This is a genomic window from Caballeronia sp. LZ032, assembly GCF_031451315.1.
GTDB lineage: Bacteria > Pseudomonadota > Gammaproteobacteria > Burkholderiales > Burkholderiaceae > Caballeronia.
On the sequence record NZ_JARUXP010000005.1, the window covers coordinates 58,359 to 173,701 of the forward strand.

At 62.1% G+C, this 115,343-nt stretch carries 93 protein-coding genes, 1 tRNA gene and 16 pseudogenes; 40 read left to right on the forward strand and 70 right to left on the reverse strand.

All coding sequences use genetic code 11. The features are described 5' to 3' along the window. Positions 1-61: 61 nt before the first annotated feature. Positions 62-345: pseudogene (locus QCE69_RS34810) on the reverse strand (transposase); the annotation flags it as partial. A gap of 92 nt (positions 346-437) precedes the next feature. Here QCE69_RS34810 and QCE69_RS34815 point away from each other — a divergent pair. After that, the gene (locus tag QCE69_RS34815; RefSeq protein ID WP_309935497.1) at positions 438-1,046 is read left to right on the forward strand and encodes a hypothetical protein; all 609 of its coding nucleotides are present in this window, start codon (positions 438-440) and stop codon (positions 1,044-1,046) included. Between the two features lie 369 nt (positions 1,047-1,415). Here QCE69_RS34815 and QCE69_RS34820 read toward each other — a convergent pair whose 3' ends face one another. From QCE69_RS34820 to QCE69_RS34830, 3 genes are all read right to left on the reverse strand, one after another. Beyond that, positions 1,416-3,101 carry a response regulator gene (locus QCE69_RS34820; protein WP_309935498.1) on the reverse strand — a complete coding sequence of 562 codons (1,686 nt, stop codon included), beginning with the start codon at positions 3,099-3,101 and terminating at the stop codon, positions 1,416-1,418. A 4-nt stretch (positions 3,102-3,105) separates the two neighbouring features. After that, positions 3,106-4,623 (reverse strand): ATPase domain-containing protein, encoded by a 1,518-nt coding sequence (locus QCE69_RS34825; protein ID WP_309935499.1) that lies wholly within the window; start codon positions 4,621-4,623, stop codon positions 3,106-3,108. Positions 4,624-5,188: 565 nt separating this feature from the next. Then, positions 5,189-5,572: a hypothetical protein gene (locus QCE69_RS34830; RefSeq protein WP_309935500.1), complete on the reverse strand. Its 384-nt coding sequence runs from the start codon at positions 5,570-5,572 to the stop codon at positions 5,189-5,191. A gap of 1,854 nt (positions 5,573-7,426) precedes the next feature. Between QCE69_RS34830 and QCE69_RS34835 the strand changes: the two genes are divergently transcribed. The 4 genes and pseudogenes from QCE69_RS34835 to QCE69_RS34850 all read left to right on the forward strand — a co-directional run bounded on the left by QCE69_RS34835 (position 7,427) and on the right by QCE69_RS34850 (position 9,143). Beyond that, positions 7,427-7,870, forward strand: a complete 444-nt coding sequence (locus tag QCE69_RS34835; RefSeq protein WP_061160387.1) for an Hsp20/alpha crystallin family protein — start codon at positions 7,427-7,429, stop codon at positions 7,868-7,870. 27 nt (positions 7,871-7,897) lie between these two features. Then, entirely contained in the window at positions 7,898-8,305 is a 408-nt protein-coding gene (locus tag QCE69_RS34840) for an Hsp20/alpha crystallin family protein (RefSeq protein ID WP_309935501.1), read from the forward strand. A gap of 184 nt (positions 8,306-8,489) precedes the next feature. After that, positions 8,490-9,055, forward strand: a pseudogene (locus QCE69_RS34845) (Hsp20/alpha crystallin family protein). 15 nt (positions 9,056-9,070) lie between these two features. Next, positions 9,071-9,143, forward strand: a tRNA-Lys gene (locus QCE69_RS34850). A gap of 600 nt (positions 9,144-9,743) precedes the next feature. Here the strand turns inward: QCE69_RS34850 and QCE69_RS34855 are convergent. Beyond that, positions 9,744-12,185: a PAS domain S-box protein gene (locus tag QCE69_RS34855; protein ID WP_309935502.1), complete on the reverse strand. Its 2,442-nt coding sequence runs from the start codon at positions 12,183-12,185 to the stop codon at positions 9,744-9,746. Between the two features lie 104 nt (positions 12,186-12,289). Between QCE69_RS34855 and QCE69_RS34860 the strand changes: the two are divergent. The 8 genes and pseudogenes from QCE69_RS34860 (at position 12,290) to QCE69_RS34895 (ending at position 20,831) form a co-directional block, all read left to right on the forward strand. Continuing rightward, positions 12,290-12,696: pseudogene (locus QCE69_RS34860) on the forward strand (Hsp20/alpha crystallin family protein). Positions 12,697-12,705: 9 nt separating this feature from the next. Beyond that, entirely contained in the window at positions 12,706-13,113 is a 408-nt protein-coding gene (locus QCE69_RS34865; RefSeq protein WP_309935503.1) for an Hsp20/alpha crystallin family protein, read from the forward strand. 476 nt (positions 13,114-13,589) lie between these two features. Further along, positions 13,590-13,871 carry an RNA chaperone Hfq gene (locus QCE69_RS34870; RefSeq protein WP_309935504.1) on the forward strand — a complete coding sequence of 94 codons (282 nt, stop codon included), beginning with the start codon at positions 13,590-13,592 and terminating at the stop codon, positions 13,869-13,871. 711 nt (positions 13,872-14,582) lie between these two features. Beyond that, positions 14,583-14,702: pseudogene (locus QCE69_RS34875) on the forward strand (short-chain dehydrogenase); the annotation flags it as partial. A 506-nt stretch (positions 14,703-15,208) separates the two neighbouring features. Next, complete coding sequence (locus tag QCE69_RS34880; protein ID WP_309935505.1) at positions 15,209-16,111, forward strand: DUF72 domain-containing protein; 903 nt, start codon at positions 15,209-15,211, stop codon at positions 16,109-16,111. A gap of 457 nt (positions 16,112-16,568) precedes the next feature. Further along, positions 16,569-17,717: an L-dopachrome tautomerase-related protein gene (locus QCE69_RS34885; protein WP_309935506.1), complete on the forward strand. Its 1,149-nt coding sequence runs from the start codon at positions 16,569-16,571 to the stop codon at positions 17,715-17,717. A 122-nt stretch (positions 17,718-17,839) separates the two neighbouring features. Continuing rightward, positions 17,840-18,226, forward strand: coding sequence for a hypothetical protein (locus QCE69_RS34890; RefSeq protein WP_309935507.1), 387 nt, complete (start codon positions 17,840-17,842; stop codon positions 18,224-18,226). A 286-nt stretch (positions 18,227-18,512) separates the two neighbouring features. Next, positions 18,513-20,831 carry an FdhF/YdeP family oxidoreductase gene (locus tag QCE69_RS34895; protein ID WP_309935508.1) on the forward strand — a complete coding sequence of 773 codons (2,319 nt, stop codon included), beginning with the start codon at positions 18,513-18,515 and terminating at the stop codon, positions 20,829-20,831. A gap of 181 nt (positions 20,832-21,012) precedes the next feature. On the opposite strand, the pseudogene QCE69_RS34900 reads toward QCE69_RS34895, so the two are convergent. From QCE69_RS34900 to QCE69_RS34975, 16 genes and pseudogenes are all read right to left on the reverse strand, one after another. Further along, a pseudogene (locus QCE69_RS34900) lies at positions 21,013-21,293 on the reverse strand (alcohol dehydrogenase catalytic domain-containing protein); the annotation flags it as partial. 62 nt (positions 21,294-21,355) lie between these two features. Next, a complete protein-coding gene (locus tag QCE69_RS34905) occupies positions 21,356-21,610 on the reverse strand; it encodes a hypothetical protein (RefSeq protein ID WP_309935765.1) in 255 nt (84 codons plus the stop codon). Positions 21,611-21,707: 97 nt separating this feature from the next. Next, complete coding sequence (locus QCE69_RS34910) at positions 21,708-22,700, reverse strand: SDR family oxidoreductase (protein ID WP_309935509.1); 993 nt, start codon at positions 22,698-22,700, stop codon at positions 21,708-21,710. A gap of 27 nt (positions 22,701-22,727) precedes the next feature. Continuing rightward, positions 22,728-23,687: a glycosyltransferase family 4 protein gene (locus QCE69_RS34915; RefSeq protein WP_309935510.1), complete on the reverse strand. Its 960-nt coding sequence runs from the start codon at positions 23,685-23,687 to the stop codon at positions 22,728-22,730. Further along, a complete protein-coding gene (locus tag QCE69_RS34920) occupies positions 23,674-24,735 on the reverse strand; it encodes a glycosyltransferase family 9 protein (RefSeq protein WP_309935511.1) in 1,062 nt (353 codons plus the stop codon). Before QCE69_RS34920 ends, QCE69_RS34915 begins: the two co-directional genes overlap by 14 nt. Then, positions 24,732-25,748 carry a glycosyltransferase family A protein gene (locus QCE69_RS34925; protein WP_309935766.1) on the reverse strand — a complete coding sequence of 339 codons (1,017 nt, stop codon included), beginning with the start codon at positions 25,746-25,748 and terminating at the stop codon, positions 24,732-24,734. The genes QCE69_RS34920 and QCE69_RS34925 overlap by 4 nt, the downstream gene beginning before the upstream one ends. 32 nt (positions 25,749-25,780) lie before the next feature. Further along, on the reverse strand, positions 25,781-27,526 hold the full coding sequence (locus QCE69_RS34930) for a carbamoyltransferase C-terminal domain-containing protein (protein WP_309935512.1): 1,746 nt from the start codon (positions 27,524-27,526) through the stop codon (positions 25,781-25,783). 2 nt (positions 27,527-27,528) lie between these two features. Then, positions 27,529-28,701, reverse strand: coding sequence for a glycosyltransferase family 9 protein (locus QCE69_RS34935; RefSeq protein ID WP_309935513.1), 1,173 nt, complete (start codon positions 28,699-28,701; stop codon positions 27,529-27,531). Continuing rightward, positions 28,698-29,285, reverse strand: a complete 588-nt coding sequence (locus tag QCE69_RS34940) for a D-glycero-alpha-D-manno-heptose-1,7-bisphosphate 7-phosphatase (RefSeq protein ID WP_409021265.1) — start codon at positions 29,283-29,285, stop codon at positions 28,698-28,700. The genes QCE69_RS34935 and QCE69_RS34940 overlap by 4 nt, the downstream gene beginning before the upstream one ends. Then, the gene (locus QCE69_RS34945) at positions 29,282-30,553 is read right to left on the reverse strand and encodes a glycosyltransferase family 1 protein (protein ID WP_309935514.1); all 1,272 of its coding nucleotides are present in this window, start codon (positions 30,551-30,553) and stop codon (positions 29,282-29,284) included. The genes QCE69_RS34940 and QCE69_RS34945 overlap by 4 nt, the downstream gene beginning before the upstream one ends. 298 nt (positions 30,554-30,851) lie before the next feature. After that, positions 30,852-31,802, reverse strand: a complete 951-nt coding sequence (locus tag QCE69_RS34950) for a glycosyltransferase (protein WP_309935515.1) — start codon at positions 31,800-31,802, stop codon at positions 30,852-30,854. Beyond that, a complete protein-coding gene (locus QCE69_RS34955) occupies positions 31,792-32,520 on the reverse strand; it encodes a PIG-L family deacetylase (protein WP_309935516.1) in 729 nt (242 codons plus the stop codon). Before QCE69_RS34955 ends, QCE69_RS34950 begins: the two co-directional genes overlap by 11 nt. A gap of 454 nt (positions 32,521-32,974) precedes the next feature. Next, positions 32,975-33,331, reverse strand: coding sequence for a YqjD family protein (locus tag QCE69_RS34960; RefSeq protein WP_082852718.1), 357 nt, complete (start codon positions 33,329-33,331; stop codon positions 32,975-32,977). 179 nt (positions 33,332-33,510) lie between these two features. Then, positions 33,511-34,377, reverse strand: a complete 867-nt coding sequence (locus QCE69_RS34965) for a YsnF/AvaK domain-containing protein (protein WP_309935517.1) — start codon at positions 34,375-34,377, stop codon at positions 33,511-33,513. Positions 34,378-34,461: 84 nt separating this feature from the next. Beyond that, the gene (locus QCE69_RS34970) at positions 34,462-34,908 is read right to left on the reverse strand and encodes a YsnF/AvaK domain-containing protein (protein ID WP_309935518.1); all 447 of its coding nucleotides are present in this window, start codon (positions 34,906-34,908) and stop codon (positions 34,462-34,464) included. A 59-nt stretch (positions 34,909-34,967) separates the two neighbouring features. Beyond that, complete coding sequence (locus QCE69_RS34975; protein ID WP_309935519.1) at positions 34,968-35,684, reverse strand: hypothetical protein; 717 nt, start codon at positions 35,682-35,684, stop codon at positions 34,968-34,970. 1,441 nt (positions 35,685-37,125) lie between these two features. Here QCE69_RS34975 and QCE69_RS34980 point away from each other — a divergent pair. After that, positions 37,126-37,350, forward strand: coding sequence for a hypothetical protein (locus tag QCE69_RS34980; RefSeq protein WP_061160249.1), 225 nt, complete (start codon positions 37,126-37,128; stop codon positions 37,348-37,350). Between the two features lie 931 nt (positions 37,351-38,281). On the opposite strand, the gene QCE69_RS34985 is transcribed toward QCE69_RS34980, so the two are convergent. Further along, complete coding sequence (locus QCE69_RS34985) at positions 38,282-38,608, reverse strand: ATP-binding protein (protein ID WP_309935520.1); 327 nt, start codon at positions 38,606-38,608, stop codon at positions 38,282-38,284. Between the two features lie 55 nt (positions 38,609-38,663). Further along, a complete protein-coding gene (locus tag QCE69_RS34990; protein WP_309935521.1) occupies positions 38,664-39,401 on the reverse strand; it encodes a histidine kinase dimerization/phospho-acceptor domain-containing protein in 738 nt (245 codons plus the stop codon). A gap of 117 nt (positions 39,402-39,518) precedes the next feature. On the opposite strand from QCE69_RS34990, the gene QCE69_RS34995 reads away from it, so the two are divergent. Continuing rightward, positions 39,519-39,959, forward strand: coding sequence for a response regulator (locus QCE69_RS34995; protein WP_309935522.1), 441 nt, complete (start codon positions 39,519-39,521; stop codon positions 39,957-39,959). A 341-nt stretch (positions 39,960-40,300) separates the two neighbouring features. Here QCE69_RS34995 and QCE69_RS35000 read toward each other — a convergent pair. Next, a pseudogene (locus QCE69_RS35000) lies at positions 40,301-40,555 on the reverse strand (hypothetical protein); the annotation flags it as partial. Between the two features lie 504 nt (positions 40,556-41,059). Further along, complete coding sequence (locus QCE69_RS35005; RefSeq protein ID WP_309935768.1) at positions 41,060-41,641, reverse strand: hemerythrin domain-containing protein; 582 nt, start codon at positions 41,639-41,641, stop codon at positions 41,060-41,062. A 290-nt stretch (positions 41,642-41,931) separates the two neighbouring features. On the opposite strand from QCE69_RS35005, the gene QCE69_RS35010 reads away from it, so the two are divergent. The 3 genes from QCE69_RS35010 to QCE69_RS35020 all read left to right on the forward strand — a co-directional run bounded on the left by QCE69_RS35010 (position 41,932) and on the right by QCE69_RS35020 (position 45,587). Continuing rightward, positions 41,932-42,069 (forward strand): DUF2934 domain-containing protein, encoded by a 138-nt coding sequence (locus tag QCE69_RS35010; protein WP_309935523.1) that lies wholly within the window; start codon positions 41,932-41,934, stop codon positions 42,067-42,069. 1,044 nt (positions 42,070-43,113) lie between these two features. Beyond that, positions 43,114-44,283, forward strand: a complete 1,170-nt coding sequence (locus QCE69_RS35015; RefSeq protein WP_309935524.1) for a zinc-dependent alcohol dehydrogenase — start codon at positions 43,114-43,116, stop codon at positions 44,281-44,283. A gap of 452 nt (positions 44,284-44,735) precedes the next feature. Then, positions 44,736-45,587, forward strand: coding sequence for a formate/nitrite transporter family protein (locus tag QCE69_RS35020; protein ID WP_309935525.1), 852 nt, complete (start codon positions 44,736-44,738; stop codon positions 45,585-45,587). A 55-nt stretch (positions 45,588-45,642) separates the two neighbouring features. Here QCE69_RS35020 and QCE69_RS35025 read toward each other — a convergent pair whose 3' ends face one another. The 8 genes from QCE69_RS35025 to QCE69_RS35060 all read right to left on the reverse strand — a co-directional run bounded on the left by QCE69_RS35025 (position 45,643) and on the right by QCE69_RS35060 (position 53,731). After that, positions 45,643-46,863 (reverse strand): cytochrome c, encoded by a 1,221-nt coding sequence (locus tag QCE69_RS35025; protein WP_309935769.1) that lies wholly within the window; start codon positions 46,861-46,863, stop codon positions 45,643-45,645. 65 nt (positions 46,864-46,928) lie between these two features. Next, positions 46,929-47,291, reverse strand: a complete 363-nt coding sequence (locus QCE69_RS35030; protein WP_309935526.1) for a c-type cytochrome — start codon at positions 47,289-47,291, stop codon at positions 46,929-46,931. Between the two features lie 4 nt (positions 47,292-47,295). After that, positions 47,296-48,246: a cytochrome c oxidase assembly protein gene (locus QCE69_RS35035; protein WP_409021266.1), complete on the reverse strand. Its 951-nt coding sequence runs from the start codon at positions 48,244-48,246 to the stop codon at positions 47,296-47,298. After that, positions 48,225-48,560 carry a hypothetical protein gene (locus tag QCE69_RS35040; protein ID WP_309935528.1) on the reverse strand — a complete coding sequence of 112 codons (336 nt, stop codon included), beginning with the start codon at positions 48,558-48,560 and terminating at the stop codon, positions 48,225-48,227. The genes QCE69_RS35035 and QCE69_RS35040 overlap by 22 nt, the downstream gene beginning before the upstream one ends. 2 nt (positions 48,561-48,562) lie before the next feature. Next, positions 48,563-49,189 carry a cytochrome c oxidase subunit 3 gene (locus tag QCE69_RS35045; RefSeq protein WP_309935770.1) on the reverse strand — a complete coding sequence of 209 codons (627 nt, stop codon included), beginning with the start codon at positions 49,187-49,189 and terminating at the stop codon, positions 48,563-48,565. Positions 49,190-49,218: 29 nt separating this feature from the next. Beyond that, positions 49,219-51,153 carry a cytochrome c oxidase subunit I gene (gene ctaD / locus QCE69_RS35050; RefSeq protein ID WP_309935529.1) on the reverse strand — a complete coding sequence of 645 codons (1,935 nt, stop codon included), beginning with the start codon at positions 51,151-51,153 and terminating at the stop codon, positions 49,219-49,221. After that, positions 51,150-52,106, reverse strand: coding sequence for a c-type cytochrome (locus tag QCE69_RS35055; protein WP_309935530.1), 957 nt, complete (start codon positions 52,104-52,106; stop codon positions 51,150-51,152). The genes ctaD and QCE69_RS35055 overlap by 4 nt, the downstream gene beginning before the upstream one ends. A gap of 299 nt (positions 52,107-52,405) precedes the next feature. Next, a complete protein-coding gene (locus QCE69_RS35060) occupies positions 52,406-53,731 on the reverse strand; it encodes an Nramp family divalent metal transporter (RefSeq protein ID WP_309935531.1) in 1,326 nt (441 codons plus the stop codon). Between the two features lie 833 nt (positions 53,732-54,564). Here QCE69_RS35060 and QCE69_RS35065 point away from each other — a divergent pair. Further along, positions 54,565-55,101: a CinA family protein gene (locus QCE69_RS35065; RefSeq protein WP_309935532.1), complete on the forward strand. Its 537-nt coding sequence runs from the start codon at positions 54,565-54,567 to the stop codon at positions 55,099-55,101. Positions 55,102-55,949: 848 nt separating this feature from the next. On the opposite strand, the gene QCE69_RS35070 is transcribed toward QCE69_RS35065, so the two are convergent. After that, positions 55,950-56,510, reverse strand: coding sequence for a DUF3005 domain-containing protein (locus tag QCE69_RS35070; protein ID WP_309935533.1), 561 nt, complete (start codon positions 56,508-56,510; stop codon positions 55,950-55,952). A gap of 200 nt (positions 56,511-56,710) precedes the next feature. Here QCE69_RS35070 and QCE69_RS35075 point away from each other — a divergent pair, with 200 nt between their 5' ends. Together QCE69_RS35075 and QCE69_RS35080 are read left to right on the forward strand one after the other, a co-directional pair. Further along, positions 56,711-57,241, forward strand: coding sequence for a DUF4142 domain-containing protein (locus QCE69_RS35075; RefSeq protein WP_409021274.1), 531 nt, complete (start codon positions 56,711-56,713; stop codon positions 57,239-57,241). 123 nt (positions 57,242-57,364) lie between these two features. After that, a complete protein-coding gene (locus QCE69_RS35080; RefSeq protein ID WP_309935534.1) occupies positions 57,365-58,303 on the forward strand; it encodes a hypothetical protein in 939 nt (312 codons plus the stop codon). A gap of 144 nt (positions 58,304-58,447) precedes the next feature. Here QCE69_RS35080 and QCE69_RS35085 read toward each other — a convergent pair whose 3' ends face one another. From QCE69_RS35085 to QCE69_RS35100, 4 genes are all read right to left on the reverse strand, one after another. Continuing rightward, the gene (locus QCE69_RS35085) at positions 58,448-59,452 is read right to left on the reverse strand and encodes an alpha/beta hydrolase (protein ID WP_309935535.1); all 1,005 of its coding nucleotides are present in this window, start codon (positions 59,450-59,452) and stop codon (positions 58,448-58,450) included. 272 nt (positions 59,453-59,724) lie between these two features. Next, positions 59,725-61,527, reverse strand: coding sequence for an ATP-dependent DNA helicase RecQ (locus QCE69_RS35090; RefSeq protein WP_309935536.1), 1,803 nt, complete (start codon positions 61,525-61,527; stop codon positions 59,725-59,727). A gap of 95 nt (positions 61,528-61,622) precedes the next feature. Continuing rightward, positions 61,623-61,826, reverse strand: coding sequence for a CsbD family protein (locus tag QCE69_RS35095; protein WP_309935537.1), 204 nt, complete (start codon positions 61,824-61,826; stop codon positions 61,623-61,625). 324 nt (positions 61,827-62,150) lie between these two features. Continuing rightward, entirely contained in the window at positions 62,151-63,020 is an 870-nt protein-coding gene (locus QCE69_RS35100) for a manganese catalase family protein (protein WP_309935538.1), read from the reverse strand. Positions 63,021-63,564: 544 nt separating this feature from the next. On the opposite strand from QCE69_RS35100, the gene QCE69_RS35105 reads away from it, so the two are divergent. After that, positions 63,565-64,632 carry a YihY/virulence factor BrkB family protein gene (locus QCE69_RS35105; protein WP_409021267.1) on the forward strand — a complete coding sequence of 356 codons (1,068 nt, stop codon included), beginning with the start codon at positions 63,565-63,567 and terminating at the stop codon, positions 64,630-64,632. 786 nt (positions 64,633-65,418) lie between these two features. Here QCE69_RS35105 and QCE69_RS35110 read toward each other — a convergent pair. The 3 genes from QCE69_RS35110 to QCE69_RS35120 all read right to left on the reverse strand — a co-directional run bounded on the left by QCE69_RS35110 (position 65,419) and on the right by QCE69_RS35120 (position 69,177). Beyond that, positions 65,419-66,579, reverse strand: coding sequence for a beta-glucosidase (locus QCE69_RS35110; RefSeq protein ID WP_309935540.1), 1,161 nt, complete (start codon positions 66,577-66,579; stop codon positions 65,419-65,421). 71 nt (positions 66,580-66,650) lie between these two features. Further along, positions 66,651-67,961 carry a UDP-galactopyranose mutase gene (gene glf, locus QCE69_RS35115; RefSeq protein ID WP_309935541.1) on the reverse strand — a complete coding sequence of 437 codons (1,311 nt, stop codon included), beginning with the start codon at positions 67,959-67,961 and terminating at the stop codon, positions 66,651-66,653. Next, on the reverse strand, positions 67,951-69,177 hold the full coding sequence (locus QCE69_RS35120) for a glycosyltransferase (protein ID WP_309935542.1): 1,227 nt from the start codon (positions 69,175-69,177) through the stop codon (positions 67,951-67,953). The genes glf and QCE69_RS35120 overlap by 11 nt, the downstream gene beginning before the upstream one ends. 442 nt (positions 69,178-69,619) lie before the next feature. On the opposite strand from QCE69_RS35120, the gene QCE69_RS35125 reads away from it, so the two are divergent. The 3 genes and pseudogenes from QCE69_RS35125 (at position 69,620) to QCE69_RS35135 (ending at position 72,394) form a co-directional block, all read left to right on the forward strand. After that, positions 69,620-70,114, forward strand: a complete 495-nt coding sequence (locus tag QCE69_RS35125) for a DUF892 family protein (protein WP_309935543.1) — start codon at positions 69,620-69,622, stop codon at positions 70,112-70,114. 447 nt (positions 70,115-70,561) lie between these two features. Next, positions 70,562-71,406: pseudogene (gene nadE / locus QCE69_RS35130) on the forward strand (ammonia-dependent NAD(+) synthetase). A 550-nt stretch (positions 71,407-71,956) separates the two neighbouring features. Next, positions 71,957-72,394, forward strand: coding sequence for a response regulator (locus tag QCE69_RS35135; protein WP_309935544.1), 438 nt, complete (start codon positions 71,957-71,959; stop codon positions 72,392-72,394). 546 nt (positions 72,395-72,940) lie between these two features. Here QCE69_RS35135 and QCE69_RS35140 read toward each other — a convergent pair. The 3 genes from QCE69_RS35140 to QCE69_RS35150 form a co-directional block, all read right to left on the reverse strand. After that, complete coding sequence (locus QCE69_RS35140; RefSeq protein WP_309935545.1) at positions 72,941-73,810, reverse strand: glucose 1-dehydrogenase; 870 nt, start codon at positions 73,808-73,810, stop codon at positions 72,941-72,943. A 142-nt stretch (positions 73,811-73,952) separates the two neighbouring features. Further along, positions 73,953-74,087 carry a hypothetical protein gene (locus QCE69_RS35145; RefSeq protein ID WP_309935546.1) on the reverse strand — a complete coding sequence of 45 codons (135 nt, stop codon included), beginning with the start codon at positions 74,085-74,087 and terminating at the stop codon, positions 73,953-73,955. A 123-nt stretch (positions 74,088-74,210) separates the two neighbouring features. Continuing rightward, positions 74,211-74,381, reverse strand: a complete 171-nt coding sequence (locus QCE69_RS35150) for a hypothetical protein (RefSeq protein ID WP_309935547.1) — start codon at positions 74,379-74,381, stop codon at positions 74,211-74,213. Between the two features lie 195 nt (positions 74,382-74,576). Between QCE69_RS35150 and QCE69_RS35155 the strand changes: the two genes are divergently transcribed. From QCE69_RS35155 to QCE69_RS35165, 3 genes and pseudogenes are all read left to right on the forward strand, one after another. After that, a complete protein-coding gene (locus QCE69_RS35155) occupies positions 74,577-74,855 on the forward strand; it encodes a hypothetical protein (protein WP_309935548.1) in 279 nt (92 codons plus the stop codon). Positions 74,856-74,860: 5 nt separating this feature from the next. After that, entirely contained in the window at positions 74,861-77,551 is a 2,691-nt protein-coding gene (locus tag QCE69_RS35160) for an ATP-binding cassette domain-containing protein (RefSeq protein ID WP_309935549.1), read from the forward strand. 68 nt (positions 77,552-77,619) lie between these two features. Then, positions 77,620-78,228: pseudogene (locus tag QCE69_RS35165) on the forward strand (glycosyl transferase family 51); the annotation flags it as partial. Between the two features lie 311 nt (positions 78,229-78,539). Here the strand turns inward: QCE69_RS35165 and QCE69_RS35170 are convergent. The 4 genes from QCE69_RS35170 to QCE69_RS35185 are packed head-to-tail and all read right to left on the reverse strand — an operon-like array spanning position 78,540 to position 80,360. Next, positions 78,540-79,238, reverse strand: coding sequence for an IS6 family transposase (locus QCE69_RS35170; protein WP_309935550.1), 699 nt, complete (start codon positions 79,236-79,238; stop codon positions 78,540-78,542). 7 nt (positions 79,239-79,245) lie between these two features. Next, the gene (locus QCE69_RS35175) at positions 79,246-79,539 is read right to left on the reverse strand and encodes a hypothetical protein (protein ID WP_309935551.1); all 294 of its coding nucleotides are present in this window, start codon (positions 79,537-79,539) and stop codon (positions 79,246-79,248) included. Continuing rightward, positions 79,532-80,152, reverse strand: a complete 621-nt coding sequence (locus QCE69_RS35180; RefSeq protein WP_309935552.1) for a glycosyltransferase family 2 protein — start codon at positions 80,150-80,152, stop codon at positions 79,532-79,534. The genes QCE69_RS35175 and QCE69_RS35180 overlap by 8 nt, the downstream gene beginning before the upstream one ends. Next, entirely contained in the window at positions 80,142-80,360 is a 219-nt protein-coding gene (locus QCE69_RS35185; protein WP_309935553.1) for a hypothetical protein, read from the reverse strand. The genes QCE69_RS35180 and QCE69_RS35185 overlap by 11 nt, the downstream gene beginning before the upstream one ends. 87 nt (positions 80,361-80,447) lie before the next feature. Here QCE69_RS35185 and QCE69_RS35190 point away from each other — a divergent pair, with 87 nt between their 5' ends. Together QCE69_RS35190 and QCE69_RS35195 are read left to right on the forward strand one after the other, a co-directional pair. Then, a complete protein-coding gene (locus QCE69_RS35190; RefSeq protein ID WP_309935554.1) occupies positions 80,448-81,131 on the forward strand; it encodes a hypothetical protein in 684 nt (227 codons plus the stop codon). Beyond that, positions 81,061-81,240, forward strand: a complete 180-nt coding sequence (locus tag QCE69_RS35195) for a hypothetical protein (RefSeq protein ID WP_309935555.1) — start codon at positions 81,061-81,063, stop codon at positions 81,238-81,240. Before QCE69_RS35190 ends, QCE69_RS35195 begins: the two co-directional genes overlap by 71 nt. Before the next feature lie 11 nt (positions 81,241-81,251). On the opposite strand, the gene QCE69_RS35200 is transcribed toward QCE69_RS35195, so the two are convergent. Then, the gene (locus QCE69_RS35200; RefSeq protein ID WP_309935556.1) at positions 81,252-81,836 is read right to left on the reverse strand and encodes a ParB/Srx family N-terminal domain-containing protein; all 585 of its coding nucleotides are present in this window, start codon (positions 81,834-81,836) and stop codon (positions 81,252-81,254) included. Positions 81,837-81,932: 96 nt separating this feature from the next. On the opposite strand from QCE69_RS35200, the pseudogene QCE69_RS35205 reads away from it, so the two are divergent. The 3 genes and pseudogenes from QCE69_RS35205 to QCE69_RS35215 all read left to right on the forward strand — a co-directional run bounded on the left by QCE69_RS35205 (position 81,933) and on the right by QCE69_RS35215 (position 86,049). Then, positions 81,933-83,694, forward strand: a pseudogene (locus QCE69_RS35205) (SulP family inorganic anion transporter). 55 nt (positions 83,695-83,749) lie between these two features. Further along, on the forward strand, positions 83,750-84,661 hold the full coding sequence (locus tag QCE69_RS35210; protein WP_309935557.1) for an alpha/beta hydrolase: 912 nt from the start codon (positions 83,750-83,752) through the stop codon (positions 84,659-84,661). After that, positions 84,658-86,049 (forward strand): hypothetical protein, encoded by a 1,392-nt coding sequence (locus QCE69_RS35215; RefSeq protein ID WP_309935558.1) that lies wholly within the window; start codon positions 84,658-84,660, stop codon positions 86,047-86,049. Before QCE69_RS35210 ends, QCE69_RS35215 begins: the two co-directional genes overlap by 4 nt. Here the strand turns inward: QCE69_RS35215 and QCE69_RS39635 are convergent. The 9 genes and pseudogenes from QCE69_RS39635 to QCE69_RS35265 all read right to left on the reverse strand — a co-directional run bounded on the left by QCE69_RS39635 (position 86,037) and on the right by QCE69_RS35265 (position 94,890). Beyond that, a pseudogene (locus QCE69_RS39635) lies at positions 86,037-87,280 on the reverse strand (glycoside hydrolase family 15 protein). The gene QCE69_RS35215 and the pseudogene QCE69_RS39635 overlap by 13 nt on opposite strands. A 108-nt stretch (positions 87,281-87,388) precedes the next feature. After that, entirely contained in the window at positions 87,389-87,616 is a 228-nt protein-coding gene (locus tag QCE69_RS35230; protein ID WP_309935561.1) for a hypothetical protein, read from the reverse strand. Further along, positions 87,610-87,792, reverse strand: coding sequence for a trehalase-like domain-containing protein (locus tag QCE69_RS35235; RefSeq protein ID WP_309935562.1), 183 nt, complete (start codon positions 87,790-87,792; stop codon positions 87,610-87,612). Before QCE69_RS35235 ends, QCE69_RS35230 begins: the two co-directional genes overlap by 7 nt. 2 nt (positions 87,793-87,794) lie before the next feature. Continuing rightward, a complete protein-coding gene (locus tag QCE69_RS35240; RefSeq protein ID WP_309935563.1) occupies positions 87,795-88,787 on the reverse strand; it encodes an SDR family oxidoreductase in 993 nt (330 codons plus the stop codon). A 2-nt stretch (positions 88,788-88,789) separates the two neighbouring features. Further along, positions 88,790-90,433, reverse strand: a complete 1,644-nt coding sequence (locus QCE69_RS35245) for a GMC family oxidoreductase (protein ID WP_309935564.1) — start codon at positions 90,431-90,433, stop codon at positions 88,790-88,792. Then, a complete protein-coding gene (locus tag QCE69_RS35250) occupies positions 90,423-91,067 on the reverse strand; it encodes a gluconate 2-dehydrogenase subunit 3 family protein (protein ID WP_309935565.1) in 645 nt (214 codons plus the stop codon). The genes QCE69_RS35245 and QCE69_RS35250 overlap by 11 nt, the downstream gene beginning before the upstream one ends. Next, positions 91,064-91,978 (reverse strand): hypothetical protein, encoded by a 915-nt coding sequence (locus tag QCE69_RS35255; RefSeq protein ID WP_309935566.1) that lies wholly within the window; start codon positions 91,976-91,978, stop codon positions 91,064-91,066. Before QCE69_RS35255 ends, QCE69_RS35250 begins: the two co-directional genes overlap by 4 nt. A 2-nt stretch (positions 91,979-91,980) precedes the next feature. Beyond that, positions 91,981-93,087: an enolase C-terminal domain-like protein gene (locus tag QCE69_RS35260; protein ID WP_309935567.1), complete on the reverse strand. Its 1,107-nt coding sequence runs from the start codon at positions 93,085-93,087 to the stop codon at positions 91,981-91,983. A gap of 6 nt (positions 93,088-93,093) precedes the next feature. Then, the gene (locus QCE69_RS35265; RefSeq protein ID WP_309935568.1) at positions 93,094-94,890 is read right to left on the reverse strand and encodes a thiamine pyrophosphate-requiring protein; all 1,797 of its coding nucleotides are present in this window, start codon (positions 94,888-94,890) and stop codon (positions 93,094-93,096) included. Positions 94,891-95,063: 173 nt separating this feature from the next. Here QCE69_RS35265 and QCE69_RS35270 point away from each other — a divergent pair, with 173 nt between their 5' ends. Beyond that, entirely contained in the window at positions 95,064-95,768 is a 705-nt protein-coding gene (locus QCE69_RS35270; protein ID WP_309935569.1) for an MgtC/SapB family protein, read from the forward strand. Between the two features lie 437 nt (positions 95,769-96,205). Here the strand turns inward: QCE69_RS35270 and QCE69_RS35275 are convergent, their stop codons facing one another. Next, a complete protein-coding gene (locus QCE69_RS35275) occupies positions 96,206-96,628 on the reverse strand; it encodes an RcnB family protein (protein WP_309935570.1) in 423 nt (140 codons plus the stop codon). Between the two features lie 121 nt (positions 96,629-96,749). Further along, a pseudogene (locus QCE69_RS35280) lies at positions 96,750-98,744 on the reverse strand (protein-L-isoaspartate(D-aspartate) O-methyltransferase). A gap of 125 nt (positions 98,745-98,869) precedes the next feature. On the opposite strand from QCE69_RS35280, the gene QCE69_RS35285 reads away from it, so the two are divergent. From QCE69_RS35285 to QCE69_RS35295, 3 genes and pseudogenes are all read left to right on the forward strand, one after another. Beyond that, positions 98,870-100,801, forward strand: a complete 1,932-nt coding sequence (locus tag QCE69_RS35285) for a KUP/HAK/KT family potassium transporter (RefSeq protein ID WP_309935571.1) — start codon at positions 98,870-98,872, stop codon at positions 100,799-100,801. Between the two features lie 9 nt (positions 100,802-100,810). After that, positions 100,811-102,069: pseudogene (locus QCE69_RS35290) on the forward strand (MFS transporter). A gap of 59 nt (positions 102,070-102,128) precedes the next feature. Next, positions 102,129-102,287, forward strand: a complete 159-nt coding sequence (locus QCE69_RS35295; RefSeq protein WP_309935572.1) for a hypothetical protein — start codon at positions 102,129-102,131, stop codon at positions 102,285-102,287. A gap of 12 nt (positions 102,288-102,299) precedes the next feature. Here QCE69_RS35295 and QCE69_RS35300 read toward each other — a convergent pair whose 3' ends face one another. The 5 genes and pseudogenes from QCE69_RS35300 to QCE69_RS35320 all read right to left on the reverse strand — a co-directional run. Then, entirely contained in the window at positions 102,300-102,518 is a 219-nt protein-coding gene (locus QCE69_RS35300) for a hypothetical protein (RefSeq protein WP_309834671.1), read from the reverse strand. A gap of 20 nt (positions 102,519-102,538) precedes the next feature. Further along, positions 102,539-102,817, reverse strand: a complete 279-nt coding sequence (locus QCE69_RS35305) for a hypothetical protein (protein ID WP_309834669.1) — start codon at positions 102,815-102,817, stop codon at positions 102,539-102,541. Next, positions 102,814-103,020: a hypothetical protein gene (locus QCE69_RS35310; protein WP_309834667.1), complete on the reverse strand. Its 207-nt coding sequence runs from the start codon at positions 103,018-103,020 to the stop codon at positions 102,814-102,816. The genes QCE69_RS35305 and QCE69_RS35310 overlap by 4 nt, the downstream gene beginning before the upstream one ends. A 102-nt stretch (positions 103,021-103,122) precedes the next feature. Further along, a complete protein-coding gene (locus QCE69_RS35315; protein WP_309834665.1) occupies positions 103,123-103,458 on the reverse strand; it encodes a hypothetical protein in 336 nt (111 codons plus the stop codon). 67 nt (positions 103,459-103,525) lie between these two features. After that, a pseudogene (locus QCE69_RS35320) lies at positions 103,526-104,011 on the reverse strand (glutathione binding-like protein); the annotation flags it as partial. A 62-nt stretch (positions 104,012-104,073) separates the two neighbouring features. Here QCE69_RS35320 and QCE69_RS35325 point away from each other — a divergent pair. After that, positions 104,074-105,201 (forward strand): GGDEF domain-containing protein, encoded by a 1,128-nt coding sequence (locus QCE69_RS35325; protein WP_309935573.1) that lies wholly within the window; start codon positions 104,074-104,076, stop codon positions 105,199-105,201. Here QCE69_RS35325 and QCE69_RS35330 read toward each other — a convergent pair. From QCE69_RS35330 to QCE69_RS35345, 4 genes and pseudogenes are all read right to left on the reverse strand, one after another. Next, positions 105,191-105,346 (reverse strand): annotated as a pseudogene (locus tag QCE69_RS35330) (hypothetical protein); the annotation flags it as partial. The gene QCE69_RS35325 and the pseudogene QCE69_RS35330 sit on opposite strands and share 11 nt — an antisense overlap. 167 nt (positions 105,347-105,513) lie before the next feature. Next, positions 105,514-105,639 (reverse strand): annotated as a pseudogene (locus tag QCE69_RS35335) (IS4 family transposase); the annotation flags it as partial. 435 nt (positions 105,640-106,074) lie between these two features. Continuing rightward, positions 106,075-110,193: a CheR family methyltransferase gene (locus QCE69_RS35340; RefSeq protein ID WP_309935574.1), complete on the reverse strand. Its 4,119-nt coding sequence runs from the start codon at positions 110,191-110,193 to the stop codon at positions 106,075-106,077. A gap of 105 nt (positions 110,194-110,298) precedes the next feature. Then, positions 110,299-110,721, reverse strand: a complete 423-nt coding sequence (locus tag QCE69_RS35345) for a response regulator (RefSeq protein WP_309935575.1) — start codon at positions 110,719-110,721, stop codon at positions 110,299-110,301. Between the two features lie 157 nt (positions 110,722-110,878). Here QCE69_RS35345 and QCE69_RS35350 point away from each other — a divergent pair, with 157 nt between their 5' ends. Both QCE69_RS35350 and QCE69_RS35355 read left to right on the forward strand, forming a co-directional pair. Continuing rightward, positions 110,879-111,913, forward strand: coding sequence for a chemotaxis protein CheB (locus QCE69_RS35350; RefSeq protein ID WP_309935576.1), 1,035 nt, complete (start codon positions 110,879-110,881; stop codon positions 111,911-111,913). Between the two features lie 82 nt (positions 111,914-111,995). Continuing rightward, positions 111,996-112,246, forward strand: a pseudogene (locus QCE69_RS35355) (DUF6723 family protein). 640 nt (positions 112,247-112,886) lie between these two features. Here the strand turns inward: QCE69_RS35355 and QCE69_RS35360 are convergent. After that, positions 112,887-115,277: a PAS domain S-box protein gene (locus tag QCE69_RS35360; protein ID WP_309935577.1), complete on the reverse strand. Its 2,391-nt coding sequence runs from the start codon at positions 115,275-115,277 to the stop codon at positions 112,887-112,889. Positions 115,278-115,343 lie beyond the last annotated feature (66 nt).

The window sequence follows — 115,343 nt, forward strand, 5'->3', positions numbered from 1 at the left end:
TTGGCCCGTGAGGATCCACCTTTCTTTGCTTACGTTCACGGGTGGGACGCGTTCATTTCATTCCTTCGCGAAGAACGCCGCCGCTTTTTTTGCGATTTCAAGTTCCATCTGCAGACGCTTGTTCTCAGCCCGCAGGCGCGACAGCTCCATCTGCTCCGGCGTGACAACCTTTGTCCCCGCGCCATTGAGCTTGCCTGCCTCATCGGCCTTGACCCAGTTACGCAGCGACTGGTGTGAAATCCCCAGTTCGCGAGCGACGTCCCGCGCGCTTTGCCCGTCCTTCACTCGCTGAACCGCTAGCGTCCTGAACTCGGCGGTGTATGCCTGCTTTGGTATTTTGAACATCGATTCTTTCCTTCCTTCGGGTCGAGTTTACACACGACCTGCTGGAAGGCGAAATTCCGGGGGAAGCTCACGTTGAGTGGTCGGAGAAAGCCATGCGGACCTCGACAGCGGTTGGCTTCGCTGGTGCTTTTCATGACCGAGCAGAGAAATTGAACATTTCGATCTACATTTGGGTCGCTGGCTTGGTTGTCGCACTTGTCGGCGGAGCGTGGCTCGGCGGTTCGCAGTTGCATCAGCTGGCTGACGCTATTCAAGGATCGACATCCCCGTCAATTGTGTGGACGCGTCTGGCGATGTCGCTGCTTTCCGTTGGCGGTCCGATTTGGTTCGCCTGGCTGGCAACCAAGCAGATTGGTCAACGCTTCAAGCTGGCGGAGGACTACGCTTACAAGGCATCCGTATCAAAGGCGTATGAGGGGTATCGGCGCGAAGCTCTGCACCTCGACGAGGAATTCCAGAAGCGACTGTTTTCCACTGCGTTGACACGACTGGACGAGCAACCGCTCCGGTTTGTCGAAACGGAAACCCACGGGAGCCCGTGGCACGAGCTCCTGTCTTCCGACATCGTCAAAGAGGCGCTGCGTATTGCGCCCGAACTCGCCGGACAATTCACGCAACAGGCGAGGGACAAGGTCAAAGCAGCCAAGGAAAAAGGGAGGGCCGAAAAGAAGGAGGAATCTGTCGCAGCGGAAGCCGACTGACGCTAATGGCACTTGGTGTTGCCAGTATCAGCGGCCGATCCTACCGAGCGCAACGCGGCTTTATTTGCGACTGATTGGACATAAGCCGTCGTAAAATCTGTTTCATGTAGATAGCAATCCTAACACAAAGACAAACCCGAGCGCGGACGCATCTTCCTATGGCTTTTGGGGCTCGTCACCGTACATGGGCTTTCGCAGTGCAGGGAACTACACGTCGCATTGCTAGTTGTGCGCCGCGTCCTCGCGATGCGGGCAGTTCTCTAGCTCCGCGCCAAGACTGTCGTTTCGTCATGCCTTCGCCCGTCGTCCGTCGTTCCGATAACAACCAAGAGGTTCGATATTCTCTCTTCGGCCGCGCTAGTTTAGATCTTATTCGGGCGCACTCAGTGCTGAGCGGACCACGCGTGAAAGCTCGTCGAGTTGGAATGGCTTGCGCAGCGCCGTGAAGCGCTTATCAGTGATTTTCGAAACATCGACATCTGCGTAGCCTGTGGCAAGAATTACTGGCAAATTCCCGCGCAATTCGTGGGCCTTTTCTATGACCTGCAAACCGTTCATTCCGGGCATGGCATAGTCGACCATCAGCAGGTCAGGGTCGTCGAGGCGAAGGCGCTCAAGACCGCTGACGCCATCGCGGGCGTGCGAAACGGTGTAACCGAGAACCTGCAGGCATTCGACCAGCATGCTTCGGACGTCCTCGTCGTCCTCGATTACGAGGACGCGGCGCCCCTCCACGGCGCGGTTATCCGGGTGTGAACCAGCGACGATTTCGTGCGTTTCCTTTGCTACGAGCGGCAACCACATCTCTACCGTGGTGCCTTTTCCCATCTCGCTCTCAATGCGCGCAATACCGCCTGCCTGCCGTGCGATTCCGTACACTTGACTCAGCCCCAACCCGGTACCCTTTCCGACCGGCTTCGTCGTAAAGAACGGGTCGAACACGCGAGCGAGGATGCCTGGCTCGATGCCCGTGCCAGCATCGCTCACGCTGACGACAACATAGCGTCCGGCGGCAAGGGTTTCATCCGGCGCAGGCCGTTCGCTCGCGTGGATGGAAAGGCGTCCGCCGCCCGGCATTGCGTCGCGCGCGTTAATGGCGAGGTTGAGCACGGCGAGTTCTAGCTGGTTGGCGTCCGCCTGGGTCCAGAGATCTTTCGCATCCGCATGGGTCGAGAACGCGACCGCCGGTCCCAGCGAGATCGAGATGATGTCACGCATGCCTTGCAGCAGCGAAGTGACGTTCACGGCCTTCAGGTCGAGATTGCTCGTGCGTGAGAACGTGAGCAGTTGGGCGGTGAGCTTGCCACCACGCTCGGTGGCGCGTTTGATCGTTGCAGCCATCTTGCGCACCCGCTCATCATCACTTACGCGCGCAAGCAGCTCGGCGTTGGCCATGATGACATTCAGCAGATTGTTGAAATCGTGCGCAATGCCGCCCGTCAGTTGGCCCAGCGCTTCCATCTTTTGCGACTGGACGAGCACGGCCTGCACTTTGGCGCGCTCGTGGATTTCTTTCATGAGCCGGTCGTTGGCCGATGCAAGCTCACGCGTGCGTTCGCTGATACGGCTTTCGAGCGATTCATTGAGGTGCTCGAGCGCTTCTTGCGCTTTCACGCGCTCGACCAGATGCTGCTCAGACTCCGCCAGATGCTTGCGCGACTCATACTGTCGGGCACGGGCGCGCAGGGACGATGTCACCGCACGACGCAATGTCTCGGAGTTCAACGGCCGCTCGAGAACCAGTACGTTCCCCAGCCGTTCGAGCAGGTGGAGGCTCGCGGCGGAACGGCGCTCAGCCATACGCCCCGAGAGCAGAATGATGGGGAGATCGGACCAGGCTGCTTGCTGGTCGAGCCACTCCCCGAGCGCCCGGGCGCTATCACTCTGAATGGATTCTTCCGTGATGATCGCAGCGCCCGCTCCGCGCTCCAGTTCCCTCAATAGACATTCCGAATCAGAACACGCGAAGCAGCTTCGGCGGTCGGTCGCGAGGACGTCGGCAATAACATCGGCGTCGCGACCGAAGGGCGCCATGATAAGAACGCGAAATTCCATTGCGCTAATCGGAGAAGGGTTTCTTCGTGCCGCTCGAAGGAGGCAGCATCGCCGTCTCCCCCTGGTATCTGGGTAGACCACCCAGAATGCCTTCAAAATCGCGCAACGCTTCGCCGACGATTAGACCGCCGCTGCCAAGCTGGAACTGGCGGATCGAGCGCTCGTGTCCACTCGTGCGACTCTTGACTGCGGTGACCGCGGTGAGCACCTCGCCGCGACGCTCGAAGTAACGAAACAATACGACCACGTCGCTGAGATAACTGATATCAATGTCGCTCTGAATCTCGCCAATGACACCGTGCTGTCCCAGAACAAGCATGGTAACCACGCCGCGCTGATTCAGGTAGGTGAGCAACTCATGCATCTGCAACAGCAGATAGCGTTCCCCGGGCATCGCTTGCAAGAACGCGTTGAGACTATCGATCGCGACATAGCGCGCGTTGTCCTGCTCTACGCTTTTCCTAACATCGCTAGCGAATTCGCCCGGTGACATTTCGGCCGGATCGACCTGGCGCAACGTCAGCAGCCCACTATCAAGGTGTCGCCCCAGATCGATGCCAAGGCTGGTTGAACGCCTCAGCAGCGTGGATCGCGTCTCGTCAAAAAGATAGTAGACGCACGTTTGTCCACGCTCTAGTGCAGCCAACAGACACGACGCGACCGTGGTCGTCTTACCGACTCCCGATGGGCCGACGAATAACGTGTTCGTCCCGGGGAAAAGGCCACCGCCTAGGAGTGCATCCAGTGCTTTGGTGCCCGTGGTTAATGCATTCGCTGAATAGTCAATGTGATGCTCTGCCGCGACGAGGCGGGGGTAGACCTTGATGCCGCCGGTTTCGAGGGTCATGTCGTGGTAACCCTCGCGAAACTTAATGCCGCGCATCTTGGCAATGCGCAGCCGCCTGCGTTCGCCGCCATAGTCGTGTACCAGATTGTCGAGGCTGATCACGCCATGCGCGATGCTATGCAGCTGGAGATCACCGGGTTCCGAGGTGTTGTCATCAAGCAGCATCACCGTACAGGCGCGGGTCGCGAAGTAGCGCTTCAAGGCGAGGATCTGACGCCGGTATCGCAGCGGGTTCTGCGACAACATGCGGAGTTCGGACAGGCTGTCGAAGACGAGGCGGACTGGCTTCAGTTCGTCGACCTGCGCGATGACGTCACGCACGGTTTCTCCCAGTTCCACTTCGGCGGGATGCAAGACCGTTTGTTCGTAACGGGGATCCAGGCCCTCATCCGTGAGCAGTTCGATGATCGTGATGCGGGCTGTGTCCCAGCCATGGCTTTTCGCGACGGCGACGAGTTCAGCCTTCGTCTCCGACAAGGTCACGTACAAGCCTGGCTCCCCGATCTCGGCACCCTTGAGTAAAAACTGCATGGCCAAGGTCGTTTTGCCTGCGCCCGGTGCGCCTTCGATAAGATACATGCGGTGCGGTGTCAACCCGCCGCCCAGGATATCGTCGAGGCCCTCAACGCCCGATGCAATACGGCCGGAATCTGGCTGATGGATGATCGCTGACATATATTCTCAGTTTGGGGTCTGTATCGTCGGGCGCTAGGGCATGCAAAAAGTGGGCCATATTCGCGTCAGCGTTCGCGTCCCAGAGATTGCGCCACTGGCAGGGGCACGGGCAGGGGCAGGGGCACAGGCGCGGGCAGCACAAGTATTGGCATTGGCACCGGCACGGCCGGTCGATGATGTCCTTGATACCGTCGGGCAAGTAAAGTGGAGTTTCTACTTTGGACGTCATGGCCCTGGACCCGGCGGCGCCCATGCAACTAGCCTTCCAGCGTCGTCATACGAGCGAAAATTTTAGCCCTGCGCGCCGACGTGCCGCCGCCGCGCGCCTTTATAGCTGTACCCGATCTCGAAAATGGGATGCGGCGCAAAGCACAGACGCTCGCACTGCGCGCGACTGCACGCCGTGTTGCCGCGCCGCGGACAAGCGATGTTCGATGGCAAGCGGACAAGCGCGAGACGAGGCGTGCTCCAGGTGCTCGATCGCTACAGCTGTGGCAAGCAAGTTGGCTAGACGCGAGGTCACCGCCGGTCTCGCCCTTGCTGCTGCGGCTAACCTAGCCTGACATCACTGTATCGGTGGCACGGCACCGACCTTTTCCGCGAGCATGCGCTCAAACACCCCGAAGTGCAGGTCGACCTCTTCCTGGGCCACGATCCGGACAAGGATATTGACTTGGTCCGGCAGAAGGCCCATCACCGTTGCGATCGCGGCCTCCAGTTGCGGCGCGCAGATCCGATCCTCCACTAGAGTGGAGCCGACTGTTATATCGTAGGTCTTCTCTTGTTGGAAGACGATGTCGACGATGCGCGCCCGCGCACTCATGTTGTTATCGACCGCGGTTCGCGTCACTTCTGCGAGCTGGTACATGACTTCGGTCGGGAAGCCCTTGGCCGAGCGCAGCCGGATGCGGTGCTTGCCAAGCGTACGCCAATCAGTATCGAATTCCATGGTGTCCTCCAGATCGATCTATTTGCGCCGGACGATATGGGCAAAGCGACGATTTTCAAGCCGTACGTTGGACCGGAAGAGCTAGCACGAGCGGTCAGGCGATGTCATGCACGACGACATCGATTCCCGCAACGGGACCATGGCGCTGTGAGCCTGTCACGACGGTGTCGACGCCTGTCGCCGGGGAGCGTAGCAGCCGTGGGTTCACACCTCCATTGGCGGTGCCTGAAACGCAGTGGGATGAGGGCCGCAGAAGCAATGCGTTTGTGGCGGCGTACCGTGCTCGACCCCAGCTCGCCGTCTCTCGTCTTCGCGGCCTTGCGACGGAAGTCGCGCTGTCACTCGCGGCGGCGCTCGTCAGTTCACCGCGGCGACTTGAAATTTTTGGCGAGATTTAGTACGTTATTTTTAGCTCAGGCAGTGTGTCCGCCGCCCGACCGGTCGCACGCTGCGTGTTTCTATTTGTTTGCTGGCAGCATCGCAGGCGAACCGGAGCGCGCAAGCCCGTTCTCTTCCTTGCTGCGTCGAAGGAGAAGACGATGAGCAAGCTTTTTTGCGCTCGGCTTCGTTTGGTCTGGTCGAGCGCGTCCTCTGCTCGTGCAGCGCGTCGGTCGCATGCGCTACTGGCGGTGCCACGCGTCGAGACTCCGCCAGTTTTCCCCTCCCGTAGAAACGTAGTCGCGCAGCGCCGTTGTGCGTGCAAGCAATTGTGCGATGCGCGTCCCACCGCGTTGTTTGTACGCATGCGTGACTTTCAGGTGCCGCGATAACGCCAGCCACCAACACGCTTTGAATTGAAGAGAGCGATGGACAAGGGATTTGCCCCAATGGGCCTGCAAGAGTATGAGGCGTGGGCTATGAACGCACGACAGGTATTACTCGCGGCTGCGGCTGCGATAACCATATTCTGGACCGGCGACGCATCTTCAACAAGCTCGCCGCTGCGGACCTTGCCCCTGGAGGGCGATATTTGGATTACGGGGACGATCCAGCGAGGCAGCGACCAGTACGCCCCGGGCGACTATACAACGATCCTCCTGGATCGCCCGGCGACCTCACCCTGCAGCGACAAGGTGGTCAACGATATTCTGCTAGGCGTAAGCGGCACCCAAGGTCCGACGCTACTGCTTCCTTACCTCGACCAGCGGGAGGTCGTCAGGGGGCGCGTGACGTGTCCTAGCTCAGGCATTCGGTTTTCACCACAGCCGGACGTTGTGTTTCCGGTCTGGTAAAAATCGTCCGGTGCTGAATAGGGCAGTCCGTTACTCGGTCTACTCGGTCCGTCTTCCAGCACAAAGCGATGTGGTGGAAGGCTGCGCGTTACTGGATTGGATTGGCGGTAACGCCGAGCTTGTCTGCCGGCATCCTCTCGTCGACACCGAAGTGCAGATCGACACCTCTTCTGTGTGGCAAAAAATTATCCGCGCGGACGCCACGCCCAGGACGCTCGAAACTGCTGCGTCCCGGGTGCTCAGATTGCTGCCGACCGGCAAACGGATGACTTCGACCGCCGTGCGCATCGCCTCGGGCGGGAAACCTTATTGGAGCGCAAGAGAATTCGGTGCCCCCTCAGCTCATCCATTCCTATTTGAATCGATGGTGTCGTCGCATGTCAGTCAGGAGCGCCGTAAAGATTGGGGAGGCGGCCGTCGATGCGGCCGGCCCTTTCCATTAACAAAACATCGCAGCTCGCCCTTGAAATTCCTGTCTCGCAACCTATCTTAGATTGCGCTCAGGCAGTCGCGCCGCAGTCCGGCGCGCTGCGTGTTTCGATTTGTTTGCCCGCGGCACGGCAGACGAACTGGAGCGCGTAAGCCGGTTCGTCTTCCTGCTCGTTCAAAGGAGGAAATGACCATGAGCGAACTCAACTTCGGGACCGACCTCTTTAGCGAGTTCGACCGTCTGCAACGGCAGATGGCAGGCCTTTTCGGCGGTTTCCCGTCCAGTATCCGTTCCGGGCCCTTCGGCGCCTTCCCGCAGATCAACATCGGCTCGACCGACGACTCGATCGAGATCGTCGCGTTCGCGCCCGGTGTCGACCCGCAGAAACTCGATGTGTCCATCGACAAGGGGCTGCTGACCATCAGCGGCGCGCGCGAGCCTTCGCCGCCAGAAGCGACTGGCGACGACATGCGCACCTACGCGCAGGAGCGGTTCATCGGGACTTTCCGGCGCGTCATTGAGTTGCCGCAGCACGCGGACCCCAACAAGGTGACGGCGCAGTACATCAATGGTTGCCTGAGCGTGAGCATCGGCAAGCGGGAAACGTCTAAGCCGCGGGCCATCACGGTTCAATGAGACCCTTCGCGGATTGAGGAGAACATCATGAACGACACGACAGAGCTTTCCAGGAAAGATGAAACTGAAGTGGCCCGGCGCGAAGGTGACCAGTCGCAACGCCGGATCACGCTAACGCCGCCCGTGGACATCTTCGAGGATAGTCAGGGCGTAACCCTGTGGGCCGATTTGCCCGGCGTGACAAAAGACCGCCTCGAGGTAAAGGTACACGATGGCAGCCTGTACATCGAGGCCGAGGCGGTGGTACCTACGCCGGCAGGGCTGCGCCTGCAGCACGCGGAGATTCGTCGGCCCCACTTCGCCCGGGCGTTCTCGCTTGGGGCTGACCTGGACGCATCGAAAATCGATGCGAACCTGAAAGATGGCGTGTTGAAGTTGACAATACCGCGCCGCGACGAAGCCCGGCCGCGCCGGATCGAAGTAAGGACGGACTGAGCCAGCGGGCCGGCAGCAACGGTAGGAAGAGAACAGGGTGGTGGCCGTCTGGCTGCCACCTGTCGACTGCTTGGGCCCCGACTCAGCCTGCGAACAGGCGTAACCGTGCGCAAGCAGTCTCCTCCTAGCGACGTTGTTGCGCTGGTCGGAATGGTGGTCTGCCACGCCAAAGAGGAGAGTACGAATGAACACCGATCCGAAGAAATGGAATCCCTTCAAGTTCCTTCGCGGGTCAGCCCGCAAGTCCGATGCAGACGAGAACTCGGAAACTCCGTCGGCAAACGAACAGTGGCGGGCGTCGTGGCCTGACATTCAGCGACTGTTTTCACGCGAACCGTGGCGTGCAATGGAGGAGTTCCTTCATGACCCATTTGCGGGTCGCGGTGCGCTCGAACGATGGTTCGGCGACTTCAGTTCATCGCGCTTCCAGCCGCGCATCGACGTGGTCGATGAGGGGAAGGTGCTGCGGGTCACCGCCGAACTACCCGGCATGGCGCGCGAAGATCTGAATGTCAGCGTGGAGGACGGGGCGATCGTGCTGCGTGGCGATAAAAAGCGGATGTGCGCAGCGAAGAGAACGGCTGCTACCGGCTGGAGCGCGCCCATGGAACCTTCGTGCGCACGATCCCGATGCCGGATTACGCTGACCCCGAGCGCGCCCTCGCGAAGTTCGACAATGGCGTGCTCACATTGACGGTGCCGAAATTAGAGCCGACGCGCGCGGCGAGCCGCACAATCGATATCGGCTAGCGCATCGAGGGAACCGGGTCGTTAGCTCAGCTGGTAGAGCAGCGGACTTTTAATCCGTTGGTCACTGGTTCGAATCCAGTACGGCCCATCGAACATTAACGCCAACTTCAAAGGAGGTCTGGCCATCGCCCTGATGCCCGAATCGCTGCGTGTGGCACGCTGGGATCTCTACATAGACAGAGCAAGTGCTCCCTGTCGGAAGGCTGCACTTGCTCTGAGGCGGAGATGCCTGAGCCGACCTCTCGCTGCGCGACGACGTTGCGCTGTGCACCGCTCGCTCACGCATTCGCCCGCCTCCTCGCGCAGGGGCGCGCAACTGCGCGGGCATGTAATTGGCACGACTTACAACGCGTGCGTCTGCGCATCCCGTCGGCTAACGCTAACGAAGCCAGTTTGCATTGCTGCAATGACATGCCGCCCGAGCCCGTTGACACCCGTTTGACTCGACTGCGCAAGTAAGGGGGCGCCGAGAACCCGCCCCCGCCGAGACGCCTCGGACTGAGAGAAGGTCCGCGAAGAACACGTTCGCGAACTTCGCCGAGCTGGATAGACCCGACAGAAGGTAGGACCGCAGGCACTTGTTCCGCTCACTGCCGGCCATCTGCGGTCACTGATTTCGAAACTTCTCATGGCAGGCGGGCGCTCACTGTCTCGCCAGGAAACTCGGGGCAGCGCGGGTCTAAGGGCACTAGGATCCAGAGCCCGGTTTGTTGCCTGAGTCGCGGAATCTGTTGTGATCGCCTCTGCCTGCTTTCCGCTTTGCCTGCCGGTTGCTAGCCGACTGCAGCGTATCCTGCAACTGCGCAAGCGAATACGGTTTGCGCAGCGCCGACCATTCGAATTGCCGGGTTTCTTGCTCCGGCAGCGTGTTTCCGGAAGCGAAAATAACCTCAAGGCTCGGTTGCATGGCCGTGGCACGGCGCGCCAGCTCCAGCCCCGATATGTCGGACATGACGACGTCTGTCAGAAGAACGTCAATGTCGCCCACTGCAAGCATGTCGAGCGCGCCCGCGGCGCTTTCCGCGCGCCGTGCGTCGATTCCTAGCAGCAGGAGCAGTTCACAGAGCGCGTCGAGCGACGCGGGGTCATCGTCGACCGCGAGGACCCGCAATTCTTCGGGGCGTCGGACCGGAACATCAGGGTCATCGCCGGATTCGGCCATCGGTTGTTCGACGACCTTGCTGTCGCTGTCGCCGAGCACCTGCCGTATCTTCATCGCGAGCTGCTGACGGCTGTACGGTTTGCTGAGCAGTTCCACGCCCGGGTCCAGTCGGCCGCCGTGGACGATAGCATTCTGCGTGTACCCTGAAGTGAAGAGCACTTTGAGTCCAGGGAGCATCTGGGTGGCTTGCTTTGCCATATCGGGGCTACGCAACGACCCGGGCATGACCACGTCCGTAAATAACAGATCGATGTGCACGCCGCTCGCGACGACAGCCAGTGCCTGCTCGGCGTCATTGGCCTTTAACACAGCGTAGCCGAGACCGGTAAGAAGCTCGACAACCGTCGATTGAACCTGCGGATCATCCTCCACCACGAGAATGGTCTCTTCGCCATGCTTCACGCTGCCCCTCGCGCGCGGCGGGAATTCAACAGCCGTACCGGTCGAGCGGGGTAAATAGATCCTGACAGTTGTTCCTTCGCCGATCTCACTGTAGAGCTTGATGTGTCCGTCGCTCTGCTTGACAAACCCATACGCCATGCTCAGTCCAAGGCCAGTACCTTCGCCTTCCGGTTTCGTGCTGAAGAACGGATCGAAAGCGCGCTCCATCACTTCCCGGCTCATGCCGGTCCCCGTGTCCGTGACAGCCAACATGACATACTGTCCGGCCTTGACGTCAGGGACCGTCGAGACGTATTCGTCATCCAGCGTCGCGTTGGCGAGTTCGAGTGTGAGCTTCCCGCCATCCGGCATTGCATCGCGTGCATTGATGGCCAGATTTAGAATCACGTTTTCCAGCTGATGCGGATCGACGAGGATGTTCCAGAGACCGCCCGCGACAACAGACTCGATTTCAATCGTCTCGCCCAGCGCCCGGCGCAACAGGTCGTCTAGTACGCGAAGCTGGCGTGCGGGATTAATGACGAGGGGCGCCAGCGGTTGCTGACGTCCGTAGGCGAGCAGCTGCGAGGCCAGTTTCGCGCCACGATCCACGGCGTCGATCGCCTTGCCCAAGCGCTCGGCGCTCCAGTTGTCCCGTCCGTACCTGCTTTCCAGCAGTTCTAAGTTTCCCCGTAGTACCTGCAGGACATTGTTGAAATCGTGTGCCACCCCGCCGGTCAGTTTTCCCAACGCCTCCATTTTCTGCGCCTGGAACAAAGCGCGCTGCGTTTGCTCAAGTAGTTCCGAAGCACGGCGACGCTCGGTTATGTCCCGGGTGACCTTCGCAAAACCGACGAGCTCACCGTTCTGGCGGATCGCGTCAATGATGACGTGTGCGAAGAAGCGGCTGCCATCCCGCCGCACGCGCCAACCTTCTGCCTCGAAACGGCCTTCGCGTCTTGCCGTTTCCAGCCCGCGAAACGGTACCCCGGCGGCGACGTCCTCGGGCGTGTAAAACCTCGAAAAATGCGAGCCCACAATCTCGCTTTCGCTGTATCCCTTGATCCGCCGGGCGCCGGAGTTCCAGCTTGTGACCCGGCCGTCGGGCGACAGCATGAAGATGGCATAGTCGATGACACCCTGAACCAGCAGGCGAAAGCTCCGCTCGCTTTGCAGCACCGCGTCGTAAGCCGCCTTTTTGTCACTGACATCCTGAACGACCTTTCCGAAGCCCAGAAGCTGACCGGCGCTGTCACGAAGTGCTGTCATGACGACATGGGCCCAAAAACTCGTGCCGTCCTTTCTCAGACGCCACCCTTCGCTAACGTAGCGCCCTGAACTGGCCGCAGCTTTAAGTGCGGCCTCGGGCGCGCCCGAGGCCTGTTCGGTCTCCATGTAAAAGACGGAGAAGGGCTGCCCTATGATTTCGTCAGCCCTGTATCCTTGAATACGTTCGCCCCCCGGGTTCCACGTCATCACGACGCCGTCAGGCGAAAGGGCGAAAATGGAATAGTCGTCAGTAGACCCGGCCCACAGCTGAAGCCACGCAGTGCTGAAGCTGGCGGCGGGTGAGGTGTCGTGGTTCATGGCGAACGGTGTGCGAATACCTGCTGGACAAAAGTTTGTCCTCGCCGCATTTTTCATGCCAGATAGGGTGCAGACGTTTCAATTAGCCGCGTTCTTGAGTTTTCATGGCGCGCTCGCCGCTACAGCGCCAAAGGTCGAGCCTGTTCGGCGGCTTTCCCACGAGCCTTCGTTCGAAGCAAGTCGGAACCTTCCCCTAATCAATGTCGGCTGAACCGAGGACACGGTCGAAACCGTGACGTTTGCGCACGGCTTGGACCCGAGCAACCTCAATGTGTCTAACGATAAAGGACTATTGACGATCGCCGGGGAGAGAACGACGGGCGGCGACCAGTTGCCCGAAGGCGCGCGACAGTATGCGCAGGAGCGTTTCACTGGTTCCTTCCGTCGCGTTATCGAACTCCCACAGCAGGCGGACCCAGACAAAGTACAAGCCCGATACATCGATGGCTGCCTCCTGATTTCCGTCGGTAAGCGGGAGACGTCCAAACCACGTGCGATTACCGTGCAATGAGGTGACATCATGAGCGACAACACGCAAATCGCCCAACGCGAACCGGGCGCTGTGACTCGTCAGGACGGCGCCGAGGCACGTCGCCGTGCAACATTGACGCCGAGCGTCGACATTATTGAAGACCTTCACAAGGTCACCCTTTGGGCCGACCTGCTCGGCGTTTCGGGAGACAAGCTTGAGGTGAAGGTCCACGACGGTAGCCTCACCATCGATGCTGAATCCGTGGTGCCGGTGCCGGCAAACCTGCAGCTTGGACATACGGAGGTCCGCGCGCCGTACTTCTCGCGCACTTTCACAGTCAGCGAAGACTTCGATACTTCTAAAGTCGAAGCGTCATTAAAAGACGGCGTGCTCGCGCTGACCATACCGCGTCGGGAAGAAGCCAAACCGCGGCGAATCGAGGTATCAGCAGGCTGATGTGGTGGAGCAGCGAGATCATCTCCCGCTGCTCCTTATCCTGGTGCACCTTTCGGGCGATCTGCAATGCCGCGAGAGTTTTCGACACATTCGCGCTTAACCGCGATCTTCGAGCGAATCAAATAAAGGCTCGCTCGGGTTGTGTGGATACCAATATCCGGCTCCCGTGGAAGATCATAGAGGGGATAGGACGAAAACCGATCCAAAGAAGTGGAATCCCTTCAAGTTCCTTCGCGGAGCGAACCGCAAGTCCGATTCGGATAGTCCCGGAGGCGCACCGACGCACGAACAGTGGTGGGCGTAATTTACGGTCACGCGTCGTTGCAGACGACGTCGATTTATGTGCGGGCGGAGCGTCGGCACATGCTCGAGGCCGCGGCGCGCTACTCACCGGGGACGAGCATAGAGGCTGCGTCGTTCGGCGGCGCAACGAACCACGGCGCCGTTGGCGAGATAAACGACTGGGATGTGCCATCATGCTCACCGATGCGAACGACATCCAAGCTGATTTTCTAAATGCCGTCATGCGCGAACGGGAAGTCGTTTGGGTATTTCTGGTGAACGGGATCAAACTGACCGGCCAGTTGATGTCGTTTGAGAAATACGTTCTTGCATTGCAGTCGCCGACGAGTATCCAGACGATCTTCAAAAGCGCCGTGTCGACAGTCTGCGAATCACACTTTATAGAGAAGCCACGAACGAGAGATCGTCCGGCGATGCCGCGTGAGCGTCAACCTGCCAGGGGACATGAGCGGTAGTTGAGGTTCCTCGGAGTTAATCTCAAAATGCGAGCCGACAGTCATGCTGTGAGCGGCTTTTTCGTCGATTCAGCGCGTAGGGAAGCCGCATCGGTGCTGCTATGTGCAACGACTGCTCCCTTGAGTATGACCGGCGCCCGACCTATGGGCCGGATACATTCCGAGAACAATGCTGACAAAAGAAGGTGCAAATGCGATGGTCGTCATCGTGCATCCGCTTCGGATGCAGAGTGGGAAATCGAGCTTCGGCAACCCGGAGCTACCTTCAGTATGGTGGCCATTGACTAGGTAGGCGCAGGCGCCTTGACTAGCAAACAGTAGCGGCTCTGTTTATGTATGAAGAAAGTGGCTGAGCCTGATTTGTTGGGTGGGCGTGGCACACCGTCGCAATCGTGTTCGCCGCAACATGAGCGGAGCAGCGAACCACTGAGCATCGCTGCTTTAGGCAGCCAGGACTTGTCCTTTGATCTTTGCTGTCTTTCGCAGTTCGAGCGCGCCGTGCAGGATCGCAAAGTCGACGTTCCTGCAAAGGTGCGAGGCTTGCTCTCTATTCGATGCAGAGTGCGGCGCCGCACCGCGCCTTGAGCGTTGTCCGACCCGAACCCGTGGGTACGCGGGATGTCGACCATCGACGCGGCCGCGCCAGCCGATGGCGCGTGAGGAACGCGCAATGCTTTAGCGCATTATTGCCTCTCCGACAGCGAGTCCACCATGCGAATCAGGCTCAAACCTCTCGACGAACAGGTCATCGTCATCACGGGCGCGACGAGCCGAATAGGGCTCGTCACTGGACGCACCGCGGCCAGACGCGGCGCCAGGCTGATGCTTGTGTACTGCACGCCGCGGCTCATCCGCAGCGCGACGTCTATGCGGGTAGCGCGTCGCGCGGCATGGCCTGGTTCGGGCGCTCGGCGCCGCGAGCGTACGACGCCATGATGAGCCGGCGCGGCGTGAAGTCGCAGCTACGAGCGAGCCCCGGCGCGACGGCGATGCGCTCTATGAGAGTGTGACAGGCCTGAGCGAACGGTCTGGACGACACGGTCGGGTCCGCGAACGCCGCTTCTACGCCGATGCGCGTACCCATCCTGCTAGTGCGCGCGCGGCGCTCATAGGGGTCGCGGGCGTGCCGCTGGTCGCTGCGGCGCGGCGCTATGTGCGCGAGACACAGGGCATCGGCTGACCCGCTTCCTGTGCAGAAGCGTGCATGGTTCATACAGGGAGGGAACAAACTCTTGGAGAGAGCTAATCATGAGCGATTGCTTCCATATCCGCGACGGCAACTGCCCAGTCTGCACGAATGCGCAGCTACCGCATGAAAGTGCGTACGAGCCCGGGTCATGACAGGCCGCGTGCGAATCGGCATCTCGGGCTGGCGGTACGCGGGCTGGCGCGGTGTCTTCTATCCGCAGAAACTCCCGCAGGCGCGCGAACTCGAATTTGCGTCGCGCCGGGTGCAGAGCATTGAAATCAACGGCTCGCATTACTCCCTGCAACGCGCATCGAGTTGGCGTGCATGGCATGACGCGACGCCCGACGATTTCGTTTTCAGCGTAAAGGGTCCGCGCTATCTCACCCACATGCTGCGCTTTCGCGACGAAACGGCCATCCCTGCGATGGCAAACTTCTTCGCCTCTGGCGTACTGGGCCTTGGCGAAAAGCTCGGCCCGTTTCTCTGGCAGTTTCCGCCGAGCTTCGCATTTCATGTGGCCGACTTCGAGCGCTTCCTAGCACTCTTGCCGAAGGATGCGGCCTGCGCTGCGGCCTTCGCTCAGCAGCACGACACGCGAGTAAAGGAACCGTGGTTCGATGCGCCGAGGAAAAAGCGAGTGTTGAGGCACGCCGTAGAAATTCGACATCCGAGCTTTCTTGACGAGACCTTCGTACGCTTACTGCGCAAACACGGCGCGGCGCTGGTCGTATCAGACTCCACCGCTGGCTGGCCGTACGCGGAAGATTTGACCGCCGATTTCGTTTATATGCGTTTGCACGGTACGGAAACCCTTTACAGCGGCGCATACACTGACGAGGCGCTTAACGCATGGACGCACCGCATCATGTGCTGGGCAAAGGGAACGCAGGCCGAGGATGCCTCCCTTATCGCGGCGCAGAAGCCGCGCAGTCGTGCATCGCGCGATATATTCTGTTATTTCGACAGCGATCAAAAAGTACAGGCGCCGTTCGATGCTGAACGACTACGAGAACGTCTCGAAAAAGAGTCCTTTGGCGGTCCATCGCGCTAATGCAATCGTCGATGACCATCAATGCGCCAACGCCTCGCGTTCGAGTTTGTGCAGCGGAAGGTGACGCACGTCCCGGCCCTTGACGAGACACCCAATGAATCTAGCGGTGTTTTGGCGTGATATCCGATCCCGCGAGCGAGCCCGTGGATGGTGCTTCGAAATGGACGAGAACGAAGGGACGAGAACGAAGACGCGATGCGCAGGATGAAGCAGTTGCAGATAAGGCGCACCTGTAGTGGAACAGGAAGGCAGCTCCAGGGTATGCGCGCGATGGGCGACATCGCGACGTGGTCGGATGGCGAGGCGTCCTCGGTCCTTGGCGCGATATCGACGCCCTCCGTGCCGAGCTGATGAACTTCGCACGTCAATCGGTCGGTCAATGAAAAGGCAAGCAGGATCGCGAACGATTTGGCACCCCGATTGCTGAGATCGCGCAATGCCCCCATCGGAGCCGATCATGGCGCCAATCTCAACGCCGCTGTGCCGAATCCTCTTCCTCACGCTGAGCTTGGCCGCGTTCGCTCAAGCAGGCTTTGCCCAGGAGAGCTTGGACCAGCACGACAATCATGCCCGAGGTGGCGGTCCGCAGCTTCAGCTCGTCGCCACGTTTGAACATCAGGTCACTGGCGTGACGGTTACGCCGGACGGCCGCAAGTTCGTCAACTTTCCGCGCTGGACGGAGGACACGCCCGTTTCCGTCGCGGAGCTCGGAGCGTCCGGCGATCTGCGTCCTTATCCCGATCCCGAATGGAATAGCTGGCGCAACGCGCGTCGCGACAAAGTCACGCCGCAGGATCACTGGGTCTGTGTGCAGTCCGTCGTGGCGGACAAGCATGGGAACCTCTGGGCGATCGATCCCGGCGCGCCGGCGCAATCGCTCGTCGTGCCGGGCGCGCCGAAGCTCGTGCGAATCGACCTTGCCTCGAACCGCGTCGCGCAGGTCTACGCGTTCGATGAAACCATCGCGCCCCAGGGCAGCTATCTCAACGACGTACGCATCAGCCCGGACGGGCGATTCGTGTATATCACCGATTCCGGCGTGCGTGGCGCGGTCGTCTTGGTCGATACGGCGTCAGGTAGCGCGCGACGCGTGCTCGACGGCGATCCGAGCACGCAGGCCGACGAGACCGTCACCGTGAAGGTCGACGGCAAGCCGCTACAACAGACGGACGGCAGGCGCGTGAGCTTCTCGGCGGACGGCATCGCGCTGACGCCGGACGGACGCTATCTCTATTGGCAGGCGGTGAAGGGCAAGACGCTTTATCGCATCGCAACCGACGCGCTGCAAAACGCGCAACTGAGCCCGCAACAGGTCGCGGCGCGCGTGGAAGCCGTCGGCATCGATGGACCCGCGGACGGACTCTGGTTCGACGAGCGCGGACGTCTCTATGTGTCGTCGGTCGAGCATCACGCGATTCGCGTGCGTGACGGCGAGCGCGTCGACACGCTGCTGCGGGACCGCAATCTCGTCTGGCCCGACACATTCTCGGAAGGCGCCGACGGCACGATCTACGTCACCGATTCGCGCATTCCCGAGATGAGCTGGTTCGATCCGCAGAGTCCCATCGCGCTGCCAACGCGGCTGTATGCGATTCGAGGACGCTAGCGGCGGGAGGGCGCCGTGGATAATTACGCAGAAGAGGAAAGCAGCGTATGAAACAGCAATTTGATAATCGGATTGTCCGCTCTCTCTGCTCAGGTTCGACAGCGGGACTTGCATCGGCGTCGGTGGCAACGACCGGTGCGCTTCGCGCGGGTCATGCGCCCTACGCCGCGCTGAACGCCGTGGCGCACTGCCTGTGGCCGGACGCAACGTCGCAGGAAACGCCGAGCATCAGATACACGGCGCTCGGGGCAACGATCCACATGGGAAGCGCGGTGTTCTGGGGCGTGCTGTTCGAAGCGCTGTGCGATCGGCGGAGCCGTTCCGCGCGAATCGTAAGCGCTGCCGTGGCGACCGCGCTCATCGCCTATGTGGTCGACTACCACGTCGTGCCTAAACGCTTCACGCCGGGATTCGAGAAGCATTTGTCGAAGCGCTCGCTGGCGATGACCTATGTCGCGCTAGCCGCCGGGTTTGCTATTGCCGCGTTGGCGCGACGCGCGTCCCGCTGACGCATCACAGCGTGCGACACGCCGCTCCACGCGACGCGCTTCGTGCTTCACTCCGAGAGCGGGACATCGAGCACGTGATGCGCGGCGATGACCGAGCGTTCGTTGACGGCCGGCGGCATGGTCGGATCGTGAAGTGTTCTCGACCATCGACGCGATATCGGCCCCGTCCGTGCCAATCGATGAGCGGCCATCGCGGCGTCGATTGTGCTGCTGAAGGCCGCCCGAAAGGGAACGTCATTTGCTCCTACGTGGTGCAAACACATCGAACACATGCGAGGCAAGGGACATGGCCGAATCAGACAACGGCGTTCGCAAGAGCGCCGCATACCCGTATTCGTCGGGTGGATGGGGATCGCTGAAGGCGGTCGCAGGCGCGCTCATCCAGGAAAAGGTGCCGTTGAAGGAAACCACGGTCCTGCTGAAGCAGAACAAGCCCGATGGGTTCGCCTGCGTCAGTTGCTCATGGGCGAAACCAGCCGATCCTCACACGTTCGAGTTCTGCGAAAGCGGCGCGAAGGCGACCGCCTGGGATCTCACCGCGAAACGCATGACGCCGCAGTTTTTCGAGCTTCACACGGTGACGGAACTATGCGCATGGCACGACCACGATCTCGAGGACGCCGGGCGTCTCACCGCGCCCTTGCGATACGACGCCGCGAGCGACAAGTACGTCAGCGTCACGTGGCAGGAAGCGTTCGAGGACATCGGCCGTGAGTTGCGCGCGCTCGATCCGAAGCGCGTTGTCTTCTATGCGTCGGGGCGCGCGTCGCTCGAAACGTCGTACATGTACCAGCTTTTCGCGCGCATGTATGGCACCAACAATCTGCCCGACAGCTCGAACATGTGTCACGAAAGCACGAGCGTCGGATTGAAGGCGGCGATCGGCGTGGGCGTGGGCACCATCAAGCTCGAGGACTTCGAGAAGACCGATCTCATGTTCTTCTTCGGGCAGAACGTCGGCACCAACAGTCCGCGCATGCTGCATCAGCTACAGGACGCGAGAAAGCGCGGGGTGCCGATCATCACGTTCAATCCCTTGCGCGAGCCGGGGCTTATCAAGTTCGCTAATCCGCAATCTCCCCTCGAGATGATGACACCGGCGCATACGGTGATCAGCACGCAATATCATCAGGTGAAGACGGGCGGCGACACGGCCGCGATGCTCGGCATCTGCAAGGCCGTCATTCACGCCGACGACCGCGCGATGGAACTCGGCGAACCGCGCGTGCTCGATGTCGCGTTCATCGAGACGCATACGATCGGCTTCGAAGCCTTCGCGGATTATGTGCGCGCCGCGTCCTGGGGCGACATCGAGCGCGTGGCGGGACTTCCGCGCGCCGATCTCGAAGCGGCAGCCGCGGAATACATGCGCGCAAAGGCGGTGATGGCGCACTACGGCATGGGCATCACGCAACATCGGCAAGGCGTGCAGAACGTCCGCATGCTGTGCAATCTGCTCTTTCTGCGCGGAAATATCGGCAAGCCCGGCGCGGGGCCGTCGCCGGTGCGCGGGCATTCGAACGTGCAAGGGCAGCGAACGGTCGGCATCACGGAGAAGCCGGAACTCGCGCCGCTCGACAAGCTCGCGAGCCAGTTCAACTTCGAGCCGCCGCGCGAGAAGGGCATGAATATCGTCGAAGCCTTCGAAGCGATGCTCGACGGCCAAGTCAGCGCGGTCATCAATCTAGGCGGCAATCTCGTGCGTTCGGTGCCGGACCGCTTTCGCATCGAACCGGCATGGCGCGAACTGGAACTCGTGGTCAATGTCGCGACGAAGCTCAATCGCAGTCACCTCGTTCACGGCAAAAAGTCGTACATCCTGCCGTGCCTGAGCCGCATCGAAATCGATACGCAGGCGAGCGGCGCCCAGGCCGTATCGATGGAAGACAGCACCGGCTGCATTCACGGCTCGCGCGGCGTGGCCGAGCCGGCCTCGCCCGATGCGCGCTCCGAGCCATATATCGTCGCAGAGCTGGCGAAGCATACGCTCGGAGAGCGCTCGACCATCGACTGGGGTCGCTGGCGCAACGACTATGCGCTGGTGCGCGACGAGATCGCGAAGACGTATCCCGAGACCTTTCACGACTTCAACGAAAGAATGTGGACTCCCGGCGGATTTCCGCGCAATCTGCCGGCGCGCGAACGCAAATGGAAAACGAAGAGCGGCAAGGCTGAGTTCGCCGTGCCTGAAACGCTCGGCGAAGATCCCGACATGCCCGAGCGCGAGCCGCGATCGCTGCGGCTCATGACCATGCGCAGCGACAGTCAGTTCAACACGACGATCTACAGCCTCGACGATCGCTTTCGCGGCGTGAGCGGCGATCGCATGGTGATCTTCATGTGCGAGGCCGACATGACGCGTCACGGCCTGCGAAAGGACGACCGCATAACGTTGCAGACCATCGTCGACGATGGCTTCGAGCGGCGCGTCGCGGGTCTGCGCATCCAGCCGTACGACATACCGCAGAGATGCATCGCCGGTTATTTTCCCGAGTGCAATCCGCTGTTGCCACTATGGCACTGCGCGAAGGAAAGCAAGGTGCCCGGCGCGAAGTCGATTCCGGTTCATATCGTCGAGGTGAACGGCACGGCGCGCGAACCGTGAGGGGCGACGCGATATCTGCGGCGCGCGGAAGCGGGCCGCAGACAGTGCGCGAAGGCGCGCGCGCCGATCGACATCAACGCGAACGATGCGAGCGGAAACGCGGTATTCGCCGCGATCGCGCCGGGCCGGCGTGGCTGAACAGCTTAGCGGCGGCGTCCTTGTACCCGTTCGAACGTTCTTAGGCCGAGAAGTCGCATTGCTTGCACTGGTCGCATTCGCCACAGATGATCGTGAACGGCACGACCACGCGATCGTCGATTTTTAGCGCCGTGTTGTCTTGGCCAACTTCAACTACTTCCCGATGAATTCTTGACGCATGACGCCGCCGGGTTTCATGCCGGGCATGAAGCCGTCGACCAAAATGAAATCCGAGCCGCAGATCGACACCTCGATAATCGCATCGCGGCCATGCTCGATGCGCGGAGACCCGTGTCGTATTGAATGTCCTTCTAGCAGTGCCAGATGAGTGCTTTCACGGACGCCTCGGGCGGTTTTCCTGTAACGGCGGCCGCGCTGTCGTGAGCCTAGGCACCGTTGTTGGACTTTCCCGGTCTGCCGCTGCGGCTTGCGGGCTCGAGGTCGGGATCGACGTGATCGTGTTCGGGGACGTACGGGCCTTCCTCGGGATGATCCTTTCCCTTGGGCACGAGACTCGGGTCGATGTTGCCGTGCTCACGCTGTTCGATGGTGCCGTCGCGCTTTTCCTTCACATCGCCTTCACCAAGCGCCTTTCGGCGCTCGTCCGCACGTTCGACGGGATCAGATGGTTCGTTTTGCATGGCCTGCTCCTTCAGCACTGTCCTGCTGTCCCATTCGAGCAATCGATATACCTCGATTGCCGTGCGCGCACGCCTTGTCGCGGACCGGCCAAGGCGCTTACGCCATTGCCTGACGGCACTGAGCGCTGCGCGCTTGCATGGCCTCGGTTACCGCGCGAAAATGCCGCACTGTCCGCGTGAGCCCTTCATCGAGCGCGGTCGTAGGCATCCACCCCAACACCTCGCGCGCCATCGAAATATCCGGTTGACGATGCCACGGATCATCCATCGGCAGAGGCTTGAACACGATCTCCGACGACGACCCTGTCAGCTCAACGATGCGCCGCGCGATATCGAGCATCGAAAGTTCATGCGGGTTCCCCAGATTCACCGGCCCGGTAAATTCCTCGGGCGTGTTCATGAGGCGAATGAACGCATCGATCATGTCGTCGACATAGCAGAACGAGCGCGTCTGCGTGCCTTCGCCGTACACGGTGATCGGCTCGCCGGAAAGCGCCTGCATCACGAAGTTGGACACCACGCGCCCATCCGATGGATGCATGCGCGGCCCGTACGCGTTGAAGATGCGCGCGATCTTGATCGAAAGTCCATGCTGCCGCCGATAATCCATGAAGAGCGTTTCCGCGCAGCGCTTGCCTTCGTCATAACACGATCGCGGGCCGATCGGATTCACGTTGCCCCAATACGCTTCCTGCTGCGGATGCACGTGCGCATCGCCATACACTTCGCTCGTCGATGCCTGGAAGATTCGCGCGTGAACCCGCTTCGCAAGCCCGAGCATGTTGATCGCGCCGTGCACGCTCGTCTTCGTCGTCTGCACGGGATCGTGCTGGTAATGAATCGGCGAAGCCGGGCACGCAAGGTTATAGATTTCATCGACTTCCACATAGAGCGGAAACGTCACGTCGTGACGCATGATTTCGAAGTTCGGGCTATCGAGCAGATGCGCGATGTTGTCCTTCGTGCCGGTGTAGAAGTTATCGACGCACAGCACGTCATGACCCAGCGCCAGCAGCCGCTCGCACAGATGCGAGCCGAGAAAGCCCGCGCCGCCCGTCACCAGAATCCGCTTTCTATACGCTTCTCTCATGTCGTCATGTCCTATCTGATTGATCCGCTAGCTGCATACGTAGCGCAAAGCCTCGTCCCAGTCGCGGGCGAAACGGTCGATATGAAAGCGTTCGAGCGCGGTTCGCCGCGCGCCTTCGCCGAGACGCCGCGCTTCGGCGGGATCGCGCAGCAGGTGCTGCATCGCACCGATGAGCGCCTCCGTATCGGTATGGATGAAGCCGCTTTCGCCGGTGCGGATCACGGTGGATAGCTCGGTCGTCGCGAGTCCGACGATCGGCATGCCTATCGTCATGGCCTCGACGATGGCCAGCCCGAGGCTCGTCCAGCGAATCGGATTGAAGAAGAAGCGATAACGTGCGGCGAAAGCCGCCAATTCCAGATTGCCGATTTCGCCGATGCCGCCCGCCGACTGCGCATCCATTCCGACGAGATCGAGCGGCACGCGCGCGGCAGCTTGTGCATAGACGTCGTTGCCGAGGCGCCTGCCGCGCTGGCGCAGATGATTGATTACCGCGATGCCGCGTTCCAGCTCGCCGCTATAACGCACGTCGTCCGGCACGATCACGCCATGCTCGATGACGCGCGTCGGCGTCTCGCCGCTATCCCACATCAGCCGGTTGAAGTGCGTGACATGCACGAGCAGCGTGTCGCGTTCCTGCACCCAATGCTTCTGTTCGAACGCGTTTTCCTGCGGCGGATCATGCTCGATATAGACGCGCGGCAAGCGCCGTTGCGCATCAGTGAGCAGGTTGAGTCGATCGTCGTCCCATTGACGCTTGTGCTGAAACAGCACGACATCGAAGGATTGCGACGGCACTTCGCTTGCCGGAATCTCATGTACGTTCGCGCCGAACGGCAACGCGCCCGCCGTGCCCGCATATCCCGGCGGATAACCGGGACGCGTAACCAGATAGAAGTCGTGCGGCGCCTGGCTCAGGTAATACAGATAATTGCCGTGGATATGCCAAGTGAGCACACGCAAGCGCCGGGAACTAGTCGTGGGCATGAAGAAGCGTCTCCTCTCGAATGGTGTGCGCAAGCTGTGCGAAGGCGGCATCGATCACGGCGCGCACGCTCACGTTGAGCGCGCATTCGTGGCCGTAGGGACAGTCGCGAAACGCGCAAGGCCGGCACGCAGGCCAGTCCGCGAGCACGCGATGACGCGCGTGATCGAGCGGCGCCCAGCGGCGCGTATCGCTTCCGGATGCGATGACGACACTCGGCGTTCGCATCGCTGCTGCGACATGCGAAAGCCCCGTGTCGTTGCAAACGATGAGTCGCGCCCTCGCGACGAGCGCGGCCAGCGCGCCCAGCGACGTGCGTCCGGCGAGATCGATCGCGTGCGCGCCGGCATCGTGCGCGACGCGAGCGGTCAGCGACGCTTCACCCGCGCCGCCCGTGACCGCGATCTGCCATCCCGCTTGAGACAACGCGCGCGCCACTTCGCCGAAGCGCTCGACGGGCCATCGGCGTGAAGGCAACTGTGCGCCGGGATGAACGAGCACGAGCCTGTCGCAATCGATCGCACATGCGTCGATGAGCGCATCGCATTCGCGTGTGTCGTCATCAGTCAGGTGAATCTCCAGATCGAGCGCATCCGCGTCGATGCCGAGCCATTGCATCAATGCGGTATAGCGCGCGGGCTCGGGCAGTTCGTCGGGCCACGGCATGAATGCGCCTTCGCGCATGCGTTCATCGGGCTTGAGAAAGCCTGCGTTCAACCGCGCGCCCATGCCTTCGACGATATCGTTCGCCACGCCGCCGCTGCCATGCAACTGGATCGCGAGATCGAAGCGGCGTTCGCTCAGCGCGCGCAGAAATGCGGGCAAATGCGCATCGGTTTCTTCCTGTTCGGGAAAGCCGATTGCACCGGGAAACACGATCAGCTCATCGAGCAGATGCGCGTATCGTTCGATGAAACTATTCGCCCAAGGCAAACCGACGAGCGCGATAAGCGCATGCGGATGAGCACGCCGCAATGCGCGCAGCGCGGGCACGGCGCACAGCATGTCGCCGAGTTGCAGCGCGCGAAAGATCACGATGCGTTCGATCATGGAAAGAACACCCTGAACTTGAACGCACCGCGAATGCGCCAGTAGATCGATAAATACGGAATGATCGCCGATGTCCATAACATTTCGGCGATGTGCGCGGGCGTGCGCGACGTCGTTTTCAATCGCCGCATGGCGAACCATAACGTCATCGCGATCGATGCGATCGCAGCCAGCGCGGCGATGCGCGGCGCATCCGCGATCAACGACACGATCACGACGACGAGCGCCGCGAGCATTGCATAGTAGAGTAGCGGCGGACCGCGCCGGATGCGCTCGCGAAAGAGCGCGGGATGCTTCTTGTAGAGCAGCGCGTCGAACTGGCTCTTCTTCTGCTGCGAAATGCACACGCCCCAGCGCGCGCGGCGTACGGGATGCAGCACCATCGCGTCCTCCGCGCGAGCGATTCCGAACCCCGCGCGCATCAACGCGAATTGCAGGTCGGAGTCCTCGCGCCATGCCGATGTAAAGCGCGCGTCGAAGCCGCCCGTGCGTTCGAGCGCCGCGCGTGTCGCGAATGCGTTCGCGGTGGCGAACTCCGCGTTCGCGAGTCCGGCGGCGTCGAGCTCGTAGTCGGTCGGATGATCGGGCAGCGGCACGACGATGCGGCCCGATACCGCGTCCGCGCCTTCATCGAGCGCGCGCACGCCGTTGACGAGCCATTGCGGGTCGGGAATTGTGTCGTCGTCGGTGAAGGCGATGCGTCGTGCGAGCGATGCGCGCCAGCCCGCATTGCGCGCGCCTGCCGGACCTTGGCTTCCCGTCACCGGCACGTAGTGGATCTTCGGGCCGCTCTGCGCATACGATGCAGCGAGACGCTGTACGCATGCCCTCGTTGCTTCGTCGGGGCCGTCGTCGCACACGATGATCTCGTAACGCGCCGGATCGTACGCCTGCTCAGCAAGCGCGCGCACGCAGCGTTCGAGCATCGCGGGACGGCGATACGTCGGGACGACCACGGACACATCCGGAATGAAATCGTCGCGTGGCAGAGCGGGCGCATCCATCGCGCTCATCTCGCCGTTCTCGAAGAGACCCGCGTACGTGCTCATGCTCGGGCGCCCGGTTTTTCGATAAGGAACGAGCCGATGACGAGCGCATCGAGCGGCGACGTCCAGAACGATTCGAGCGCATCGCGCGGCGTATTCACCATCGGCTCGCCACGCGTGTTGAATGACGTGTTGACGAGCACCGGCACGCCCGTGCGTTGCTTGAACGCCGCGAGCAGATCGTAGTAGAGCGGGTGCTGCGCGCGATTGACGGTCTGCACGCGCGCGGTGCCATCGATATGCGTGACCGCCGGAATGCGCGCTTTCATCTCTTCGCGCACATCGAAGACAAACAGCATGAACGGCGCGACGCGCGCATCGATGAACCAGTCGGCCGCGTGCTCTTCCATCACGACGGGCGCAACGGGGCGGAAGTCTTCGCGATCCTTGATCTCGTTCAGACGCGCCTGCATGTCCGCGTGAATCGCCGATGCAAGAATCGAGCGCGCGCCGAGCGCACGCGGGCCGAACTCCGTGCGGCCCTGGTACCAGCCGATCACGCGATTCTGCGCGAGAATCTCCGCCGTTTCTTCGGCGATATTCGTGAGCTTGCGATACGGCGCGCGCGCCCATTTCAGGAACGCTTCGATTTCGTCATCGCCGAATTCGGGTCCGAGATACGCGTGATCCATGCGCCACTTGCGGCCGCAGTCGCCCGCCTTCGCGCGTTCCTGATAATCCGTCCACAGCGCGGCGCCCAGTGCGGTGCCGGCGTCGCCGGCCGCGGGCTGAACCCACACTTCATCGAACGGACCGCGATCGCGTAGGCGCGCGTTCATCACGCAATTGAGCGCGACGCCGCCCGCCATCGCGAGATTCGGCAGTCCCGTTTTTTCATGCAGCCACTTCGCGAGTTCGAGCGCGGTTTCTTCGAGCACGGCTTGCAGCGAATGCGCGATATCGAAGTGATGCTGCGTGAGCGGCCCGCCGCGTTCGCGCGCGGGGCCGAAACGATCGACGAGACGCGGCGCATCGACGGTGTAACTTCCGTCATGCCGATACTTCACGATTTCACGGAATTGATCGACATACGCGGGCTTGCCGAACGACGCCAGCGCCATCACCTTGTACTCATCCGATGAATGCAGGAAGCCGAGATAGCCCGTCACGGCTTCATACAGCAAGCCGAGCGAATGCGGCAATTCCACTTGCTTGAGGCGCTTGTATTCGCCCTCGACGAATTGCCCGAGACTCGTCGTCACGCCTTCGCCGCGTCCATCCATCGTGAGCACCGCGGTGTCGTCGAAAGGCGCTGCGAGAAACGCACTCGCTTCATGACACAGATGATGATCGACGTTATGCCAGGCGAAGCGGGGCGCACGTCCGCCGCTCGCGAAACGCCGCTTGAGATGATGCGGCGCGCCGTCGAGCAACTGGTCTTTCGCGTTGACGATATAGCTCAGAAAGAGCGGGTCCCACGGCGATTCCGACGGGTTGCTCAGCGCCTGTGCCGACGGCTTCATCGGCAAGGCGATGCTCGCCTTTGCGTCCTTCGGCATGCCCGAGAAGAGATGCGGATCGTATGAATACGCGATGTGATCCACATCGGCGAGTTCGATGCCCGTTTCCTTGAGGCAATAGTCGATGGCATCGAAAGGAAGCTGCCATGTCGAGAACGGCACGGGGCGCTTCGCATGCTTCACATGCGTGAAGCGCTCGTCTTCGGCGGCCGCGATGACGACGCCATCCTTGACGAGCGCCGCTGCGCTGTCGTGATAGACCGCATTGATTCCCAATGTGTACATGACTAGCTGGCCTGTATGGTCGAGTTGATGAGCGATGCGTTTTCGGAGAGTTCAAGCACCGCGGACACGACCTCGTCCACGCCAACCTGAACGAGGCACGCGTGATGACCTTCGGGACACACGCTGCGATAACACCAGCGGCACGGCACATCGTGATAAAGCACGCGATGCGGCGTTTGCCACGGCATGTGCTGCGGATTCGTGAGCGCGTAGAGATCGACGACAGGCGTGCCGAGCGCCGATGCGAGATGCACCGGCCCGCTGTTGTTCGACAGCAGCACGCGCGCATGCTCGATGAGCGCCGCGAGTTCGCCGAGTTCGAGCGCGCCCGAGAGATCGATCGCACTCGCGCTATCTCCGCATGCTTCGCGGCATAGCGCGCTTTCGCTGGGCGAGCCCGTCACGAGCATCGGCCATTGCAATTGCGTGCCGAGACGTTCGATGACTTGCGCGAAGCGCTCGGTCGGATAGCGGCGCGATGCGGCGGTCGCGCCTGGATGCACGACGATGAACGGCGCATGCAGATCGACGCCGCGTGCGCCGAGCTTTTCCGCGAGCGACGCGGCATCGTCGGGACGCACGTCGAAACGCATTCGCGTATCGGTTGCGCATGCGCCGACTCGCGCGACGAGTGCGAGTTGACGTTCCACTTCATGCCGCGTGCCGTGCTGCGGCTCGGTTTCCTGCACCCAATCGGTTAGAAGGCCATACGGATTCTCGCGACAATGCGCGAGCCGCAGCGGAATGCCGGCGAGATGACACAGCATCGCGGCAGGCAGCGGATTCTGGCTATAGACGCTGAAGATCACGGCCGCATCGAACTGCGATGCCGCGAGGCGCGCGCGCATCGCGAGATCGGCAAGCGCATCGATCGGCGCATCCTGCTTGACCCAGGGCGCGTCGTATTCGATCACGTCGTCGATCGCATCGATGAAAGGCGCCGCAGCCTTGCCCGAACGCGACGCGAGCAGTGTCAGGTGCCGCCCCGGCTGAGCGTTGCGCAACGCGTGCAGCGCGGGCGTGGTCATCAGCACGTCGCCGAGATTGTCGAGACGAATGCACAGCATGCGCTTTACGTCCGCGCCCCAGTCGCGCGCTTCGGTTGCCGCGCTCTTGCGCGCATGCGCCTCGACGACCGGCGGCAGCGTCGATGGATTCACCGGATCGCGCTTCATGCGGGACACTCCGCGGCAACGATCGCCATCGCGGCTTCATACATGTCCTTCACGACGAGGTCCGGGTCGCGACCTTCGCCGTGCAGCCATTCGGTCTCGTTGCCGTTATCGATGAGCACGCTGCGGCATCCCGCACGATGGCCCGCCTCGACATCATCGAGTATGTCGCCGATGAACCAGCTTCGCGAGAGATCGATGCCATGCTCGCGCGCCGCGCGCAGCAACATGCCCGGCGCGGGCTTGCGGCATTCGCATGATTGCGTGTACTCGGGCACGACGCCTCGTGGATGATGCGGGCACCAATAGACATGCGTGAAGGCCGCGCCCGCTTGCGCAGCGAACGCTTGCAGGCGCGTTTCGACCCGATCGAGCGCATGCCGCTCGAACTTGCCAAGCGCCACGCCGCTTTGATTGCTGATGACGAACAGCGGCACGCCATGCGATGCGAACACGCGCAACGCATGGAGCGCACCGGGCGCAAGGCGCATGTGATGCGGATCGACATTCCAGGGCACATCGTCGAGCAGGGTGCCGTCCTTGTCGATGAAAACGGCGGCGCGCGGCGACCGTGGCATCTGCGTCATCGCGATCCTCCGCCCATCGCGACGCGGGCCGCGTCCTGCGATTCGGCGCCGCTCACGCGCGCATAGACCTGCGCGAGCGCCTGTGCGACGCTCGACCACGTGAACATCGCGTTGGCGCGCGCAAGGCCCGCTTCGCCCATGCGTCGTGCGAGTGCCGCATCGCGCTTGAGCGTGGCGATTGCCTGCGCGAGCGCGGCCGGATGCTTCGGCGGCACGAGCAGACCTGTTTCACCGTGCGCCACCGAATAGCGGATGCCGCCCACATCGGCGCCGATCACGGGCGTGCCGCACCCCATCGCTTCGAGCGGCGTGATGCCGAAAGGCTCGTACCACGGCGTCGTCACGAACACATCGGCGGCGTTATAGAAGTGCTTCAAGTCGCTTCGTCCATGACGTCCGGCGAAATGCACATGCTCTTCGATGCCGCATTCCCGCGCGATGCCACGCAGCCTGCCGATCTCGGGCGTCGCGATTTCATTGGCTTCATCCGAATTGCCGCCGACCACGTAAAGCTCGACGCTTTCGTCATGCTCCGCATGGCACACGCCGAGCGCGCGCACGACATTGTCGATGCCCTTGCGCGGCACCATGCGCCCGAGTTGCAGCACGATGAAGCGATCCTGCGGCCAGCCAAGCTGTTCGCGCGCCTGGGCCTTATCGAGCGGATGAAACTCCGCGCGGTCGAAGCCGCATGGCACGAGATCGATGCGCGCGCGATCGGCTCGATAAAGATGAATCAGATCGTTTCCGTCCTGCGGGCATTCGGCGATCACCGAGTCGGAACGCTTCACGAGCTCGTCTTCGATATCGAAGCGCGCATCGGGAAAGCCGTCCGATTCGCCCTGATGCAGCCGCCGCACGCGACCGAGCGCATGAAACGTCGTGACGAGCGGCACGCCGAGGGCGTCCTTGATGCGCAAGCCGACGAGACCCGACATGAAGAAGTTTGCGTGAACGATGTCGTACGACTGCGCCTCCCGCTTCATGAAGTCGATCATGAAGTCAGCGAACGCATCCATGTGTGGCAGAAGCTGTTCCTTCGGCAACTGCACGGGCGGCCCGGCCGGCACGTTGATCACGCGAATGTTTTCGAAGCGCGAGATGAGCGGCAGCAGCGAACGATCGCAGCGCGTGAAGACATCGACATCGTGGCCGATACGCACGAGCTGACGCGCGACATTGGCCACGTAAATATTCTGGCCGCCGCTGTCGACGCCGCCCGCGATCGCCAGCGGCGATGCATGTTCACTGATCAAAGCGATCTTCACGAGAGCCTCTCCGTTATGCGATCCCTTCGGCGTGTCGCGCGACGCGCAATCGCGTGGATCAGTCATCCGGATTCAGCATTTGGCGTGCCACTCGTTGTGAGTGTCGACAGAAGTACGAAACGATTTTCGGTTCGTCGCGCAACGAACCAAATATCGTTTGGTTCGTTGCGCGACCGCAGCCCGTATAGGAGGCGGCGTCAGAAACCCCAACGCCCCACCCCATCCCCCTCTCCTCGGTGGGCTCCCCCCACCCACACCCTATCGTTTGTTGGGGCGGCCCCCCCCGACGCGCGCGCTTTTACGTGGCGCGTGTAGAACCGACAGCGCGTTCGCCGCGCGTCTGGACTCCGCGGCGTGCGTCGTCGTCGTGGACGAGACGCCGCATGAGTTGCACGCGCTCGTCGATCACGCGTCGTCTGCGAAGCGCCCATGCGATGCCCGCGATCAACTCCTTCAGATCGGGCAGCGGCGATGGTTCCGTGAGCAAGAGAGCGATCGCGTCGCGGGTGGCACGCAGCGCTTCGGCCAGCGGCAGACGCATCCACGCGACCCACGAGGCATTGCGTGCGAGCAGCCTGCGTCGTTGCGCGCTGTCGCGCAGCGGAGAAGGATGATGATGAAGCACAAGCTCATCCATATAGACGATCTCGTGGCCTGCGCCAAGCACATCGAGCGAGACGAGCGCCTCTTCTCCGCCGATAAAAAGCCTCGGCTCGTAGCCGCCCGTTTGCCGGAAGACGTCCGTGCGAAACACACACGCGCCCGCCATGAAGCCGATGAGCGCGGATCCAGGCAGCCCGTCGCGCGCGAGCGGACTATCGCGCATGCGCTCGCACGTTTCATCGATTGCGCCGTTTTCGCCGACGACCACCCGTGCATTCAGCACGCCAACGCGCGGCGCGGCATCGAGCACGTCGACGGCACGGGACAGTGAGCCGGGGCTCCACCATGTGTCGTCGTCGCAGAACGCGACGTATTCCGTTTCGGCGCGCGCGACGCCGAGATTGCGGCCGGCCGCGCCCAAATTGCGCGGCGCGAGGACGAGCTTCACGAACGGAAAGTTCGTCGCGATGCGCTCGGCGGTACCGTCGGTCGAGGCATTATCTACCGCGATGATCTCGATGCGATCGGGCAGCGCGGCAAGTCTTGCAAGCGTGTCAAGAACCTGATCGTCACGGTTGTAAGTCAGCACGACGACGGAGAGTCGTGCGCGGTCCGCGTCGGGAAGAACGACTCGTTCATCGGTCATGGCGTGCGGTCTGCAAGCTCCAGAAGCGCTCTGTCGCGAAGACATCGTCGTAACCGTTCAGGCCAAACGCCTTCAGTTGGCTAATATAGCGGCTCACGGCGCGCTGCTTCGCTCCTTGATGTCGGGCGAGCGCGGCCGTATCGATGCGCTCGGATACGGGCGTCGCGATGATGCCGCAAGCGGCCAGATCGGCAAGGCGCGTCTGCACGAGCCCGTCCATGCGCCGATATAAAGCGTCCTCATACGCGAGGCAGGCGAGCGTTGGATCGGCGAGCCATGCCTTGCGGCACGCGCGATGCACAAGGTCGTGATCCGAATGAAAGAGACCCAGCGGAACCACGAGCGCACGGCAGGCCGTCGCCCGGATCACATCGAGCAGGGCCGCAACTATTTCATCGTGCGAGGCGGGGCTATCGCCTGCATATTGCGAATCGAGAAAGCCGAGATGGATGGGGCGCGCACCGAGCACGTCGAGCGCGGCGGCGTCTTCGGCGCGGCGCGCGTGCATGGCCTGATGCGCGTCCGTTAAGCCGCACTGCGCGTCCCAGTCGGTGACGAGCGCATTGTGCGGCACGCCCGCGAGAACCGTGCAGACGATCGAATCGGTCGCACCGGCGATGGCGGCGCCGCAACTGAAGACGGCATCGTCGAGATGGGGCGAGATGACGAGCAAGGGGTCATTGGCGTGCGGCATGGGCGTACCTTTCGGTGTCGGCATGCGCGGCACCGTGCAATGCCCGTGCCGCGCGCCTTCACCGTGCGTCGATGAGGCGGGGTGCTGCGTGGCGGTGATGGGCGAGTCCGGCCGAAACGTCAGTCCCCGTCTGCAATCGGGTTCCTGGTGAATCGTGTGGACACGCGCTGAAGCGCGGCATGAGGGCGAGGCAGACGCAAAGGGCTGGGCGAGAGCAAGGCGCTGACCTGACGTGAGACAGTACCGCCGTCAACGTGACCCGAAACCTATGTGACGTTCAACCTCGCTTGGACCTGCTGGACGCCGCTTGCACGCCCGCGTGATCAGCAGGCACGGCCCCCTGACGTGGACAAGCCGCCCACCCGGTGACTGACAGGCGCGCGGCGCTTCCTCGAGTTGGCGCGTTAGCTGGACTGGTTCGTCGAACTCGGGCTAGAGATCGACGGGCGCGCCGCGTCCTGCGTAAGTTCGCATATGGCTAACGCGACACGAGCATGCCAACAATTAAGCCCCCTAATCCAGCCATGACGATTGCCTTCCAGGGATTGTCATGCACGAAATCATCTGTCGTGTCGCTCGCAGCCCTGTAGTTTTTTACTACGACGCTCTTCATATCAGCGAGCTTTTCTTTTGCGGTTGCCCGTGCCTCACCACCGGATGATTTAGCGTCCCACGACTGGGATGCTTCCCGGAAATCGCCATCGCCGACGGTTGCGGACGATGCAGTATCTGCCTCAGAGGCGCCGTGATTCGCGCTCGTCGGAAATTCATAGGTCTTGTCGGCCTTCTCCGTGACGAGCGAATTGACCGGTTCAAGACCGTCGGTGTTTGCCATGACTTCCTCCAAAAGGGTGTTCGGGCATTGAGCCAACCAGTCGTGTTGTGGCATCAATCCGTGAAGTAAACTCTATTGCCGCAATCGCGATCGGGCAGCGTGCGCATTGGGCAGATGAAGTCCGAAAACAAAGGGGACTGCGCAAATGTTCCGCGGGCCGTCCCCGACCTTCAATGGGTTCAAAGAGGCGGCTTATCAACGGGTCGAACAGCAGGACTGTCATCTGTTCCCGCCGTTTTTTCGACGTCCACTTCGGTGCCACGTACCGTATCGTTGACGGTTTCGGTTCGAGTAAATGATTCCTTGCCGACCACCACCTCTTCGACGACGCGCGCGGTCTTGGCGATCACCGGCTCTTCAGCCGTCTCGCGGATCTCGACAGAGCCTCCCTTGAGATCGGCCGCTGTCGCCGGGCGGTCCACGGCTCGGCGCTCAATGGTCGCGCGTTCTTCGCGCAGATTGACGGATTCGCTGACCGGCGTTTCCGTCACGCGCGAATAAACGCGAACGCCGCCCGTCCGCACCTCGCGCTTGCCGACCTCTAGCGTTTCCTGGACGACGGGGAAGGCTTGGCGTTCCGCCGCTACCTCATCGGCAGTGTAGGCGGGTGCGTTACGGTCATAGGCCGTATAGCCAGTATTGCGCCACTGTGCGACACGCGAGTCGATGTCAACGGCGCCTTCGGCATACAGTGCGTCCCGGACGCGTTCCACAGACGTCTCATCGGCGACGTCGACCGAAAGTAACGCACCCCCGCGTCGAACCGCTTCATGATAGTGCCCAATCTCTTCAGGCTCATCGCTGCCGCCGAACAACCTTTTGAAGAAGTGTTCAATGCCGCTGACGGGTCCGTCGTGAAGGCGGTCTTCACCCGTGTCACTGGTTACGGACCGCGTGGTCGGATCACCACTCATTGCCTTGGCGTCGCCATTGGTCGAGCTGTGGACCTCCATGTCCGTACGAGCGATGCCTTGTGATTCCAAGCGGCTTTGGGCGCGCTCCGCATCTGCAAACGAGTCGAACACACCGATAATTGTCTGTACCATTTCAGCTTCTCCAGAATTTAAGCTGGATGGTTCAAAGGACTTTATGCAACCACCGAGGAACGGTTTGATTTTTGGATCGTTGCATCAGTTGGCGCCCGGGTCTTTCTTCCATGGACCGTCAGGACCTTCGCGACGCTCGACGACAAGCTCCTCCGAATGGGTCAGCACGCGATGGATCACGTCTTCTTGTATCTCGGTCGTCTTGACGTGCACTTCTTCCTTCAATGTGAGTTGCATGCGTACCACCGGGACGTACTCGTAGATCGGGATGATGAGCGTGTCGCCTTCGCGCCGCGGCTCGTCGCGCTCCTCCACAGGCCGGTTCACTGGGATGCGCTGAACGTCGACCTGCTGAGTCCGCAGGCGCATCGAGACAGGTTGCAGGTCTTCATGGACGACTTTGCGCACCCGCACCGCGCCCGTTTCTACCGTTGCGACTCCGACCGCGATCTCTTCCTTGACCGCCGACACACGCACTGCGTCATAAGAATCAGGCGCTGGTGTCGCACCGGAAGTCTCTTCGTCACGCATGGGTTCCTCCTCATCAACACGGCGGCCGGACTAGCGCTGGCTGTCGGAAAGCCGCTCACTCAGAGACGACCGCCTCCTGGCACGGCGCGGCTCCGCACCGGCGGCGTATCGGCGCCAGTTGCCGTACCACCGCTTTCTTCAAAGGGCGGCTGATGGCGAAAGCCGGCGCCACCCGAGACGATGGCGATGATGGCGCCCACAATGAGTGCGGCAAAGGAGAACCAGCTCGCGCGCGCGACGCCCCGTGCCGCGGCATCCGCCGTTTCACGCGCCGTCTGTTCGGCCTGCGGACTTGAAGCGGCCGACGCCGCCGATGCGACGGCAGCTTGTACTTGCTGCTTGGCGGTATCCACGATCGACGGGGTCGTACCGGATTGATTTGCGGCGGTCGCGCTGACCTGGGCGGTCGTCGCTGCGACGCTACCCGCCGTGCTCATCGCACCGGTGATCAGGGAGGTCATGCCGTACACGACGAATAGCGTCATCACCGCCCAAGACAATAGACCATGAAGCCATCCGAGCACCGGTGCACAGCGGCCTGCGTAGTACGAGCCGACAAAGACCGCCAGTACGGTGGTGACGATGACCCAAACCCCCGACCCGAAGCCAAACCCGTGCAACGGATCAGGTTTCGCCATGGGCGACAGTAGCGAAGCGCCAATGGCCGTACCGAGCACGCTCATGATCAGGTAGACGATCATCGAAAGAATGACGCCGGCGATAATTGATCCCCATGACAACCGCGGCAGACCATCTCTGGTGGTTAGAAGTTTCATGGCATTCATCCAAGGAGTAAGTGAACGTAAAAAGCCAGCGCCATCAGCGGCTTTTCATCAAGCGCAAGCGTTGTGCCTATCAGCGGGAATCTAATTCAATGGCGTCCGCGGCAATCAGAGGAGCGCCCGCTACGCGCATGCAACGCATATGCATGGCGCTTGACTCTTGAATGGGAATCGTGTCGAATCGCCGCGCGGAATAACTCTGCGCTGCGTATGAAGGCATCATCGCGGCAGCGTTACGGGGCCGACATGACTTCGCTGAACTGCGAAGAGAGGAGGAATCCATCGGCCAAGACGGGAGGGCAATGGAGCGCTTGAGGTTGGAAGGTCCTGCGCCCGTTGTTATTCGACAACGCATAGGCCGCTCTGCGTCGCTGGCGTTTGTCGCGTTCCTCGCCGCCGTCTGGCTGATCTCTGGCTGATCTTCTGGCTGATGGTGAAAAAGACGCTGTGAACCTCGCTGTGGTGGACGTCTCAAGGGGACCGGCCAGTAGATGTCGTTCGAGACGTATGTCCTTACGCTGGGTCGCATCGGGCACGCGCGGGCTATGCGACCACGGCTCTGAGTACCGGAGAATGGGACCTTAGGTCTGCCGGAAACCTAAGGATGGCCCGGACCAGAACGTTATCTGACTAGTCCGCGTGCCTCATTTTCAACCTGGAGGGTTCTCCCTCCAGGAGCCGAAGAGCGCACCGGCGAGAAAGCGAAGCATCGACGTCCGCCTGCGTCGAACGGTCGAACCTCACTGGACACGGCGTCTTCCCGCGAATTTTGCGCAGAGGTGTGGTCGTGCGCGACGTCGCGGCACGCGGCGAACGGCCGCTAGCCAAGGCAAGTCACGGGCGAGCGCCGGCCGCGCTTGAATGGGACAGCGCATCGGCACGGGCAGGATCGTTCTAATTGCCGCCATTTCGGACAAAAACATTTCATCCGCACAGAGAGAGCCAAGAATGCCTTCTTCTTAGTCGCGTTTTCTTGTGATAAGCATTCGCGAGGGCGGATGGAAATCCGCCCTGCCAATTTTCGGCACGGCAGGTGCTGGGTTAAAGGCATCCGACATGACGAAGGCACCCGACATGGCTGGCTTCTCGCTGTAAAGCGGGGGCATGATGAAATCGCACTTGCTTGAACGATCCGATAAGCGGCGGGGGCCCCTTTCTACGGCCGGCACCGGCTACCTGCACGGCAGTCGACAGTCAGCAGTTACTGCAAAGAGTAGCGAACGGCGTCATCGCAATGGAACGCGCGCTTGGATTCTTCGAGTTCGTAGCAATACGGGCCGCTGGCGACCCCAAGGTGGCGTAGTACTCGAACGGACGCTTGATGGGTTACTGCGGAGGTTCTTATTTCAAGCGCACTTCAAGAAGTGCGCTTGAAGGGTAACGCGCTTCCGTGGCGGGCTGCCATGACGCTGATTAACAACGAACAGACAGAATCATGATTCTCTACCACAACGGGGCCGCAATTCTTGCTTCGGCTCTGCGAGAGGGCGTCGCATATGTGGCGCGCGCCAGCATACTCGAAGAAGACGGCGAATCTACGTCTCTCGGGACGCTTGGCATGTTCGCAAGCGAACGGGCGGCGATGGATTTCGCGGTGCGCACCGCGACCGCGTTTGTCGATGGCGAGCCTTTGCCAAAACCGCCATTCGAAACACAGTGATTCGATGACGCGGGACGGCGTCGCCGCGACGCCCTTAAAGGCCAGCGTCGTACGAGCGATCGACACGCATAACTGCGTCCACCGGAAAGAATATCGCGAGTTTCAAACGCTTAGCGCGAGTGACTCGGTTGCATCTCGCGATGGGGCTAGCGCCGAGGCGCGAACGGCGAGGTTCGAATTGAGGGGAGGTGTTTTGGATATTTCCTCGTACGAAAGTGAGTCGCGGAAGATGTCATTCGCGGAAAGAGCCCAGCTTCTCTGCTGCCTCACCTGTGGACTCTTGCTCAATCGCTATAAAACTGGGGATTGGCCAAGCTTGGCCTATCGTATCCAGGCCGTGCACCGGTGGCTCGATGCGCATGATCGGCGGGCCGACTGGAGAGAAAGGGCAAAGCTGGTGCTCTGTGCCACGGAACTCGCTGAGCGAAACGTCTCTCTGCTGCAAACAGGCGCCGGCCGATGGGAAATGGACGTCATTGTTGCGTGTGGTGCCATCGACTACAACCGGCCGGGTTTGCGCAACTTATACATTCAATGCGAAGCGGCAATCGTCCCAAAGGCGTGGCCCGCAGCGGGCTGAACCGGTCTAGACTCCATTGCCCGGAATGAAAGTGTGCCACCCCCTCGAGGCGTTTTGGAAACTGGACTGGTGTTGGGGAGGCTGATGCCGCTCCATAAGAAGGGGCTCAGATCGCGGCATGCGGTGTCGTGTTGTCGTGTTTCTTGGAGTAGATCTCGACTGGCCTACATTTGACTTTGCGTCGGTCGCACGGCGTGCCGAGATCCGTAGAGTATTTGCGCGCCGATAGTTTGGCGAGCTGTTCCGCGTGTCTTCGACGAGCTCTGGACTGATTTCATTTCGCCCGCCGGGCTGCGGGGACGCGAATTGCCGGCCATGCTTCACGAAGCAAGAAGCCTCCCGCGGGCAAGACTAGTCGCGGCGGCGGACCTGGCGAGGGATGCACACCGTGAACATCGTTATGGCCTCCGCTGATTCGACCGCTATCGTGCCGTCGCGGGCGTGCGCGATCCACCGGCATATATACAGGCCCAAGCCCATGCCGGCCGCTGTTCCGCGGGGCAAGGGCGACGGAATGACCCGCGTCAGCGGGTCAAACAGCGTCGGTAGGGCATGTCGGGGTATCCCATTGCCTTCGTTCGAAACCGCAACGGTCGCCTGTTCACCGTCCCCGCGCGCCTCGACCCGTATCGATCCAGCGCCGTGTTGCACGGCGTTTATCAACAGGTTGACGACCATCTCGGCGATACGGATACCGTCCCACTGGCCGGCAAGATCGCCCGCAAGGCCTACGTCAATGCGAGTGTCCGTAGGCAGCGCGCACTTCTTCGGCCGCGTCGCGGCAAATTCGCCCCATATCTTGAGGCGCGAGCTCGATCGGCAACGCGTTGCCGAGCCGGGTTCGGGTGAAGACGAGAAGATCGTCGATCATGCGCTTCATACGTGCGGCGCTGCCCCGCACATTCGCGACCGACCTCGCTCCACGCGAGGATAGAGAATTGTCGCGAAGGAGGACCTCCGACGAATCGATGATCGCGCCGAGAGGCGAGCGCAAGTCATGCGCTAGCACGCCAGCAAAAAGATCCCTGGTGCGTTCCGTCTGTTGCGCGTACTGCCGGACTGATCCCGCAAGTGCCTGATCAATGGCTTCGTTGAAACGGATCATCTCCTGAAACGACGCGGCACCGCGCGGCGCGCTCCCAGCGACGTAGAACACTGGCCCGCAGCGCCCGGAATTCCGCGACGACATCATTGAGTCAAAGCCATTGGCGAGCCGATCGTCGGCGTGCTGACGGGCAATCTGATCGAACCCGCATTCCCGCGCGCCTTCGTTGTGCGACTTGGCTTCCTGCTGCCCGGAACTTTGTATTTCGCGCATATCAACCGCAATAGCGCACAGGAGGTCGCGGGCCGAATTCCGCAGTTCGCTTTCGGTAAGGCCGGTCCCGTGCCCGCTAATCTGGGCGGCATAGGCAGTCCAATCGGCAATCAGTTCCTCGAGATTTTGCTCAATGAAATCAGACAGGCCCATCGATCCTCACCTCGCTCTTGGGGTGGACGGCCGCCGCATTTGATTCATCCGACACGCGAGCCACAAGGAATAGCCGTTGCTGACGGTTTTGAACCCGGTCACTCACGTTGACACTCTATGTCGCTCTTGTCCACGACCGCCCGCCGGACCTCGCGCACCCTGATAGAGCCAGAAGCGGGTCGCAGGCGGCGGCTGCTTGTCGTCGACGATTTCCAGCCCGGGGCCGAGGCGACGACCGCGTTGCTTTCGATGTCCGGTTATGACGCGCGATTCGTCGTTGACGGGGCGGCAGCGTTTCGGCTCATTATCGCGTGGGTGCCCGACTCCGTTGTGCTCGACATTAATATGCCGGGGATGGACGGGTATGCGGTCGCACGCCAGCTGAGGCGGGACGCGCGTTTGCAGCATGTCGTCATCATCGCTTTCACCTCACAAGAGGAGTCCGCCACCCGCCTCCCCGGGATCGAGGCTGGCTTTGATGCATATTGCCGCAAAGACGCTACGCCTGACCAGCTGTTGCGGCTGCTCGCGCTAATCGCGGGGGAGACAGGAACCTAAGAATAGTCCACTTTCCGATCTGACGGACCCAACCAGTCGGTCATGTTGCTTACGATGGTGGTGAACGCTCATTGTCAGCTAGAACCAGAAGCATAAACCCCATCAAGGCGCTCGCGGTCGCACGCCAACCAAAACGTATGGTCAGCCTGGTCCTTGCAACCTCGATCTGTGAGATAAAAGGGATTGCGCAAATGTATCCAGGCTCGAAATGGGCACGGGTCAGAGCGCCCGGCTCTCGACGAGAAGCCGCACCCAACTGTCCTCAAAAAGGCCTCAGTCTGCAGGACTGGCTTTATCTCAGGTTTTCAGTTGGGCCGCGAGCCGTTTATCTTCATCACATGTCAGTGGTCGCAAAAGCAGGCTGGAAAGTTGTCAAGCGATACCGGTTGCGCCCGGTACTCCCCACCCTCGGCCAGAATCGCCCAAACGATTCTGGCCATTTTGTTGGCGAGTGCGCAGGCGACGACATTGCTGTGACGGCGTCGCAGCAGCGCTTGTAGCCAGCGCCCGAGCGCATCTGTCCTCTGCTCAGCGTAACGCATCACCGCACGCGCTCCTTGCACCAGCGGGCTGTTGCCCCGCTTGCATATCCCTAGGTCATGGCGAACGCTACGCTTATCGGCATCGACTTGGGCAAGCACTGTTTCTTCGTGCAGGCGCAGGGCGCACGCGGCGCGCAGGGTGCGGGTCAACCCTCTCTACCCGATGATTTTCAGGGTAACGAAGGGGTGGCGGTCGAGTCCGGTTCGTTGCCGTGAATTAACGATGTCAGAGTGGCGCGAGATCGTTCAGAAGCTGCAGGTCGCGCGCCGAGTGAATGTGCAATACCTTCGGCGCTCGCGAAGCTGATTCGTCTGCATGATGCCCCCGCTTCCCTACATCGCATTAGCGCGGCTGCGCGTCGCTGACCGACCTCGGATGCGAGGATTGAGGCGCGGCGCACTCACCAGTGTCCAGGTCAAGCGACAAAAAGCCCGCTGGTTGCGCGGGCTCTAATTCCTAGCGGGTCATTCGCCGATCGCTCGCGAGGCACCGCCGATGTTCGACGGTGGCGCATTTAGCTTCTTCTCGTTTCGTAGAACCACGGCCCTCGGCGTGGTTTAGCCTCGATCTTCGCGCGTTTTCCTGTACACGAACCGCCGACTGCGGCGCGCGGCAGCGGGGCGCAGGCAGTGCGCCAGAACAAGGGCACCCAACGACACCATTGCGAACGAGGCGGCTGGAAAGGTCGCGAGCGTGTTCACCGCGATCGCGGCCGGGCGCCTCTGTGCGACGAGCTGCAGCCTGCGCGTGCTCATGCGCTGACCGAGCTGCGAGAGCTGGGACGCAAGCGCGCGTTCAGCGCTCGGCAGCAGCAGTGTCTCTTCGTCGGCAACATGGTGAATCACTTCGCGCATGAGGTGCATGAAACGTGCGTCGTAAGCAGCGTCGTTAGGGCGCATCGCTCGTAGTCGAGCGATGTCCTCGCGCATCTTGTCGTGGTCGGATTTGCTCGTGGCAAGGGTGTCGTCGGTCGGCAGCGCAGCCCTGAGCGCCGGATAGAAGATCTCTTCTTCGAGCTGCGCATGAATTTCCAGCGCCGTACAGATAAGTTCGACGATAGCGTGCTTTCTCCACCACGGCGTGCTGCGGCGGTAGCGATGAAAAGCCGCCATCACGTGCGTGTGATCCATTCGAATCATCGTGGTGACGGAAAGCGGGAACAATTCCAGATCCACGGCGGCTCCTTTGCGGTTGGCGCTTCATCAATGGCTGCCCCTGGTAAGCGGGCGGGCTGCCTTTTTCGTCGCGCTTGTTGCAGAAATCTGTTCAAGTGCGGCAGCAGGATGCATACCCATGACCGCACAAGCGGCCCCCCTTAGCGAACGTCGGCTCTGCTTGGCGGTACACGAGTTGCTCACCACTACTGCCTGCTCGTCGACCCGCGACGCAGCGATCGCAAGCACCGCGGTGCGCTACGGGAGCTAAGATAATGGATGAGTATCAGGCGCAGGAACGGGTTCGTCGGCGCGCCTCCGAAATCTGGGAACGACAGGGTAGTCCAGAAGGCCTCGCCGAGGAGTTGTCGGAGCAGGCAAAGGCCTCGCTCGACTTTAGAAGCGTCCCGTGAAATTTCTCGAACCCTGCGCGTCGAGTAGCAGGCATGCGCACTCAACTGCGACACCCGATTCGACCCAGCAGTACGATGAATTTGCTCAGCGTCGCATCGGGGACAACAACGGCGAGGCAAAGTCCTCGCGTCACCCACGCGCGGCAGTGCAGCTTGCCGAGGCATCAAGCGGGCACTCTTTGGCCGGCTGCCGCGCGTGCCGATCGGCCGGCGCACCGGCTTGGGGCTCGACGATGCGCCACCCGCCGCGTTCGCCGCGCCCCAGAACGCCAGATGGCTCCGGGTCCGGCGCATCCGTGCGCGTGTTCACCCAAGCGCCGAGGTTGGAACGGACGCGCCGAGGTACGCCTTTTGCATCACTCGTGTGCCCGCAATTCGGACGATGACCAACATGAAGGCCACAATAATCGCCCACGAATCCTCCCGACAGACGCATCGGTAGAGATTCATCGATTCAAATTTCTGCTCGACGACGGTACTGCTCCTCCACTCGCCGAGACGATATCGCTGCGCACAGCACGGGTCATTGTCGAAAACTTGGAGGACGGCAACGCCTTCATCAAGATGCTCCAAGCGATTGTGAAGGCACCGTCGGCCGAGTACGACGACTTGGTCGGTCGGATCTTCCCCGATCATTACAAACCTTCTCCCGACGGTGGAGACCCGACGCAGCGATGCGACGGCGCGTCTGCACTTTAGCGGGGGTCTGCTGTCGGTTCGGGGCGTCCGCTGGATCTGACTGGCAATCCGCCGAAATTTGCTTGCATAAGGACTTTCCTCATCGGCGAGAGGGCCGACGTATATGTCTTTCCGCACTGCTGCCCGGGTTTTCAGCCCGGATCGCCGTCTTGCCGCCAGAGGCGACGCTCACGCCCTGAGGCATTGAGCTACGAGAAGAGAGGCCCCTCGCAAAGCGCGAAAACGCGCGCCGCGTTGGCCCTCGCCAGTCGGTACTGACCGCTGCGGAACAGCAATTGCGGGAATGCGATTGGCAAATTGCGTTTATACGCCTCCGTAATGCCAACTACCCCGCTGGAGGGAAAAATGCGTGCACTTCGCTGGCATGGAAAACACGACATCCGTTGCGACACGGTTCCCGATCCCGAAATCGAAGAAGGGCGCGATGCCATCGTCAAGGTTTCGTCTTGTGCGATCTGCGGCTCGGATCTGCACCTGTTTGACGGCTTCATGCCGACCATGAAAAGTGGTGACATCTTGGGCCACGAGTTTATGGGCGAAGTCGTGGAAGTGGGCCGTGAGAATAAGGCGCTTAAAGTCGGCGACCGGGTGGTCGTGCCATTCACTATTTTCTGCGGCGACTGCGATCAGTGCAAACGCGGCAATTATTCTGTTTGTGAGCGCAGCAACCGTAATAAAGAGGAGGCCGACAAGATGTTTGGCCACGCGACCGCTGGTCTGTTCGGCTATTCGCATTTGACGGGTGGCTATGCAGGTGGGCAAGCTGAGTTTGTCCGCGTACCATTTGCCGATACCACGCATGTGAAGGTGCCAGCGGGTCTTACCGACGAGCAGGTGCTTTTCCTCGGGGACATCTTGCCGACCGGTTGGCAAGCCGCGGTGAACTGTGAAATCGTCCCGACGGATACGGTTGCCATCTGGGGCGCTGGCCCGGTCGGCCAGATGGCAATTCGCAGCGCCGTCCTGCTGGGAGCCAAGCAGGTCGTCGTGATCGACCGCGTGCCTGAGCGCTTGGCGATGGCCCGGCAGGGCGGCGCTATCACGATCAATTTTGACGAAGAGAGTGTGCTTGACCGGCTTGCAGAGCTGACGGACGGAAAGGGCCCGGAGAAATGCATTGACGCGGTGGGAATGGAGTCGCATGCGACGCGGTCCTTTGACGCAATGTACGACCGTGTGAAGCAGGCCGTCATGCTCGAGTCCGACCGACCGCACGTGTTGCGGGAAATGATTTATGTCTGTCGTCCAGCAGGCATCTTATCGGTCCCGGGTGTGTACGGTGGATTGATCGACAAGCTACCCTTTGGGGCATCGATGAATAAAGGTTTGACGTGGAAGATGGGACAAACACACGTCAACCGGTGGACCGATGACCTACTGCAACGCATTCAAGAAGGTCAGATCGACCCGTCTTTCGTAGTCACGCATACCGTTGCGCTCGAACAGGGCCCCGGGATGTACAAGACGTTCCGTGACAAGGAAGATGGCTGTATCAAAGTCGTGCTGAAACCGTGACGCCCCGGCCGAGTCACCCCGAGCAAAGTCGGGATAGCCGCTCGAAGGAGTGGTCGTCCTGCAAAGCGTCATTTATCTCGGCGAACTGATGCGGTTTCAAGGACGCGAACCCGGACGACCGCCCTCGTTCGGGAATTGCAATACTCAATCGAGGCAGGCCGTGTGGCGGTACAGGCGGAGTTTATGGGCGGAAGAAAGTGACGGAATAGAAGTGAGTGCCCTGCTGCTCACGCGTCGAAAACGGTGGAGTTAGTCAAGGTCCATTGTCTTAGCTTGACGAGCCGGTCAATAGACCAAAGCGCCCCTCCTTCGCCTACACGATGCCGCGGCTCAGTGGAACCGCTGCGGAACACCAGATGCGTTCATGACCAAGGCAGCTATTGAGGCACAAATCGTCGTACACCGCGGGTCCGTATGTCCATCGCGCGCAAAGTGCTTTTTCGGGAAACAGCATGTCCGATCAAACCGCAGGTGCTGGATCGCCGCACCTTGACGGCAGCGAGCGCGAGCAGGCGGCCGACCATGCCACACCGCATCCGCTTGTCATCCATGAAATCGTTCGCGAAGAGGGCGAGGCCGCGATGGAGCGCAGCGGCACTGCGCTCATGTGGTCTGCCCTTGCGGCGGGTTTATCGATGGGATTCTCTTTTCTCGTCCAGGCGATCCTGGAAGGGGCTCTGCCTGATACTCGCTGGCGACATCTGATTACGAGCCTGGGCTGCACCATCGGGTTCGTATTTGTGATTCTCGGCCGTCAGCAACTCTTCACCGAGAGCACGTTGACCGCCGTGCTTCCTGTCCTGACGCGTCGCAACGTCACGACGCTCGGTAAGACGCTTCGGTTGTGGGGGATCGTGCTGGTTCTCAACCTTGTGGGCACGACGATCTTCGCCGCGCTGTTGCAGTTCAAGCACGTGTTTGGCCCCGAGGTGACAACGGCGCTCGCGGAGGTTGCACGTGCGCCGTTCAGCGCGCCGTTCGGCGTCACCCTGGTGCGGGCTGTGTTTGCAGGCTGGTTGATTGCGCTCATGGTCTGGCTGTTGCCGACGGCCCGTTCGGCTCGTCTCGCGACCATTCTGCTCGTTACCTACACGGTTGGAGTCAGCAAGCTCACGCACGTGATCGCAAGTTCGGCCGAGGCCGCCTATGCGGTGATGATCGGTGCGGTCGGCGTGGGCGATTACTTCAGTGTCTTTTTGTTGCCGACCCTCATCGGCAATATGCTGGGCGGAATCTCGATGGTGGCAATCATCAACCATGCAGCGATTGCGCCAGAGATCGACGACACGCGGCGCGAGGAGTGAGCTGAGGCTGCGCGCGTTTAAATAACGGTCTCGCTGCCTCCGTCATCGATCCGAGTCACTTATGTATGGAGCTGCGCAGCGAACCCACGTCGTTCGCGGTCACAGGGCGTGCATCGTTGCCCCAGGACGCACGGATATAGGTGAGCACCTGCGCGATTTGCACATCGGTCAGCCGGTCAGCGAACGGCGGCATCGGCTGGCGCGGGGGGCCGTGAATGGTTTCCGGGCTGTTCCCGCCCTCCACAACCAGCCTGATTAGCGAAGTCGTATCTTCGCTGATCACTGACGGATTGCCTGCCAGCGCAGGAAACGCATTCGCCACGCCGTGTCCGTCGTCACGATGACATTGCGCACAAAAGCCCGCATACACTGCCGCGCCTTGCGCGGGCGGCACATCGGGCGCGCGTGTCTTAAGGCGCCCGGGCTGCGCGAGTGCTGGATCAAAGGTGCCGTCCGCGGCACCCGTCGCGGGCAGGCTCTTGAGGTAGACGGCGATCGCCCGTGCGTCGTCATCGCTTAGATACTGCAGGCTGTCTTCTACCGTTTGCACCATGCTGCCGTAGGCGACCAGGCCCGCGCCGTGACCCGTCTTGAGGAATGCGGCGATGTCGTTGGGCGCGATGCGCCCGAGCCCGGAGCCGGCATCTGCGCGCAAATTCGGTGCGAACCAGTTGTCATTGATGCCGCCGGCCAGGAATTTCGTCGACGCTTCGTCGTAACCCTGTTCCTGATAGCCCATCCCGCGCGGTGTGTGACACGAGCCGCAATGTCCGAGCGACTGCACCAGATACGCACCGCGATTCCATGCGGCATCGCGGCCTGGTTGCGGTGCAAACTGCTCCTTCGGCGCGAAGGTCATGCGCCATAGCCGCAACGCCCAGCGTTGGTTGAACGGAAACGGCACCTTGGTGGGCGGAGGGCGGTATTTAACGGGCGGTACGCCGTGCATCATGTAGGCGTAAAGCGCGTGCAGGTCCTCGTCATTCATCTTCACGAACGACGCATAGGGCATCGCGGGATACAAGCCTTTGCCGCCCGGCGCCACCCCCTCGCGCAGCGCCCGCGCGAAATCCGCATAGCTGTAATTGCCGATGCCAGTCTCCTTGTCCGGCGTAATGTTGCTGCTGACGATCGTGCCGAACGGCGAAGCCAAGCCCAGGCCGCCGGCATACGGCGCACCGTTAAGCGGGGCGGTGTGGCAGCCCGCGCAGTCCGCCGCCTTGGAGACATATTCGCCACGTGCGAGCGACCCCGGGGAAGAGGCATCCTCCGCCATGACGAAGCGGCAGGGTGACAAGGCGGTGAGCAGCAGAATAGCGGGGAGGGCGGCACGCATTGCATTCACTGGTGGTAGAGATAGGCGGCGATGTCGCGCGCATCGGTTTCACTGACATCGAGATTGGGCATTGCGTTGCCGGGTACCACGCGTTGCGGGAAGCGAATCCATCTTTGCAGGTTGTCGGGCGAGTTCGGCAGCGTGCCGGCCACGTAGGCGCGCTCGCCGATGTTTTCCAACGTTGGACCCACCTTGCCATAGGCGCCGGGCACACCGTCGATTCGATGGCATGCGCCGCAGCCGTAGCGCTGAATTACCGCGAGGCCGCGTTGTGGATTGCCGCCGGTGATCGCGTCGGACGTGGGCGGCTGCCCTTTGCAGGCGGCGAGCGCGAGACATACCAGAAGCGCGGTCGAGAGGCTGCGCATGTCGTTAGCCTTCATGCGACACGCTCGCGATATGAGGCTGCGCGCGCCGCATGAGCAGACGGGTGCCCACCCACAGCCCACCGATCAGGTAGGCGAGGCCCCCCGGCACCCACATCACGAGCCCGCCGAGTTGCTGGTCCTGCAGCGGGTCGAAACCGAGGGCAAGCGTCGTCTCGATGCACGACGGATACCAGACGCCCGGCGCCAGCGTCAGCAACGCACCGAGCGCGCCGGTGTGGACCATCGTCGTGAATAGCGACAGCATGGCGTGTGCGCTGCCACTCGCTTGCGCACCGGATGGACGACCGAACACCGTCCACCAGAAGAGCAGTGCACTGCCGAGAAAGCTCGCGTGCTGAAGCGCATGAAGGCCGGGGCGAGCGAGCGCCGCCTCAAAAAAACGCGGCGCGTGCCAGCACCAGAGCGCTGCCGCGTGCAACATCCAGGCGACGGCGGGCGCGGTCAGCCATTGCCAGGGCGCCTTGATCCAGCGCGAGCGCACCGCCGCGCCAATGGCTGCCCGTGCGTCGGCCGGAAACGCCCATATCCACACCGCAAGGGGCCTGCCGATCACGAGCAGGGGCGCCGCGACCAGCATCAGCAACTCGTGCTGGAGCATATGGGCCGAGAACAGCCACTCGCTCAACGCATGCAGCGGCGACATTAGTGCGAGTACCAGCGTGAGCCACCCGGCGCTGAATGAGACGAGTCGCATCGAGCGTGTCGCGCGACCGTGCGCGCCGCGCGGGCGCAAGCGCATGTATCCGACGATATACAGTGCGAGACTGATCAGCAGCGCGATCACGACCCACCACTCGAGGGTCCACGCGAGCGGCGAGGCATCGGTACGTGATCCGGCGCTCAAGAGGGTATGCGAGCGCGCAGCGTCGCTCCATAAGGCAGCGCAGACGAGGGCGGGCGCAACGGCCCTCCTCAGCAGGCGGGAAGTATCCATTGCGGTATCCAAATGGCGATGACGGCCAATACGGACAACGCGCCCACGCCTGTCGCCACGGCGGCGACGAAGGCTGGCCGCGCAGGCAAGTCGGACGCATTATTGCTCAAGACGGGATGAGCGCGCCGCGCGTCGCGCCAGCGTTGCCACGCGAGCAGCGTCGCCAGCACGCACACGACGAGGCTTGCGCCGCTCACGCCGTCGAGGAGCGTGTGATTTGACAGGCGGCAGGCCGGCGCGAGCAGCGCGTAATTGACGCTCACACAGGTCAGCACGATCGAGGGAGCGCCCAGCAGCGCGAGCCACGTTTTCATGTTCAGAGACGGGCCGCCCAGTAAATGACCGCATAGATCGGCAGCCAGCTCAGCACGACGAAGTACCAATACACCGCGTTCTCGCTGACATCGACGAAGCGCTTGCCTTCGAACGCTCCCGTGACGAGCAGCACGGCGAGCACGGCGGTGTCGACCGTATCGGTGATCAGGTGAGTCGTATGCAAGCCGAGCAGCAGCCAGACGACCGAGCCATACGCGTTGGTGTACCAACTGACGTTCAGGGAGGCGAACTCGAAGCCGCGTATCACGAGAAACGCGGCAGAGGCGAGCAGGCATACCCACAGCCACACACAGGCCCGGCGTCGGTCGCCGCGCTCGGCCGCCTGCTTGGCGAGCTGATTGGGCCATAGACTCACCACCAGCACGGCGGTGTTGAGGGTGCCCCAGAGGAGGCGCGGCGCGGCGGCCGCCATGGGCCAACTCGGCGCGCGGCTGCGCAGGTAAAAGTACATCATCACGGCAATGGCGAACACCGTCCCTTCGATCAGCATGAGCCCCATCGTGCTCCACCACATGAGGCTCCGATGGCTGAAGCCGAAGGTCGGCAGCGCGCTGACGTCCAGCACGATGCGGGTGCGCTCGAGATCGTGGGGGCGCGCCTGCGCCATGCGCGGATTCGTATTCGTGGATGGCGTATTCATGGGTGACGCTCCCGCGCAACGGCCATCCGATTATCGGTGCGCCTGGGCCAGAACCACGCAATCATTGCTATCGCCACCGGCACCGATCCCCACACGATCGCCCACGGCGTGTAGATCGAGCCGATGAACAGGATGGTCGTGGCCACGGCGCTCACGAACGGCCAGATCGACGGCTTCGGGAACAGCGGTCGAAGATCCGGCTTCGCATCAAGCACCGTGGTGACGAGCACTTCGCGCGCATCGGCGGCGATGCCGCTGACGAAGGCCGGTTGCGCGGACGGTTCCCACAGCGGGTCGCGGCCATGGACCACAGGAATCGCATCGAAGTTGTGCGGCGGCGGCGGCGACGGCACACTCCATTCGAGCGTGCCCGCGCCCCAGGGATCGGCCGCCGCGTGATCGTTGCTACGCAGCGTACTGGCGACATTGACCAAGAACAGCAGCACGCTCGCCGCGATCATATAGGCGCCGATAGTCGCCGTCAGATTCATGCCGTCCCAGCCCATGCCGTGCGGATACGTCCACACCCGCCGGGGCATGCCTTCGAGACCAAGCAAGTGCATCGGAAAGAACGTCACGTTGAAGCCGATGAAGAACAGCCAGAACTGCCACTTGCCGAGTCGCTCGTCGAGCATGCAACCCGCAAACTTCGGAAACCAGTAGAAGAACGCGCCGAACAGCGGAAACACGGCGCCGCCGAGCAGCACGTAATGCAGATGGGCGACTACGAAGTAAGTGTCGTGGACCTGCAGGTCGATTGGCACCGAGGCAACCATGATGCCCGTCATTCCACCGATCACCAGGATGAAGAAGAACGCGAGCACATACAGAAGCGGTGTGCGCAGATTGAGTCGCCCCGTCCAAAGCGTGGCGATCCAGCAAAAAATCTGGATGGCCGACGGGATCGCGATCATCAGGCTCGCGGCCGTGAAGAAGCTCTTGCCGAGCTCCGGCACGTTGGTCGCGAACATGTGATGCACCCATAACCCAAAGGCGAGAAACGCCGTCGCGATCAGCGAGAGCACCATTGCCGGATAGCCGAACACGGGCCGACGCGCAAAGGTCGGGATGATTGATGAGATGAAGCCCAGCGGCGGAATGAAGACGAGATAGACTTCAGGGTGGCCGAAGAACCAGAACAGGTGTTGCCACAACAGCACGTCACCGCCTTTGGCCGGGTTGTAAAAATGGGTGCCAACGAGTCGGTCAAGAATGAGCGCGGTGCTGCACAGCATGACGGAGGGCATGGCGAAAACCACCATGAACTGCGTGACGAGCGTGGCCCAGACGAACAGCGGCATGCGATTGAGCGACATGCCGGGTGCGCGCATTTTGAAGATCGTCGTGATGAGCACCACGGCTTCGATAAGGCCGGCAAGCTCGGTGAAGGTGATCATCTGCGCCCAGATATCAACGCCCTTATTGGGCGAGTAATTGGGGCCCGCGAGCGGTACATAGCTGAACCAGCCCGCGTTCGGTGCTGTATTGACGACCAGCGACGCGAACAGCAACAAGCCGCCGAAAAGAAACACCCAATACGCATACGCATTCATGCGCGGGAATGCAACGCTGCGCGCGCCGATCATCAGCGGCACGAGGAAGGCGGCAACCGCCTGCATGACCGGGACGGCGAATAGGAACATCATCGTCGTGCCGTGCATCGTGAAGAGCTCGTTGTAAAGATTTGGCCCGATGAGACGTTGGTCCGGCCGAGCGAGCTGCGTGCGCATCGCAAGAGCAAGCAGTCCCGCCAGCAGGAAGAACACAAAGGTCGTCGCAATAAAGCGCCGTGCGACGGTTTTGTGATTGATCGCGCTCAGCGCACCGATGAAACCGGGTGGATCGCTCCACGTCCTTGCAAGCGCGTCGCGCACCTCGGGCGAAGCGTGAGGACCATCAACGAGTCGGGCGGCCTGTCGCTGATCGTTCATTTGAGAGTCTCCAGCCAGACGAGCAGTGCCTGCAGATCGGCGGGCGGCAGGCGGGTGCCCGGCATGATGGTGCCGGGTTTGAGCGTACGCGGATCGACGATCCAGCCCGCGAGATTGCCGCGATTGTTGGGGAGCGTGCCGGCCGCGATGAACTCGCGGCTCGCCAGATGCGTGAGATCGGGACCGATGGTGCCTGTCGCATCGGTGCCGCGCACGGTATGGCAGCGCGCGCAATCGTGGCTAATAAAGACGTCGCGCCCGTGCAGCGCGAGGGCGTCGACGGGCGCGGCGGCCGGCTGGCGCTGCTGCGCAGCCCACGCCGCATATCGCGCAGGTGGGTCGGCGGTGATGGAAAACGCCATGAGCGCATGCTCGTAGCCGCAGAATTCCGCGCACTGCCCGCGGTAGACGCCCGCCTTGTCCGCACGGAACTCGATGGTTGCATCACGCCCGGGAATCATGTCTTTCTTGCCATGCAGATTCGGCACCCAGAAGGTGTGAATCACATCGGCCGCTTTCAGTGAGATGATCACCGGTCGGCCCACCGGTACGTGTAGTTCATTGGCCAGCGTGAATTCAGGCGCGTTTTCATCGCTCAGATATTTCGCTTGCCACCACCACTGATAGCCGGTCATCTCGATGCGCAACGCGTCGTCGACGGGCAGGCGCGACAGCGCGCGGTCGGTCATGACGTCCGCGAGCAAGAGCCCAAGCAGAAGCAGCGTCGAGACGCCCGTTGCGGCGACGACCCACAAGCGCGTGCGCGGTTGCGGGCGGTCAATGCTCGAGAGGTCCACAGGCGTCGCGCGATTGGCGCGTGGTGCACGTACGATCGCGATCAGGCACGCCAGCAAAATCGCGGCAAAGACTGCGCAACAGACCGCGAGCGTGAGGTGCCACAATTCTAGGATGCGGCCGGCCTGAACGCCGGCTGGGAACAACGCGGTTTGCATGATGTACGTGTGCGCTCGGGTTTACCTGAAGCCCCGCGCGTCATGACGAAAGTTCGACACGGGGCTCGCAACTCGGGCATAGCAAACCGCGTTCCGCCAATATTGCCGGTCTGTTCGCAGCCTTTTCCACGAGTCGCGGGGCGCCGGCGTTCGCGTACCGCCCCGTGCGCAGGCGTGGCGCCAGTTCGCAGTGGCGTTACACGGCGGCATGCTTCGTAGCTGGGGATGGGTGCTTAGCAACGGACCAGACAAGGCGACTGCCCGGCGGTTCAACTGCCGTTTTCGATCACGATGACCTGTCAGACCAGGGCCTGCCATAAAAGCGCGGTGTTTAAACCGACAGTGAGGCCCGCGCGTCCCCACGCAGCTACCAATGGCGTACGAGCCACTCGCCAGCGGCCCATGAGGCCGACGTCCGAAGCAAAGCGCACCAGCGGAATGATTGCAAGTGGCAATTGCAAACTCAGCACAACCTGCGTTGAAACGAGCAGCGCGTTCGAGCCGTGTTGCCCATTAAACCCTACGGCGAGCAGCGCAGGACCGATCGCAAGCGACCTCGTCAAGAGGGCACGTGCCCATTGTGCGATTCGCAGATTCAGGAAGCCTTCCATCACCACTTGTCCGGCGAGCGTGCCCGTGACCGTCGCATTCAGGCCGCAGGCGAGCAGGGCGGAGGCGAACGCAACGCCGGCCCAGTGACTTCCCACGAGCGGCGCAATCAGCCGATGCGCATCGGCGAGATCGTCGACCTCACGATGGCCGCTTGCGTGGAAGACTGCTGCCGCGACGACAAGTAGTGAGGCGTTGACCACGAACGCTAGACCGAGTGAAGCAAAGGTATCAATGTTCACCCCCTTGAGCGCGCGGCCGATGGCGGCATCATCGTGATTGGGCGCGTGATTCTTAACGAGCGCCGAATGCAGATACAGGTTGTGCGGCATCACGGTCGCCCCCAGAATGCCCGCGGCAAGCCACAGCATGCCGGCGTCTCGCAGCAACGCGGGGGGCGGGGTAAAGCCGCGCAGCGCGTCAGCCCCATCGGGATGCGCAAGCGCCAGTTCCACGACGAAGCAAAGACCGACAAAGAGGATCAGCGCCGTAATCGCGCATTGCAAGGGCCGCTTGCCACGGCTTTGCAGCGCGAGCATGACAAACGTACCCACTGCCGAGCACAGAACGCCGGCGGTGAGTGAGATGCCGAGCAACATCTGCAGGGCGACCGCGCTGCCTACGACCTCCGCCACGTCGCATGCAATGATCGCAATCTCGCACGCCACCCAGAGCCCGAGCGTCGTCCCCCGACTGAACCGTTCACGGCAAAGTTGCGCTAGATCGCGTCCGGTGACCAAGCCCACGCGTGATGCCACCCATTGCGACAGCATGCCCATGAGACTGGCGATCAGAATGACGAAAAGCAACCGATAACCATAGCGGGCGCCGCCCGCCAGCGCCGTGGCCCAATTTCCCGGGTCCATATAGCCGACTGCGATAAGCGAACCCGCGCCGAGGAACGACCACCAGCGTCTGCGCGGCGCGCGGGGCGAGGTATCGAGCTCGCGAGGGTGCAACGGAACGTCAGACGCGCGGCCAGAAAGCTGGGCAAGCGCGGACGGGTCGATATTCATGTGATCAATTACCTTTTTCAGTCACTGTAACGTCAGTCGAATCGCCCTCAATCGGGCCGGGCATTGAACCGTCGATGGGACCTTTAGAACCCGCTAGTTAGAGCAACTCGCGTTCCGTGCCGGCAGCGACAGAGACCCTCGCCCAGTCACGCCTGCAAATCCGAACAGGAGTCGGTTGAATCGAATCTCCGCTGGCTCCAATGGCGCGCGTGTCCTGGGTTGATGAACAACCGACGAGCAGGTCGTGCCTGCCTCCCGCAGGAGGCCCTAATGTTGTCGCGAGGCGGAGAAACCGTCGGCGACGGCGCACTCGCTGACGCGCTGCGCGCTACGCTTATGGGGCATCAGGACGAAGTACTCGAACCGATCAGAACCGCGCGTTTCTCGGCGTCTCAACCAAGCGAAAAGCCGGTGTCTGACGGGGCATCCGTTGCGTAAAAGCGGGACACGGTGCACAGCGACGCGGGCGAGCGCTTCCTAGGAGTTTCCTAAGAGGCGCATCGCGTCTGCACCGCAGTCCCCAACCGCCAAAGCCGTTTCGCTTCGACTGCTTGACTTGTTCCCCTGGAAGGGCCGATGCGTGGAGTCATGAAGGACCCGGCAGCCATCCCTGCATGCGGGCGCCTGCTAGCGGAGCTTCCGAGCGACGCCCGACGCCGACTGCGAAAGGAGGCGCGCAGGGTAGAACCGTCGTCGCTGACCGTGACTGTCGAAAGCTCGGTAAGTTAATCCACCAACTTGATCCGCTTGTTTGTTCCGATTCTTGAAAACTGTCAGTCGGGATTACAAATTGCTTATCGCTAACACTAATCGGCCTAAGACAAGAGGCGAACATGGACATTCCGATGCAAGTGGTGTCGTTCCTCAGTTCCAGAGGATTAAAGCTCGCTACGGCCGAGTCGTGCACGGCTGGTTTCATCGCATCGTTGATCTCGTCAGTTCCAGGCAGCGGCGCTTGCCTGGACGTGGGCTTCATCACGTATTCGCCTTCCGGAAAAGCCGGCTTTCTAGACGTTCAAGAAGAAACAATGAACCGATATGGCCTGACAAGCGAGGAGGTCGCACGCGAGATGTCCGAAGGCGCGCTGAGACTCGAAGCGTGTTGCGCAGACATATCGGTTTCCAACACTGGCGTTGCGGACGGCAACGCTGGGAGCGTTCCCATGCCCGGAACGCAGTGTTTTGGATGGTCGTTCAAATTGCGAAGTGGCGAGATCGTCAGCGTCACTGAGACCAAAGTGTTTGAGGGCGATCGCAATGAAGTGAGGCACGCAGCTGCGCTTTACGCAATTTCGCGTATTGAGCACCACTTTTATCATCTCGTACACGTGTCCGAGCAGCACGCAGACCGAACCGAACAGAACCAGTGATGACTCGCGAACGTGGCAACGCGACGCATGCCGCTTCCGGGCTCAAGTAAGCGCAGCGGCGGTGCGCTTGCAGGGTCGCCGAGTGCAGAGGACCGGTTGGACACGAAAGTGCCCAACGCAGACCGAGAGTCGCTCATCGCCTCGGCCGCGACGAAGATAGCTACGTGAACAAACGCGATGCGCCGGGGCCGCTTTGCTCGGGACAATCGGTTCGCTGCAACGTGACGGAAATGACGCCCGACAGCATCGATGCGCTTGACGCGAACCTGTGAAACGCAGCGGCTTGACCATAGCAGACGAATTCGAGACGCCGCGGGCCGGTGTCTTGCCTGCAGACAAGGCCCTCGGCAGCCATAAGTGCGAGAACATCGGATGGTTCGATCGGCGGGACGCCGCAACCACGGATTGTTAGGGTCGCGCGCACGCCGCCTCCGGTCTGTAGGTAATGCAATTTGTTGCCGAACACGCGAATCCGCGCGCCGTACATCGTTTAATCGTACGCACGGTTCAATATCAGGATTCGTGGACGCTTCTTCAACAAGCTCTTCATGGCTTCTCGCCCGATGTCAGGCCCGTCGTCGCTTTGGAGCAAGCGGGCGAACGCTGGAGCGTCCTACTGGCAAGTTCGACATCTGCGGGATAGCTCGTTTCGTCGGCGACAGGGTTGAACCCGGCGCATCGATAGGCCTGGCTGTCCTGCTCCACCGCTCGCCGTCCGGGATCAACGGACGGCGCACACCCGACAAGGCTCGCGACAATGGATAAGACCATCGGCGCGCGGAGCGCGTCCACGAAGCTAGGACCCGGTTGCCAGCGCGGGACTTTATAGAAATGGCAAACGCGTGGAATCACGAGTCCCTCCGCACAATGGAGATAAGATGCTCGACGCGTCCGCCATTGCGTGTCGGTGTCTGGATGCATCCGTGGTAGTCCATGGTCCAGCCCACTCGCAGTTGGATCGATGGGCGATTGCCTTCCCTTCGGCTGTCAATGCCGCCCAGCCCCATTGCAGGCGCCGGTACGTGGTTGACGAGCGTTGCGTTGGTGCCGACCACGTTATCGTGCTGTATTGGCAGATCTCGCTTCGCCTCGAGCCCTTTGCCATCCGTGTCCACGGTGTCATCGGACGCCTCCATATTGGCATTGTCTACTGAGACGATACGAGACTTGGCCCGTTGGAGTGGATCCGGCGATGCTGAAGTCGAAGCATTCAGATCGATCGGCGGCAGCGTATCTCCGTCTCTTGCTCCGGTCTTATATGAGGTCGGTGGTGGATTCGCTCGAACGTGATCTCGTGCCATAACGTCGGGATCGGCGCGGGCGGTCTCCGTTGCCGGTGTCGCCGAAGGCGTCTTGGCCTGGATCTCCCTCTGTTGCGCCTGAGTGGGATTGGACTCGGCGTTGTTCATGAATTTGCCTGTCTGGTTGCGTCGGTGTGGAGGGAAACGAACCTGTCCGGCATTCGCACAAGCTTGCACAGCATCGGCCGTGCCGGCGGATCAGCCGAGCGGGACGCGGCCGGCATCGGACCCAGGGGCAGCTCCGGCACACCGGTTGCTCACATACGCTGCCGACATAAAAATTGAAGGAGCGTGCCGTGAAGCGAAATCTGACTATCCGTGCAACGTTGAGCGTTGCGTTACTTGGCGCATTTTCATCCGGGTTTGCTCAAACTCAGGCTGCGAGCACGACGCAAGCCAACGAACTCCCTCCGGTCGACAAGGCGTTCGTGCAGGCCGCATCGGAATCCAGTTCGACCGAAATTGATACCGCGAAACTCGCCACGAAGCAGTCGCAAGATAAGGACGTCAAAGACTTCGCCCATCACATGATGGTCGATCACACCAAGCTGACTGTCGAGCTCAAGATGGCGGCCCCGCACGGTGTTGCGGTCCCCAAAGACAATTCGGACCCCGCAGTGCTCGATGCGCTGAAACCATTGAAGGGGAAGGCGTTTGATACGGCCTATATCAAGTCCGTTGGTGTCGAAGGGCATCAGAAGGCGATTGCGGCCTTCCAGAAGGAAGCTCAAGAGGGACAGAATGCCGATCTGAAAAAAGCGGCCGCTAAGGCACTGCCGACGATTCAGCATCATCTGGAAATGGCGCAAGCGCTGGCGGCTAAGAAGGGTGTGCAATAGCCACCAGCCTGATTGCGCATACTCGACGATGCGGTGACGGCTCGCCTGGTGAGAGATCGGGCAAGCAGACTCGCAAAGCCGACGCTTGCACCGTCGAAGCATGCTTTGGGAGGGGCACCAGCCATGTCACCGGATGAAGCAAGCGCCATCGCTTTTGATATTGGATGGGATTTCGCCCGGTTCGGGCGACCGATGGATGCGGCATCCCACGACTTGGATCTTCTCACCGGATATGCCGCCGGGCGTGAACATTTCCTTGTCGCTCAACACCGCCCCGACCGGTTCGTCTCGAAATGGCTGCAGCTCCGTGTGAACGCCTTCAAACGACGGCGGATCCTGAGCGCTGACGTCGACCCGGCGTATCTCAAGAGAATCGACTGCGAGACCTGCCCGATAAGCTTGATGACGCTTACGCACAGCGCGTTATGTGACAGCGACTGGTCCGTGGATCGCATCAATAACGATGGCGCTTACGCGCCAGGCAATCTGGTGGTCATGTCGGTTCGAGCGAATCGCGCGAAGGGTGCGAAAGACTACGGCGATGTGGTTCTTCTGGCTTCTCAGACAGCCCGCGGACAGACAGAGCAGGCTGAGCGCAAGAACCTCTCAAAGCGCGAGTGGGAACGCCTGAGGTGCGTCATGGTCGGTGCGGCGGACGTTTCTGACGCGGCGCCGACACTGACCCCGTTGCTTACCCGGATCCCCGAGGATTCCCGAGCGCCGCTTTACTATGTGCTCCAGCAGATGCTCTTGCAGGCCGTTACTCGGGCATCGGCGCGTAACCAGTTAGTCAAGGCGCTCAATCGTCTCCAGCCATCCAACGAAAGGTGTCTGGGGCTACGTTTCGCCGCCGAGCGGCTATCGGTTTTACTGAAGACGTCTGATTATCCCTACGACGCGCTTGACGACGAACTGTTCCAACGCCAATTGCGATGCTGGTTTGTAAATATCCCGCGGACGCACGTGCCAGAACTGCTCGGCTTATGCGCGAGCCATGGGGCCTACCGCTGTGAGCCGACGCTGCCGGCTGCTTGGTCAGTCGAAACCCACGGACGATTCTGAGAGAGGGAGCAGATCGGGGAAAATGAGGGGCGTCCCAAGCGCGAAGTAATGACATGAGCCGCAGTCCAGTGCAGAGCGCGGCGCGCCTCAACGCTGCGCACGTCGCCGATTAATGCTCTTCGCAGAGCGCCAAATGCTCGCAAGCTACGACGCCACAGCGAATCGTCCTTGAGTGCCGTCTCCTGCGCGCGTCATGTGTCGTATTGCATGCTCGATCTGTTCGGCAATTTCGTAGTGCACCATGTGGCCCGCACCTGGAATAACGTTCAGCGCGCTTTGCGGGACATCTTGGTGCAGCCGGACTGAATGGGCCTCCACGTCGACGATCTTATCGTCGGCACCTCCGAAGATAGCGACTGGCATCGCTAGCTCCGGATAGCGTTTATACAGCCGCGCCGCTGCCGGAATCATAAACGCTGCGTCCTCCGCTTCGGAACGAATCTGGAGCGGACGGGATAGAAAATCTCGAGGCATGGCAACAAAGAAATCTTCGGGCAGAGGCGTGGGCGCGAACATCGCCTGTGCTGTGCGCTTGAGCAACAGCCGCGCGGTGGGGGGAGACACCGTATAACGCAGTGCATCGCCCAGGAGCGGGATTGCCGCTGGCGCGCTGATCGCGACGTCCAGTCGAGCGCTAGGGTAGTAATAGCCGGAAACCAGAACCAGGCCCCGCACGTCCGCAGGAAAATCCATCGCCAGGTCGAGGGCCACCAGCGTGCCCCATGAATGGCCGAGTACCAGGGGCTGCTCGACGCTCAGTTTGTCGAGCGCCTCATGCAAAAGCCGAGCTTGCGCTTGTGACGTCCAAAGTCGATCACGCGGTCGCTCACTGTAACCAAAGCCGGGGCGATCGAACGCAATGACACGATGCCGTTCGGCCAGCCGATCGAACAGACCGCTACAAAGTCCGTCTTGCAGCGCGACGGTGTTCCCATGGAGGAGCACAACAGCAGGACCGCTACCCTTTTCAACATAGTGCAGGCGCACCCCGTCGACCTCGATAAACCGACCGACGGGTGGGTTACGTCGTTCCGCCTTTCGTGCGTGATAGAGGTTCCAAACTGCGAGCGAGGCAAGCGCACCGGCGGCGAGCGCCAATGACGGCAGGACGCGCCCAACGGTGGGGTTCTGGCGGGACAGACGATACATAGAGCCTCGTAAATGCCGATTTAGGAAAAGTCTTCAAATGAGCGTCGAGTCGGCCCGGTAAGGCCAGACACACCGGGCCTTGCGACGAAAAACTCGTGTCGCAGTCGTCGCGACGTAAGAGCAAGCGCCGTGCGTTGTCATCAGTCAGAGCCACGCTCCAGGTCGTCCGTTCCGCGCCTTCGTGCTTCGTAGTTGGCGGCAAACCGTGTCAGTGAACGATGGTCTCGCACAAAGGCTATCGCCGGGCGGGCTCAGCGAGGCCGAGCCGCGCCTCAATTCCAGGAACGTCGATCTGCCTCGGGTGAGGCAGCGCGCTTCACATAGCGGGCGATGAACGTGCGCGTCTCGTCGTCCGAACAGCGCACGGCGACGCGATCGCCGCTGACCATTTCTACCGTCCCTTCGCCATAACGGCGCACGCGGACGACGTCGCCTACCGCGAAGGTGCGCGTGAGCTCATGCGGGCGCGCCGGCACTTGGATTTCACGCGGACTCTCCTGCACGGTGGGCGGGTGCATACAGTTGTCGCACACGCCACAGCTTTCGCCGCCGAGTTCATCGATCGGTTTTCGATCGCCTGATGACGCTTGAGATCGTGCATCTACGACATCTGCGACATCGGTGGCGAAGTAGTCGAGCAACATCCGCCATCTACAGCGGGCGCTTTGCCCGTAGGTAATCATGCGGTCAAGCACCGCTTGGTCGCGCTCGGCGCGCGCTGCGAATTGTTCGGCGGTCGCGTCGACTTTCGCCATTGCGCCGCCGTCGTCGATGAGCTTCAAGCCACCGTTGCGCGTGCGGCGGGTCATTTTTATATCGTTGAGCAGCGTTGTCGCTACGCGTAGCTTGTTGATGCCTACGTTCGGCAACGCTTGGCGTAACCGCTCAAGCGGTTTTTCGAGGACTTTGTTTTCGCTGTCCCGCGCGAGCATCTGCACCGTTTCGGCCACCTTGCGGATGGTTTCCGTAGTTGGATAGCGTCCGCCCAGGAAAAACTGCTGGACCTGTCTGTCCTTCAACTCGAACAGAAGAATGCAGCGCGCGGCTTCGCCGTCGCGCCCGCCGCGGCCTGCTTCTTGATAGTACGCATCGAGGCTGCCCGGCATCTGCGCATGAATAATGAAGCGAATATCCTGTTTGTCGATGCCCATGCCGAACGCGTTCGTTGCTACCATCACGCGTGCGCGGTTTTCCATGAAGGCGTCCTGTGCCTCCGAGCGGGCCTTGGCCGACAGCTTGCCGTGATAGCGCTCGGCTTGGACGTCTGCATCAAGGAGCAGTGCATGCAGCGTCTCGCACTCGGCCACGGTCGCGCAATAGATGATGCCGCTGCCTTCCTCCGCTCTCGCCAGTTCGACAGCGCGCTTTCGCCGGTCATCGAGATTTGTCATCTGTTCGACGGCGAAGTGCAAGTTGTCGCGATAGACGCCGGTATGAATAATGTTTGCATCGCGCATTTGCAATTCGCGCACGATGTCCGCGCCGACGGCAGGTGTCGCGGTCGCGGTTAACGCAAGCACAGGCGGGTGCCCGATGTTTTTCACTGCATGTATCAGCTCGACGTACGCGGGACGAAAGTCGTGTCCCCATTGCGAGATGCAGTGTGCCTCGTCGATGACGACGAGCGGCACGTCAGGCGTGCCGTCGGCCGTGAGCATCGTGACGAACTCACTGCTAACGAGGCGCTCGGGTGTGACAAACAGGATGCGAATCGCACCGTCCGCGATAGCCTGCAGCGCATCGCGCTCCTCGATTGCTGACAGCGTGCTGTTGATGACCGTTGCTGCGATGTCAGCTTCCATGAGCTTGCTGGCCTGATCGCGCATCAGCGATATCAGCGGCGATACAACCAGTGTCATGCCATCAAGATGTAGCGCGGGCAACTGATAGCAGAGAGATTTGCCCGCGCCCGTTGGCATGATGGCCAGTGTATCGCGTCCTTCAAGGACACTGCGGATGACCTCTTCCTGTCCGGGCCGCAGATTAGGGAAGCCGAACACCCTCCTCAGGGCGCTTTCCAGTTGCGGATCTAGCGGCGTGCGCGTTCGTGTAGACGTCTTGTCATCGTTATGCATAGAGCCGCATCCGTAGTATGGATGATCAGGAAGTTCTGTAAGCGTTGGGCTCTGCCCGCTCATTGTCGCAAGGTGACAGACCACTGACTTTAAAATCACTGATTCGTTGGCTCGCCCGGGTCTTCGACACCCTTGCCAATGTTGTCCTTCTGGTCGCCGTAGTCTTTTCTGTTGGCGCCATTCGTGATCTCAACGTCGCCCTTTAGCTTGCGATCTTCGTTTCCCGTCAGGGTACCAATCGCACTGTCGGTCCAGCCCTTGATCTGTTCCTTGATGCCTTCTTTTTGGTCGCTGTTCATTTCTACCTCCTGCAGTTCGTTAGTGTCGCGCAAGCCCATAGCGAGATGAGCGCGTACGGGGAGACAGGCGCCCGCGTGCCCGACCGGCACGTAGCCCATGCGTGCAAGCGGGCGGCTGTGCCAGATAGGGCTGCACCACGGTCCAACTGGCGCCGTCTGGCCCCAGTTGGGCGATGATGACCAGTGCGCCTGCAATCCAGTCAACCGGGTTGCGATGACCTAAAACGATTCCCTTCGATAACAGCGGGCATTCGCGACGTCCTCCTGGCTAGATGGGCATGACCGCGCCCGGAGCGCGGTTGCTTCTCAGACGCATGCCGACGGTCAGACGGCCTTGCCAGATCCAAGGTCCGCGCCGGTCGTGGGATCGGCAGTCGGATCGGATGCGGTGCGCGAGGCCATCGACTGCAGTGTCTGCACGTCCTCTTCAGACACCGTAACGGTAGCCATTCCGTCGCCTCCGTCGACAGCGGGCTGCGGGTCCGCGACGAACTCCCAGTCGCCGCCTTCATTCCATGGACCGCGGGCGTCGTCGCCCTTGGACATGTTGAAGTACACGTTTGTGAATTCCGGATTGCCCGGCAACTTGCCCTGCGGAAAGTTCGGTTGAATGGAATGCAGCGCTTTTTCGAAGGACTTCTGGTGCGCAATCTCACGCGTCATCAGAAAGCCGAGTGCGTCCTTGATGCCCGGATCGTCAGTGACGTTGATAAGCCGTTCGTAGACGATCTTCGCTCTGGCCTCAGCAGCGATATTGGAACGCAAATCGGCGGTGGGTTCACCGATCGTATCGATGTAAGCCGCAGTCCAAGGCACGCCTGCCGAGTTCGTCAGCGGGGGGCCGCCGCCGTACAGAATCGAGGTGATGTGCGAGTCATTGCCGGCCCCGGTGAGCGAACGGTAAAGCTCCGCCTCTTGCTCGACGCCTTCGGCCAACTGACCTTTCGCACCCTTGTTGAGCATCGCCACAATCGAACCGATGATTTCGAGGTGGCTCAATTCTTCAGTGGCGATGTCGAACAACAGGTCCTTACGGCCAGGGTCATCTTCGCCGACCGCCTGAGTGAAGTAGCGGCACGCGGCGGCGAGTTCACCTTGTGGCCCACCGAACTGCTCGAGCAGTAAATTGGCAAGGCCGGGGTTCGGCGTCGCAACGCGGACGGTGTATTGCAGGCGTTTGTTATGAATGAACATCAACGGCTCCTTTTTTCATGAGGTCGCGCGCAGGCCGTCACGGCACCGTGTACGCAAAAGTGATGGAAGGTACAGCTCGAAGCGGCCGGGGAGCGCCTCGGCGTCACTACGGCCTTTGTGCTTCGAGTCTCAGCGCAACGAACGTGCGCTGGCGTATGCGGCACGCCGCTGGATAACAGGACCGCTTCGCGTTCAGACATCAAGCGCGCGGTCCTGTTCGTCGAGCAATGCGTGTGCCACCGGCGTCGCCCCCGCGTATTTGCTCAGCTCGGCGTTGCAGCTTCAGATAGGGCACAGGGTCGCTCAGAGTGCTCGAGCAGCGACTCGCGAACGCTTGTTCATCACGCTAACTGCACTCGCACACAGCTTCCTTTGCACGGCATCCTATCGATCGGCGCCGCGCGTTCCTACTAGGCATCATCGATGCTATATCTTGGGGAATCCTAAGCGGAGACCTGCAATGACCTCGCCGTCTTTTATAAGCCGAGCAAGTGCTTGGCCGGTCCGGATGTTTAAACGTTTCTCTGCGGACCGATGCGCGCCGATGGCCGCCAGCATTGCATTCTACTCGGCGTTTTCGCTCGCGCCGACGCTCGTCATGGTGATCGCCGTTGCCGGCCTTGTCTTTGGAGCGGAAGCAGCACGCGGCCAGCTATTTGGGCAGATCAGTGGCATGCTGGGAAAAGATGCAGCGGCGAGTGTTCAGGCAATCGTGGAACATGCCCATCAGAGTGGCGGCGGCGGCTTGGCGGCCCTGATTTCATTTGCGTTGTTAGCCGTTGGCGCCTCCGCGACATTCTCGTCGTTAAACACCGCTCTATCGATCATCTGGCCGTCTGAAGAGAAGTTGAAGTCCGGCGTCACGACGCTTGTCAAAGTCCGCCTTATCTCCTTCGGGCTCGTGATGGGCGTCGCATTCTTGCTGGTCATATCGCTGGTCCTGGATACTGCCGTGCAGGCAGCGGGAAAGTGGGCGTTTGGCGCGTCACCCCTCGTCGTTCTCACCGACGTCGCGCAGTTTGTGATCGCGCTACTGATCCTTTCATGCGCTTTCGCTGCGCTGTTGAAGTACCTGCCCGACGGTCATGTTCCGTGGCGCGACGCCTTGGTAGGCGGCAGCATCGCTGCGGTTCTCTTCTCGGTGGGTAAGAAGCTTTTCGCGCTTTATCTCACGCACGCCGGGACCGCAAGCGCGTTCGGCGCAGCCGGATCATTGGCTGTTTTACTCATGTGGCTGTATTTTGCCGCCGCGGTACTCTTGCTCGGAGCAGAGGCGGCTGCATCACGGGTCGAACAACGTGGCGAAGAACACGAAGGGGGTAGGGCAAAGAAATCGGGGGAGACCCGCGGTGCTAATGAAGATCCCATTCCCCAGACTTTGACTTCCGGCCGGGCGGGGTTGCCGCCTGTTTCTGCGCCGTCGAATCCGCAGCTCTCCGCAAGCGCGAAACGTTTGAACACGGTTGGACGCACCCCCGACACTCTGCGCTCGCCTGCTGCTTCACACTTTCTGCAGTTGCTGAGAGCGAACCCTATACGCTTGGCAGCGGCGTTGGTGGGAGCGGGGCTGTTCCTATTTGCCCGAAGCCCGAGCGGTTCGAGCCGGAAGTGACACGGCGTCTCGGTCGGACGACTGGGCGATAGCCCGCATTTGTGGGGCGAGAAAGAGACGATTGGCGGATGCGGCCACGATAACCAGCCAAGCCGCCAATTCTACAGAGCCCTTTTTCCGGCCTACTGTGCGACTGTAATTACGGCAGGCCGCGCGGCCAATGGTTGATGGTGTCAAAGTGATAGTGATGACGGTGATCCTGCTGCTCCTCGGCGGAGCGCTCGTCGTTTATTTGAACGGCCTGAGCCGCGACCATTCGCGGACTGCAGAAGAAACGAGCGTGCGAGTTCAGAGTGATCTGCGAGCGCACGGGCACCGGATGCTTCGGTCACGTCGCAAGGCCTCGAAAAACGCGCCCGCGCCATAAAAAAGGGCGGGTTGCACGGGCAGGTGGCGTGCGCGGCGCGTTACACCGATTACATTGCTGCGTGGCGGAGTGGGCGCCTCGATATAGGGCTGAAATTGGGCATTGGAGCCATGCCGATGGCACCGGTCGAATTTGCCATGGAATCGCCGTACTTACCGGCTTCGGATCCTTGTGGTAGTCGCGGTGTCCTCCTGCCACTACCCAGATGAACGTGCATACGGATGGACATGTTCGTCCCATTATTTCTCGGCGCACGACGGTTCCGGTCATTGTACAAGCACCTTCCTTAGTGGAAGTCATTCGAGCAGACGACACGCTGTCGTCTAACTAACGAGCGTTCGTACCGAAGGACCAGCACCTAAGCAAGTCGAAAAATGCAGCCGGTCGGGGGCTTCCGATAGAAGGGGCCGTGGCCTGGGTTATTTTCCTGCGGAGCCAGCACGCTGTGGCATCAAAACGAGTTCCGATGTCGTGTCGAGTGAACCCTTTGTCGTCTTTGGGCAAGGGCGGCGACAGTCGCTCGGCTCTTCGAACCGGTGTCGCTGCAACGCGAGTTCCTCTGCGAGCGGGTGGAAGATAGGTCGGCTCGGTTCAGGCGATACGGCGCCCGACCGGACTTCCGTAGGATAACCCAGCAGTCCCGTCTCGCAATGCCGGTCGTTACTCCAGCCGGGATAGTCGACGATTGGATAAAGGCATAGTCCCTCGACCGGTACGCCGGCCGCTCGTGCTCGATACGCCTGGTCAGCCACGAATGACAACCATGGCCGCCGCATATCACCTTCTGCACCGGTTTCGGCAATCACTAGCGGGCGGTTGTACCGACTGTACACTTCTTCAAACATATCGGACAACGAGCGATACTCTGGGTCGCCTGGGCCGAGCTCGCCGCCTTCAATAAGCCACTGGTTGAAGCTGTAATAGTTCAAACCGACGATGTCTAGGTACGCCTGCTCGCCTCCGAGTCCAGGCCAGAGCTCGCCCGTCAGCATATCAAACGCTTGATACTGGCTCAAGCGATGGCGCTCGGCGTCATCCTGACGTTCTGGCAAGCGTGAGACGACATTGATCAACGGGTCGGTTGTGACGAAGCGTGCGCCCGGAGCCACCGCCCGGACCGCATCCGTTGCAGCGATGGTCGCTCGAATGAGTTGATGTTTCAGTTCGAGCCCGCGGCCGAATGTCGATGGGCGAATGTCGCCGACCTCGCCGCCGAACCATGACCAAAATGAAATTTCATTGATCAGGGTGAAGACCGGCGCTTCGTCGGTTTCCGATGCGACGAGGTCAGCGGTGGCTGCGGCAAACCGCGCGAATGCTTCGACGAACTGAGGCCGCCAGATGTCGATATGATCCGGCCACCCATAATGGCAGAGGTCCCAGACAACCTGCACGCCGCAGGCGTTGGCCGCGTGCAGCATCGGGAGCACGCTGGTCCAATCGTAGCGACCGGGTCGCGGCTCAACCAGGTGCCAGCGCACGCCGTCCCTCACGGTAACTATGCCGTGTTCCGCCAGGCTGACATAGTCCGCGAGCGCGTGTACATCGTGCGCAGTGGAACGGAGGAGGTCGAGCCGCACGCCGTCATTCCTTCGATGACTTGCGCATTCAAACCCGCCCCAGAAAAAGGACTTGAACTCAGGCGCAGGTCTCATCGTGATGGGATGTCCGTCGCGGTTTGAAGTGGGCTGTCAGCCATGGCTTCCCTGTGACTTGCGCTCTGTGGCGGGGCGCGTTCGCCCGAGCGCGATTCGGCCTCAATCCGCGCATAAACGGCGAGCGCCTGTCCAACGACCTGGTCCATGTTGTAATAGCGGTAAGTTCCGAGGCGTCCCACGAACGTGGTACCAGGCGTCTGCTGGGCCAAGGCTTCGTAGCGCTTGTAAAGCGCCTGGTTGTCTGAGCACGGGATCGGGTAAAACGGATCGCCGGTGGCGCTCGGATATTCAAAGGAGATACTGGTTCTCGGATGACACTGGCCCGTCAGGTGCTTATATTCGGTAATGCGCGTGTATTTGACGTTTTCGTCCGGATAGTTCACCACGGCCACCGGTTGAAGCTGCGGTAGGTCAAGGGTCTCGTGTACGAACCTGAGCGAGCGATACGGCAACTTGCCAAAGCAGAAGTCGAAATATTCGTCGATCGGGCCGGAATAGATAATGTGCTTGCAGAGGAAGTCGTTGCGCGCTTCACGGAAATCAGTGTTGAGCCTGACTGTGATCGCAGGATGCGATAGCATGGCTCTGAACATCGGCTCATAACCCTCAGTGGGCATGCATTGAAACGTATCGGCAAAATAGCGATCATCCGTGTCGGTGCGCGTGGGCACACGAGAAGTGACCGACTTGTCTAACTGCGACGGGTCCATGCCCCACTGCTTGCGGGTGTATCCCTGGAAAAACTTTTCGTATAGCTCGCGGCCCACCGCGCTGACGACGACGTCTTCCGAGGTGAGTACGTCAGCTAGCGCCTCCGCGCGTTCGGCGAGGAAGGCGCGTGCCTCCACCGACGTCATGTGGAGCCCATACAAGACATTCAGAGTCGTCAGATTGATCGGAATCGGCACCAGCATGCCGTCGACGTGCGCCTTTACACGATGTTCGTACGGACGCCATTCGGTAAATTTCGACAGATAGTCAACGATCCGCTGTGCGTTCGTGTGAAAGATATGCGGCCCATAACGATGTATTCGGATTCCTGCTGCATCAAGTTCGTCATAGGCGTTCCCGCCGATGTGGTCGCGGCGGTCAATGATCAGCACCGTTTTGCCCAGGCCGGCGGCGAGGCGTTCGGCAAGAACAGCACCGGCGAATCCCGCGCCAACCACCAGGTAGTCATACGGCTGGCAACGTGCGCATCGCGGGCCGACTGGGCCACGTGCGCAGGCGGCGTTGCCGTCAGTGCTGCCGGGGCCGCGGTTATCTCCGATTGCTGGTTCGCGCCTGCTCAGGTCATTGCGCATTATTCACCTCCTGCCCTTGCTCCAACACTTGCAACACGACGTCGTGCATTCGCTCGAAGGTGTCATCCCAACTCATACCCATGAGAGCCGCGTCTGCCGCTTGCTCGACGAAGAGCCGGTCGGCCGACTGCTCAAGTGCTTCATCGAGCGCCGCTAGAAATGACGCGAGCGAGGTGGTATCCCCACAGGCTCGTGCGATGAAGACGGCAGGGCTGCTGCCGTACCTGTCCACGACATCGCGAACCGCGGTCGACACGACGAGACGTCCACCGGCCAGGTATTCCGGTGTCTTCGTCGGACTGATAAAGCGGGTGGATGCGTTGAGCGCAAACGGCATCATGGTGATGTTCCAGTGCGCGAGAAATGCAGGCAGGTCGGCGTACGCTTGCTTGCCAAGATAATGAATGTTCGGGCATCGCGGCAATTCGCTGCTGTCTATTTTCACGACCGGACCGATCACGACGAAATGGATATCTGGCCGTGCTGCAGCTGCCTCGCGCAACAGAACCGTGTCGAAGCGCTCATCGACCACGCCGAAAAAGCCGACACGTGGACGCGGTATCGCCCGCTGACTCTGTGGCTCAGGGAGCGCCTTCCGGGCTTGTCTAAAATGCGCCACGTCGACGCTGCTTGGAAATAAGTGAACGGCCCGGTGATGCCGTCGTTTGGCCTGGTACAGACTTCGCCCACCCGCAAAGACCAGGTCGGCTTTCGCAAGCAGGGCGCGCTCGGCAAGTTCGAGCGACGCCGGCGCACCCACGAACGCGCTTAGTTCGTCCATGCAGTCGTAGACGGTCGCGACGGGTGCGAGAGACGGCGCGCACGGCAGTGCCATAGGTGTATAAAACCAGAGCAGATACCGCTTCAAGCCCATCTCTGACACGAGTGCGTCAATAAGGCATTTCTCAAAAGCGTCGCGTTCTGGTGCAGCGCCTGCCGGCAGACACGGTACGACAACGGTCGGTCCTGTTCGGCCGCGACGAATTTCGAGGCGAGCCTTTCCTTGGCCAACATCGACCGGCTCTTCGATAAACCACAGCGGATAACGGCTCGCCAGTCTTGACATGAGGTGTTGCGGGCGCTGATACACGAAGTCCCAGCGCAGATGCGAGAAGCAGATCACGCCATCGAACGGGTCTTCGAGCGGGTAGGATTCTGCCGCGCCCGGCGTTGAAACTATCTTGCTCGCCAGCGCCGGACGTTGATTTCTGTTCATGACGGCCTCACGGGGTTCGCTATAGCCGACTGTTCCCCGGCGTTGTGTTCGAGGAGCGACGAGTGATCGGAGAAGGCGCCGAGCAATCCGTACATGGGCTTGGTAGCATTCAGCAAGGACGGTGCCTCCAGCCGTGGAAGCGCGACGTCTCGAGAAGACGCTGATGGCGCGGCTCATGCGGCGCCGACAAGCGGTTATTTGTCGGTCTTAAGCGCACACTGCTGCATCGAAGGATTTCCTCGTCCTTTTGGCTCGCACGAGTCGCCACTGGGCGCGGAAGACGCCGGAATTGCAATAGAGCCATGGGTGAGTGACCCTCCCGCGCCTCCGTGAATGGAGGTCACAATCGTGACCCAACAGAGCGGCTGCCAACGGCTGCCCTTTCGAGCGGCACGACGTTTGCGCAATGGTTTGCGCCCCTCCCCTCGATAGGAGAATCGTCATGGCTGTCGCAACTCTCAACGATCTTTTCATTCACGGACTTTCAGATATCTATAGTGCGGAGAAGCAACTGACCAAGGCGTTGCCCAAACTCGCCCGGGCGGCCACTAACCCGGAATTGTCTGCAGCGTTCAAGACCCATTTGGAAGAGACCCAAGGCCAAGTCGAGCGAATCGATCAAGTCGTCGAGACCTCTGGAATCAAGCTGAAGCGCCTGAAGTGCGTCGCCATGGAGGGGCTTGTCGAAGAGGGACAAGAGCAAATTGAAGAAATCGAGAAGGGTCCTATCTTGGATGCGGCGTTAATCGCCGCAGCTCAGAAGGTCGAGCACTATGAGATTGCTGCATACGGGACGCTTGCCACACTCGCCAAGAAGCTGGGCTATACGGAGGGCATGAATCTTTTACTCGAGACCTTGGAAGAGGAAAAGGCAACGGACGAGAAACTGACGATGTTGGCCAAGCAAGAGCTCTCTCAAGAGGAGGATGGCAAGTAAGCCGCTAGCTGTATCCGACCATTTTCAGTCGCTGAACCGATGTTTACGCCGCGTGGGGTCCAATAAAGTTCCATGCGGCGTACCCGTCGCATGAATGGAAACGGTGAGACGATTGGCGTTCGGAAGGAGACGATGGAGCTTCATGGGCTAGAAACGAAGCCGTAGCGCGTGGAGGCAAGGCGCATTGCAACCGGAGGTATGTTGTGCTGATGTCGCCGTGTCCGACACGCGAGTCGCCGACGCTGCGCCGGCGGCGGCGCACCGCCACGCACGCAGTGTTTCACTTCGCGCGCGTAGCGGCGAGATGTCAGCTTCCGCGAGAGGAAGAAGTTTGAAGACAGCGTAACGAAGTGCGCTGCGGGAGTGCGCCGCGCGGCAGCGCTTTATGCGCTGTAGCGTATTGAACGTTACTTCGAGCGCCCACGGTCGCGTGACAAGGGAAGAGCGATGACTGAAGATCCGGACAACTGGAGAGCCTGGCAAAAGCAGATAATCCGCGAGCTCGGCGTAGCAGAGAATTTCGACGTGGACATTGAACGAGAGCGGCGAATAGGCTTCTTATGCGACTATTTGGTCTCGCAGGGACTTCGGACATTCGTCTTGGGCATCAGCGGAGGCGTCGATTCCTCCGCTTCGGGCCGTCTCGCTCAGCTGAGCGTCGAACGTCTACGAGCCCGCAGATATGAAGCTCATTTTGTCGCGGTGAGGCTGCCATACGGCAAGCAGCGTGACGAGGACGATGCGCGACTCGCGCTCGACTTCGTGCGTCCGGACGAGACTCTCGAGGTAAATGTAAAAGGGAGCGCAGACGAAATGCTTGCGGCCCTTGAAAGCGCCGGCGCGCAATACACGGATGATTTCCACAGGGACTTCGTGCTAGGCAACATGAAGGCGCGCGAGCGCATGATTGCGCAGTATGCGATCGCAGGGGCGCGCGTGGGGTGGTGATTGGCACGGACCACGCTGCGGAGTCGCTCATGGGCTTCTTTACGAAGTATGGCGACGGCGGCGCCGACGTACTGCCGCTTTCGGGCCTTACTAAGCGACGCGTGCGGGCGCTGGCGAGCTCGATGGGAGCGGTAGAGCGACTCGTTATGAAGGTGCCGACTGCCGATCTAGAGTCGCTCACGCCCCAGCGACCCGATGAAGACAGCTACGGCATTAGTTACGAAAACATCGACGATTTTCTCGAAGGAAAAGAAGTCAGTGAGCAAGTACTAACGACGATACGCCGCTTCCATACGGCAACACGACACAAGCGCTCGCTCCCCGTGGAGGTCCCTCGGAACTGATTGGTCGAGTCGCGGTACAGGCAGCTGCGGGCAAACGTTTTTCGTGGGCCGTAACTTGCCCCCCACGTACGATGATTAGGTGGGAGCCTTTTACACGAGTGAATGCCTTTGGTGCACGGCCTTTTCTAATTTTGTTCTATGGCTCGTTGGGCATGTTGTGGCGGGCGCCGAGACTGATGTCCGCGCACTACATCAAACTGCTTCCCGGTTCATGCTCAGAAACTTACTTGCCTGCGCCACGCCCTCTGCGCCACGCCCGTACGTCCTGAATTTAACTCGGCTAGGTTTCACGGCGACGGGCAAGGCAGCTCAGGCTGCCTCAACCGGGGCAAGCGGCGCAGGCGCTCCAACCCTGATGCAGCAACGCGAGAAAGGCATGTCGCCGGGTGGCGCGTCGGGGCAGGACGCAAACCCGAAGGCGACAGGCAAGATAAAGCAATAAAGCGGTCCAGGGTGCCGGCTAGCATGAACTGCTCGCAGACAGGGCTGCGTCGAGGCGGTGTCCAAGGCTCACGCATCGCAACCCGCGCTCAGCAACGGGGAGGAATGGATGGCTTCCGTGCTACTTGTCGACGACGATATGGGATGGCTGGGCTTGCTCGGCGTTGCGATTGCGATTGCGATTGCGATTGCGATTGCGATTGCGGCAGAAGGCTATATCGTCCGAACGGCGACTGACGGCGAGCACGCTCTATCGCTTGCGAAAGCTGCACCGCCGGACGTTGTCGTGACAGACTGTGCGATGCCCGGCCTCAACGGCGTAGGGTTAATCCGTGTGATGCTCTCTGAGCCGAAACTCGCCCACATCCCGGTAATTCTCATCTCCGATTCTCGACGACGCCCGAGCGTACCGTGTGCCTGCTTCATGAGCAAGCCGTTTCCAGTACTCGCGCTGCTCCGTCAATTGAAGGTTGTCCAACGACGACGCCGTGCGGGCAAGTATTCAGTGCTGAGGGCTGTTGCCACCCACTTCTTACGCGTTAGATAGGACTGGACACGCCATAGACCCGCAACCGACCATGGCTAGCACTGCCCTTCGATAGGTCGGGCTTCGCGTAAGGGAGGCCACGACGGCCAATCGTTGAGCCGACCGTACGACTGCTTAACGAGCTGCGAATCGGGTAGAAGCGTCGTCGCCTGCGAAAGCTCGGGCTTCGGAATTCGGAGTAATTGGGGCGCGACGAATCTATTGCTAATACCGCCTTTGGTTGAAACTGTCGTTGCGTTGATGGGCGTTGAGCCAATTCTGACGATAGTTGGCAGATGTCCGGAAAGGAGGACTCGGCGCCTCGCGTGCTTACATGTTGTCACAGCGATATGCTCCCCTTTTTACCTTGCGAACTGCATAACGGTGCGGAGAACAGCTTCAAGAACTTACCCGTTCGGGTCATGGTTCAGCAATCGTCACGGCAATCATTTCGCCAGCTGAGGGTTTTGCTCGAGGGAATGATGCCTCGAATACAGGCACGCCCGATGCTGACGTTTTGGCTGAGGCAGCGCTCGAAGTTTTCAGCATTCGCTGTGCCGCTGAGTATTAGATGATGGGCTTGCCGCCCGTCACCGCTATGGTCGCGCCGGAGGTGTAGCTCGCTTCGTCCGATGCGAGCATCACATACGCGGTGGCGAGTTCGGCGGGCTGGCCGGGGCGTTTCATCGGCGTCTGCATGCCGAAGTTTTCGACGCTCGACGGTGGCATCGTCGACGGAATCAGCGGCGTCCAGATCGGCCCCGGCGCGACGCAATTCACGCGAATGCCGCGCTCGGCGAGCAGTTGCGCGAGGCCACCAGTGAAGTTCTGGATTGCGCCTTTCGTGCTCGCATACGCGATGAGGCCGGGGTTCGGCGCATCGGCGTTGACCGACGTCGTGTTGACGATCGCGCCGCCCGCCTTCATGTGCGCGAGCGCGGCCTTCGTGATGCGGAACATCGCGCCGATGTTGGTCGAATAGGTCTTGTCCCATTCGTCGTCGCTGATGTCTTCGAGCTTGTCGTAGGTCGCTTGATAAGCCGCGTTGTTGACGAGCACGTCGATGCGCCCGAACGCTTGCGCGGTCTTCGCGACGAGCTCCTTGCAGTGCGCGCGGTCGGTGATGTCGCCGGGCAACAGCAGCGCGCGGCGCCCTGCCTTCTCGACCCAGCGCGCGGTTTCCTCCGCGTCGGCGTGCTCGTTCAGATAGGCGATGGCGACATCCGCGCCTTCATGCGCATAGGCGATCGCCACCGCGCGCCCGATGCCGCTGTCCGCGCCCGTGATGAGCGCAACCTTGCCTTCTAGCTTGTCGCTGCCCTTGTAGCTCGATTCGCCGTGATCGGGCTGCGGGTTCATCGGGGCGGTGAGTCCGGGGCGGTTGTCCTGTTGCTGCGACGGCATGGGCGGGCGCGGGTATTGGCTGGTATCGGTCATGATGATGGGCCTCAAAAGACGACCGCTCGCGCGGCCATGCGACCGATACAGCATTGGGCGTTCCAGCGCCCACACACGTTGGCGAATACTTAGGAACGCAATTAAATGGCCGGCTGCGCGGATGTGCAGCGAGGACGGTTAATCACGCCTCTTCGGCGAGCCATAGTGAAGCTTCGAGAACGTCGCCGCTCTTGTCGATGAAGTCGCGCGCCCATTCAGCGATCGCCGCTTCCGCCGCTGCCACCGTCGGCCTGACGATGTGGCTGTGGAACGTCACCTTCGTGACCTCGGCGTGCCGCCTGTAATCAAACCCATTGAATACATGAACGCCTCCGCGGAGCGCATGTACCTTTTGTCGAGCATAGACCGCTCCACGTCGGGCGAATGGATATACCGGCGATCAGCGTTCTGTAATGCGCCGCAAGCCCGCTTTGACCTTCCCAATCGCGAGTTTCGGATTGCCGGCGAGCGCGGTTGCGCGAGCCATCATCAGCGCGTAGCGGTCGGTGGATTGAAGATCGAGCGACAGCGTGATCTGATCGACGAGACTGCTGACTTCGATGATTACCACGTTTCCAGGCGCGAGCCGCCCGGCGCATTGTGCTCAAGAGCCGCCAGCTTGAAAGGATAATTCCGTGCTTCCATGACGACTCCGAGTCGCGACCGGCGGCCGGTTGCATCAAGCATCGTTTGTGCCAAGGCTTCGCCCCGCGGGCGGGCGCACGGGTTGCTGTCAAGACACGTCGTCGGCGCGAGGAAAGATGCAATGAATCGATTCTATCGGTCAGCAATGATGCTTGCGCTCGCCCTTGCGTGCATGTCGGGCGCGGCAAGCGCGGGCGCGCAGCAGAACGGCGCGCCGCCCGGCAACAAGTCGCCGGGAGATGGCGTCCCGGGCAAATCCGCGGGCGTGGCGGGCGGCGCGGGTGCGGCGGGACAATCGGGCACCGATCCCGCGACGCTCAAGCGCGCCGAGGAAGCGCGCGTGCAGCAGAAGCATTCCCAGGGCGCATCGGGTGCGGGCGCGGCGAAGCGCAAGGACTGAAAGGAGTGACGCTTCACGCCGCATCCAATGCATCCAATGCATCCAGCGCGTCCGATGCGCAGCGCACGCGCGTGCGCCGCCGCATCTTCGCGGATCTGTGGCGCGCGGTCTGGGCATGGCGCTATCAGACCGCCGCCGCGATCGTCCTGATGATCGGCGCGCGTCTCGCGGTCGTGTCGGTGCCGCTGCTGTTGAAGCGTGTCATCGACGAGTTCAGCCATCCAGCGACGAGCGTCGTTTTTCCCGTTTTTCTGGTGCTTGCCTACGTGCTGCTGCGCTATCTCGGTGATGTGCTGAACGAGGCGCGCGACATCGTATTCAGTATCGTCACGCAACGCACGGTGGCGTCCTTCACCGAGCGAACGTTCGCGCATCTTCATGCGCTGGGCGCGCGCTTTCACGCGCAGCGCGAGACGGGCGCCGTTGTGCGCGACGTGCAAAAGGGTGCGGACGGCATCGGCTTTTTACTCGGCACGGCGTTCTTTACTGTCGTGCCGGTGATGATCGAAATCGGCACGGTCGTCGCCATCATGGTGAGCAGTTACGCGCTTGAGTTCATGGTCATCATCGCCGTGACTTTCGTGCTCTATTCGGTGTGGACGCTGATCTTCACGCGCTATCGGATGCGCTTCCAGCGCGCGGTCAATAAGCTGGAGGCGCAGTCCGACAGCCGTCTCGTCGACAGCCTGCTCAACTACGAGACCGTGAAGTTCTTCGCAAGCGAACGCATCGAGACGAACCGGCTTTCCAGCGTGCTCGAAGAGTGGGTCCATGCGCGCGTCGCCAATCAGCGCGCGCTCACGCTGCTGCATGTCGGGCAGAGCACGATCATCGCGGTCGGCATTGCGGCGGTGATGCTGCGCGCGGCGCAACATGTCGTCGCGGGCACGATGAGCGTCGGCGATCTCGTGCTCGTCAACGCGTATATCGTGCAGGTGTGCAATCCGCTCAACACGCTTGGCTTCGTGTTTCGCGAGACCAATGACGCGATCGTGAACGTGGAGCGCATGTTCACGATCCTGCTTTCGCGCGGCCGCGTGCGCGAGGACGTAGACGAGAAAGACGCGCAGCCGCTCGTCGTGACGGCGGGCGAGATCGAGTTCGATCATGTCGAGTTCGGCTACGACCCGGCGCGGCAGATTCTGCGCGATGTCGATTTTCGCGCGCATCCGGGTAAGAAGCTCGCGGTAGTGGGCGGCAGCGGATCGGGTAAATCCACGCTCGTGAAGCTGCTTTTCAGGCTCTATGAGCCGACGGCCGGCGCGATCCGAATCGACGGGCAGGACATTGCGCAGGTCACGCAGGACAGCCTGCGCGCGATGGTCGGCATCGTGCCGCAGGACACGGTGCTGTTCAACGATACGATTGCCTACAACATCGGCTATGGACGTCCCGATGCGACGCGCGCCGATATCGTGCAGGCCGCGCGCGCGGCGCAACTGGACGGCTTTATCGAGCGTCTGCCGGATCATTACGACACGCGCGTCGGCGAGCGCGGCGTGCGGCTTTCGGGCGGCGAGCGGCAGCGCATCGCGATTGCGCGCACCATTCTGAAGAATCCGCGCATCATCGTGTTCGACGAAGCGACCTCCGCGCTCGATACGCGTTCGGAGCGCGCGATCCAGAACGAGCTCGATCGTCTCGCGAAGGGGCGCACGTCGATCGTGATCGCGCATCGGCTGTCCACGGTCGTCGATGCGGACTGGATCCTCGTGATGGAACACGGACGTATCGTCGAGCAGGGACAGCACGACGAACTGCTCGCGCGCGATGGCGTGTATGCGCGCATGTGGTCGCTGCAATGGCAGCAGGGAGAACTGGAGCACGCGCAGCGCAAAGTGTCGGCGCAGGCGGTCGGACTCGATACGCTCGTGGCCGGCGTCGTCGATGCGCTGCATGAGGAGATCGCGGAGCGCGGCGTGAATCTGTACACGGTCATCAGGGAACCGGGCTTGCGAGTGTCCGGCGATCCGAGCGTGCTGCAGCAGATCGTCGCCGAGTTGTGCCGCGCGCAGATGAGCGCTGCAACGCGCGGCGAGCGCATCGAATTGCGCGTGTTCCGCGAGGAAAATCAGGCGAGTCTCACGGTGATGGGGCAGCGCCCGAATCCCGCGGATCTTACGCCTCAACAAGTGCGGCGCCTCGAAAAGGCCTTGACGGAGACGGGCGGCAGTTTTGCGCCGCGTTATATCGACAAGCATGTCGCCTATGTCGCGACGATGCCTTTACGCCCGGTGCTCGACGATACGAGCGCGCACGCAGCCGCACACAACGACGCGTTGAACGGCATCACCGTGATGGTGCTGGACGATCAGGAAGAAGCGCGCGACGCGCTGGAGGCCGTGCTCGAATCGGTGGGCGCACTTGTGGTGCTGTGTGCGTCGGGCGACGAGGCGATCACGCGATTGCGCGGCTTGCCGCCGGCGCAATGGCCGGATGTTTTCCTGTGCGATATTGTGCTCGGCGGCGAGCAGGACGGTTATGAAGTCTTGCGTCTGATACGCGAGGAAGAGGCGAGCCGTGGCGCATCGCTTGCCGAGCGGACGCCCGCGATTGCGTTGACGGGACATACGCAGGCCGATGCGCGCGGGCGCGCGCGGGCGGCGGGGTTTCAGGCACATTTGACGAAGCCTGTGCCCCCGCCGAAGTTGATCGGGACGATTGGAGGGGTGATGGCCAGGACGTCTGCGCAGTAGCAGTCAGGTGCTGCGCGACGCCGCCGGCGTGCCGCTCAACGCCGCGCGCATCCGCGTATCGAATCATGCCTGCGATTCGCCGGGCGCGACGCTTCTCAGCACCGTCGCGATCCGCTGCGGCGACTTGCGCACGTCGCGCAACAGCAGCGCGAGCGCGTCTTCAGCGGTCGTCCCTCACGGACGAGGATCTCGCAAAGCTCCATGCGAAATACGGCATCGACAAGTTCAACCTCAACGATCGCGGGTATATCGCGCGCGTGCATCCGCTCGAATTGTGGACCGTGAACTATCTGCGGGAGCATCCCCTCGCGTCGCTCGACGACGTGCAGCAAGCGAGCCGCGATGTGCGCGCCACCGCTTATTCGTGGCTCTTCAAGACACGCTATCGCGCGACGCAGGACAGGCGCATCAAGCGCATGGTCGAGTTGCAGGCGTATGCGGAGATCGCGAAGTCATGGCGCGCGCTCGGCTATCCATTCTCGTCGGTCACGCCTTCGTATGCGGCCGCGATCGGGGCATCGGGCGACCGGCCGGAGGCACTAGCGCAACTGGTCGGCATCGTGGAGAACGGCGGCACCGGGCTCGCCACGCGACGCATCTCGACTCTCGAATTTGCGAAAGACACACCGTACGAAACGCGTTTCACGCACGTGAGCGCGCCAGCGAAGCCTTTGCTTGTCCGCGCCGACGGAATTTTGAGCCACCGCGCCGATTGAGTTTTGAGCCGGGGTGGAGGCCGGTCTGAAGCAAGACCGGGTGTGGATAAGTGTATGGGTTTCCGGGGTCGTTGTCCTCCGTCATAGGTTGCGCGGCGAAGAACTCAGGTGGATTCCGAGGCGCTAGAGGCCTCGCCTTTGCGCGCTGCTTCACGCGACCGGATGCGTTTCTTTGCACTGGCGCTGCTATGTCGGAAGCGATAGCTGAGATTGACCGGCTTTGTCGCAATAACGATCGCAACGTGAGGAATGACTGATATGAAAAGGACTGCTTATGTAGCCAACGAATAGAATTGCTCGGCGGGAGTTTGTCGAACGCTGTTTTCTTTCATCTGCCCCTTGGCGATCATGTGGGCCACCTCGATGCCACCAAGCAGGATGCGGGCGCAACGGAAATTCTTGAATCCGAGCATGGGTCGAGTGCGCCTTTTGATCGCGCGGTGGTCCTGTTCAACGATGTTGTTCAAGTACTTCGTCTGGCGGATTTTGATGGGTATTTCGCGACCGGTGTTGATGGCTTCGAGCGCAGCCAAATTGGCGCCACTTTTGTCGATCGTCACTGTCTCGGGTTCGCCATTTTGCGTGATCGATTTTTCGAAGTACTGTCGCGCCGCGGCCTTGTCCCGATGGGCTCGCAAGAGAAAATCGATCGTATTACCGGCCTTGTCGACGGCGCGATACAAGTACTTCGATTGGCCTCTGACCTTAGTGTAGGTCTCGTCGACACGCCAGCTCTTGCCGACGGGACGCTTGTGGCGGCGAAACGCTTTCTCCAGTACCGGCAGCAGCTTGATGGCCCAGCGGTGCACGGTCGAATGATCGACCGAAACGCCGCGCTCGGCCATCATTTCTTCGAGGTGTCGCAGGCTCAGCGGGTAGGCCACGTACCAACGCACGCAAGTCAGGATCACGTCGAGCGGATAGTGCAGGCGTTTAAACACGCAGGCCACCGCCGGTTTCAATGTCTTCATCGAGCTTTCAGCCGGTCATGTTGTTCCGCACATCATAGCGGACCGCCTTACTGCAACAGAACCGTTGCACGTGCTTGTCGATCACGCGCCGCCTGCGGAGCGCCCATGCGATGCCCGCGATCAGTTCCTTCAGATCGGGCAGCGCGGGTAGGACAGCGATCGCGGCGCGGGTGGCGCACAGCGCTTCGGCCAGCGGCAGACGCATCCACGCGACCCACGCGGCATTGCGTGCGAGCAGCCTGCGTCGTTGCGCGCTGTCACGCAGCGGAGAAGGATGATGATGAAGAACGACCTCATCCATATACACGATCCCGTGGCCTGCGCGAAGCACATCGAGCGAGACGAGCGTCTCTTCGCCGCCGATGAAAAGCCTCGGCTCGTAGCCGCCCGTTTGCCGGAAGACGTCCGCGCGAAACACGCACGCGCCCGCCATGAAACCGATAAGCGCGGGGCCCCGGCAGCCCGTCGCGCGCGAGCGGACTGTCGCGCATGCGCTCGCAGGTTTCATCGATTGCGCCGTGTTCGCCGACGATCACGCGCGCATTTAGCACGCCGACGCGCGGCGCGGCATCGAGCACGTCGACGGCACGGGACAGCGAGCCGGGACTCCACCACGTATCGTCGTCGCAGAACGCGACGTATTCCGTTTGGACGCGCGCGACGCCAAGATTGCGGCCCGCCGCGCCCAGATTGCGCGGCGCGCGGACGAGCTTCACGAAAGGAAAGTTTGCCGCGATGCGCTCGGCGGTGCCGTCCGTCGAGGCATTATTGACCGCGACGATCTCGATGCGATCGGGCAACGCGGCAAGTCTTGCAAGCGTGTCGAGAACCCGATCGGCACGGTTGTAAGTCAGCACGACGACGGATAGCCGCGCGCGGTCCGCGTCGGGAAGAACGACTCGTTCACCGGTCATGATGTGCGGACTGCAAGGTCCAGAAGCGCTCGGGCGCGAAGACATCGTCGTAACCGTTCGGGCCGAACGCCTTCAACTGGCTGATATAGCGGCTCACCGCGCGCTGCTTCGCTTTGTGATGACGTGCGAGCAGAGCCGTGTCGATGCGTTCGGATATGGGCGTCGCGATGATCCCGCAAGCACGGAGATCGGCGAGACGCGTCTGCAAGAGCCCGTCCATACGCCGATACAAGGCGTCCTCATACGCGATGCAGGCGAGCGTTGAATCGGCGAGCCATGCCTTGCGGCACGCGCGATGAATGTCGACGGCGCGAAAAAGCTCGCCAGCGTCGCGCAGACGTTTGCTCAATCCGGCGTGACGGTTTATCCCGTGCTGCTTCAGACGCTTGACTTCCCCGACGAGAACGCGGCTTATCAGGCCAGCTACACGCTCGCGCAGCAGATCGTCAACGTGCAACGCTACGCTTGGTACGAAGTCACGAACGAACTGGCGCCGACATGTCTCAACGGCTGGGTCGACGGCGCGCGCAGCACCGACTTCAAGAACGATTGCTTCCAGATCGCACGCGGCGTCATTCGCGGGTTGATTGCGGGCATCAAGTCGGTGGATCCCGATGGCAAGATCATCATCGGCGGCAATACGTGGATGCATTACGGTTTCGACGTGATGCTCGCGAGCGGCACGCAGCCGGACGGCACGAGCGGGCATCCCGTCGTGACGTGGGACATCACCGCGTGGCACTGGTATTCGGAGCAGGGCGATATCCGCAACGCATGCGGCGGAACGGGATGCTACAACGTGATCGGCACGCTGCAATCGTTCGGCAAGCCGATCTGGATCAACGAAGTGGGTATGCGTCCGTGCTTCCCCGGCCGCCGAAGAAGCGGGCACCTTCATGGCGGACAACATGATGGGCGCGCTGCTCGCCATCGCGCCGCAATACAACATCCAGTCACTTCAGGTCTATCAGCTCTATGACGATCCGCCCACTGGCGAAGGCCCCTACGGCATCATGCTGAACGACGGCGTCACGCCCAAGCCGGTCTATATATCGGTGAAGAACTTCATTGCGGCGCATCCGCACTGACGCGGACGGTTTCAACCGATGAAACCAGGGAGGCCCGCGGCCGCATCGCTGCGGGCCAGATCTTTCCCACGCTGAACGAGCGCGTCGAATTCCGCATCGTCGTTCGGTCGCGAATAATGCGCGCGAAAGAAGTCGGTCCAGCGGAAATCCGCCAGCGGCACGTCGGTCTTTTCGTAGCCGCCCGCCTCGCGCACGAAGGCTGCGAGACTGCGGAACTCATCGTTCACGGCGTCTCCCATCTGCGTCGGTATATCCTTAAACGCGATGCGACGGCCGTCCGCATCGTAGGGATGAACCCATGAGTTGTTTTCCAGCGTCAGCCAGAACTCGGGCTGCGACAGCGAAGTCAAATCCTTGACCAGGACAAACGGCACATCCTTCACGCCGATGCGTTCGAGCGCGCACGCGACATGATGATGATCGATCACGTACGGCTCGCCGCCCGGCCCGAGCACCACGGGAATAGGCTTCTCCGCGATGGCCATGTCGAGGTCGTGCTCGCTCAGTGCGCGATAAGCGTCGGCCTTTTGCCGGATCTCTCGCTCGCCGTGCGTCATCTGCGTCGGATGCAGTCGAGCGATGCGCTTCGTATTCATGACGCGTCCCCTGAAAAGTGATGCATCGAGCGCGCAGGCAAACCGTGTTCCCGGTCTGGAACCGCGCTTGCTTCCCGCAAGGAGAGAGGCGCAACGATGAACACGAAAGCGCGGCACCACGGGCACGATGCACGAAGAAGTGCGACTGAGCCGCTTCGCTGGTTCCCCGGGCTCGCCGCGTTGCGCGCCTACGAGGCGCGCTGGCTCTTCCACGATTTCGTCGCGGGACTCTCGGTGAGCGCGGTGCTGGTCCCGGCGGGCATGGCCTATGCCGAGGCGGCGGGACTTCCCGCGGTGAACGGCCTGTATGCGTCCTTCGCCGCGATGCTCGCTTATGCCATCATCGGCCCGAGCCGCCTGCTCGTCGTCGGGCCTGATTCGGCGCTGGTTGCGCTCATCGCCGCGAGCATCGTGTCGCTGAGTCAGGGCGACCCGCATCGTGCGGTCATCGCGGCCAGCGCGCTCGCGGTGCTGGCGGGCGCGATCTGCCTCGTCGTCGGATTGCTGAAGCTCGGCTTCGTCAGCGAATTGCTGTCGTTGCCCATCCGATACGGCTTCCTGAACGGCGTCATTCTGACGATCATCGTCGGACAGATGCCGAAGCTGCTCGGCTTCAAGGGCAAGGGCGAATCGTTCATCGCGCAGGTGAACGATCTGATCGATGGACTCGCCGCATCGAAAGTGAACCTGACGGCGTTCGCCATCGGCATCGGCGCGCTCGTCTCGATCCTGCTCGTCAAACGCTTCTGGCCGAAAGTGCCTGGCGTGCTGATCGCGGTCGGCGTGGCGACGGCGCTCGTAAAAGCGATGGACCTCGGCAAGCAAGCGGGCGTCGCGACCGTGGGCAACGTGCCGCGCGGGCTTCCTTCATTCGAATTCCCGCTGATGCCGCTCGATCAATGGTGGCAGCTCGCGGGCGCGGCGGCGGCGATCGCGCTCGTCTCGTTCACGGATGTCGTGGTGCTGTCCCGCACTTACGAGATGCGCACGAAGGAAACAGTCGACCGCAATCAGGAATGCATCGCGCTCGGCTTGTCGAACATCGCGGCGGGCCTGTTTCAGGGCTTCGCCGTGAGCGCGAGCGGCTCGCGCACGCCCGTGGCCGAAGCCGCCGGCGCGAAGACGCAATTGACGGGCGTGTTCGCCGCGATCGTCGTCGCGGCGTTGCTCGTGGTCGCGCCGCATGCGCTCGCCAGCACGCCGCAAGCGGCGCTCGCCGCGGTCGTGATCGCCGCATGTCTTTCGATGCTCGAAGTGCGCGGCGTGATGCGGCTGTATCGTCTGCGCAAGAACGAGTTCGTGCAGGCGCTCGTGTGCTTTGCCGGCGTCGCGTTGCTGGGCGTCGTCAACGGCATTGCGCTCGCGCTGCTGCTGGCCGTGCTGTCGTTTCTATGGCGCGCGTGGCGGCCTTATGACGCCGTGCTCGGACGCATCGACGGACGCAAGGGTTATCACGATGTATCGCGTCATCCCGAGGCGCGGCGCGTGCCCGGTCTCGTGCTGTTCCGCTGGGACGCGCCGCTTTTCTTCGCGAATGCGGAGATTTTTCGCGAGCACGTACTGCGCGCAATCGAGGACGCCGATGACATCGCGCTGGACCGTGATCGCCGCCGAGCCGGTGACGGACATCGATCTCACCGCCGTCGAAGTGCTGGAGCGTTTGCAAAAGGAACTCGCCGAGCGCGATATCGCGTTGTGCTTCGCCGAATTGAAAGGGCCGGTGAAAGACAACCTGAAGCGTTATGGCGTGCTGCAAACGATTGGCGAAGAGCGTTTGTTTCCGACCATCGGCGAGGCGGTCAGTGGCTATCTCGCGGCACATGACGATGTGAAATGGCGCGATTGGGAAGATGAATGAAGCGGGCGCTTTTATTGCTGCGACTTCGAATTGAACGGGACGGGAGGCGGTCTGCATGAAACCACATCGCGTGAGAGCCGCGTGGCCTTCATGGCGCATCGTTGCCGGCGTCGGCGTGTGCGCGCTCTCGGCGTGGGCCGCGGTCGAATGGGCGCGTCTGAAGCGCACGCCCGCATTGAGCGATGAAAGCGCGCGCGCGGGCATCACCGTGCGCTATACGCAGGCCGGGCCTTATCGCATGTTCTCGCGTCGCGCGGCATGCGCGGGCGGTCATGCGAAGCGCCTGCCGGTTGTGCTCGTGCATGGCCTCGTGATTTCGAGCCGCTATATGGAGCCGCTCGCACTCGCGTTGCGCGAAGACTTCGACGTACACGCGCCCGATCTTCCCGGCTTCGGCGAAAGCGCGCTGCACGGCCACACGCTTTCGGTCCCCGAGCTCGCCGATGCGCTGCGTTTGTGGCTCGGCGCGCGCGGCATCGAGCGCGCGATGTTCGTCGGAAACTCGTTCGGCTGTCAGATTCTTGCGGATTTCGCCGCGCGCTATCCCGAAGCGGTCGACCGGCTCGTGCTGCAAGGCCCGACCGTCGATCGCGATGCGCGCTGGCTTCTCGCTCAGATTCATCGTGACTGGCACAACGGACGGATGGAACAGGCGCGCTCGTCGGCGGCGATCGGACGCATCGACTACGCGAAGGCGGGCATCCTGCGCGCCATCATGACGATGCGCGCGCTCATGCGCGATCGCATCGAGCGCAAGCTGTCCCGCATCGCGGCGCCGACGCTGGTCGTCGCGGGTTCGCGCGATCCGGTCGCGCCGCTCGCGTGGGCGGGCGAAGTGGCGGCGCGCTTGCCGAACGGCGCGCTGCTGACTATCGACGGCGGCACGCACACGCTCAACTACGTGTATCCGCATAGCTTCGCGCTCGCGATCCGTCCGTTTCTGCTTCAGGGCGGTGCATCGACATGACGAGACCGCCGCGCGGCATCGCTCGTTTCGATTCGGCCGCCGGCATGGTGCAGGCGCTCGCGTCGTCTTTGCACGGCGAGCGTTTCAGCAGCCCGAGCCAGTCGCCTTTGCTCGACAGCCTGATGCCGCCGATCAATCTGCTGCCGAAGCGTCCGCGCGAGCGGGTGTACACGGTGGGCGGCATGTCGGAGGGCATCACGGCGCGGCAGGCGCGGCGGCTCGATGTCGAAGGCATCGGGGAATGGATCGCGGGGCTCTATCCACAACGCAAATACGATGCGGCGTTCATCGGCTCGTCGAATGGCGCGTTGATGCACGTCGCGGCGGCGCTCGGCGTGCCGTGGCTGCCGCAGACGTTTCTGTGCCCCGTGCGCGCGCCGTTCAGCGATCCCGACGATGCGCAAGCGGGCTTCGATGACGGCCTGCGTTCTGTCGATGCCTTGCTTCATGCCGATCCGCGCATCGCCGTGCATCACATGCAGGACCCGAATCAGGACCGGCTGATGCTCTCCGCGATGAGCTACTTCCGGCTGAAGCTGCGCGCATTGCCGCTGGCTTATCGCGAGTTTCTGCTGCGCGGCCTCGCGCCCGACGCGACCATTCATATCAGCCGATGCACGCGCGAGTGGCCCGTCACGCGGACGGGAGACAGATCGTTCTACCAGTTCGGCGCATTGGGCGGCGCGACGGAAGACGAATACTTCAACGGCGGGCCGCGTGTGGCGCGCTATCTCGCGCGTTATGGCGTGAAGCGCACGCATTGGGACCCGCCCGCGCCGACGCAACGCGCGCCGGAAGCCGAGTGGGGCTATGACGAGGCGCTGACCGGTTCCATCGTCGCATTGGCGAAAGAGAAGAACTGGTGCGTCGTCGAATGGCGTTTCGCGGAGCCGGAAGCGTTCAGCTTCGCGACGGCGGATCTCTATCGCGACTGGTATCGCAGCATGGGAATCGAGTCGAAGCGGCTCGTCGTCGATTCGTTTCTGCTGATGGACCCATACACGACCTTGCGCCTGCGCGCGATTCCGTTCTGGCTGGTGTTCTGCACGGACCCTTCGGCTCAAACGCTGCGCCGCTTTCTGGATGGCGCATCGTTCGATGACATCGAGATGATGCTGTTCTCGCACGGCACCGAAGGCGTCGGTCTGACGAGCATCCGCGAATGGCGTGCGTTGCTCGCGGAGGCGAAGCGCGAAGGACGCTTTCTCGGCGTCGATGAGCGGCGTTATCCGCGTGACTTCGCGACCTTCGTGCGCTTCGATCGCGCGCTCGCGGCGCTCGGGCCGCAATACGATATGCCCGCGCCGATGCCGCTCGCGTTCTTCGAAGATGCGCTGCGCAAACGCGGCTCTTCCTACGGCATCAGCGTGCATGATCACAACGCGTGAAGCGAGTGCTGTTCGTCATCGAAGAAAGAGGCCGTGTTGATGAGTGCGACATGCGAAAACAATTGCGGAAAGTTTCCGCATGGACGCTGCCGTTTCGTGTCGAATTCTTCGGCCAGCAAGCCAAGATCGTTTCGAAGCGATAGGACGCGTTCGAACAACGCGCGCGCTTCATCTTCCCGCCCCTGCATCTGCATCACCTGCGCGAGCCAGCAACTGCACGCGATGAACGCGCCTTCGCGCCGCGCGCCGCGTGCGTCGAGAAAGCGGAACACGAGACCGTCGCGCATCAGGTGACGTTCGATGGCGTCGACCGTCGCGACGATGCGCGGATCGTCGGCAGGCAGGAAGCCGCGCAACGGCAGCAGCAGAAGGCTCGCATCGAGGCGATCGCTGTCGTAGGCCTGCGTGAACGCATTGACATCGCGATGAAAGCCGTGCGTCAACACGCTTTGCCGGATCGCCTCGGCGTCGCGCCGCCAGTCGTCGATGGGCGCGTCGCACTCGTCACGCCGCGATCGAGCGCGAGCCATGCCATCACTTTCGACAAGGTGTGGTGAACGGGCTTGCCGCGCGATTCCCATAGCCCGTTGTCCGGCTGCATCCAGATTCGCCGCACGTGCTCGATGAGATGACGTTCCAACAGCCAGATGTCGTCATCGGGTGGCATGTCGTGACAGCGCGAAACGAATAGCGCGTCGATGATCTCGTCGAAGATGTCGTACTGCGATTGCTTCACGGCCGCGTTGCCGAATCGCACCGGCCGCGACGATTCGTAACCGCTCAGCCACGGGCATTCCCATTCGGCGATGTGCGCGTCGCCCTCAGTCGTGTAGATGGGCTGCGCGTGTTCGGGGTCGCCCGCGAGCACGCGCAGCAGCCAGTCGCGCCACGCCTGCGCTTCGGGCCGCAAACCGGTGCCGGCGAGCGCGAGCATCGTGAAGCTCGCGTCGCGCAGCCAGCAATAGCGATAATCCCAGTTGAGATCGCCGCCGATGCGCTCGGGCAGCGAGCTCGTCGCGGCTGCCGCGATGCCGCCCGTGAGCCGGTTGGTCAAACCCTTCAGCACGGCGAGCGAGCGGCGGATCGGTTCGGCATAGCGTTCGCCGAGCGGATCGAGCCGCGCGGTCCAATGCGCCCATCGCTGCAACGTGACATCGAGCGACGCGTACACGTCCACCGTTGCGGGCGGCGGATCGTAAGAACGGCAGCAGGTCAGCACGAAGCCGCGCATCTCGCCCGCCGACAATTCGATGCGATTGCGCACGACGCCCGCATCGCACTCGGGCGCGCTCGGCGCATCGAACCACAGCGCGCGCGAGCCGCCGATAGCCGCGATGCGTCAATCGAAGGCGCGCAGCCAGGCCCGCGTGCGGCCATGATCGAGGCGTATCGACAATTCGCTCGTCAAGGCGACGCGCCCCGACACGCAGCGCACGTGGCGCATGAGGCGCGCGGGCGACTCGCCCCATGCGAGGCAGTCCGTCAATTCGATCACCCCGCTCGCGGTGTGCATCGTCGTTTCGAGCACGAGCGACGCAGCGACATAGCGCCGTGTCACCTTCAGCACGGTCTTGTCGGTGCGACGCGCCAGTATCCGTTCGATGCATCGCCGAGCAGCGCGGCGAAACACGGTGGCGCTTCGAACGCGGGCCAGCTGAGCCAGTCGATCGATCCGTCTTTCGCGACGAGCGCCGCGGCCAGGCCATCGCCGAGCAGCGCGTAATCTTCGATGCGCGCTGCCATGTCTAGCGGCGCGGGCGCATGCCACGCAGAAGACATGCGCCGAGCGCGAGCGCCGCGCCCAGCAGCACCCCGCGATGCGCATCGACCAAGAACGACGCACTCGTGCGCTTCGCTTCGCTTTCGAAGCGGCCATGCACGCGATGCAGCGCGCTCACGGGCTCCCATAGATTGCCGGTCCTGCCGTCGTTGGGCAGCGTGGCGTCCTGTTGCGCCTGATAGCCATTGCGGCCGAGATACGCATCGAGCAATCCGGGCACGATGGCATTCGCGACGATCGCCTTCACCGACGATATGCCCACCCACAATTCGCGCCGCCGATGCGTCGCCGCCCACCATATCGCGCGCGCCGCGACCTCGGGCTCGTAGATCGGCGCGACGGGACGCGGCGCATGCGGCATCGCGTTCCTGGCCCAGTCGAATTGCGGCGTGTTCAATGCGGGCATCTGGACCATCGTCACATGGATGCGGCTGCGCGGGTGATGCAGCTCGCAGCGCAATGAATCGGTGAAGCCGCGTATCGCGTGTTTCGCGCCGCAATATGCCGATTGCAGCGGAATCGAACGATAGGCGAGCGCCGAGCCGACCTGCACGATGACGCCGCGATCGCGCGGCGTCATGCGCTTGAGCGCGGCCATCGTGCCCCACACGAAGCCGAGATACGTGACATCGGTAATGCGCCTGAATTCATCCTCCGACAGCGAGGAAAGCGGGGCGAAGGCCGTGACCATCGCGTTGTTGATCCATACGTCGATGGGACCGAGCGTGGCTTCGATGCGCACGGCGGCATCGTCGAGCGCGCCGGCTGTGCTGACATCGAGCGCAATGGCCAACGCCCGCACGCCCTGCGCGCGCACGTCGGCGGCGGCCTGTTCGAGCGCTTGCGCATCGCGCGCGATCATCGCGACATCCGCGCCGCGCCGCGCGAATTCGAGCGCCGTCGCGCGGCCCACGCCCGCGCTCGCGCCCGTGATGACCGCAACTTTTGGCTTTCTCATCGCTATAACTCCCCTCGTGCCGCGAGCGCCTCGATGCGGTCCGCCGTGCGCAGCGCGATCGCCTGAATCGTGAGCGACGGATTCACGCCGCCCACCGTCGGAAACACGGAGCCATCGCAGATCCACAGATTGTCGATGTCCCAGCTACGGCAATCGGGATTCACGACGCTCGTTGCGGGATCGTCGCCCATGCGCGCGGTGCCGTTCAGGTGGCACGTATCGTCGTCCTGACGCCATACGTCGCGTGCGCCGGCTGCGTCGAGCGCCATGCTCATGTAATCGAGCGTATGCCTGACGAGGCGCTTGTCGTTGTCGCACAGCGAATACGTGACGCGCGCAACGGGCAGACCGTACTGATCTTTCTCGTCGGCCAGCGTCACGCGATTGCGTTCCTGCGGCATCGCCTCGCCGACGATCTTCAAGCCCGCCTGATGGTTGTACTTGCGCATTTCATCGACGAGCGCCTGTCCCCATAGCCCGCGTCCGTTCTGCACGGCGGCCCACGCGACCGGCAGCGGCCCCTGGCTCATGTAGCAATAGCCGCCGAAGAAGTCCTTGCCCTTGTCTTCGTAGTTCCAGTGCTCGGTGATCGAGAGCGACGGCGGTCCCTTGTACCAGCGCACTTCTTCATCCATCGTGCCCCACACGGCCTGATTCAACTGCACCATCAGATTCTTGCCGACGAGGCCGGAGCTATTCGCGAGTCCATCGGGATAACGATCGGTAGCGGACATCAGCAACAGGCGCGGCGTTTCGATCGCATAGCCCGCGACCACCACATTGCGTGCGCGCTGAAAGCGCCAGCGTCCCTCGCGAAAGTATTCGACGCCTTGCGCGCGTCCATCGTCGCCGATGACGATGCGCCCGACTATCGCGAGATCGCGAATCTCAGCGCCCGCGCGCACCGCACGCGGTATCCATGTAACGAGCGCGCTTTGCTTCGCATTGGTCGCGCATCCCGACACGCAGAAGCCGCGATACACGCACGGATGCGCCTCGCCGCGCGGCGCGGAAACGGTCGCGAGCGGCGTCGGCGTCCAGTCAATGCCGAGCGCCTCGCAACCGCGCGCGAGCACGAGCGCCGCCGCGTTCAACTCATGCGGCCGATACGGATAACGCGGACGCTTCGGTCCCCACGGATACGTGACCGGCCCCGAAATCTTCAGCGCGTTCTCGACTTCGCCGTAGTAGCGCCACATCTCGCGCCAGTCGAGCGGCCAGTCCGCGCCGTAGCCGAGCAGCGTTCGCGATTTGAACCATTCGGGCCGAAAGCGCAGCGACACCATCGCGAAGTGAACGGTGCTGCCGCCCACGGCTTTGCCGCTGTTGTTGTTGCCGAGCTTCAGCGGATCGTCGCCGTCGCAGATGCGTTCGTCGGTCCAGAAGAGTTTCGATTGATGCGTCTCGTCCGATGCGAACTCTTCGAGCGGCCGCCACCAAGCGCCCGCATCGAACGCGACGACGCGAAAGCCTTTCTCCGCGAGACGGCATGCGAGCGTGCCGCCGCCCGCGCCCGTCCCGACGATCGCGAAATCGACGGCATCGCTTTCTTCGTACTCGCGCATCGGCAGCCACGCGCCATGATGAAAGACATCCGGCGCGCGTCCGTGCTTGCCGCGCGGCACGCGTTGCGGATCATCGGACACGCCGGTTCTCCTTCTTCGCCTTGTCTTCGTGATCGGGTTTCGCTTCGGCGGCTTCCCACGGATCGCGCCGGTCGAACACCATGCGTACGTAGCCGCGCGGATTCGCCGGGCCGCCGAAGCCCATCTCGCTCCACGCGCGCGGATGCGAGTAGTACGCGCCGCAAATGTCGTGCAGCACGCGCATCGCGAAGAAGAGCGCGGCTGGCATGCCGCGCCATGCGCCGACGTGCAGACTGCCTTGCTGCATGTCATGCAGGAGCGCGTGTTGCGCGTCTCTTTCGATGCTCGCGAAGGGCAATTCATGACGCGCGCGGCTTTCGGCGTCGAGGGCCGCGAGGCCGATGCGCCATGCTTCGCGCATCGGCGGCAGGCGCGCATCGCGAAAGCCGTCGCCGATGTCTTTCACGAGCTTGGCGTCGAGCAACGCGGGCAAGGGCGCGGCTTCGCGCTCGTCGTCCTGCGGCACGATGCACGCGCAGAGCGCACGCAATGCGATCCATTCGACTGCATCGAAGAAGCGCGGATCTTTCGGCGTCGCGAGACGTTCGTCGATGACCTCGCGCGTGATGTCGTCCCACGATGGCGTGTCGCGCTTCGTCGTCACGTCGTAGCCTGGATAGCGCGGCAGCGTCATCGCTCGGTCTCCCGCAAACGCAGCGCGGCGAGGCCCGCGAGCGCGAGCGCCGAAAAACTCGGCGGCGCGGGCAAGGGCGGGCCGTTGAAGAGATTCTGGCTCCAGTTGCGCCAGCCGCCCTGATTGCGCGCAATGCCGCGCGCATGAAAGCCCACGCCGATGAAACCGAGCGCCGTCGTCATGCGCAGCCAGAGCCGCGTGAACCAGCGCGCTCTGGGCGCGGCCATCGCCGTGTGGACGAGCAACGCGGACGCGACAGGCGGAATGACGATGGGCGCGTACATCACCGGGTTCTGGAAACTGCCGCGAAAATGCAGCAATGCGACTTCGCCGAGCGTGCCGGCGATTCCCGCGCTCGTCACGAGCGCGAGCGCCTGGCCCGCGGGCATGCCGAAAAGACGCGGCTCGTGCGCGGGTTCATCGCGCAATCGTTCCGCCACCGCGCCGAGTGTGCCGGACAGCAGCAGCGCCATCGGTGCGCCGAGCGGCGCGGCATAGAAGAGGTTGTGCCAGCTCCATCGGCCGGGACGTTTGGTGATGTTGTAGATATGGAAGCCCGTGCCCGCGATGCCCGCGAGCGCCGCGCTCGCATAGATCGAGCTGCGCACCGGATGACGCCGCGGCTCATGATCGCGTCCACCGTGCACGCCCGCGAGCAGCGACAACGCGGACACGACGAGCGGCGTATACATCGCGGGGTTGTCGAAGGAGCCGCGATAGTGCTCCATCGCGCTATCGGCGAGCACAGACAGCGCGAGCAGCGCCGCGCTGCGATTGAAGGTGCGGGCCGTGTCGATATGCGTCTGCACCGGCGTCGTCACGCGCGGTTTCGCTCGCGTGCCGAGCAACGCGGCGCCCGCCGCAACGATGCCGCATGCAATGGCGATATGGCCTGATTTGATGTCGTTCATCTCTACACCGCGTAACGCTGCGCATCCGCATGCCTGAAATCGAGCCCGCAGCCGGGACGCGACAAGTCCGGCGCAATGGCGCCATCGATCGCACGCGGCGCGCCGTCGAACAGCATTTGCTCGATGCGAACGTGATCGTGAAACCATTCCTGATGCCGCAACCGCGGCGCGGCGCATGCGGCGTGCAGATGCATCGCGGGCGCGCAATGCGCGGAGAGCGGGACGAGGAACGCGTCGCACAATGCGGCCACGCGCATAAAGCCGGTGATGCCGCCGCAGCGCGTGACATCGGCTTGCAGCACATCGATGGCGTCGTTCGCGAGCAGCGCGCGGAAGTCGTCCATCGTGAAGCCGTATTCGCCCGCAGCCAGTTCCATGCGCGCGGGCAGCGCGTTTCTCAGCGACGCAAGCCCGGCGATGTCATCGGATGAAACCGGCTCTTCGAACCACATCACGTTCTGCTCGGCGAAGATCTGCGCGTAGTGCAGCGCCTGCTTGCGGTCGAGCGCGCCGTTCGCATCGACGAAAAGCCCGGCATCGTCGCCGATCACGTCACGCGCCACGCGCACGCGATGCGGATCGCGTGGCGGCTCGCTGCCGATCTTGATCTTGACCCAGCGGCAGCCGTTTTCATGCACCCAATGCGCGAGCTGGTCGCGCATGTCGTCGTCGGTGTACGTAGTGAAGCCGCCGCTGCCGTAGAGCGGCACGCGCGTGCGCATCATGCCGAGCAGGCGCGCGAGCGGCATGTCGAGAAGGCGCGCCTTCACGTCCCACAGCGCGCAGTCGAGCGCGGAGATCGCGGTGGCCGCGAGACCCGAACGCCCGATGTTGCGCACGCGTTGCTGCAGGCGCAGCCAGAGCGCGTCGATATTCCACGCATCCTCGCCGATGAGCACAGCGCCGAGCGTTCCATCGATCAGCTTCGCGACGCTCGCATCGCTGTACGTGTAGCCGATGCCCGTCTTGCCCGCCGCGACGATCTCCGCGATGACGAGCGTCGTCGCGTGCCACGCGAAGGTGCCGTCGGCCTCGGGCTTGTCGGTGGGAATGGTGTAGGCGCGCGTTCGGATCGTTTCGATCGGCGCCTCGCGCTTGGACAGGTGCATGATCGCTTACTTGTCCTTGTGCCCCGGCAATACCGCGCCGAGCACCTGCTTCGCCGTATCGACGATCACGTTGCCCTGATTCGGATCGCCCTTCATGAGCGTGGTCGCGAACGCCTTCGCCTGCTGTATCGTGATGTGCGGCGGCAGCGGCGGCACGTTCGGGTCGGCCTTCACTTCGATCACGACCGGACGATCTGCCGCGAGTGCTTCGTCCCACACGGCGGCCATGCGCTCGGCGTCATCGACATAAAAACCCTTCAGGCCGATCAGTTCCGCGAACTTGTGATACGGCACCGAAGGAATATCTTGCGATGCCTCGAACTTCGGATCGCCTTCCATCACGCGTTGCTCCCACGTGACCTGATTCAGATCCTCGTTGTTCAGCACCATGCAGATCCAGCGCGGATCGGACCATTGCTTCCAGTATTTCGCGACCGTGATGAGCTCGGCCATGTTGTTCATCTGCATCGCGCCGTCGCCTACGAGCGCGATCACCGGCCGCTCCGGATGCGCGAACTTCGCCGCGATCGCATAGGGCACGGCCGCGCCCATCGATGCGAGCCCGCCCGAGAGCGAGCACAGCATGCCGCGCTTGACCTTGAGATCGCGCGCATACCAGTTCGCGACCGATCCCGAATCGCTCGTGACGATGGCGTTAGCAGGCACGCGCGGCGACAACTCCCATACGGTGCGCTGCGGATTCACGCCGGCTTTCGCGGGTTCGATCGCGCGCTTTTCGAGCTTCTTCCACCAGTCCGTCATCCAGCCTTCGATGTCCTCGCGCCATGCGCGATCGGTCTTCTGTTGAAGCAGCGGCAAAAGCGCGCGCAAGGTTTCGGCGCTGTCGCCGACGAGATTCACTTCCATCGGATAACGGATCGACAGCATGTCCGCCTTGATGTCGATCTGCACGCCGCGCGCCTCGCCTTCCTTCGGCAGGAATTCGGAGTAGGGAAAGCCCGAACCGATCATCAGCAGCGTGTCGCATCCGGTCATCAGCTTGTAGCTCGGCTCGGTGCCCAGCAGTCCGATGGAGCCGGTGACGAAGGGCAGATCGTCGGGCAGCGCGCCCTTGCCGAGCAGCGCCTTCGCGACGCCCGCGCCCAGCTTGTCCGCAACGGCGATGACTTCATCGGTCGCCTGCAGCGCGCCCGCGCCGATCAGGATCGCGACCTTCTTGCCCGCGTTGAGCACGTCGGCGGCTTTCTGCAGGTCGTCGGCATAAGGCACGGTCTTCGGCGCGCGATAACCCACGCCCGAATGCAACGTGCCGTGCTTGCGGCCCGGCGGCTCGTATTCGAGGTCCTGGAGATCGTTGGGCAGCACGAGCGCCGTGACTTTGCGCTCCGACAGCGCGATACGCACCGCGCGATCGACGAGGTGACGGATCTGCGACGGGACGCTCGCCTGCTGCACGAACGCGCCGGCGACGTCCTTGAACATCGCGGGGAGATCGACTTCCTGCTGATAGTGGCCGCCGAGCGCCGCGCGCGCCTGCTGGCCAGTGATCGCGAGCACGGGCATGTGATCGAGGCGCGCGTCGTAAAGACCGGTGATGAGATGCGCCGCGCCGGGCCCCGACGTCGCGATGCACACGCCCAGCTGGCCCGTGAACTTTGCATGCGCGGAGGCCATGAAGGCGGCCATCTCTTCGTGACGCGCCTGAATGAATTCGATCTTGCCCTTCGCGCGGCTGAGCGCGCCGAACACGCCGTTGATGCCGTCGCCCGGATAACCGTAGATGCGGCGCACGCCCCACGCATGCAGACGGTCGACCAGAAAATCGCCGACGGTGGTAGTCATGATGAAAGTCTCCGGAACACGATTCGAAAGGAACCGCCGCCCGCTGAGCTTTATGGGACAAGCGACGCGGCGCGTCATGCAGCGAGATGCGCAAAGCGCGTGCCGGTTCCGTCGTGACGGGCGGGCTCGACAATTGCTAGGCGCACTTCAACGATGAACGCAGGACGATGACGATGGCGCACATGCCTCTCACGCTCGAATGGCCGGATGTCTGCATTCGAATCTCGCTGGCGGTGCTCGCCGGCATCCTGATCGGATATAACCGGAGCGAAGCGGGCAAGGACGCCGGATTGCGCACGACCTTGCTCGTGTGTCTCGCCGCGTGCCTCGCCATGCTGATGACCAATGCGCTGCTCGGGCAGGCGGGCAAGGCATCCGATTCATTTATTCAACTGGATCTGATGCGCTTGCCGCTCGGGATACTGTCGGGCGTGGGCTTCATCGGCGCGGGAGCGATCCTTCGCAAGGACGGCCTCGTCAAAGGACTGACTACGGCGGCGACGCTGTGGTTCGTGACTGTCGTGGGCTTGTGCTTCGGCGCCGGTCAGCTCGGGCTCGGCATCGCGGGGCTCGTGCTGGGCATCGCCGTGCTGTGGTTGATGAAGGCCGTCGAAAGCCGCTTGTCCTGCGAGATTCACGCGGAACTGCGCGTGACTTATGAGCGAGGTGGATTCTCGCGAGAGACGCTCACCGATTCGATGCGCGCAGCCGGATGCCGCCTCACCAGCGTGGCGGGATCGGCGAAAGGAGCGAAGTGTATGGAGGAGCGATTCGAAGTGCGCTGGCACAGTCCGCCCGAAGTCCGACGCGTGCCGCCGTTCAACGAATCGGCGATGGCAGCGGGTGCTTTGGAGTCCGAGTGGAGCATCGTGCGATGATGCAGACGCTGAATGTTCGGAAGGCTAGCGCAATGGACTATTGGCTCTCAGCGCGCTTTGACGTATAAATTAAACGCCATCGTGGATGGTGACTTCAGGAGTGCAAATGCTGATAAGGTGCGTGGCTTGCAACAAGCTGATTTACTCCGATGATGCACGAGAGGACGACACTTGCCCGGCATGCGGTTCCACGGAGACTGTGCACATCGCGATGGGTTTTATCTTCGATCAGGCGGTGAACGTGCCGGAGCAATCGGCTTGGCCCCCGGAACGGCGCGACGCTGCCGAATCGATTCGCGGGAAACCTTAGAGTTATCCGCTACGGTTGATTGAAACGCATGCTTCTTTCCGCCGCTTCCCTGCTTTGAATGTGCGCTTGTTTTCCCCTCTCCGAGCGCATGATCGCCCGCCTGATGGCGGGCTTTTTCTTGCTGGCGTTATTGCGACATCACGACTTGCGCAATGATGCCCGACGCCACTGCGACCAGCAGATAGTCCGCGCCGACGCCTACCCATTGATATCCGCGCGGCGGCTGGCGCAGCTTATGACCGCGCCAGTCGTCTACGACGTATTGGCGATTGCGGTAATCGGACGAGAGGCGCTCGCCCTTGTGCCAGTCGGAATATCGCGGCTCGTTGTTCGCATGCTCGGGCGGGCGGGGTGCGTTGCGATCGTTGCCGTGATTGTCGTACGTCTGCGGGCCATGACCCTGCGCGCCGGGACCGCCAGGTCCACCCGGTCCGCGGTAAGACTCGTGATTGTTGTCCGGACCGCCCGGCGATGGCTGCGCGAAGACCGCGCCCGTTGTCAGTCCGATGCTCGCGCACACGAGCGCAGCGACGATTCGACTCTTCTTCATGTTGTTTCCTCTCCGAAGGTTGCAAAGGGATCGATGCACCGGACTTTACGCAATGAACGCAGAAAAGGGCGTGAGGATATGTAAGCAACGCTTTCCGTTGATTACACGCGGCGCGCGTGGGTCATACAGCGAACGGAAAGGTTTCAGGCGTCTCGTGCGTCTCTTGCGATGTCTCGATCGCGGCGACGGCGCGCGTCGTATCGAACCACACGAATGCATCGAATTGCGCGGGCAGGTCCGCTTGCGCGTAGTGGCTATACAGTTCCGTATCCGGCCGATAAATCACGCCGATGAAGCGTTCGAGCCGTTCCTCGCGCAACGCGTCGCGCAGCGCATCGTCGGTGCCGGGACGCAGATCGACGAGACATGGACTCACGCCCGCGAGATGGAACTGATGCTCGTAGCTGTCCGCGCGCGATGGCCGCACGCGCATGATCTGCATCGGCTCGTCCCAGTCCGACGCCGCCGCGACCGTGCCCGCATGCGTGCCGAAGCCGATCAGCGCGGCGGCGTCGCCAAAGCGTTCGCGGCATAGCTGACCCACGTTGAGCTCGTCGCGCATGCGGCCCATTTCCGTCGCCGATGCATCGCCGAGATGCGAGTTGTGCGCCCACACAACCGCGCGCGCATCCGGACCCGAGGCATCGAGCAGGCTCGCGAGCGTGTCGAACATGTGCGTATCGCGCAGGTTCCAGCTTCCGGCCGAGCCGCTTTACATCGCGCGATAGTACTGTTCGGCAGCCGCGACGAGCCGCGCGTTATGCGTCGCGTCGAGCAGGCCGGGATCGTTCGACGTCGATGCGAGGCGCCGGTCGAGCAGATCGCGCAGTTGCGCGATCACGGCCTTCTCGCATTTGCCGAAACCCGACCGCCACGCGGCGCGGCCATAGACTGCCGGATTTTTCTGCCACGGCGTGAGGCATCCGTAGCGCACGCGCGCAATGCGCGCCGCGCCGGGATCGTGTGCGTCGAGATAGGCGAGCACGGCGGAGATCGACTCGGAAAGACTGTAGAGATCGAGTCCGTAGAACGCGGCGCGGCGCTCGACGGGCAAGGTCGAATTGTGCTGGCGCAGCCATGCGATGAACGCGGCGAACTCCGCATTGCGCCACATCCACGTTGGAAAACGCCTGAACGGACGTGCTTCGGGCCGCGCGCGCGGGCGTCCGCGCACGTGTTCGTCGATGATCGCGGCATCGGGCCAGTCGGCTTCGACCGCGACGAACCGAAAGCCATGCCGCTCGATGAGACGCCGCGTGATCGCGGCGCGCGCTTCGTAGAACTCGGCGGTGCCGTGACTCGCTTCGCCGAGCAGAACCACGCGCTGGTCGGCGAAGCGATCGAACGCGTGTGCGAAATCCGCCGCGTCGAGCGCGGGCAAACGCACCGCCGATGCGCGAATCAGTTCGGGCAACGAACGCGCGGCCGGCTTCGCCGGTTCGGGCCGATCCGCATCGATGGCCGGCGCCTCGCTCCATCCCGCCGCGCCGATCGACGGCACGAACATCACGCCGCCGAGATCCTCTTCGCTGAACGCGTGCTCGCTCATGCGCGTGAACTTCATGAGCCGCTGAGACTCGCGCGCATCGCCGACGGGCATGATGAGCCGCCCGCCGATGCGCAGTTGCTCGCGCCATGCAGCGGGCACGCCGGGGCCGCCCGCCGCGGCGATGATCGCATCGAAGGGCGCATGCTGCGGCAGCCCCAGCGTGCCATCGGCGTGATGCACGGCGACGTTCGTGAAGCCGAGGCGATCGAGCAGCGCGGCTGCGTCGTCGGCGAGGTCGAGATGACGCTCGACCGTATGGACGCGCTTCGCGATGCACGCCGCGATCGCCGCCGCATAACCCGAGCCGGTGCCGATTTCGAGCACGTGATCGTCCGGCTGCAGGTCCGCGGCTTCGAGCATCAGCGCGACGATGTACGGCTGCGAGATGGTCTGATTGGCCGCGATTGGCAGCGGGCTGTCCGCATACGCGAACTCGGCGAGCGCGGGCGCGACGAAGGCATCGCGCGCGATCGCGCCCATGCATTCGAGCACACGGGCGTTCGTGATGCCGCGACCCTTCAACTGGCGCTCGACCATCGTTTCGCGGGCATGCACTGAGGCATCCATGATGTTTTCCCATAAACCAGACGTTTCGAATGGCAGCAAGCGTCAGACCCAGTTCGACGATGCCAACGCGAGCGCGGAACACCTCTTGCTGGGGCTTCGGCACGGCTCACAGCATACGGACATGGATGACATCGACATCGAACTCATCGCGCGCAACGCACGACGTCACCCGCACCGCGCCAGCGTCCGAAAAGGCGCTGGCGGGTCTCATGCGGGGCGCGCTCGGCGTCGTATTCGGCGATATCGGCACGAGCCCGATCTATGCGCTGCGCCAGGGCGTGAGCGAAGCGGGCACGGTCGACGCCGCCATCGTGATGGGCATTCTATCGATGATCGTATGGGCCGTCGTCATCGTCGTGATGGGCAAGTACGTGTGCTACGTGATGCGCGCGGACAACGAAGGCGAGGGCGGCATCGTCGCGTTGACGGCGCTCGCGCGCTCGGACTACGAGCAGCAGGGGCGGCGCGTGCCGCATCTGTTGCTGATGGCCGGTCTCTTCGGCGCGGCGATGTTCTACGGCGATTCGATGATCACGCCCGCGGTCTCCGTGCTTTCGGCAGTGGAAGGGCTCGCACAGGTGAGCGCGAAGTTCGAGCCGTTCATCGTGCCGCTCGCGGTGGCGATCCTCATCGCGCTCTTTCTGTTTCAGCGGCGCGGCACGTCGGTCGTCGGCAAATCGTTCGGGCCGGTCATGCTCGTATGGTTCGTGTATCTCGCGGCGGTGGGCGTCTATCGGATCGCGGAGCATCCGGACGTGCTGCGCGCGCTTTCGCCCGCTTATGCGGCGTCGCTCGTGGTCGCGCATGCGGGGCTCGCGTTCACGATTCTCGGCGCCGTGATTCTCGCGCTGACCGGCGCCGAAGCGCTCTACGCCGATATCGGTCACTTCGGCAGGCGCGCGATACGCATCGCGTGGCTCGTCGTCGTGTTTCCGGCGATCATCATCGGTTACTTCGGGCAGGCCGCGACGATTCTTCATCAGCCGGGCGCGGCGAAGCAGCCGTTCTTCTACGCCGCGCCTTCATGGGCGCTGATTCCGACGGTGTCGATCGCGCTGCTCGCGACGGTGATCGCATCGCACGCCGTGATTTCAGGCGCTTTCTCGATGACGAGTCAGGCGATCGAGCTCGGCTTTCTGCCGCGCCTGCGCGTGATCGAGACATCGGCATCGCATCGCGGGCAAGTGTACGTGCCGGCAGTGAACGCGCTGCTCTACGGCGCGGTGATGTTTCTCGTGCTCGTGTTTCGCAGCTCGGACCGGCTGACCTCGGCATACGGCATCGCGGTCGGTCTCACGATGCTGATCACGACGGTGCAGATGGTGAGCGTTTCGCGCAACATCTGGCGCTGGCCGTGGCTCGCGGTCGCGCTGCTCAGCGTGCCGTTCATCGCGATCGATGCGCTGCTCGTCGCGGCGAACGTCCACAAGATTCCGCAGGGCGGCTGGTTTCCCGTGGCGATCGGCGCGCCGCTCTTCGTGTTGATGGCGACATGGCATCGCGGGCTGGAGCTTGCCGGACATCATGCGTCGTGCGCGAAGCCGCTCGCGGATTTTCTGCGCGATGCGCTGCAACGCGCGGAGCCGCCCGCGCGCGTGCCGGGCACCGCGGTCTATCCGGGCAGCACGCCGGACGCGACGCCTTCCGCGCTCACGAGCAACGTGCGCCATAACCGCGTGCTGCACCAGACGACGGTGATCTTCGCGAACCGCTCGGAATCGGCCCCGCGCGTCGACGAGCACACGCGCATCGAAGTGCGCGATCTTGGCGCGGGCTGCTACGAAGTGATCTCGCGACACGGCTTCGTCGAGCGGCCGAATCTGCCGCGTCTGCTCGCTTCGCTCAACGGCCACTTTGGCGACTGGCGCTTCGACCCGAAGCACACGGCCTACTTCCTGCCACGCGACGAAGCGGCGCCCGGCTGCTCGCACGGGCAAATGCGGCGCTGGCGCGAGCGCCTCTTCGGTTCGATGTCGTTCCATTCGGCATCGAGCGCGGAATATTGCGGACTTCGAAGCGAAGACGTCGTGGAACTCGGCGTGCAGGTCGCGCTTTAACTCGCACTTATGCAAATACACAACGTAAAGGCGACCCGTCCGCTGCTCGCCGTGAGCTTCTTCGCAGCGGACGTGGAAGCGGGCGTCGGCCCGTTTCTCGGCATCTATCTGCAATCGCACGGCTGGACGACGGACCGCATCGGCACCGTGCTGACCATTGGCGGCATCGTCGGCATGCTGGTCACGACGCCCGCGGGCGCGCTCGTCGATGCGACCTCGCGCAGGCGCGCCATCGTCGCGGCCGGGAGCGCGCTGTCGATCGTCATCTGACTGTTCCACGGCTTCTGGCCCGTCACGCTCTCGCAGATCGCCACAGCCATCGCGGGCGCGACGATGGGCCCGGCGCTCGCCGGTCTCACGCTCGGCATCGTCGGACGGCAGAATTTCGACCGTCAATACGGGCGCAATCAGGTGGCGAATCAGGCGGGCAATATCGCAGCGGCGGCGCTCTCCGGCTGCCTCGGCGCGTGGCTCGGCATGCCGTATATCTTCGCGCTGAGCGCGGCGTTCGGCGCGGGCTGCATTCTCACGGCGCTGTGGATTCCGCCTGGCTCGGTGCATCGGCATTACGCGCGCGGCTTTGCGAAAGACGATGCCGACGACGCCTCCGATATCCACCCCGACGCCCTGCGCGTGCTGTTGCACAACCGGTCGCTGCTCGTGCTGTCGGCGGCGCTCGCGGCGTTCAATCTCGGCAATTCCGCGATGTTGCCGCTCTACAGCCTCGCGGTCGCATCGACGCATGCCGCCGATCCGAGTCACGTGACGGCCGCCAACATCGTCATCTCGCAGATCGTCATGCTGATCGCGGCGGCCTACGCGAGCCGCGCGATCCGCCGCTTCGGGTTCTGGTGGATCATCCTCGCCACGCTCGCGACGCTGCCGCTGCGCGCCGTCACGGCGGCGTTCGTCCCGCTGACGTGGGGCGTCCTGCCGGTGCAGGTGTTCGACGGCCTCGGCGCGGGATTTCAGAGCGTCGCGGTGCCCGCGCTCGTCGTGCATCTGCTGCATGGGAGCGGCCGCGTGATCTGGGCCAGGGCGCGGTGCTGGGCGTCGAAGCGGCGGGCGCCTGTTTTAGCCCGATGCTCGGCGGCTGGATCGCGCATCAGTACGGCTTTTCGGCCGCGTTCGTGGCGCTCGGAAGCCTGTCGGTCATATCGTTCGCGATCTGGGTCGGTTATGGACGGCGCGTGCGGGAAGCATGCGACACGCGGCGCGACGAACTCGGCAAGCTGTCCGACGTGGATTCGTCGACGTTAGTGCCCTGACAACGATGGCGGCACGCGGAATGCGGGCTTCGTTCTGCCGAAACCACAACGGAGATGCTATGAATCCCGACGCCCACCAACGCATGCAAAGACCGATTCCCGACGTCGACCCCGATCCGGCGCCGCCGCCCGACGGCGATCCCGATTCCATTCCGCCGGACGGCACGCCGCGTCCTATCGGCGATCCGCCTGATCGTGCGCCGCCGGAACGGGTCTAAGCATTCCCACGATCACTCCGACACGTCGTTGGCCGGCAGCGCGTCGGCCTTCGCGTTCGCGTGTGTCTTCGCGGCTTCCATCGCCATGTCGAAGTTTTCGACGGGGCGGTCGCGCATTTCGGTGAAGCCGTCGGCGTCGATCGTGTAGGCCCAGGTGCATTGACCGGTCGGATCGTGATCGATGGTGATTTCGACGGTATGTCCGTTGCGAACGTAAGTTTCGGTCGACATGATGTGCCTCTCGATGTGGTTCACGACATGCCCGCGCCGCGCAGGCGCTTGAGGGCGAGAATCGCGGCGGCGGGCACATGCACGGCGCCGAAGCCGAGCACGAACACGACCCACGCGGGTATCGGCAATTCGAGCGTATACGCGCCCATTGCGCCGAACGCGAGCGCCACCACGATCAGCACGAAATGCGCGGTGCGGCGCTTGCCCGTCCCGCGCGTGAAATTGGGAATTTCGTAGTGCGTGTAGCAGACGATCGCGCCCATCAGCGCGGCCGCGACGATGGCCTGCCACGGAATCACGGTTTGTTCGAACCGGGCGGCACTGGGTTCTTTTCCTGCGACGACGGCAATGCGTTTTCCGATGCCTCGTGGCCGCGCTTCGTTCGCGCGTCGAGCTCGGCTTGCTTCGTGTCTTGCGAGGACGGCGGCGCGGATTCGTCGCGGCCTAAGGGTTCGTCCATGTCGTCGGCGGTGGCGTGCGGCACGGGTTTGTCCTGCTGCATGATGGCCTCCGGAATGCGATGAAGCGGCGCGCGGAACGCACGCCTCTATGTCGGGCGGAGCAAATGCTGGTCCCGGTTCGGCGCTCGGCGCGCTCTTTGGCCTCACCAGCCTTGCGCGCCGCCGCCATTCGTCGACGGGCTCGTCTTGCCGTTCGTGCTGCCGCTGCCGTTCAGGCGCGGCTGCACGCCGCCGGAGCCGGTGGTGGTGGTGTTCGTACCTTTCCCGGCCGCGTTCGATCCGTTCGCCGTGCCGCCGACGCCGGACTGGCCGCCCGACGGACCGCCATCGGACGGGGAAGCGGCGGTGTTGCCCGCCGCGTTCTGCGCGCTCGACGGGCCGTGGCTCACGCCGGGTTGCGTCTGCGCGGCCTCGGCGAATGCGCCGCCCGAGAGCCCGAGCATCAAAAGGGAAATCGCGAGTTTGCGGGTCGCTTGCATGACGTGTCTCCGGAAATCAGTGGTTCACGCTTCGTATCGCGCAAGCCGCGTTCCGGGGCCGATCCTTTCACTCCAGCCCTTCGTGCTCGAATGCGAGCTTGACGGCGGGCCGCTCGCGCATGCGGTGGTAGAACGCCTGCAGCTCGGCGGGCATATCGACGTTCATCTTGCGCGCCCATGTCAGCATCGTGAAAAGATACGCGTCCGCGGCGCTGACCTCGTTGCCGAACAGATAATCGCCGCGCAGCATCGTCGCGATGAGCGCAAAGCGCTGACCGATTTTCTCGCGCGCCGCCGTGGCTTCCGCGTCGGCGGCTGGCCTGAACACGCGGCCGGACTGCTTGTGGATTTCCGTCGATATGAACGCGAGCATTTCGATCAGGCGCAGCTTGCCGTCGTCGCCGGAGGGCGCGAGCGATGGCGCCTGTTGCGGGACCCAACACAGAATCGCGATGTTCTCGGTGAGACGCTTGCCGTCGTCGAGTTCGAGGACGGGCACGTAACCTTTCGGATTGATGTCGTTGAACGGCGTATTGTTTTCGGTGCGTTTCGACGATCCGCCGTCCGCCGTCCATGACGGCGGCGGTTCCTGCCCCGCGCGTGGCGGGCTTTGCCATGTTCCACACACCTGACACAAAAACACTCCGCCTTTGCAGCGTGCTCGCGAGCACGGCGTTCGGGCTCGTCTTCGCGCTGGTGCGCTTCGGACGAAGCATCGAGCCGCAATTCGTGCATTGGTCGGCGAGCGCGTTCCTGTATGCCGCGGTGCTCGTCGGGTTCGAGTACTCGCGGGGCAATCTCGTGCTCGTCGGGCTGCTGCTCCGCGCGCTCGCGGCCACCAACATGCTGATCATCTCCGGCCTGCGATCGTTCGACGGCAAGCCGCCGTTTCACGCGTGGATGCTCGCGCCGGTCATCGGCTGCGCGGCGATGCATATTTTGCCGGCGTCGCTCGGCGGCCACGGTCCGGGCGCATCGATCGTATCGACGATCACGCATGCGGGCGACACGATCAGCGTCGCGGTTTCCGCGGCCATCACCGGCATCACGCTCTGGTCGAGCGGGCGGCGCGAGAAGAGCCGTGCGAGACGCATCGCCGGACTCGCGATGCTCGGCTATCTGCCGGGCTACGCCGTGACGCTCGCGGCTTACTTGTTCACTGTTCCGCGCCTCAACCTGCTCGCGCTGATTCCGACGCTCTCCGACCAACTGCTTCTCGGCGTGCTCAATCTCGGCCTGCTGGCGATTTCCGCCGAGCGCGCGCAACAACGCCTACGCGACGCCGCGCTGCGCGATCCGCTGACGGGCGTCTGGAACCGCGCCGGATTCGGCCGTTACGCGACGCGTCTCGCCGCGCCGGGCGCCACCGTACTCGCGATCGATATCGATCATTTCAAGGAGATCAACGATCGCCACGGTCATCTCACCGGCGACAACGTGTTGATCGAACTGGCGCGGCTCGCGGGCGACGAAGTCGAATCGCTCGGCGGCGAGTTCGGCCGGCTCGGCGGCGATGAGTTCGTCGCGATTCTGCCCGCGTCGCGCGCGGCGAATGCGCAGGCCTGCGCGAACCAGATCCACGAGGCGTGCCGCAAAGTCACCGAAGGCATGCCCGAATGGACGACGAGCATCGGCGTATCGCAGATCGGGGCGAACGAAAACGGCTTTCACGACGCACTGCAACGCGCCGACGTCGCGCTTAATCGCGCGAAGGTGGCGGGGCGCAACAAGCTCACTGCGTAAGTGATGAACCGAGTCCCTGACGCAGCGTCCGCGCCGCCGCTACCATGTTGCGCAGCGCGGGAATCACTTCATCCCATTGCCGCGCACTGAGCCCGCAGTCAGGATTGACCCACAGGCCCTCGCCGGGAATGCGCTCCGCCGCCTTCGCCTGCTGGTCGAGAAAGAGCCGGTAGGTCCACGTGATGCGATCGCTTCGTTCGGCGAGTACTCGATACCTGTCTTGATTGAGGTCTCTCGGTCGACCATGGGCGGGCGACGACGCGAGAACGTTCGGAATCCTTGACGCTGTGCTTGCCCGATGATTTTGACGCTGGGTTCACCATCGCCTTCGCGGGCCAGAAAACCGCCGAGCATGGCGACCAAGCGCACGACCTCATTTAGACGCAGTGAGCTCTTCGGCGGCTTCTTCTTGTTGAGAATGAACGCCGCTGTGAGAGCCTCCGGGCGAAATCCCCCCGGAGCTACTTACCGCTAAATATGTGCGCTCCGCTAATCCACATATCAATTTCATTTCGCCATTTTAAATAACAGACGCAAAAAATGGATCGACCTTTGTATCGCTGCTGCATATCACGCAACCCTTCGGCTTCCTCTGCAAAGTTCGTGAACACGACCTCGGGTGCAGCGGCACTGGTAAGGAAAGTTCATCGCGCCACTCGGATCAAATGGGCTGAGCGTGGGACGGTTATAATTTCGCGCTTACCTAGCCGCGGCGGCGTGCAGAGCCTGACCGGCGCACTTGCCATGGGCACACACATCGCAGTTGTTGGCACCCGGCCTGTAAGCGTGGTATCGCCAGCTACAACGGGCTGATCGATATCTGAACGCTCGAGAAATTGCACAGTAGGTTGCCTCCTCGCCTCCTCGAGGCGGTCACTGCGTTCGACCCTCCGGTCGAAGCTTTTGGACAACATCAGCCAGCGCCTGGAGATTGAATGGCTTCGAAAGGCAGGCGTCGCAGCCGGCCTCATGCGCAAGCGCCTCCTCTTGCATGATCGCTCGGCCGGTGACCGCCACAATCGGCACCCCCATGCAAGTTTGCAGTTGCCGCAGTCGCGCGACAAGTTGATAGCCGTCCATATCCGGCAAATTCAGATCGGTGACGATAACGTCGAACTCGGACGCTTGCGCCGCGTGTAACGCCTCGGCTGCGCTCGGCGAAGTCGTAACCCGTGCGTCGTACAGGGAAAACAGCTCTGCCATTGCCTGCAACGACTCTTCGGAATCCTCGACCAGCAGCACGCGGGACCCCGCGAAGATCGAAAGGTCTGCCGGCTTGTCACCGGCTTGCCGATGAACGAACGAGGTCTCGGCCGGAAGCAAGACGACGAAGCGAGCGCCTCGACCCTCGCCTTCGGAAAATGCCTCGGCCTTTCCGCCGTGCAGATGAGCCAGCTGGCGCACCAGAGATAGACCGATGCCCAATCCGACAGCTTGCGCACGCGGCGGCACGTTGGGGGCTTGCTGGAAGATATCAAAGATCGACTCAAGCAGATTGGGGGCGATTCCGACGCCCGTGTCGGCCACCTCCATACACACCTGATTCGCTTGGTGCTGCAACCGGATGGTGACTTTTCCGCCCGGCGGCGTGAACTTCAACGCATTGCTGAGCAGATTCCAGACGATCTGTTCCATGCGTATGGCATCGGCCTCGATAACGACCGGTGTCGACGGAATGTGCACCTGTAGCTCGATCCTGTTTGCGGCGAAATCGTCGCGTACCGCCTCTGAGATCGACCGAACGACGTTCGTCAGATCGGTGGGTGCGAAGCGTAGAGAAAGCTTGCCTGTCTGAATTCGCGAAAAATCGAGCAGGTCATCGATGATCTGCGCTTGCCCGAGCACTGACTTCTGTATCGCATCGGCGACTTCGCGAACACGGCTGATGTGTCGCGCTTCCGGAAGACGAGCGAGGATTTCCGCTTTCATATGAATGAGATTGAGCGGGTTTTTCAGTTCATGAGACAGCACCGCGATGAACTCATCTTTCAACCGGCTCGATTTTCGAATCTCGGTGTAATCGGCGCGCTGCCGCGCCAGCACAAGGTCTCGCTTTCCCTGTACCAGCTTGCGTCTCGTCGCATCGTGAACGATCTTGGCAAAGCCCGAAAACCCGGGCACATCGATGCGACTCAGAAAGCCGCTGCAAAAGACGCGCTCACCGCTTTTGGTCGCATGCCAGCGCTCGTCTTCGGCACGGCCGTTATGGCGGGCTTTGTCGCGCTCGCGCGCCGGTACGCCAGCCGCGAGATCTTCAGAGGTAAAAATGGCGTCGAGGGGGCCGCCCAGCATCTCGTTGGCCTTGTAACCGAAAATGCGACTCGCGCCTGCGTTCCAGCTGACCACTACGCCATCGTCGTCGAGGACAGCAATGGCGACGTCATGCGTCTCCTGTGCAGCGAGCTTGAGCCTCTCTTCGCTTGCGCGCGCCTGGATTTGAGCGGCTTTCTGCTCTGAAATGTCGATCAGTGCGAGCACGGCCCCATCGATACGATCATCGTCAGTGCGATACGGAAGGACCCGGGCGAGGAAGGTGCGACCGTCCTTGCTCCGCACTTCCTTTTCGATCTTCTTGAGGGTTTCGAACGCGGCGCGCAGATCGTCGATCATGTCCGGATAATCTAGTCTGTGCGTCAGATGCTGAAGCGGTCGGCCGGTGTCGGTGGGCAGGATATTGAAAAGGGTGTCGGCCGGAGACGTGTACCGGTTTATGTTGAGCGTACGGTCGACGAACACCGTCGCCACGCCGACCAAGGCGATGAGGTTTTTAAGATCATCGCTCACGCGGGCGGCCTCCTGGACCTTCGTCAGGAGCTCGGAGTTCACCGTGACCAGTTCCTCGTTAAGCGACTGCAATTCCTCGCGACTCGCTTCTAATTCCTCGGTTGCCGAGCGCAATTCCTCGTTCATGGCCTGCAGCTCTTCGTTCGATGCTCTGAGCTCCTCGGCCGATTTCTGCGCGTCGTGCAAGGAGTTGCGCACGCGGCCCTCGCTTCCCGCCAATGCATGCCTAAGCGAGTCGAGCGTCTCGTCAGCAGGCTCGCCGCTCGCCGCGGAGTCCGTCGCTGGAAGTGGCGTCAACGGGTCACATGTGAGAGAGATCACATCCTCGTCCCGTACAGGGTCGTGGTAGGGCCAGAAGGACAGATCCACCGCAATCTCGCCTGATGCGGTCGAGAAAGGCAGCGCCTGTTCGTCCTGGCGTCGTCCGGCCGTGGTACAGCGCTGCATCGCTTGCCGGATACGAGGATGGGCGTCTTCACGGGTGATGTCGAAGAGATTGAGGGCACGGGCACGCCGCACGTCCTCGGTCAGCCTATGGGCATTGGCCGAACGATGGACGATGGTGCCGTCAGTGCGTACCACAATGACCGGCGGCCCAAACAGGTCGAGCGATCGTGCCGGGTTGGGCGCTTCGACATCAATCGGTTGCCTGCTGACTGGCGAAGTAAAGAACGCTTGACCGCCGCCATCGTGCGGGTGCTGTTGAATGTTGACGTAGGTCGGCAAGGGATTGGTTGCGGCGCTTGGCACCACTCGGTAGATCTTCTTGTACTTATCCACCGGCGCAAAGAGCTCGTGGGCGAAGTCAGCCGATTCGGCCGAGCCGAGAAAAAGCAGACCGTCGGGGCGCAACGAGAAATGGAACGCTTCGAAGACGCGTCTCTGGGCGCGGCGGTCGAAGTAGATCAGGACGTTGCGGCAGGAAATCAGATCGATGCGCGAGAAGGGTGGATCGCGCAGCAGATTATGGGCAGCAAAGATCACGGTGTCGCGCAGCGATTTCACCAGTCGGTATCGGTTCCCCTCCTTGGTGAAATACTGCGTCAGACGGGCAGGCGACAGGTCATTCGAAATGGCCGAAGGATAGCTGGCCGCCCGCGCGATGGCGATCGCCCGTTCATCGATGTCGCTGGCGTAGACCGTTATCCTCGGCCGATGGGGCAATCGACGCGCTGCTTCGTCCAGCAGCATCGCGATCGAAAAAGCCTCTTCCCCTGTTGCACAGGCCGGCACCCACGCACGCACTTCGTCACGGTCTTTGAGGCTTTGTATGAACTCCGCCGGCAAGGCTTTCTCGAGCGCATCAAACGCTTCGGGATCGCGAAAGAAGTTCGTGACGCCGATCAGCATGTCCGCCAGGAGTTTCGGCGTCTCGTGCGTATTCTCGGTCAGAAAGTTCTTGTACGCAGCCACCGACGTCAGCGCATTGACCTGCATGCGGCGCTCGATGCGTCGCACGATCGTGCCGCGCTTGTAATTGGAGAAATCGTGACGGGTCCGGGCACGTAGTGTGTCCAGCACCTCGTCAATTGCATTGGCATCGGGAATGAGCGATTCGATGCTGCCGATCTCTTCATCGGGATCCGACGGCGCGGGCAAGGCGATTCTCGCCGCGCTTGTGACTAGTTCCAAAAGCTTGGGAATGATCTGCGCCACCGGCAATATCAGATCAACGTCGCCGGTTGCAATCGCGTTGCTTGGCATTTCGCCGTACTGCGCTTCTTCCGGACGTTGAGCGATGGTGATGCCACCCTGTTCGCGGACGCGCGCAATACCTACTGAGCCGTCTGCGCCCGAACCGGACAAGACGACGGCGACAGCGCGCGCACCATGAGCGTCGGCCAGGCTGCGAAAAAACACGTCGATGCTTGTGGGCGGCAGCCGCGGCGGTTCCGGGTCGCTCAGGCACAGGTGTCCATCCACCATCGATAGGAGCTTGCCAGGCGGAATGACGTAGACGTTATCTTTTTCGAGCGGCACCGGGGTACTGACTTGCCGCACGCGCAAGGGGGTCACGTTTTGAATGACCTCGTGCGCGTGGCTCGTATGATCGGGCGACAGATGCAGGACCACCACGAAGGCGATGCCCGGCGCGGGTGGGGCAGTTTCGAAAAGCCGCAACAGCGCTTCGACGCCGCCCGCGGAGGCGCCAATTCCGACCACTGCAAAGTCAGGGCCCGCAGGTTTGCGTTGTTCTTTTGGGGTCATACCAGTAGCCTATTTCCTCGGACCGACTGCCGCGCGTCCGATAAAGGTTCAAGCCGGTTATCTCACGTTGAAGCGCCACGCACACAACACGTGGCAATGCCCCCATTAAAGCGCAGCAAGCCGTGCAATGATATCCAGTAAAGGCCCGGTTCCGGCACCTTTCTGACAGAAGGCGTCGAAGCTTGCCGCGACGCCCAGAGGCTGGACGGCTCGCTCGTCCATCGAGGTGAACGCGATGAGGACGGCCTCGCCGGCGCCGTCGAGCGCACGCAAACGCGCGGCGAGCTGGAAACCATCGGGCGACGGCATATTGATGTCCAGCACGGCGATGTGCGGCGTCCACGATGCGATGCGTTCGAAGGCGGAGTCTCCATTGAATGCGAAGCGGGTTTCATGACCCACGAAGGAGAGCGCAAGCGCCACGGCTTCAGCGCCAAGCGCGTCATCGTCGACGACCAGAATGCGTAGCGGACGGTGCGGGGACGCTTTCCTATCGGTCCAGATTCCGGTCCAAGTTCCGCTTTTCATGTCGGTTCAGGTGATTGCGTCGGCTGCGGTGCTGACGCAAGCACCATTCCAGGTTCGCTGCTTGCTCGTCTATGCCATGCGGTCCCGACTCCGGAACTGCAGTGAAGTTCCACGGGCAGCGACGCGGCCAGCCGCAGCCACAGTCTGGAGGCACGCAGTGCATCACGATCAGCCTATCGAGAATCGGATCGTCGCGGTCGGTACGTCGCTGGGCGGTCTTGACGCACTTCGCACGCTGCTGTCGTCACTGGCGACGGATTTTACCGCTCCGGTCCTGATCGTCATGCATATTGGCGCGCATCGCAGTCTGCTGCCTGAGCTACTGGCGCCGCTTTGCTGTTTGCCGGTTGCCCATGCGATAGACAACATTCCACTCGAACCGTCGCGGATTTATGTCGCACCCTCCGATCGGCATATGCTGGTTCATGATGGGCGGATACGGCTGAGCGCTGGCCCGAAAGAAAACTTCGCGCGTCCAGCCATTGACCCGTTATTCCGCTCGGTGGCCGTCGCGTACGGCGCTCGCGCCGTCGCAGTGGTCTTGACCGGGGACCTTGACGACGGTGCGGCAGGCGCAGCCGCAGTCAACGCCTGTGGCGGTCGCGTCATCGTACAAGCGCCGCAAGACAGCGTCGCACAGTCAATGCCGGCCTCCGCGCTTCGCGCGGTCCCGGCCGCTACGGTGGCGTGCCTTGACAGGCTTGCGCAGGCCATCGTTGACGCGGTTCACCAACCTATAAGAGGAGGCCACATGACCGCCGATAAGCGACCGATCGAGATCGAAGCGCAGATCGCGCTCACTGGTGTCTCTTCGCCCGCACTGCTCGATCAGTTGGGCAAGCGCAGCACGCTCACCTGTCCGGACTGCGGAGGTATCGTTTGGGAAGTAGGCGATGCCGCGCCCCTTCGCTACCGATGCCATACCGGGCACGCTTTCACTGAAGCTTCGCTGGCCGCCGCGCAAAAGGCGGATCTTGAAGATGCGCTGTGGACGTCGGTGCGTCGAGTAGAAGAACGCGCGGCGCTCGCCGCCAGCCGCGCGCGTGCAGCCGAATCACAGGGCGATGAAGCGCGCGCGCAATCGGAGCACGCGCTATCCGAAAAATTGCACAGGCTCGAAGGGTCCCTGCGAGAATTCATCATGGGAAGCGCCGGGGCAGAGGATGATCAGACATTCGCGGTTCAGAAATAGGAAGCCAACCCCCGATCAATGGGCCACTTGGGAACGTATGGGACATGTTAATGGGAAGCGTCCGAAACTCGTTCTGTTTCCGATGAAAATCGTAGTGCCAACCCGCGGCGCGACTGGAGATGACTTCGAGATTTATGCGTCTTATCGGGGCGCCAGTACAAGCGGCTACTACGGCACCCTGAAGGTCGTGAGGAAGCCCGACGGCAGGCTACTGTATCCGTTGAAGGCGCGGCGCAAATCGGCCCGTTCGAAACCAAAGCCGACGCGATTCGCGCTGCGCATCAGCACGGCGACGAAATCGTTCGCGGCGACCTGGAAAGTCCGGAATTATAGTGGCAGCACCGAGCGATCAGCATCAGTGGGCCCATAAAATCGTCAAGCATGACCTTGAACGCCCTGGTTATGGCCGGTGAAGCCACTGCCGGTAGCGGCTCATCTGCGACGGCGAGGCGAAAGGTAGCGGTAGGTGAAGCGGACTACTGAGTTGGCAGGCGCTCGACCGCTGTTGAGCATTGGCGTTTCTCGGTAAAACGACGTCAAACACCGTCCTTCCATTGGCTGACTCCGCCGTTACAGCTCCGTTGTGAGAGCCTATGATTTGTTTGGCGATGAAGAGGCCAAGCCCCAAGCCTGCGCCCGTGCCGGCGCGCTTCAGGTCCATGGGGCGCGCGCAGTCGTTCGCTACCTGGCCGACAAAGATGATTCGTTCTCCGGCCGGCTTCGCCGTCTCCCCGACGCTGACAGGCGGCCGGACTGGACCGGATACTGGCAGCACTGCCGCCTGCATCTGCCAGGTCGCCTAAACGAAATGTGACCGCCTATGTCGGGTCGAAGGGCACGTACAAGGTGTGACCCGCGGCCAGTTCGCCGCGCCAGCCGTGGCGCTCGTGCATTGATGCACTGCAACTTCAACAATGTCGTCCTATCGCGAACCTGACTTCTGCTCGTGCCGTCGGTCGTCACGGACTGGCCATCATCGGCGGGACGGCTCGCCTGCCGGTCTGCTGACCGGCTGCAGCGCCATGCGCAACTGATCAAGTGTGAAAGGCTTGCGCAGCGCCGCCCATTCATATCCCAAGCTCTCGTCGTCCGGTACAGCGTTTCCTGACGCAAAAATGATCCGGAGCTCCGGACGGGTGGCAAACGCGCGTCGTGCCAGTTCGGTGCCCGACATATCTGGCATGACGACGTCAGTGAACAGGATGTCGAAGTCGTTCCCGTCGAGCGCGTTCAGCGCCTGCGCCGCGCTTGCTGCGCGGTGCGGACGCATCCCAATCAGCGTCAGCAGTTCGCAGGTTGCGTCGAGCGACGCGGCGTCGTCTTCCACGACCAGGATGCGCAGGCCGTCCTCCTCTCCAGTTGGCCCGAGTCCGTCGCGAGCACACGTGCCGCCCGCAGACGCTTCGCTCGCTTCGACGTCGCTGGTGCCAAGCACCTGCCGCACCTTGTCGGCGAGCTGCTGGCGGCTGTATGGTTTGCTCAGCAGTTCGACGCCCGGGTCCAGTCGGCCGCCATGCACGATGGCGTTCTGTGTGTAGCCCGAGGTGAACAGAACCTTCAGCCCCGGCAGCATCTCGACTGCGCGACGGGCCATTTCGGGACTGCGCAGCGGGCCGGGCATCACCACGTCCGTGAACAGCAGATCGATGTGCACGCCGCTTGCGACCACGGCCAACGCCTGCTCGGCGTCGTTAGCCTTGAGCACTGCATAACCGAGGCCAGAGAGGAGTTCGACGACGGTCGACTGGACTCTCAGATCGTCCTCCACGACGAGAATCGTCTCGTTGCCGTGCTTCAGGCTACCGGGCGTGGCCGTTCTGGTTTCAACTGCCGCGCCGGCCGAACGCGGCAGATAGATCCTGACGGTCGTTCCTTCGCCGATCTCGCTGTAGAGGCGGATATGCCCGCCGCTCTGCTTGACGAAGCCGTAGGCCATGCTGAGGCCGAGCCCCGTACCTCGGCCCTCAGGCTTCGTGCTAAAAAATGGATCAAAAGCGCGCGCCATCACGTCCTGGCTCATGCCGGTTCCGGTGTCGGTGACGGCCAGCATCACATACTGGCCGGCGACGACGTCAGGGATTGACGACACGTATTCGTCGTCGAGCGTCGCATTCGATAGCTCAAGAGTGAGCTTGCCGCCACCGGGCATTGCATCGCGGGCATTGATCGCGAGATTGAGGATCACGTTTTCGAGCTGATGCGGATCGACGATCGTATTCCAAAGCCCACCCGCCACCACGGACTCGATTTCAATGGCCTCTCCCAGCGCCCGCCGCAGCAAGTCGTCGAGCGACCGTAGCTGACGCGCAGGATTGATAACGACCGGAGCGAGGGGTTGCTGGCGACCGAAGGCAAGTAACTGTGATGCAAGCTTGGCGCCGCGGTCGACGGCGTCGATCGCATTACCAAGCCGCTCGGCGCTCCAGTGGTCGCGGCCATGCCTGCTTTCGAGCAGTTCGAGATTGCCCCGCAGCACCTGCAGGACATTGTTGAAGTCGTGCGCCACACCGCCCGTCAGTTTGCCCAGCGCTTCCATCTTCTGCGCCTGGAACAGTTCGCTTTGCGTTTGCTCAAGTACCTCGGCTGCTCGCCGTCGCTCGGTGATATCGCGTGTGACTTTCGCAAACCCGACCACCTGGCCATCCTCGCAGATGGCGTCGATGATGACATGCGCGAAAAATCGGCTACCGTCGCGCCGTACGCGCCAGCCTTCAGCCTCCAAACGTCCCTCGCATCTGGCTGTCTCGAGTCCCCGGAAAGGGACACCCGCTGCCACATCGTCGGGGGTGTAAAACCGGGAAAAGTGCGAACCGATGATCTCGCCCTCGGTGTACCCCTTGATCCGCCGCGCGCCTGAGTTCCAGCTCGTGACGCGCCCGTCCGGCGAAAGCATGAAAACGGCATAGTCGGTGACACCCTGAACCAGCAGGCGGAAGCTCCGTTCACTTTTGAGCACCGCGTCGTGGGCTGCTTTCTTGTCACTCACGTCGGCGATCACCGTGCCGAAACCAAGGAGTTGGCGCCGGCTGTCGCGCAGTGCCGTCGTGACGACGTTTGCCCAGAACGGGGTGCCGTCCTTACGCAGGCGCCAGCCTTCCATGACGGAGCGACCGGTCCCGGTCGCGGCCCGCAGCGCCGCCTCCGGTGCAGCCGCGGCGCGCTCCGTCTCCGGAAAGAAAACAGAATATGGCTGCCCGATAATCTCGTGGGGCCGGTAACCGTGGATGCGCTCGCCGCCTGGGTTCCACGTCAAGACAATGCCCTCGGGTGAGAGGGCGAAGATAGAGTAGTCCTGGGTGGATTCGGCCCATAGCCCGAGCCACACAGAGCTGAAGGCGGCCGGTGCAGGGTCAATGTCGCTCATTTGCTGGATTTATATAAGCTTTGTAACGTCGCGTTGTGCGTCAAGAGTTATTTACAGCAATAAACG

Excerpts from the sequence above, each read along its gene's own strand:
- QCE69_RS34815 (WP_309935497.1), top strand. The coding sequence starts at position 438 with ATGCGGACCTCGACAGCGGTTGGCTTCGCTGGTGCTTTTCATGACCGA.
- QCE69_RS34820 (WP_309935498.1), bottom strand. The coding sequence starts at position 3,101 with ATGGAATTTCGCGTTCTTATCATGGCGCCCTTCGGTCGCGACGCCGAT.
- QCE69_RS34825 (WP_309935499.1), bottom strand. The coding sequence starts at position 4,623 with ATGTCAGCGATCATCCATCAGCCAGATTCCGGCCGTATTGCATCGGGC.
- QCE69_RS34830 (WP_309935500.1), bottom strand. The coding sequence starts at position 5,572 with ATGGAATTCGATACTGATTGGCGTACGCTTGGCAAGCACCGCATCCGG.
- QCE69_RS34835 (WP_061160387.1), top strand. The coding sequence starts at position 7,427 with ATGAGCGAACTCAACTTCGGGACCGACCTCTTTAGCGAGTTCGACCGT.
- QCE69_RS34840 (WP_309935501.1), top strand. The coding sequence starts at position 7,898 with ATGAACGACACGACAGAGCTTTCCAGGAAAGATGAAACTGAAGTGGCC.
- QCE69_RS34855 (WP_309935502.1), bottom strand. The coding sequence starts at position 12,185 with ATGAACCACGACACCTCACCCGCCGCCAGCTTCAGCACTGCGTGGCTT.
- QCE69_RS34865 (WP_309935503.1), top strand. The coding sequence starts at position 12,706 with ATGAGCGACAACACGCAAATCGCCCAACGCGAACCGGGCGCTGTGACT.
- QCE69_RS34870 (WP_309935504.1), top strand. The coding sequence starts at position 13,590 with ATGCTCACCGATGCGAACGACATCCAAGCTGATTTTCTAAATGCCGTC.
- QCE69_RS34880 (WP_309935505.1), top strand. The coding sequence starts at position 15,209 with ATGACAGGCCGCGTGCGAATCGGCATCTCGGGCTGGCGGTACGCGGGC.
- QCE69_RS34885 (WP_309935506.1), top strand. The coding sequence starts at position 16,569 with ATGGCGCCAATCTCAACGCCGCTGTGCCGAATCCTCTTCCTCACGCTG.
- QCE69_RS34895 (WP_309935508.1), top strand. The coding sequence starts at position 18,513 with ATGGCCGAATCAGACAACGGCGTTCGCAAGAGCGCCGCATACCCGTAT.
- QCE69_RS34905 (WP_309935765.1), bottom strand. The coding sequence starts at position 21,610 with ATGCAAAACGAACCATCTGATCCCGTCGAACGTGCGGACGAGCGCCGA.
- QCE69_RS34910 (WP_309935509.1), bottom strand. The coding sequence starts at position 22,700 with ATGAGAGAAGCGTATAGAAAGCGGATTCTGGTGACGGGCGGCGCGGGC.
- QCE69_RS34915 (WP_309935510.1), bottom strand. The coding sequence starts at position 23,687 with ATGCCCACGACTAGTTCCCGGCGCTTGCGTGTGCTCACTTGGCATATC.
- QCE69_RS34920 (WP_309935511.1), bottom strand. The coding sequence starts at position 24,735 with ATGATCGAACGCATCGTGATCTTTCGCGCGCTGCAACTCGGCGACATG.
- QCE69_RS34925 (WP_309935766.1), bottom strand. The coding sequence starts at position 25,748 with ATGAGCGCGATGGATGCGCCCGCTCTGCCACGCGACGATTTCATTCCG.
- QCE69_RS34930 (WP_309935512.1), bottom strand. The coding sequence starts at position 27,526 with ATGTACACATTGGGAATCAATGCGGTCTATCACGACAGCGCAGCGGCG.
- QCE69_RS34935 (WP_309935513.1), bottom strand. The coding sequence starts at position 28,701 with ATGAAGCGCGATCCGGTGAATCCATCGACGCTGCCGCCGGTCGTCGAG.
- QCE69_RS34940 (WP_409021265.1), bottom strand. The coding sequence starts at position 29,285 with ATGACGCAGATGCCACGGTCGCCGCGCGCCGCCGTTTTCATCGACAAG.
- QCE69_RS34950 (WP_309935515.1), bottom strand. The coding sequence starts at position 31,802 with ATGACCGATGAACGAGTCGTTCTTCCCGACGCGGACCGCGCACGACTC.
- QCE69_RS34955 (WP_309935516.1), bottom strand. The coding sequence starts at position 32,520 with ATGCCGACACCGAAAGGTACGCCCATGCCGCACGCCAATGACCCCTTG.
- QCE69_RS34960 (WP_082852718.1), bottom strand. The coding sequence starts at position 33,331 with ATGGCAAACACCGACGGTCTTGAACCGGTCAATTCGCTCGTCACGGAG.
- QCE69_RS34965 (WP_309935517.1), bottom strand. The coding sequence starts at position 34,377 with ATGGTACAGACAATTATCGGTGTGTTCGACTCGTTTGCAGATGCGGAG.
- QCE69_RS34970 (WP_309935518.1), bottom strand. The coding sequence starts at position 34,908 with ATGCGTGACGAAGAGACTTCCGGTGCGACACCAGCGCCTGATTCTTAT.
- QCE69_RS34975 (WP_309935519.1), bottom strand. The coding sequence starts at position 35,684 with ATGAAACTTCTAACCACCAGAGATGGTCTGCCGCGGTTGTCATGGGGA.
- QCE69_RS34980 (WP_061160249.1), top strand. The coding sequence starts at position 37,126 with ATGATTCTCTACCACAACGGGGCCGCAATTCTTGCTTCGGCTCTGCGA.
- QCE69_RS34985 (WP_309935520.1), bottom strand. The coding sequence starts at position 38,608 with ATGGTCGTCAACCTGTTGATAAACGCCGTGCAACACGGCGCTGGATCG.
- QCE69_RS34990 (WP_309935521.1), bottom strand. The coding sequence starts at position 39,401 with ATGGGCCTGTCTGATTTCATTGAGCAAAATCTCGAGGAACTGATTGCC.
- QCE69_RS34995 (WP_309935522.1), top strand. The coding sequence starts at position 39,519 with ATGTCGCTCTTGTCCACGACCGCCCGCCGGACCTCGCGCACCCTGATA.
- QCE69_RS35005 (WP_309935768.1), bottom strand. The coding sequence starts at position 41,641 with ATGATTCGAATGGATCACACGCACGTGATGGCGGCTTTTCATCGCTAC.
- QCE69_RS35010 (WP_309935523.1), top strand. The coding sequence starts at position 41,932 with ATGGATGAGTATCAGGCGCAGGAACGGGTTCGTCGGCGCGCCTCCGAA.
- QCE69_RS35015 (WP_309935524.1), top strand. The coding sequence starts at position 43,114 with ATGCGTGCACTTCGCTGGCATGGAAAACACGACATCCGTTGCGACACG.
- QCE69_RS35020 (WP_309935525.1), top strand. The coding sequence starts at position 44,736 with ATGTCCGATCAAACCGCAGGTGCTGGATCGCCGCACCTTGACGGCAGC.
- QCE69_RS35025 (WP_309935769.1), bottom strand. The coding sequence starts at position 46,863 with ATGGCGGAGGATGCCTCTTCCCCGGGGTCGCTCGCACGTGGCGAATAT.
- QCE69_RS35030 (WP_309935526.1), bottom strand. The coding sequence starts at position 47,291 with ATGCGCAGCCTCTCGACCGCGCTTCTGGTATGTCTCGCGCTCGCCGCC.
- QCE69_RS35035 (WP_409021266.1), bottom strand. The coding sequence starts at position 48,246 with ATGGATACTTCCCGCCTGCTGAGGAGGGCCGTTGCGCCCGCCCTCGTC.
- QCE69_RS35040 (WP_309935528.1), bottom strand. The coding sequence starts at position 48,560 with ATGAAAACGTGGCTCGCGCTGCTGGGCGCTCCCTCGATCGTGCTGACC.
- QCE69_RS35045 (WP_309935770.1), bottom strand. The coding sequence starts at position 49,189 with ATGGCGCAGGCGCGCCCCCACGATCTCGAGCGCACCCGCATCGTGCTG.
- ctaD (WP_309935529.1), bottom strand. The coding sequence starts at position 51,153 with ATGAACGATCAGCGACAGGCCGCCCGACTCGTTGATGGTCCTCACGCT.
- QCE69_RS35055 (WP_309935530.1), bottom strand. The coding sequence starts at position 52,106 with ATGCAAACCGCGTTGTTCCCAGCCGGCGTTCAGGCCGGCCGCATCCTA.
- QCE69_RS35060 (WP_309935531.1), bottom strand. The coding sequence starts at position 53,731 with ATGAATATCGACCCGTCCGCGCTTGCCCAGCTTTCTGGCCGCGCGTCT.
- QCE69_RS35065 (WP_309935532.1), top strand. The coding sequence starts at position 54,565 with ATGGACATTCCGATGCAAGTGGTGTCGTTCCTCAGTTCCAGAGGATTA.
- QCE69_RS35070 (WP_309935533.1), bottom strand. The coding sequence starts at position 56,510 with ATGAACAACGCCGAGTCCAATCCCACTCAGGCGCAACAGAGGGAGATC.
- QCE69_RS35080 (WP_309935534.1), top strand. The coding sequence starts at position 57,365 with ATGTCACCGGATGAAGCAAGCGCCATCGCTTTTGATATTGGATGGGAT.
- QCE69_RS35085 (WP_309935535.1), bottom strand. The coding sequence starts at position 59,452 with ATGTATCGTCTGTCCCGCCAGAACCCCACCGTTGGGCGCGTCCTGCCG.
- QCE69_RS35090 (WP_309935536.1), bottom strand. The coding sequence starts at position 61,527 with ATGCATAACGATGACAAGACGTCTACACGAACGCGCACGCCGCTAGAT.
- QCE69_RS35095 (WP_309935537.1), bottom strand. The coding sequence starts at position 61,826 with ATGAACAGCGACCAAAAAGAAGGCATCAAGGAACAGATCAAGGGCTGG.
- QCE69_RS35100 (WP_309935538.1), bottom strand. The coding sequence starts at position 63,020 with ATGTTCATTCATAACAAACGCCTGCAATACACCGTCCGCGTTGCGACG.
- QCE69_RS35105 (WP_409021267.1), top strand. The coding sequence starts at position 63,565 with ATGGCCGCCAGCATTGCATTCTACTCGGCGTTTTCGCTCGCGCCGACG.
- glf (WP_309935541.1), bottom strand. The coding sequence starts at position 67,961 with ATGCGCAATGACCTGAGCAGGCGCGAACCAGCAATCGGAGATAACCGC.
- QCE69_RS35120 (WP_309935542.1), bottom strand. The coding sequence starts at position 69,177 with ATGAACAGAAATCAACGTCCGGCGCTGGCGAGCAAGATAGTTTCAACG.
- QCE69_RS35125 (WP_309935543.1), top strand. The coding sequence starts at position 69,620 with ATGGCTGTCGCAACTCTCAACGATCTTTTCATTCACGGACTTTCAGAT.
- QCE69_RS35135 (WP_309935544.1), top strand. The coding sequence starts at position 71,957 with ATGGCTTCCGTGCTACTTGTCGACGACGATATGGGATGGCTGGGCTTG.
- QCE69_RS35140 (WP_309935545.1), bottom strand. The coding sequence starts at position 73,810 with ATGACCGATACCAGCCAATACCCGCGCCCGCCCATGCCGTCGCAGCAA.
- QCE69_RS35155 (WP_309935548.1), top strand. The coding sequence starts at position 74,577 with ATGAATCGATTCTATCGGTCAGCAATGATGCTTGCGCTCGCCCTTGCG.
- QCE69_RS35170 (WP_309935550.1), bottom strand. The coding sequence starts at position 79,238 with ATGAAGACATTGAAACCGGCGGTGGCCTGCGTGTTTAAACGCCTGCAC.
- QCE69_RS35175 (WP_309935551.1), bottom strand. The coding sequence starts at position 79,539 with ATGGATGAGGTCGTTCTTCATCATCATCCTTCTCCGCTGCGTGACAGC.
- QCE69_RS35180 (WP_309935552.1), bottom strand. The coding sequence starts at position 80,152 with ATGACCGGTGAACGAGTCGTTCTTCCCGACGCGGACCGCGCGCGGCTA.
- QCE69_RS35190 (WP_309935554.1), top strand. The coding sequence starts at position 80,448 with ATGAATGTCGACGGCGCGAAAAAGCTCGCCAGCGTCGCGCAGACGTTT.
- QCE69_RS35195 (WP_309935555.1), top strand. The coding sequence starts at position 81,061 with ATGATGGGCGCGCTGCTCGCCATCGCGCCGCAATACAACATCCAGTCA.
- QCE69_RS35200 (WP_309935556.1), bottom strand. The coding sequence starts at position 81,836 with ATGAATACGAAGCGCATCGCTCGACTGCATCCGACGCAGATGACGCAC.
- QCE69_RS35210 (WP_309935557.1), top strand. The coding sequence starts at position 83,750 with ATGAAACCACATCGCGTGAGAGCCGCGTGGCCTTCATGGCGCATCGTT.
- QCE69_RS35215 (WP_309935558.1), top strand. The coding sequence starts at position 84,658 with ATGACGAGACCGCCGCGCGGCATCGCTCGTTTCGATTCGGCCGCCGGC.
- QCE69_RS35235 (WP_309935562.1), bottom strand. The coding sequence starts at position 87,792 with ATGGCAGCGCGCATCGAAGATTACGCGCTGCTCGGCGATGGCCTGGCC.
- QCE69_RS35240 (WP_309935563.1), bottom strand. The coding sequence starts at position 88,787 with ATGAGAAAGCCAAAAGTTGCGGTCATCACGGGCGCGAGCGCGGGCGTG.
- QCE69_RS35250 (WP_309935565.1), bottom strand. The coding sequence starts at position 91,067 with ATGACGCTGCCGCGCTATCCAGGCTACGACGTGACGACGAAGCGCGAC.
- QCE69_RS35255 (WP_309935566.1), bottom strand. The coding sequence starts at position 91,978 with ATGAACGACATCAAATCAGGCCATATCGCCATTGCATGCGGCATCGTT.
- QCE69_RS35260 (WP_309935567.1), bottom strand. The coding sequence starts at position 93,087 with ATGCACCTGTCCAAGCGCGAGGCGCCGATCGAAACGATCCGAACGCGC.
- QCE69_RS35265 (WP_309935568.1), bottom strand. The coding sequence starts at position 94,890 with ATGACTACCACCGTCGGCGATTTTCTGGTCGACCGTCTGCATGCGTGG.
- QCE69_RS35270 (WP_309935569.1), top strand. The coding sequence starts at position 95,064 with ATGGCGCACATGCCTCTCACGCTCGAATGGCCGGATGTCTGCATTCGA.
- QCE69_RS35275 (WP_309935570.1), bottom strand. The coding sequence starts at position 96,628 with ATGAAGAAGAGTCGAATCGTCGCTGCGCTCGTGTGCGCGAGCATCGGA.
- QCE69_RS35285 (WP_309935571.1), top strand. The coding sequence starts at position 98,870 with ATGACATCGACATCGAACTCATCGCGCGCAACGCACGACGTCACCCGC.
- QCE69_RS35295 (WP_309935572.1), top strand. The coding sequence starts at position 102,129 with ATGAATCCCGACGCCCACCAACGCATGCAAAGACCGATTCCCGACGTC.
- QCE69_RS35300 (WP_309834671.1), bottom strand. The coding sequence starts at position 102,518 with ATGTCGACCGAAACTTACGTTCGCAACGGACATACCGTCGAAATCACC.
- QCE69_RS35310 (WP_309834667.1), bottom strand. The coding sequence starts at position 103,020 with ATGCAGCAGGACAAACCCGTGCCGCACGCCACCGCCGACGACATGGAC.
- QCE69_RS35315 (WP_309834665.1), bottom strand. The coding sequence starts at position 103,458 with ATGCAAGCGACCCGCAAACTCGCGATTTCCCTTTTGATGCTCGGGCTC.
- QCE69_RS35325 (WP_309935573.1), top strand. The coding sequence starts at position 104,074 with ATGTTCCACACACCTGACACAAAAACACTCCGCCTTTGCAGCGTGCTC.
- QCE69_RS35340 (WP_309935574.1), bottom strand. The coding sequence starts at position 110,193 with ATGACCCCAAAAGAACAACGCAAACCTGCGGGCCCTGACTTTGCAGTG.
- QCE69_RS35345 (WP_309935575.1), bottom strand. The coding sequence starts at position 110,721 with ATGAAAAGCGGAACTTGGACCGGAATCTGGACCGATAGGAAAGCGTCC.
- QCE69_RS35360 (WP_309935577.1), bottom strand. The coding sequence starts at position 115,277 with ATGAGCGACATTGACCCTGCACCGGCCGCCTTCAGCTCTGTGTGGCTC.